This is a genomic window from Archangium violaceum, from assembly GCF_016859125.1.
Lineage (GTDB): Bacteria > Myxococcota > Myxococcia > Myxococcales > Myxococcaceae > Archangium > Archangium violaceum_A.
Genome location: NZ_CP069338.1, coordinates 2,491,532 through 2,605,262, shown reverse-complemented (window position 1 = coordinate 2,605,262; position 113,731 = coordinate 2,491,532). Strand labels below are relative to the sequence as shown.

Here is a 113,731-nt window from a genome sequence, read left to right as displayed (position 1 = left end):
TGTACGTGTCGAGCAGCCGGAGCGAACCCCCGCGGACCACCACGAGGTAGCGGTCGGTGGGGTCCGCCGTGAGGAAGTCGTCGAGCTGCTCGCCTTCGCCCGGGTCGAGGAACAGGTAGGGCACGAGTGCGTCACCGCGGGTGCCCCCGTGCTGGCCGTAGCGGACCTCGAGCTTTCCGTCACCATTCGTGTCCTCGCGTGCCTGGCAGGCGAGCACCCATCGCCCATCCCTGGCGGCGGTCTGGAGGACGATGGGGTGGGGCGTACCGATGGGCCCCGCCTCGCGTTGAAGACCGGTCGGGGGCGCCGTCGGCTCGGGAGCCGGGGCGGTCGAGGCTCTCTGCGCCGCGCAGGCGGGCAGGAGAAGGGCGGAAGTGAGCAGCGCGCGGAAGTTCATGGGAGTGGGACGTTGATGGAGGAGGTGTCTCGCACGCAAGCCTTCACGGGCCGCAGAGGGGGTCAAAGGCCTCGTTCCGATAGCGGCCATTGCGTCCAGGAGAGGGGGCGGCCCCCCGGGTTCGCGCGGGCGTAGTCGTGGAAGCGCGTGAGCAGGTCGAGCCGTTCGGGGGCGAAGGCCGCCTTGTAGCTGTCCGGGGGCGGCCTCTTGCGCAGGTCGTAATCGTTGAACTGTTGCTGGCGCTCGAGGATGGCCTCGAGCGGCAGGTGCTCCGCGTTCCAGAGCAGCTCCAGGAGCGTCAGGAAGAAGGACGTGCGGCCCTTGCCCCCCCGGCAGTGAAAATGCAGGTGCGTTTCGCCCCGCAGGTCCCGGATGAAGTGGATGAAGCGGTCGATGACCGCATCATCGGGGCGCAGGTGGTCGGTGACGGGAAGGCGCAGGTAGTGTCCCTCGGGCAGGCCCAGCGCTTCCTGTTCCGTCCGAACGTGCTCCGGTGTCCACTCGGTGAAGTGAGGTCCGCGGCCCTCCTTGAGCGCGCGGGCATCCCCCACCCAGACGGTCTCCGCGCGTGACAGGAGCCGCAACCGCAGCTCCTCGAGCTGAAGCACCTCGTCCTTAGCGAGCCCGACACATCCCCAGTTGTGCCGGGCGTACCAACTGACCGCCGCTCCGTCGAGGAAGCCATGGGACTCCTGGCGCAAATCGAGCACGTAGAGGCTCTCGGGGGCCGGGCGGCCGAGCCGTTCCTGGATGTCGTCCCAGCCCGCCAGGGAGAACTGGGCGCTGCCCGAGCAGGAGTGGGGACCGTACGTTCCGCCCCTCCGTGAGGACTCGAAGCCCGCGCTCATGCGGAAGCGGCGGGCCTGGGGCTCGTCGGAGTCGAGCACGAGCGGGGCGAAGGAGGCATCGGGAGCCAGGGGCGGCAGAAGCATCACGGCAACATAACTTCCCTTGGAAGGCCCCGCGTCCGAGCTTGACGTTGAGGTTTCCCCCTCGCGTGCGCACCGCCAGGGCGCGCCTCTATCCGATAGTGGACATTTACCGGGAGTGATTGACATACGCGGAGTGTGGGTTGTTCTTCTTTTCACTAGCTTGAAGTCGCTGTGTCGGAGCCCTGTCTGTCTTTGGCGCCGGCGCACATCACTCGCACCCCAGGAGGTCGTGTCATGACAGCGATGAAGAGGTGGTGGCTCGCGATGCTGGCTCCGGCGATGCTTTCGCTTGGCTGCCTCGAAGGAGCTGACGCTCGGTCCTCCGGGCCCGTGTCCGAGGAGCTCCGCGAGGGAGAGGCGGCCCTGGCCTCGGCGGTCTTCACCGGCACGGTGAAGGACGCCTACGGCAAGCCCATTCCCGGCGCCACCGTCACCCTCAACGGCGTCAACCGCACCACCGACTCCTCCGGCAAGTATTTCGTCTCCGTGACGGCCGCGTCCGAGGGCTACATCCTCAACGTGAACAAGGCGGGTTATGGGCCGGTGACGGAGTTCCTGAGCGCGGGCAAGCTCAACGCCGTCCATGTCCTGCCGCAGGCTACGGTGCGGCAGATCAACCCGACGGTGAACAGCGTCATCGAGACGGCGGACGTCCAGATCTCCATTCCGGCCAACTCGCTGGTCAACGCCGCCGGCCAGCCGGTGACGGACACGGTGCTCGTCTCCGTCGCGACCTATGCCCCGCTCAGCATGCCGGGTGACTTCACCGCGGTGAACGCGAGCGGCAAGACGGTCGCCCTGGAGTCCATCGGCGCCTTCTTCGTCGGAGCGACGGACAGCAAGGGAGGCGCGGTGAACCTCGGGCAGAACAAGACGGCCCAGGTCTTCCTCCGCGTCCCCGCGCAGGTGAAGACCATGCCGGCCTGTGTCCTCGAGAAGAAGTGCCGCGCCGCCATGTGGCGGTTCGACAACACGACGAATCGCTGGGTCGAGCAGAACGCCAACTTCAACCCCACCTCCACGGGCACCAACTTCACCCTCATCGGAGGCCCGGCCTCCCGGCCCGGCAACCTCGTCCCCACCAACGGCGGGCTCGGCACGTGGAACGCGGACATCGAGAAGACGGCCCCCGCCTGCACCATCGTCCAGTTCGTGGGCTTCGACGAGTCCTGCTACAACCCGAGCGGCTCACCGACGCCGCCGGGCATCACCGTCAACCTGCAGCTCATGAACGCCGCGGGTACGTACCTCACCAGGACGGACACCGTGCAGTCGGACGCGCTGTTCATCGCCCTCTACAACACGCGGGCGAACGTGGAGCAGGAGGTGGGCATCACCTTCCCGCCCGGCGCGCCCGAAAGCTGCGCCAACATGACCATCACCTCCACGCCCGATGCGGTCGGCGGCTATCCCGTCTACACGCCCTCGGGAGGCTTCACCCGGTTCGATTCGGGCGCGCCGTGGGGTGGCGTCGGCTTCCCGAAGGACTCCATGGGCAACAACATCGACCTGTCGGATGTCCTCGTGGGCGACTTCCCGTGCAATTCGCAGGTGACGTTCCAGCACCTCTAGCGACGTGAGGTACCGGCGCGACCGCGCGTGAGAGTCGCGGTCGCGCCGACGAGGTTCTTCAGGTCAGAGCGCCGTCGCGCAGGTGCAGGTGCTGGCGGCGCCGTAGCAGGCGCTCGAGGACGCGGGGACGATGGAGTAGCAGTACTGCCGGCCGCTCATCACCTCGCCGTCCGTGTAGCTCGTGCCCGTGACGGTGGCGGTGCGCACCTTGCCGTAGCTGCACGCGGCGAAGCCCTCGGACTTCATCACCCAGTACTCGCTGGCCCCGGCGACGGAGCCCCAGTTCACGGAGACCTGGCCGGTTCCCGCGGTCACGGTGATCGTCGGAGCGGCGGTGGGGCCGGCGGCACAGCCGCTGTTCACCGGCGCCGGCGTGGTGCAGGCGATGTTGTGCCGGTTGAAGGCGGCGTGGATGGCCGTCATGTGCGGCGTGCCATCGTTGAGGTTGCCGTTGTCGTCATCCGCGGCCAGCCACTGCTTGTAGCCATGGGTGGCGGCGCAGCCGTCCGAGGTGCCGGCGCTGCAGCTGCACGCGTGCCAGGCGCCGACGTTGCCGCTGCCCTGGTAGAAGATCTTGTTGCCGATGATCTGCGCCGTGTTGGCGTCGAGGTTGAAGGGCGCGGCCCTCAAGTCCCGGGCGATGAGGTCCCACGCCGCCTGGCGGACGGGAGAGGCCGCGCAGTGCACCTGCTTGCCGCAGGGGCCCGTGCCGGAGGTGCAGCGGCTGCAGACGAAGTTCTGGGGCGTGGCGGGCGTGGCGTTGGCATGGGCTCCCCAGTCCGCGTCGCGCACGCCCGAGCAGCGGGTGGTGCACCAGGCGGCGCCCGTCTGGGCCTCGTTCACGTTGTAGCCCGTGCCGTCCGGCGTCATGCCGCAGCCGTCGTCGACGGTCTGGAAGAAGCCATAGCCCACGCACGAGGACGGCAGGCGGTAGATGGCCGCGATGTCCGCGTAGGCCTCGCTGGAGTTGCTCATCACCCCCGCGGCGTCGTTGTCATCCAGGCCGTGGCCCCACTCGTGGTCGAACACGGCGGCGAGCTCTCCCGTGTTCCGGCAGCCGCCGCCGCTCCGGTAGAAGTTGACCGACGACCCATTCCAGAACGCGTTGCAGGTGCTGACGATGTTCACGTTGGCGGTGAGTTGGCTCTTGAGCCACACGTTGTTGGGGAGCCAGCCACGCGCCACCTCGGCGATGCGGTTCAGCTCATAGAAGGAGCTCCGTGCCGCGGCCGTGTTTCCAGCGGAGGTGCCCGCCGGCACCGTGCAGTCATGGTCGTTGTTGGCGCCCGCCAGGTTGATGGAGCCCGAGGCGGAGGCGTTGACGGCGCCGCACTTGTCGCTCACCCGGATGTACTTTCCATTGAGGGCCGTGGTGGCGGTGCCGGAGGTGTAGTCGAAGATGCCCGCGCCGTCGGTGTAGTTGTTCGGCGACGCGAGGCCCGTGTTGGCCCACGGCATGGGCGTGTTGGAGAACATCGACCCGCACGTGGCGGTGGCGGTGCAGCTTCCGGTGTTGGTCAGCGGGTAGACGCCGCCGCGGATGTTCTGGTCGAGGTAGTGGTTGTCGTCCTCCAGCGCGAGCACCTCGCCGTTGGTGGCGTCGACCGTCACCTTCCACTGCTCCCGCTCGTCGGGGTTCTGGAAGCCGTACGTCCACACGAGCTGGTGGCCCTGTCCCCTCCCGAAGCGCGCGTCCTTCCGGGCCACGGGAGCGATCTCCAGCGTCGGCGCCAGCCACTGCTCGGGAGGACTCTCGTAGAGGCCGAGTTGCTCGTTGCCCGTCACCACCGCGCCGTCCGCGGACACGAAGGGGAGGGGAGCGATGTCGACGTTGCTCCAGTTCTCTGTGCCCAGGAGGATGAGGTTGCCGTGGCTGATGGTGGCGGCCAGCCGCCCATGGCGGACGGGGATGCCCTTGAATTGTTGGGGAATGGAGACCTGCCACAGGTGCTCCGTCACCTGCGTCACGCGGGGCTCTCCGAGCTGCTCCAGGTCCACGCCAATGGCCTCGTGGTTGGCCCGGATGAACGCGAGGAGCAGGTCGGCCACCACGGCCTCGTCCACCTTGCTGACGGAGCGTCCGAGCTGCTGCCTCAGGCCGGAGAGCGTGAGCGTGTTGTCCACGCCGTCTCCGGGGATGAGGGGGATGGCGCCCTGGATGTTGGTGGCCGCGCCGGTGATGCTGTCCACGTAGACCTCGAACGCGCGGCCATTGCGCGCGAAGAAGTCGTCCCAGGCCCTCTCGCTCTCACGGCTCATGCGGGGCAGGGCGTCCCGGAGCGGAACATGGCCGCTGGGGAGGGACAGCTCCGGCTTGAAGAAGGCCCGGCTCGCCAGTGAGCTGGACGTGCGGGGCCTGGGTGGATCGATGGCCCAGGCCTGGGACGTCAGCAGCAATGAGAGACAAACGGCTGGTTTCAGCAGTCGTCGCATGGGTGCTCCTTCGCGGGAGGGATTGCGGGAGTGGGGACTTCGGATGTCTGGGGGCAACTCCGAAATACCCGACTTGAGTTATATTCCGCTTTCACTCCCAGTGTGTGTCCCAGCGGGCGAGGAAGTGTCCGCTGTCGGACGCTTCCTCGCGGCGGGCATGCACCCTCTGCGTCGGGACCGCTCAGGGCACGGTGTCCCTACGGGTGACGGAGGCGGAGCGGAAGCCGGCCACCTTCGCCGCCACTTCGTTGGGCGACAGGAGCACGTCCTTGGCGAAGTACACCCAGTCCGCGTCCTCGTAGTACGTGCGCGAGGTGTTGTTGCTCGTGTCCAGCTCGATGAACCACAGCTGGTAGGCGATGTACTGGCCGATCGTCGGGGCGTACTCGGGGCCGTGGGACGCCCGCTGCACGCCGTCGATGAAGTAGACGATGCCCGAGGGGGACACGTGCAGCACGAGCGTGTGCCACCCGTCATGGCTCGCCGAGACCTGGTTGCTTCGGGAGCCCTTGTTCCGGTCCCACGACGTCAGGAACATGGTGCTGGTATTGCCCTGTCCCCAGCCGCCGTTGGGCAGGTACTCGAAGTCCTGCTCCGAGTAGTTGGGAGAGCTGTAGGGGGTGATGGTGAAGAAGGTCTCCACGTACTTGTCGCCGAAGAGGCGCGGGCCGGACAGCGTCGTGTCGTTGAACCTGAACCGCGACGCGTAGGTTCCGTAGCGGAACTTCTGGGCCCTGGAGAGGACCTCGACCTGGGTCGAGCCGCTCGCGGTCCCGTTCGTGCTCCCCCGCAGCCGCAGCAGCCGGTTGCTGCTGGTGCCGTCATTCACCAGCGAGGCGTTGGACGGCAGCCACTGCGCGCCGCTGACACCGGGGCCGCCCGAGTAGCTGCGCAACTGCCACCAGTTCTGGAACCCGGAATCCGACGTGCTCGAGTAGCTGAAGTCATCGAAGAACTCGGCCGACACCGTGCCGCCTCCGCCGCCGTCACCGCCACCTCCGCTCGCGCTGGGAGGCGTGCCGCCGCGCAGGCCGCTCAGGGGCGCCGAGCCCGCGTCGTGCACGGTGATCTTGCTCCAGTTGGCGAACGTGGTCTGGTTTCCGTACGAGTAGTCATCCGTCTCGTTGACGGGGGTGCCGAAGGTGATGCCCAGATCGATGGGCACGCTCGTCGCGCCCGGCGCCAGGCTCCCGGCGGCGCTGGTGAAGCGGACCTCCACGTACTGATCGGCCCCCGTGGCGGACACGCTCCCGCTCGTCAGCGTGATGCCCGCGCAGTCCGCCGTCTTCCACCACCAGCACGCCGGCGATGCCGCCCCACCGTTGTTCGTGAACCAGTAGCGCACGACGATACTGCTCAAGGGGATGGAGGCCGCGGTGTTGTTGCGCAGCTGGATGCCCGCTTCGACGATGTCGTCGTTGGGTCCCGCGGCATTGTAGTTCTGGTACTGAACGGTGAAGTCCGCCGTCCCGGCGAGGCTCTCTCCCGCCGGCACCACCAGCGACAGCAGGGCCAGAAGGCCTGGTTTCCAGATCTTGTTCATCGGCTCTTGACCTTTCCTCCGGGCGCGCCCGGTCTTCCTCTTTCGAGGGGTTGTTCGGGATGAAGGAGGGGAGCTCGGATTTTTTCGGGTTACGGTCCTGGAGTTCTTCGAGTACCGGCAGTGATTGGCCGGATGAGCGAGGCTCGTGTGCAAGACAAACGAAAGGAGCTCGACCGTGTGTGCTTGCGAATATCAATATCTTGGAAAAAGGAAGTGGGGCGCACACGTTGCATGATGGGAGTGTCGGCGATGCCGTTTGCCCCTGGTGATGTCGCTTGGGGAAATGCCTGAAGCAAAGATTTTCGTTTACCCATTCGTGACGCGACAGAATGGATGCGCGTTCGCCGCGAAGGTCCTGGGATTACGAATCCGTTCTACCCCCGTTCAAGAAGTCGGAGGGCTGGGAGGACGGGGCCAGCCACCTGCGCGGCGCGGGAGGCCCGATTCGCGTCGAGCGCGCCAGGAATCTCCACCCGGTGGCCGCCACGCCCATCTCGCGCGCTATCCGCTTGTGGCCCCAACCGGCCTGCGCCAGCACCCGTATCCGCCGCACCACTTCCTGCTCGACCATCGGCACCTCCGCTGCGCGGGGTGCCACAACTGCTGCCGTCTCTCCCATCGAGGTTACCTCCCTGGTTCAGGGGGCTCCGGGAGGGGGTCAGTTTTAGTGACGTAAGGGGGTCAAAAATTCCTGTCGCCTGACAGAGGGGATGCTTCAGGTCGTGAGCACCTCCTCCGTGACATCAATTTCCGTGTGGTTGCGTACCCAGGCCGCCACGAGACGATGAATGCGCAGACGAATGCCTTCTGGAGACGTGTCACGTTCAGTCGCGCCCACCCGGTCCAGGAGTCGCCATACCCGCAGTCCTCCCTGAAGGACGAGCCTGCGTGGTAGCCAGGTCTCCGGTACCTCGGGCTCACCGAGTGCCGCGACAAAGGCGACGCGCTCCTGTGCGAGCGGATCGAGGGCGCACCAGCAGCGCTGGAGAGTGACCTCCAGTTTCTGGTCGACATCCGTGTACTTGCCGGACCCCATCTCGTTTCGTAGCTCTTGCAGATCCGTCGTCAGCGTCTGGATGCCGCAGGTGCTCGCAACGCACTTGGCGACGAGCGCGCAGTAGCTCGTCTCCTTTCCGATGTCTCGCAGGAGCTCCTCCTGCTTGTCCGTGAGCGAAGCATGGCCGTGGGTATCGAGATCCTTCCTGGCGATCTCCACGAACTCGGACTCCGAAGGGGGATTCAGCTTGACCTCGGCCTCCACGTCCTGAGCCCCCGCTCCCACGACAACACATGCGAAAGGCCCGGCGGGCAGACAGTCACGCAGAGGGATCGGCGGAGGGATGTCCGCGTTGTCGATGACGAGAAAGGCCTCAGCCCCCCCTCCATCAAGGCATGTGCCGCGAGCTGGAAGAGCAGGCGGAAGTCCGTCTTGGGAGGCGGCGCATGGCCGGTGACCTGGGTGACGAGGCTGGTCAAGGCATCGCTCCAGTGGTCACTCAGGTACGACAGCTCCTGGATGGGGAGCCTCACGAGGTGGGCATTCTCCAAGGTGGCGACGAGCTGGTTGGCGACCTCCGTTTTTCCATCACCCGGGCGACCTGTCAGTCCGACCGACCTCGAGCCGCTGGACAAATGCGCCCGCACCCGCTCCGCCGAATTGTCCAGCCGATGCGCATGGATGAAGCGGTTGGCCTGGGTGAGAATCGGCCTCTCCGAGCGTTGTTGAGGAGGAGGTCTGTAGCTGTCTCTACGTGGGGGCGGGGGAGGGTGACGCTGCTGGGGGATGCGGCGATGGCCTCGGCCAGCGGGAGCTTCAGGCGGATGAGGATCCGAAGCTTCCCGTCGGCGACGTCGCGGATGAGCGGCTCGAGGGTCCGGTGATGGACAGGAGCTTCTCGACCTCGCCGGGTGTGCTGCGGGCGAGCCGGCGGCTCTCCCGATTCAGATGCGACTGATCCGCATACCCCGCTTCGAGCGCGAGCGCGGCCGGGGACCTGCCTTTCGCCTGGCGTGCGAGGTGGAGGAATCGCTGGTACCGCAGGATGCGTTCGAGCGTCTTCGGTCCATACCCGAAGTGCTCGTCGAACCTCCGCCGCAGTGTCCGTTCCCCCATTCCGAGCTCACTCGCGAGCCAGCGAACGACCGGGGTGCCCTCCGGCGCTCCTCCCGACAGCAGCGCGAACGCCGTGCCCATAAACGCATCGGCCGAGCTGCGCGCCGGGCGGTGGTGCGCCACGAGGGACGCGACGGCTCGGGTGAGGGCTGCCGGGTCGCGGCTCTCCTCCGCGGCCTCGGCGAGGCGTCGCACCCTCGACCCCCACAGCTGCTCCAGGAGCGGGCGCTGGTTGAGGAGCTCATGCGCGCTGACCCCCAGCCACCTGGACGCGCACCCGGGCCGAAAGCGGAATCCCACCACGGTCGCACCCGCGGAAACGCATTCGACCTGGGGCTCGCAATCCGGTCCGGCGATGCGCCAGGAACCATCGACGAACTGGAGGTCGATGCTGCCGTCGGGGACGACGAGGACGGGAGCGCTCGCCTCCGGCAAGCGGTGGACCCACGTGTAGGCGAAGACCTCCTGGAGCGGTTCAATGGCCGGCCACTGCCGGTAGTCGCCGGTTGCCTGTGCGAGCGTGGCCCCGTTCGGCCGGGGATTGTCCGCTCCGTTCAAGACGCCACCATGCCCGCCCTGCATCATGTCCCACGCGATGACATTGGAGGTGCCCGCCGTGCGTCCGCACGGTGCTCACCTCGACACCCAACCTGGAGGTTGCACGTGAAGCCAAGGATATCGGTCGTCACCCTGTGCGTCGATGACCTGGAACGGTCTCTCTCTTTCTACCGCGATGGTCTGGGTCTTCCGACCGAGGGCGTCATGGGCACCGAGTTCGAGCATGGCGCGGTCGCGTTCTTCGACTTGCAGCCCGGCTTGAAGCTGGCGCTCTGGTCGCGCGATGGCCTCGCGTATGACACGGGGCTCGCGCGGTCGGCCCGCGGCTCCCCTGACGTCACCATCGGTCACAACGTCTCCAGCGAACGGGAGGTCGACGAGGTGATGGAGCAGGCCAGGAAAGCTGGCGCGACCATCGTGAAGCCGGCACGGCGGACCTTCTGGGGGGGCTACGCGGGGTACTTCCAGGACCCGGAGGGGCATCTCTGGGAGGTGGTCTTCAACCCCAGCTTCCTCCCCCGCGACGACGCCTGAGCCCGACGGGGGAGCACCTGAACACCGGTGGGACGCCACCCCCGGGACGGCGGGGAGGTCTCGTTCTCCCCTCGGGGCGTGCTCAGGATGAGAACCACACCCCTGCCGATAGCGACCGCGCGACACGAGCCGCTCGGCGAAGAGCGCCAGCGCCTGAAGCGTCGTCCCGGGACGCGCTGGCGTCCCCGCGGAACGCAGCCGCGGAGGGCTGGTGGGTACCCAGGGCCTGAGAATCCCAGCACTCCCATGGACCAATCAGCGCGCCCGGAATGGCGCGGCTTTTGATGTTGATGGCTTTCGTAATTCTACCTGCAGCGCGACAGCTGGATGCATTCCCATGCCTTCTTCGGGTGGTACAACAGCAACTCGACGCTCAACAACTCAAACCCCGACCCGTTCGCGCCTGCCGAAACCGCCTCGGCCATCCTGCTCGGCGGCACCCCCCCCGATTCATACCCGAACGACCGCAACGCCAACGGCGACGCCCACTACACACCCTGCTCCTCGTTCCCAAACGCTCCTGAAGTCCTGTTCAACCAGCTCGGCAAGAAGGTCAGCCGCCGCTCCGCGAGCCCTCCTTCCCGAGCGGCGTCATCGGCCGTGTCGACATCGTCTATCCCTCCTTGGAGTCCTCGCAGTGGCTCCAAGGGGGGAGCAGTGCCGGGCTGCCTCACGCGAAACGCAGGTCGACCACAATGGTGCAGCTCCCGCACCGTCCGCGCGCCCACGCCGCCCCCGTCACCACTCCAGGACAGCGCCCAGCCCGTCCGCCATGGAGGGCAGCGGTGCGTCCCGTCCAGGCCGCTGACCGAGTATCCCCACGCCATTGCGCAGAACCGAGTTCCCCCAAGCGGGAGCGGAGGAGGGGAGCGTGGAGCCCCAGGCAGCGGTGTGGAGCACCAGGGCCTGCCCCCGGCAGGTGCGAGGCTGGCCCCAGCGCGAGGGCCACACCAGGCCGCGTGGTGTTGAGGAGCAAGACAGCCAAGAGGTCCAGGCCCCTGCCGCGCACCTCATTGGGGCGTGGCCAGGCCGACGTGTACCCCAAGGGACTGCGCCCCCAGGGTGTAGCGCGTGGACTCCATGCGGATGCCATCGACCCGCAGGCGGAAGAGCGCCTGCCCCTGGACGGTCTCTCCCGTGGGCTCGAGTTCGACCGCGTGTTTCCCGTAGGGCGAAGAGCGGATCATGCCACCAGCCTATTGGGGCTCGACGGTGTTGAAGAACGACTTGATAACCTGCTTATCCTTCACCTCCCAGACGATGACCTGTCCCTGGCGGATGAAGTAGCTGTCGCCCGGCTTGAACGAGTGGCTCTGGCCCGTACCGTCCGTGATGGTGACCTCCCCCTCGAGGATGGTGGCGTGCTCCGTGAAGGGGAACGCCACCTCGAGCGTGCCCGTCGTCGCCTTGAAGAGCCCCGCCGTCACGCCATTCGCGCTGTAGTCGACGCGCGCGAAGATCCGCGGGTCACCCTCGAGCACCCGCCCGCCCAGTGCCTCCGGTGGCCCGAGCGAGATGAAGCCCGACTCGTCCACGGGCCCGCCCCGAGGCGAGTAGACGATCATCGCGGCCGCCTGCCCCATCGGATCGGGCTTGTTCCCAGAGCCATCCGCCACGGGCTCGCCCGTACAGGCGCTCAGCAGACCCGCGAGCGCAATGAACCCCAGACCCAGCCAGTGGTGGCGAACGTGACGAGCCATGTGCACTCTTCGGTTCCAGAGGTCTCATACGTTTCGCATGCGCCTGGATGCGCCGTCCATGCGAAAGCTTCTTGATATAAGAAAACGAACTTTCCCGCCACGCACCCGGGGAGCGAGCCCTCCGCACTTCAGTGCCTACTGACGCAGCGCCCAGCGGCCCCGGTCGCTCGAGCCGTCAAGGGGGGCCGAGCCTCCTGCCTGTCATTGTGAGAGGCCGGCCATCCAACACACCTCGGAGCTTCATTCCCGCGCACGAGCAGCAGCGCGAGCGCTCCTGGAACGAGCCCTGCGGGCTCGAAACGGCTCTTCCTCATACGGTGGGCGCTCCCCGACCAAGCCCCTTGACATGGTTTCTCCTGGGGCTCCAACAGCCATGGACAGCAATGTTTCCCAGACCCGTCTGGTGAGCGCTGTCACCCGCGCGACCGGAGGCCAGAAAAGGTGGCGCGGACTTCCTCCACGAAGGCCGCGGGGTGCTCCAGCGCCGCGAAATGCCCCCCCCGCTCCAACTCGTTGAAGTGGACGAGGTGGGCGAAGCGGGGCTCCGCCCAGCGCCGGGACAGCCGCACCTGCTCGCCGGGAAACATGCTGATGCCGGCCGGCGTTGGCATTGGCAGGGCCGGCATGCTACCCTGCTTCATCGCCTGTGCGCTTTCCCAGTACAAGCGCGCGGAGCTCGGCCCGGCGTTGGGCAACCAGTAGAGCATGATGTCGTCCAGCATCCCATCGAGCGTGAACACGCGCTCCGGCTCGCCGCCGCTGTCCGAGACGTCCTGGAAGAGCGCATAGATCCACGCGGCCAGTCCGACAGGTGAGTCCGCGAGGCTGAACGCGACAGACTGCGGCCGGGTGTTCTGGAGCTTGTAATAGCCGGAGAACTGCTCGTCATAGCGTTGCGCGTCAGCGAGCATCTTCTGCTCGTGAGCGTCAGCGTTCGCACGTTCCTCGCCGGTCGGTTGGAACATCACCATATTGAGGTGGACACCGATCAGGCCGGCGGGCGCCATGTAGCCGAGCATCGTCGTGACCCCCGCGCCCCAGTCGCCGCCCTGCGCGGCCCAACGCGCATAGCCCAGCCTCCGCATCAACGTGATCCACGCGCCGGCGATGCGCCCGATGTGCCACCCGGGCCCGGTGGGCTTGTCGGAAAAGCCAAACCCCGGCAGCGACGGGATGACAAGATGGAATGCCTCGGACGCCTTGCCGCCGTGCGCGGCCGGGTTCGTGAGGGGCCCGATCACGTCACGGAACTCCAGCACCGACCCTGGCCAGCCATGCGTCATGAGGAGTGGCAACGCGTCTGGTTCGGGCGAGCGGATGTGCAGGAAATGGATGCCCAGTCCGTCGATTTCGGTGCGGTACTGGCTGAAGCCGTTGAGCAGCGCCTCGCACCGGCGCCAGTCATAGCCGTCGCGCCACCGCTCCGCGAGCGCACGGATCCTGGCGAGCGGCGGACCCTGGCGGGTGTCCTCCACCGTCTCTGGATCGGGCCAGCGGGTGTTCATCAACCGCGCACGCAGGTCATCCAGTTGGGATTGCGGCACGGACAGGTGAAACGGCTCGATGTGGCCAGTCATCAGGAGCACTCCAGTTCAGGGGGGGTGTTACACGGGGCCGGCGAGGACGTCTTCGACGGACGTCCAATTCGTCTTGCCATACCGTTCATTATCGAGGGGGGAGAGCTTGCCCCGGCCGCTCGACATGTCGCGGAGATATTGCATCCCCTGCCAAGCGGGGAATGGCTCATCCGTCTTGGGTGTGAGCGTGCGGGCAATCTTGATGACAACACTGAACAGCCCCAGCCCGCCCGCCCGGAACAGCGCGTAGCGTTGACCACTCAGTCGCGTCATGATGCCCGCCAGGTCACGGGGGCTCGCGGAGTGTCCGGCGATCCGCAGGAAGCGAGGCGCGTCGGCATCCAGGGCGACGTCGGCGGTGTAATCGGCCACATCGTCCTTCGTGGTGAAATCCAACAGCTGATCGGCATCGCCCCAGTAGAGGATCCGGCGGCGGTTGCGCAGGATGATGGGGGCATCTCCCGTCAGCAGATCCATGAACATCCCATTCAACACGGAGTGCGCGCGAATGGGTGCCTGGTCGACCCGAGCCATGAAAGAGCGACGCAGGTCCAGGTTGCGGTTGTCGCCCGGCCGCGTCTTGGTGAAGTCGAGCGAGAAATCAGACGGCATGAATCGCGGCACGCCGGCCGCGACCGCGGCGTCGAGCAGCCGGCTTTGCAGGCCAATGATCGTCGGTTCCAGCCCGTTGAGAACGGAAACGACGCAGGCGGCGCCGGTGCAGGCGCGTTCGAGCGCCGCGGCGTCGTCGAAGTCGACTTCGATGGGGGTCGCCCCAGTAGCGAGCACCGCGGCTTTCCTCGTCTCCGAAGTGCCCACCCGGACCAGTGCGTGGACCCGCGCGTGCCTCCGGGTCAACGCGCTCGCGAGCCGTCCGCCCAGGTCTCCGGTTGCCCCCGCGAGAACGATGAGCTGGCCAGCCCCGTCCCTCATGGCGCCCCCTCAACTTCGTGCGCGCTGCTCCACTCCTCGAGCGTCATCCTGGCCACGTCACAACTCCCCTCGATGAAGAAACTGAACGATGACGTTCAGTTGCAATGAGCGGGGAATTAGCCTATGCGCTCCGGTCATGCAAGGGAAAAGCACCTCTCCCCCCAAGGCTCCGGCGGCGCGAAGGGGCCGGGGTGGTCGTCCGTCGGCGGAGCAGGCCGGCGAAGTCGATCGCCGTATCCTGGAGGCGGCGACACGTTTGTTCTTGCACCTCGGCTTCGATGCGACGAGTTGTGATCAGGTCGCGGTTCAGGCCGGCGCGGGCAAGGCCAGCATCTATGCGCGATACGCCAACAAGGAAGAGCTGTTCACCGCGGTCGTCCGCCACAACGTCGCGAGCATGCTCGCACCGTCCATGGACCTCCCAGCCGGCCTGACGCTGCGCGAGCGGTTGCATACCGTGGCGAGCGGCATCCTGGCCCATGCACTTCAGCCCCGGGTGGTTGCCCTGATGCGAGTGGTGATCACCACCGCGTATCGCCTGCCGGAGCTCGCTCGGCTCACGGACGGCATTGGACGGGACCGTGGTATACAACTCGTCGCGGAGGCAATCGGGGGCCAGTCAGCAGGAGCCACCGAGGCCATCGAGCGAGCATTGCCAGTCGCCGCCAAGTTCATCGACCTGGTGTTCGTACCGACTCAAATGCGCGCGCTTCTGGGTGACGATCTGGACGAGCTGGCGGCGAAGGCCCCCCACGGCATCGACGAAGCCATCGACCTTCTTTCTCGCGGAGGATGGCTCAACGGGTGGGAGTAGCACCGGCCGGGCGTCCCCGCGCGGCGAGGCACGGGACCGCGCCGTCGCGGTGTCTCCTCAACTGCGGCACTGCTCGGGCGGCCCCCGTCAGCGGTCCTCCTCGGCCCCTCCGCTCCAGTCCTCCACCTCTCAACAGGCCTTCACTCCGTCCTATGCTCGTGGAAGAGCGGCCGCGTTAGAAGGTCAACTCCCCCCCATTCAACGGCTCGTCCCTCGTTTCTGGCAGTGCGACCCTGAACGCCCTCTTCTGCACGCTGCCCGGAAGGAGTCTCTTCGATGCGACTGCTGCTGCTGGGAGTCATCATGCTCCTGGGGTGGCTCAGAGCCTCTCCCGTACGCACGTAGAGAGTACGGACGTGGCCCTGGCTCCAGCGAGGGCGAGCCTTCTGGTGCAAGGCTGGACACAAGCAGGTGGACGCGATGAATGGGCCACCTTCCTCCCAATGGGGCTCGCATGGAGCTACGACAAACGGCCACCAGAGCCTACGGAGCTTCGGGATATCCTACTCAATCTTTACTCTCAATATCCCATCCCCCAGCTCATCGGAGTCGAGCCCTGACATGAGAGAGAGCATCGAATTCAGGATTCCAGAACCAGAGGCAAACATGCTGCCGGGAAACCCTGGCAGGAGTCTGGGAAGCGGGACGGAATATGACGAATCGGAGGCCTGCTCGCTCTGCGGCGCGGGGGCTCGCCAATCCACGGCTCTACACCTGGATCCAGAAAGCATTCCAAAGCGGGACCTGAGCTTCACCATCGCCAGAGAGAGCGTCGTCTCGAGCCGGCTGGCCCACGCCCTTCAAGCCCCAGGCTTGATTCAAAGTCCCACGGGAGAGGTCATCCCACCCGGGCCTACGGCTGAAGTATAGTCCCGCCTACAGGCGCCCACCGGAGGCGAGCAGCCGCGGGCTGATCGCGAGGGGGAGCGCCAGCACAGAGCCGGAGACGGGCCGGACAGGTCCGGGGAGGAGAAGGATGAGTGGGAAGAAAAACCGGGGCGGGAGGGCTGGCGGGCCCTCCACACCCCAAGCGGGAAACGGGAAGGGGAAGAAGGACGAGCAGGAAACCCCCTCCCGCGTGCAGAGGATGATGGCGAGCCTGGGGCTGACATTCAAGGAGGTAAAGGACCCCCGGGCCCGCCGGGGACAGAGGCACCCGCTGGCGGCGATGTTGATGCTGCTGGTGCAGGCGATTGCGGTGGGGCGGCGGGTGTTGAGGCATGCCGAGGCGCTGGGGGAGGACATGCTGCGCGAAGGCACGGCGCCCGAGGGGCTGAAGCGGCCGGTGTCCGACACGACGTTGGATAGGCTGCTGGGGAAGTTGGAGCCAGAGGGGTTGGAGCAGGAGGTGCACCAGATGGTGCACCGAGGCCTGGAAGTGGGGCTGATACGCCATGAGCTCTTCGCCCGGGGCGTCGTCAGCATTGACGGGAAGGCGGGGAGAGCACGCCGGGGCAGCCGCCGTGCGAGCCGAGCCACACGACGAAGGATGAGCAGGGGCGGGAGTACTGGTACCCGTACGCGCTGCGCGCCAGTCTCACCAGCAGCGCGGCCCAGCCGGTGCTCGACCAGAAGTTGCTGGAAGGCAAGCAGGGAGAGGCGACGGCGTTCCCGGAGTTGTTCAAACGGGTGGTGGAGAAGTTCGGGCGGCATTTCGAGTACGTGACAGTGGACGCGGGAATGACGAGCGCGGCCAATGCGCGGGTGGTGAGGGAGGCGGGCAAGCACTACCTGATGGCGCTCAAGGAGAACTTCCACCGGCTACATGACAAGGCGTGGGTGGCGCTGGCGGTGGCGCCAGTGAAGGTGCGCACGCGCGAGCGGACGAGCGGGGAGTGGGTGGAGAGGGAGTTGAGGGTGGTGGACAAGCCGCCAGAGGAGGACTTTCCCGGCGCCCAGCAATGGGTATGGGTGAGGCAGACGCGAACCAGAGACGGCGAGCTGCCGAAGGTGGAGACGCGGCTGTTCCTCACCTCCATTCCCACAGGGCAACTGTCCCCGGAGCGGATGCTGACGTTGGTACGCCGGCACTGGGGGATTGAGAACGGGCCCAACTGGACAGCGGACGTGGTGCTGGAGGAGGACAGCGCCTCGCCCAGCCTGCGAGGCAATGCACCCCTGGTGCTCAGCTGGCTGCGTTTGCTGGCCTACAACCTGCTGGCCCTGGTGCGCACGCACCTGCCGACTCGCGACAAACGGCCCCAAAGCTTCGCACGCACCATGGAGGTGCTCTACCAGGGCCTGTTGGGTCTGGCCGTGCTGCCCGAGAGTCTGGCCACACTTGCCTGAGCGCCCGCCAGCTGCTCCCGCTCCGGCCTTCCCGCGCCTCTTCTCCCCTGGCTGTTCGGCCTGTGTACCTTCACTCCTGTCCTTCCACGGCGCCCCTCTTTCAGGCGCCGTCCGGAGGGATGCTCCCTCTTTGCCTGTGAATGTCTGGACTTGCTCTCCGCCTCTTCAAAACCTCTCCTACGGACTTTGGATCAATCCTGCCTTCAAGCCCATGGCACCACAGGAGCCGCGTTCCTGCCGGTACGAGATCCGACGGGGAAGCTGCTCGATGACTGGCGTCAGCTCACCATCACCTCCGCACCGGTGGACATCGTTCCACCCACCTTGATTGGCAACACCCTCTTCGATCTCGACGAGCAGGGGAAATTCCGTTGTCCCCAAGGCCACGTGCTCGGGCTAGGCCTTCTCTCCGAAACATGGATAAGGAGGGAGAGCTACGACGGCAGTGACCTGGTCCGAACGAGGCAGCTCACGGGTATCGGCTGCTGCGTGAGCTGAAAGTGGGCCGTCTCGTGGTGGAGGTGGCTCACCTGACTTGAGGCTCACGGGGCGACGAACGGCGCGCCCAGCGCCCCGTTGGCCACGTCCTGGAGCCGGGCGTCGACCAAGACCTGTCCGTCCAGCTCGAGGGTGATTCGTCCCGTGGCGGTGACGTCGCCCTCGTCCCGGGTGACCCAGATGGACTGCAGCTCGCCCGGGCCGCGGTCCTCGGCGGTACAGTGCGAAGGAGTCATGCGCGTCGCCCTTCTCGCCTATCCCGGAGTCGCGGCCCTGGATGTCACCGGCCCGGCGGAGGTCTTCGCCGCCGCGGCCCGGCTCACCGGGGGTGGCTATGAGCTCGTGCTCCTTGGCACGAAGCCCGGGCCCATCCCGACCGTTTCGAGCATGGCGCTGCATCCCGCGGGGGTCATCTCGGAGGAGCTCGGGAGGATGGACACCCTGCTCATCGCCGGCAGTCCCGGCATCCCCCCGGTCATCAAGGACGCCGAGGTGCTCGAGTGGACACGCCGGGAGGCCCCTCGCTGCAGGCGCCATGGCTCCATCTGTACGGGGGCCTTCGTGCTCGGTGCGGCCGGCCTGCTCGACGGCAAGCGGGCCACCACGCACTGGCGCTTCACGCGGGCGCTGGCCCACGCCCATCCGCGTGTCACCGTCGAGCACGACAGCCTCTTCGTCCGGGATGGCTCGACGTACACCTCGGCGGGCGTCAGCTCGGGCATCGACCTGGCCCTCGCGCTCGTCGAGGAGGACTTCGGCCGCAAGCTCGCGCTGTCCGTCGCACGGGAGCTCGTGGTCTTCCTCAAGCGCCCTGGCGGCCAGTCGCAGTTCAGCCACCAGCTGGCGGTCCAATTCTCCGACCTGCCGGCCATCCAGGGGCTGCAGCAGTGGGTCCTCGACCATCCGCGCGAGGACCACTCGGTGGAGCGGCTTGCACGGCGCGTCCACATGAGTCCGCGCAACTTCGCCCGGGTGTTCCGGCGGGAGACCGGGGAAACGCCCGCCGGGTTCGTCGAGGCCGTCCGTGTCGAGGCCGCGCGGCGGCTCCTCGAGAGCACGGAGCTGCCCATCCAGACCGTGGCGGACCGGGTGGGGTTCGGCAACACGAACGGCCTGCGCCGTGCCTTCCTCCGGCAGCACGGCACCGGCCCCGCGGAGTACCGTCACTCCGTGAAGGGGGCCCCTTCGAGCGCTTCGCAGAAGTCCAGGGGGCGGAAGCCGGGGAGGTGACGCTGGCCGACGTCGGAGAGGAAGTTGCCGAAGGTGGTGTGGGGCTTTCGCTGGATGAGGCCGCAGAGCACCTGGACGAAGTCCCGCTTGAAGGCCAGGCGCGGGAAGGCCGCGACGACGCCCGCGAGGCGCTCGTGTCCGACGAGCTCGGCGCCCTTGCCCACCACGTCGACGCTGATGCCCAGGTGGGTCAGCGCGACTTCTGGCTCCTTGTGCTCCGCGATGCCCACCGAGGTGTGGAGCGCGACGGCATCCCACACTCGGGAGACCGTCTGCAGTGGGGCGCCGCGCTGGACGAGGAAGTCCCGTGCGGCATTGGCGCCGTCCACCTCGAAGCGCAGGGAACCCTCGAAGCGCTCGGTGAGGCCGAGGTCGTGCAGCACCGTGCCCAGGTACAGCACTTCCGAGTCGTACGAGAGCCCTCGGGCGCGGCCGATGAGCTCCGCGAAGACATAGGAGCGCAGCGCATGGTGGTAGACGAGCGGGCTGGAGACGTCCCGTACCAGCTCCGTCGCCTCGCGCGCGAGCTTGCTGTCGGGGATGCGGACGCCGGCGACTTCCTTGTGCATGGGGTTTCCCTTCTGTGAGAGGAGCGCCCCCATGCTGCCGCCCGTCGGCGCACCGGGACGGACGAACCGGCATCAATTCCAGCCAGACATGAGGAAGGTGGGAGGCGGTCGGTCCAATTTTCCATCAACAAGCGTGCGCGGTAACACGCCCCCCCCGGCACTGTACTCAATACACCAAGGGCCGAATGGCGGTGGTTGAGTACATGGGGACTCCTCCATTGAAGGTGCCGCCCTCGGCGGATTCTGGCGCCACCCGCTCGCGAAGCTCATGGGAAGTGGCGATGCCCCACTCGGGCTCGAAGGCCACGGCCATGGCGTGCATGAGCCGCGCGAGGACGGGGGATTGCAGCATGCGTTCCGCAGCGAGACCTTCTCTGGGTGGTCTCATCACGCAGTTGTTGGAAACCCAGACCGAGGCATCGCCGCAAAGCAGGGAGAGGCCGCTTGCCGCTTCGTGGGCCTGCCCACTCCAGAGAGCGAGAGAGAGAGAAGCCTTCGTCGGCGAAGCGTCCTTCTCTCGTCTCTTGCCGGCTGAACACCTTCGCAATGCTCGCCGCATCGGATTCGAAGCGGTGTTGCAGTGCCTCCTCCTGGGTCCCGCCCTTTTCGAACCATTGGCAGAGGCATGGGTCACATCGGGCGAGCAGCTTGAAGAAGGCCTCGGTGCGCTGGGCACAGGCTACGGCTGTCTCTCTCCGTACCAGCCAGTAGGTTCCTACGTAGTCTCATGCTTCCTCCTTGGCGCTTCGAATCATCTTCAAGGAAGCAGTGTCGGCCAGCGAGTCCACCGCGCCTACCAGGGCCAGCGCCCCCGCGCGGCCGGAGTGCAAGTCCTTCTGGGCCGAGGCCAGGGCCTCGAAGAAGGCGGCCCGCCCGGACTCGTGCACCTTCACCACTTCCAGCCGTCCCTCCGTCTCGGCCAGCACCGCCGCCACCAGCGCCTCCTGCTCCACCGGGGCGCCCAGCCCCGCCTCGGGCAGCCCGAGGTACAGCGGCAGCACTCGTCCAGGAGGAAGAGACTCCAGCAATGGCCGCACTCCGGCGAGGGCCTGCCGGGCCAGGGCCGCCATGCGCTGGGTGCGAGTGAGAGAGTCGTCGAGGAGACTCAGCCGCGAGGCCCGCACGGGCTCCGCCACTTCGTCCAGCACCTCCGTCCGTGTGAAGCGCACGAGGCCTGCGCGCAGCGAGGCCAGCGTCATGTGCGTCGAGGTGCCCACGGGCGTGCACAGGCCCAGCCCCACCACCTGCGCTCCACTCATGGCGCTTCCTCCCCGGGCAGCAACACCCGCACGGTGCTCACCTCATGAAGGGCCAACTGCCGGTGCGCTGGAAACGTCGCCCGCCAGGTGAGGACGAGTCGGCGCTCCTCCGGCTCCAGCAGCACCGTGTCCAGCACCATGCGCCGCCTCTCCCTCCGTCCGGCGAAGGTGCAGCGGGCCAGCAGCCGGTAGGTGGGAAGGGTGAAGGCCAGGGGCCCGTCGGGGGAGAGGCCCTCCAGCACCACCGGCTCTCCTCCTTGCAGGTGCGCCGCCTGGCTAGAATGGAGGACCCTCCCATGCGTTTCCGAGCCTGCCTTGTACTTCTGCTCTTGGTCTCAGCCTGCGCGAGCGCGCCCGCCCCGCGGTCGATGCCACGGCCCCATGCCTTCGCGTCGACTCCCACCTCGGGCCCGCGCATCCGGCTCGTTTCCGCGCCGATGGAGCCGACACCGGAACGGTCGTGGATTGGAAAGCCGGACCTGGATAACGCCAGGGCACTGCTATCTCGGGCACGCCAAGACGTCGAGCCGCATCAATGGGAACAGTTGAACCGCAAGCTCACCGCAGCGGAACGGGCCTTCGAGCGCTTCTCGCGCGCCGCGAAAGCGAGCGGGCAGGCCGCCGAGGTGGTGAGGGGGGCGGAGGGCGTCGCGCAGGCGGGACGCGCCAGGACGTTGGCTGAATTCCTCCCCCGGGTGGGCCCGTTGCTCGCGGGCCTCGTCCTGCTCTACCCCTCCAGCACCGCCGGGCCGGACATCGACCGTCGCCCGGAGTGGGTCGACGCTCAGCGGGAGTACGAGGCGCGACTGCTGGACGTAGCGGAGGGGTCACGGCGGCTCATGGAGGAATTTGAGCGTCAGGAAGCAGAGGAGGTCGTGCCGGACTTTGATTCGGATCCGGTTGCGGCGGTCAAGGTTCCCACCTCTTGGCGGACTGAGACCAATCCGGCGACGGGCAATCCCTACACCAGTGTGGAGGAGTATGACCGGATTCCTCGCCATGCGAATCAGACCTGCAAGAACAGTCTGCTCGACACACTTCAGGCGGAGAAGGATAAGCTCAGCGCGTCAGTTCCCCCCTTCAATCCGAAGGCGCCCAACTCAAAACAGATGGATAAGGCGCCGTGCTCTGCCATCCGGCTGCGTATCGAAGCTCTGAAGAAAATTGTAGATAAGCGATGGGAAATTCAGAAAAAATGCTTTGGAGGAAAGCCCGATGAGGGCCACAAGAAAATAATGCTCCAACTCGAACGGGCGATCACAAAGGCCGAGAAGCTCGAAAAGGAGAATTGCGCTCCGGGTCATCCGATGGCGGATAAATAAGTTATGTCGCAAGAACTCATCGCAGCGATCAAGAGGCACGATACGGTCCAGGTCAGGGCGCTGCTGGCCGGAGGGGCCGATCCGAACGAGCCGCAGTCGAAGTGGCCGGGGTTGCGTCCGTTGCAGGTGGCTATCAACGAACTCTCCGATGGAGGCGAATTCGACGTGGTCCTGGCGCTCATCGAGCACGGCGCGGACGTCAACGCCTGGGACGTCGAGCGGGATATGACTCCCTTGTTGGTAGCCGTCTGCGAAAACGAGCTGGCGGCAGTTGAAGCGCTCCTGAAGGCGGGGGCTGAGCCCAACGTGTGCAGCAGCGAGGGGGACACGCCGCTGCGGGCGTGCGTAGAGAGGGGCAATGTGGGCATGGCCACTCTTCTCTTGGGCGCGGGGGCGACTCGGACGATCAACGACTGGGGCGGGCTGACCGGATACACCGCGCTCGGGCACGCGGCACGTCGGCTGGACCTCCCGATGATCAAGCTGCTTCTCGACGCGGGCGCCGATCCGAGGGCCCCGGACGAGGACGGTCGACCCGCCCACTACCGTCTGCCGCCGCGCGCTGAATCCGATTCACAGACGTGGGACGCCGCGTTCGAGCTGCTCGGAGGAGCGAAGGACCGCATGCCGTTGTAGAACGGAGGTCGCGCGCCTCGGGCTCACGGGCGCGCAGCTCGACCTGGACAACCCCGCGCACTTGAACCCGCTCCAACGGGCCTACGAGCGCTTGCCGGAGATCGGCGGGCGCGCAGCCCCTTGAGGTTCGGCACGGCTGGGGGTGGCGGTGCTCAGGGCCCCGTCTGCTGGCTCACCGGGAACTCGACGTTCCCGAGGGTGACGGTGCGCGGCCCGGCTTCCTTCCACAGCTTGAGGGTGCAGGGGCAGCCGAGCTGCTGTTACCGCGCGCGCTCCCCCTCAATGCCCACCACGACAGCACCGGCCCCCTTCGCGGGAATGGGTGCCTGTACGCGTTCACGCGTCTGGATTGTTGAGGGACGAGGCAGCAGACGAGCAGGCGAGCAATCAGGGGTAGACAGGACGGGAGAAGTTGAGCAGTAGAGACCTATGGGAGAAGTAGACCCCAGGGATGCGCGAATCGCGTAATTGGAAGCGCGGCATGCCGAGGACCAGGCGACCATCGCCGAGTTGCGACGGGAGTTGGCCCAGGCACGAGCCACCATTGCCGAGTTGCGAGCCACCATTGCCGAGTTGCGAGAGAGACTGGGGCGCGATTCGAGCAATTCCGACAAGCCGCCGTCCACGGACAGGCCCGAGGGAAGACGAGGGCGAAACAAGAAGCCCCGGGGCACGGGGCGCAGGCCGGGAGGGCAGGTAGGGCACGAGGCGCACGGGCGACAGTTGCTGGCCGAGGACGAGGTGGATGAGGTGAGGCCTGTGGTGCCAGGGGCGTGTAGCAAGTGCGGAGGGCCGGTGGAGGTGAGACAGGAGGGGCCGCCAGCCAGCAGGCACCAGGTGTGGGAGGTGCCGGAGGTGAAGCCGCACGTCACCGAATGGCGGCTGGAGTATGGGTATTGCGCGGGGTGCCAGCATTGGACGCAGGGCGAGTTGCCCGAGGGAGTGCCCGCGGGCGCGTTCGGCCCCAGACTCATGGCCCTGGTGGCATATATGACTGGCCTGCTACGCCTGCCCAAGCGGCCGGTACAATGGCTGTTGCGAGATGTGCTGGGGGTGGAGGTGGCCTTGGGCAGCATCTCCAAGGTGGAGGCGCAGGTGAGCCAGGCGCTGGCCGAGCCGGTGGAACAGGCGCGCCAGTACATCCGGGAGCAGACAGTCCCGGTGCACCTGGATGACACAGGCTGGCATGAAGGCCCCCTGCGCAAGGCGCTGTGGGTGGCGGCAACGGCCCTGGTGGCTGTCTTTCTCATCGCCGAGGGCCGGAGCAAGAAGGTGGCCCAGTGGATATTGGGCGAGGGCTTCAAGGGCATAGCGGTAGCCGACAGAGCCAGGGCGCACGGGTGGTTGGGAGTGGAGCGCTGGCAGGTGTGCTGGAGTCACCTGCAACGCAATTTCCAGAGTTGGGTGGACAGAGGCGGGGAGGCGTGCGAGGTGGGCAAGCAATTGCTGGAATATACCGCCACGCTCTTCCACCTGTTGCGCCGGGTGCGCGATGGCCCCCTTGAGCGCGGCACCATGGTGCGGCGGATGGACGAAGTGCGCCAGCGGGTACGTGAGCTGTTGGAGCAGGCGCGAGCGTGCGCGGATGAGAAAGCCGCCCATGCGGCCAGCGAGCTGCTGAGGCAGTGGAAGGCGCTGTGGACATTCATGCACCGCGAGAGCGTGCCCGCCACCAACAATCATGCTGAGCGGCTGCTGCGCCATGCCGTCTGTATGCGCAAGGTGTCCTTCGGTACCAAGAGCGCCGAAGGCAGCCGCTTCATCGAGCGCATTCTCTCCACCGTGACCACACTGCGGTTGCAGAACCGTCCCGTTCTCCCCTTCCTCACTCAGGCTGTTGAGTCTTGGCTTCATGGCCACAGCGCGCCCTCTCTGCTGCCTTCTGCTCCCCCTCCCCTTCATGCTGCTGCTTGACGGGTGGGCTTGCCCCGGTTACGTGGACAGTAGGGTTAAGATGCCAACTTCTGCGGTAAGGCCGCAAGCTCAAAATCCACTGGACTGACGTAGCCCAGCGAGGAGTGCCGCCGCTGGCGGTTGTAGAAGACCTCGATGTATTCGAAGAGGGCCAGCCGGGCCTGCTCGTGCGTGGCGAAGGCGGTGGTGTAGACGAGCTCCTGCTTCAAGCTGCTGAAGAAGCTCTCCACCACGGCGTTGTCCCAGCAGTTGCCCTTGCGCGACATGCTGCATTGGATGCCCCGAGCAGCCAGTGCCTGCTGGTAGTCGGTGCTGGCGTACTGGCTGCCCCGGTCCGAGTGGTGCAACAACCCCTGCGGTGGCTGGCGTCCCTCGAGGGCCATGTCCAGGGCGTTGAGCACCAGGTGCCGGTCGATGTTCTCGCTCATGGACCAGCCCACCACCTTGCGAGAGAAGAGGTCCATGACGACGGCCAGGTAGAGCCAGCCCTGCCCCGTCCCCACGTAGGTAATGTCCGTGGCCCAGGTGCTATTGGGCTGGCCGGGGAGAAGTTGCGCTCGAGGATGTTGGGGGCAACGGGCTGGTTGTGGCGGGAGTCCGTCGTGCGCACGAAGCGCCGTCTCTTGCGAGCAGCGATGTCGTGCTCGTTCATGAGCCGGGCCACACGCTTTCGACTCACGCGCTGCCCCCGGGCACGCAGCTCCGCGTGGACGCGAGGACTGCCGTACGTGCCGCGGCTGTCGCGATGTATCCGCGTCACCTCCTCGGCCAGGGCCCGGTCCGCCTTGTCCCGCGCGGACTCCGGGCGCTCCTTCCAGGCGTAGTAGCCCGAGCGCGACACACCCAGCTGCTCGCACATGAAGTCCACAGGGAAGTGGGCCTTCTCCGCGTCGATGAACTCGAACTTCACCTCGAGGTCTCCTTCGCGAAGAAGGCCGCCGCTTTTTTTAGGAAGTCGCGCTCCATCTCCAGATGACGCACCTCCTTGCGCAGCCGCACCAACTCCTCCCGCTCGGCCGTGGAGAGTGCACCTGCCGACTCCTTGCCATCGCCTCCGTCGGCCTCGCGCACCCAGTTGCGCAGGGCTGACTCGGTCAGGTCCAAGTCCTTGGCCACCTGGGGCAGGCTCTTGCTGCCCTCGCGCACCAGTCGGACCGCCTCGGCCCTGAACTCCGGGGTGAAACTCCGCCTCTTCCTTCGCTCCATGAACACTACCTCCTGTGTAGCCGACTTATGAGGTGTGTCCACAAAACCGGGGCAGGCTCAGCAAGCGCAGCGGCGAGGAACCGAAGCCGCTGAGCCTCAAAACCATCAACAACGTGTTGACGGTGCTGAGCAAGCTGCTGGCGGTCGCGGAGGAACAGCGGGTAATGGAACAGGCCCCGCGCGTGCGGCTCTTCGCGAAGCTGCCGAAGCCGCCCTTTGATTTCCTCACCTTCGAGGAGGCCGAGCGCCTGAGGAACGCCGCCGATCCGGAATGGCGAGCGCTGCTGCTGGTGGCGCTCAAGGCGGGGCTGCGGCAAGGGGATCTGATCGGGCTCCAGTGGGGCGACGTGGACTTCCAGCGAGGCAAGCCGCACGTCCGCCGTACCATCTGGCGCGGCGTCTCGGGCTTGCCCAAGGGCGGACGCGAGCGGACGGTGGAACTGCCGGGCTCGGCGGTGGACGCGCTCAAGGGACACCGGCACCTGCGCGGCCCTTACGTATTCTGCCAGGAGGACGGTCGGCCGCTTACTGACGGGCTGCTCAAGCTGCCGCTGCGCCGGGCCCTCCAGCATGCGGGCATCACCCGCGAGCAGGGCCGCATCGGCTGGCACGACCTGCGGCACACCTACGGCAGCCACCTCGCCATGAGGGGGATACCGCTGACGGTCATCAAGGAGCTGATGGGGCACGCGACCATCGACATGACGGAGCGCTACGCCCACCTGAGCCCGGACACGCGCAGAGAGGCGGTCGGGGTTCTCGACCGGCCCTCCGCGCCCGCATGCGACATACGTGCAACACGGATGGAGGAAGCTGCTAACCACCCATAAGCACGGCGTAAAAAAGTGGAGGCGGCGGGAATCGAAGCCGCTAAGGCCGGATCCGCCCCCACTCGGGACTAGAGGCACACCCCCGTTTTCCCTCTGAAAATGGGGCGCCCATCTGTCCGGGCGAGTCCAGGCGCGTCCGTTCGTTTTGGTCCTTTTTTGGGTGCGCCGTGAAAGGTGCACGTCACCAGTGGGTGGAAGTCCCACCCGAGGAATTGTCGATGCACCTCGGAAGCCATCGGGCGGTGAAGAGGGGTGACCCTCTGAGCCGAAGCCCCGAAGAAGAAGGCCCCGAAAGGAGGTCGAGCGAGTGCGCAGGCCGCAACGCGAGTGAAGCCTGAGCAGGCCCCGAGAGGACTGCGTGGGTGCCGACCCGTCCCAAAAGCGGGGAAGGCCGAGGTACCAGGTGGCAGCAATCGACCAAGCCTGGTGACCCACCGGGGTAATGGGCGCGGCATGTGTGCAAAAGGTGGAGTGCGCAACACGGGAGACCTGTGCGTGTGGGGTGAAGACCGAACACGCCGAAAGGGCGTGGCACGCCCAGGAGTCGGAGGGGCTCGTAGTACCTGGGAAGCGGGTAACGACCGTGGAGGGAAGGGGCCCTGGTTCAGAGTGCTGCTCGAGGAATGGACGAGCGGGAGATTGGCGTGAGCCTGAAAACCCCTACGAAGCTTGAAGAGTTCCAAGAGAAGCTCTACGTGAAGGCCAAAGCGGAGCCGACGTTCCGGTTCTACCAACTGTACGACAAGCTCTATCGCTGGGATGTCCTGGTGGAGGCGCTGAAGCGAGCCAAGGCGAACCGAGGCGCAGCCGGAGTCGATGGGCAGACCTTCGAGCAGGTGGCGGAGTACGGAGAGGAACGGTGGCTCAAAGAGCTGCAACGCGAGTTGCAGGAGAAGCGGTACGGCCTCAGCCAGTGCGCAGGGTGCTGATTCCAAAGCCAGGAGGAGGAGAGAGGCCGCTGGGGATTCCGACCATCAAGGATAGAGTCACTCAGACGGCAGCCAAACTCATCCTGGAGCCTATCTTCGAAGCTGACCTGGATGATGCGGCGTACGGGTATCGCCCCGAGCGCATCGGCGTGCAGGCGGTGCGGAAGGTCCATCAGGAGCTGGGCAGAGGGAGGACCGAGGTCGTCGATGCGGAGCTCTCGAAGTACTTCGACACGATTCCCCACGCCGAGTTGATGAAGTGCGTGGCGAGGAGGGTGTCGGATAAGGCGGTGCTGCATCTGGTGAAGATGTGGCTGAAGGTGCCAATCGAAGAGAGAGACGAACTGGGGCGGCCGAGGTACAGCGGAGGCAAGAGGTCCAAGCAGGAGACGCCGCAGGGAGGTGTGATTTCGCCGCTGCTGGCGAACATCTACATCAACCGGCTGCTGAAGGCCTTTGCGAGGAGCGACCTGATGAAGCGGAGCGGAGCGGTGCTTGTCAACTACGCGGATGACTTCGTCGTGCTGAGTAGCAGAGGCGCGGCGCAGGCCCTGGCGCAGGTAAGGGGATGGTTGGAGGGGATGAAGCTGAAGTTGAATGAGGAGAAGACGAGCATTCGCGACGCGCGGAAGGAACACTTCCGGTTCCTGGGGTACGAGTTTGGTCCGATGGTGCATAAGAAGACCGGCAACCGGTACCTGGGGGCCCGGCCCTCGAAGAAGGCAATGAGCGCAGCCCGGAAGCGGCTCAGCCAGCTTCTCTGGCGCGGCAGAACCGAGCGCTGGGAGGAGATACGGGATGAGCTCAACCGGTTCCTCCACGGGTGGGCGGGCTACTTCGCCTATGGTACGCCCCGCCCCAGCTTTCGCGTGATGGACATCCACGTCGCGCAGAGGGTGAGGAATCTCCTGAGGAGGCGCCACAAGTTGCCGTCGTCAACGGCTCGTTTCACGTACGCCGAGGTGCACCGCGATCTCGGAGTGCTGGAATTGCAAAGCCTCTTACGCTGAATGCCCCACGTGAAATCTGTCCGAGAGCCGGATGCGGGAAATCCGCACGTCCGGTTCGATGAGAGGCGAGGAGGAAACGGGCTGCGGGTGAGACTCGGCGAGAGGGCGAGCGGAAGCGGACCCTCGCAGTTGGCGCCGACGAACCCGAGCAGCACCGCGCCTCCCGCCCCCCTCTACTCCCCTTGGACCCCTCGCCGCGCGATAGGTGGCGAGCCCTTTGCCCCTCGCTCGGGCTTCTGGCGCCGATGCCATGGCCTACTAATCCCCTGCCCCGGTGGGCCCCCCCGGCCCGAGCTTCGGCTGCCGTGCCTTGGTGGCCTCCACCGGCCCGAGGTGCCCGCCGTGGCTGGGGGCCTCCACTAAGCCCGAGGGGGGCCGCTGTGGAAGCCTCCCCACATCGACAACTCGGCCCCATCGCCGCGCTCGGTTACGGCTACTCCTCCACCTTTGCCTCGTCCCCATCATCATCAACGGTCGAATCGAGCGCGATTCCTGGCCGTTGCTGATTCAAAGCGAGAAGACGTTTCAGAGTTTCTTTATCACTAAGGCCACCGGGCCAGCCGTAAGCGGCAATAACAGCCGCATCAATCTCACGGTGGGCAGCATCCAGCCATACCGGGCGCGTGTTGTAGAGTTGCGGTTAGGATCTGACCTGTCAACGATGGCGTCGCGTTCCTCTATGGGCGTGGGGCTGCCTGAAGCGCGCCGGGAGTTACGAAGCCCCGCCGTCAGGGTCAAGAACGAACGCGCTCCTCCCGACGCGCAGCGCCTGCGCCGACTGACGGGAACGCACGCCTACCGGGCCGCCATCCCGTCGTACACGACCGCTCCCGCCACCACGTTCAGAAGGACCTTCGCCTTCAGCAGGTCCTGCGGCGGCGCGTTCACCGGATCCACCGGCAGCGCCACGAAGTCCGCGTCGTAGAGCAGCGCTCGCTGACATGCTCTCACAATTCATCGGTCCTTACCCATCGCAGGAACTCGAAATTGTGCTGAAGAATTGGCTTGAGCTTTGCCTCTAGCGCCGGAACATCCGCGTTCGCCTCGATGATCAGGGCTCTATCCCCTTCGATGCTTACATCTGCTATGCCCTCAAGGCCCGCAATGTCCTGCGCCACGGCATTTAAGTACATCTCAAATTTATCGGGTTCTGGAATGAAGCGGCATTGCGCGCTCAAGTCAGCCGCACTTATATTTCGGAAAGTGACGCGAAACTTCATTTAGTCCTCGTGTGCGAGTGACGGCGAACTATACCTTACATACTGGATAAACGGTCAACCGGATCTAGCACGGACCTAGAACACCGACCGGTTTGATGGAAACCTCAAGGATTCCAGCCAGTTACAATGAAATATGAAATATTGTCATTATTCTAAGTGGCTGTTTTCCTTGAGGAAAAGCCCGTCAAACCGTCCGGTGTTCCAGGGGGCTGGGTGGCCACACTTCGGCTGCACCACTCCCGCAGACCTCGTCCCGTCGCATGTGCTGCCGTGCCCTGGTGGCCTCCAGCGGCCCGAGGTGCCCGCCGTGGCTGCCGGGCTGCCCTGGTGGCCTCCACCGGGCCCGGGCTTCGCCTGCCGCGCCCTGGTGGCCTTCCAGCCCGAGGTGCCCGCCGTGGCTGCTGGGCTGCCCTGGGGGCATCCACCCGCCCGAGCTTTCGCCTGCCGTGCCCCGGTGGCCTCCACCGGCCCGAGGTGCCCGCTGTGGCTGCCGGGCCGCCCTGGTGGCCTCTACCCCGGGCCCGAGCACCGCCCGCCCGGCCCTGGTGCCTCCACCGGGCCCGAGGTGCCCGCCGTGGCTGCCCTGGCCTCCACCGGCCCGAGGTGCCCGCCGTGGTGGCTGCCGGGCCGCCTTGGGGGCCTCCACCCGCCCGAGCTTCGCCTACCGTGCCCCCCGGTAACCTTCACCGGCCCGAGGTGCCCGCCGTGGCTGCCCTGGTGGCCTCCACCGGCCCGAGCTTCGCCTGCCCGGCATTGGCGCGATCTTCTCAAGCTCAACCGCCGCGTTTGCCCCGCTTGCTCCCCCTCCGTTTGTCAGGCTCGGCGCGCTCCGTGCGTGGTCGGCTGCGCTTAGTCGGCGGTGCCGGGCGGGGTTCTTCTGAGGACCCTGCATCATCCTCGGCAGGGTCCAGAGCCCAAGTGCCCTCTTTCCATCGCTTCAAGGCTTCGGAAGCTCCGAACGGAACCAACCCTTGCCCTTTTGCTGCCTCTTCCAAAACTGCTTTAGCCTCTGCCGTCCGATGGCGGAGCAGGAACACGGCAGCCATTACCCGCACGTCCATGCGAGGATGTGAGAACAACACCGCGAGCGCATCGCGCCCGACATCTCCGTGAGAGCGGAGTTGCATGAAAGCGGCAAGCGCCTTTTTCGCATGTTTATTTCCGGTCCTTGCGTCCCCCTTGAAAATCTCCTCATTCTGGGCCTGTACGTGATGAGCAAACTCTTCGACGAGCTTTTCGAGACTCTTCACCATATCCCACTCTGAACGTTCTTGATTGCAAGAAAACCAAACGCCCGCTGCGCCTCGTAAGACTGACTGCTTAGCCACTTCCGAACGGTCAATGTGGACGAACCGGTAATATCATAGCGAATCGAAGAATAGAGGCGGCTCACCTCGGTGTGAAGAGTCTTGTCTAGTGCAATGATGTTCTCGGTGTTTTGCAGGGCGTTGCCCCCGAACCGCTTCACGTTGCCTTTAGTCTGCTCCACGATGTGATGCCATTCCTTTCCGGAGCCCGCCTTTCCCATAGCCGACTTGAAGCCACCAAACGACCCCCACGCCCTGTGTCCGTTCAGCAGGAGCTTACCCCGACTCGGGGCAGGACTCCCAGCGGCAACGCCCCGGGCAGCCATGGCCACGGCATGAGGCGCCAACACCACGCGGATCGTCCCCTCTGGCACAGAGACAATAAGGCGCTCGGCTCCGGTTGCCGTCTCCAGCAGGCCCAACCCGGTACGAGTCGCGACTCTCTCCGACGCTTGCGTAAATCCGGGGAGCTTTGGGGCCTTGGAAGCGAGAGCCGCCGTTTCCCCTATCGCCGCTGTTGCCACCACCACGAGAATACGCACACTGTTAGGACCAATGACACGCCCGAAACGCTCGCCAATCTCGCGCAACTCCGCGAAGGTAGAGGCCCGGGGCGCATCCTCGTAAAGCTGCGCATAGGCCCGCAGCAGGTCGAAGAATTCATAACCGAGATAGCCCCACAAGGCAGGCTTGATTCAAAGTCCCACGGGAGAGGTCATCCCACCCGGGCCTACGGCTGAAGTATAGTCCCGCCTACAGGCGCCCACCGGAGGCGAGCAGCCGCGGGCAGCTCGCGAGGGGGAGCGCCAGCACAGAGCCGGAGACGGGCCGGACAGGTCCGGGGAGAAGAAGGATGAGTGGGAAGAAAAACCGGGGCGGGAGGACTGGCGGGCCATCCACACCCCAAGCGGGAAACGGGAAGGGGAAGAAGGACGAGCAGGAAACCCCCTCCCGCGTGCAGAGGATGATGGCGAGCCTGGGGCTGACATTCAAGGAGGTAAAGGACCCCCGGGCCCGCCGGGGACAGAGGCATCCGCTGGCGGCGATGTTGATGCTGCTGGTGCAGGCGCTGGCGGTGGGGCGGCGGGTGTTGAGGCATGCCGAGGCGCTGGGGGAGGACATGCTGCGCGAAGGCACGGCGCCCGAGGGGCTGAAGCGGCCGGTGTCCGACACGACGTTGGATAGGCTGCTGGGGAAGTTGGAGCCAGAGGGGTTGGAGCAGGAGGTGCACCAGATGGTGCACCGAGGCCTGGAAGTGGGGCTGATACGCCATGAGCTCTTCGCCCGGGGCGTCGTCAGCATTGACGGGAAGGCAGGGGAGAGCACGCCGGGGCAGCCGCCGTGCGAGCCGAGCCACACGACGAAGGATGAGCAGGGGCGGGAGTACTGGTACCCGTACGCGCTGCGCGCCAGTCTCACCAGCAGCGCGGCCCAGCCGGTGCTCGACCAGAAGTTGCTGGAAGGCAAGCAGGGAGAGGCGACGGCGTTCCCGGAGTTGTTCAAACGGGTGGTGGAGAAGTTCGGGCGGCATTTCGAGTACGTGACAGTGGACGCGGGAATGACGAGCGCGGCCAATGCGCGGGTGGTGAGGGAGGCGGGCAAGCACTACCTGATGGCGCTCAAGGAGAACTTCCACCGGCTACATGACAAGGCGTGGGTGGCGCTGGCGGTGGCGCCAGTGAAGGTGCGCACGCGCGAGCGGACGAGCGGGGAGTGGGTGGAGAGGGAGTTGAGGGTGGTGGACAAGCCGCCAGAGGAGGACTTTCCCGGCGCCCAGCAATGGGTATGGGTGAGGCAGACGCGAACCAGAGACGGCGAGCTGCCGAAGGTGGAGACGCGGCTGTTCCTCACCTCCATTCCCACAGGGCAACTGTCCCCGGAGCGGATGCTGACGTTGGTACGCCGGCACTGGGGGATTGAGAACGGGCCCAACTGGACAGCGGACGTGGTGCTGGAGGAGGACAGCGCCTCGCCCAGCCTGCGAGGCAATGCACCCCTGGTACTCAGCTGGCTGCGTTTGCTGGCCTACAACCTGCTGGCCCTGGTGCGCACGCACCTGCCGACTCGCGACAAACGGCCCCAAAGCTTCGCACGCACCATGGAGGTGCTCTACCAGGGCCTGTTGGGTCTGGCCGTGCTGCCCGAGAGTCTGGCCACACTTGCCTGAGCGCCCGCCAGCTGCTCCCGCTCCGGCCTTCCCGCGCCTCTTCTCCCCTGGCTGTTCGGCCTGTGTACCTTCACTCCTGTCCTTCCACGGCGCCCCTCTTTCAGGCGCCGTCCGGAGGGATGCTCCCTCTTTGCCTGTGAATGTCTGGACTTGCTCTCCGCCTCTTCAAAACCTCTCCTACGGACTTTGGATCAATCCTGGCCCCACAAGGCGGCGCTAAACACCAGGGCCGCGCCCTTTGTTATTGGCTCGGGCACAGGCGCCAACAGCAGCGCCATATAAACCGTGATGCTAATGCTAATCATCGCGAGCATCCGCGTTGGGTCGAGCATGGCCCGCACTTCCGCGTTTAGGCCCTCCAACGCAGGGCCCACCGCCAGGGCAAGCGCAAGGCTGCGCTTGTCGTCATCCTGGAAACCGGGCCCATCTTCAAACAGCGTCAGACAGTCTCCCGGGGTGCCGCACCGCTCGCAATGGCGCCCATACGAGCGGGCCAGGTCTGATTGCCACGCTTCGCCACTCAAGGGCGCGGAAGCCAACGCCAGCCTACGGCCCACATACAACGGGGGCCGAGACACGGCCACCCGAAGCGGCATGTTGAGCCAAAGCGTTGTCATGGCCGCCGAAAACTCTGCATCGCTCACCTGCACAGGCGCGAAGTCCGTGGGCAGCTTGGCAAAGAAAGCCTCCCCGTCGCTCCCGTCCTCGGCTTCCGCTTCCAGCGCCCACGATTCGGGCGAGTCGTGCGGCACGGGTGGACGGTAACGGGAAGCCGTCAACCCTCCACCCATAGGGGCCCCCGTGGCGCACGCTGTAACCAGCATCAGCGCCGCCAGCGCCAGCGCACCCGCGCGCAGGGGCCGCCGTGTGTCCACGGGGCGAGTATCGACAGAATGTCTAGACATTGCCGCACCTCTTCGGGCGAGTTGCCCGAGCTGGAAGCCCAAACCCGTCGATTACAGATAGCGGCTGACAGCTAGGTCAAGCCGCCGGGTCTGGTGAGGTGCTGAAAACCCATCGGGTAGGTTGGCTTTCCCTCGGGGCCTGATGGGGCGGCGCTACTACTCGCGCGCCGCGCCTTGCTTCCCAGTTTGCTCCCCAGCCGGGAACGTGACGTCCCCGAGGGTAACGGTGCGAGGCCCTTGCGCTTCCCACAGCTTGAGGGTGCAGGGGCAGGCGAGTTGCCCCGGCTCCCTCTCCGCGCCCACCACGACAAAGCCCAGGGCGCCGGGGGCAATGGCCGACTCTTGCCACGCAGAAAGCTCCACCTCCGCGCCCGTCGCCTCCTTCAACACGGCCCCCGCCACTGTCCAGGGCTCGGCGCCAGGGTTTTCGAGCTGAAGCCTTACCGCCATGCTTCCCGGGTGGGTTTCGCCTTTGGACTGGCTGTAGCTTTTGGCTTCCCGTGCCGCTAGTGCATTTTCGGGGTACTGCTTCAAGCCCCGGGAAATGTCCTTGGACGCAACCTTCCCCTTACGCTCCAGCCATGCGGCGCCCATGAGTCCGCCGGGCTCCTTGCGCTCGGCCAGAAGCCGCGCTTTGTCCTCCTGACACTGGCGCGCTTCGGCCTGTGCTTCGTCCTTCTCTTTCTTGAGCACGTCCGCCGGGCGCGGTTGGCGGAACACCTCCACGCGCCGTGCCCCCCTCGCCGCATGGCCCAGGCTTGATTCAAAGTCCCACGGGAGAGGTCATCCCACCCGGGCCTACGGCTGAAGTATAGTCCCGCCTACAGGCGCCCACCGGAGGCGAGCAGCCGCGGGCAGATCGCGAGGGGGAGCGCCAGCACAGAGCCGGAGACGGGCCGGACAGGTCCGGGGAGAAGAAGGATGAGTGGGAAGAAAAACCGGGGCGGGAGGACTGGCGGGCCCTCCACCCCCCAAGCGGGAAACGGGAAGGGGAAGAAGGACGAGCAGGAAACCCCCTCCCGCGTGCAGAGGATGATGGCGAGCCTGGGGCTGACATTCAAGGAGGTAAAGGACCCCCGGGCCCGCCGGGGACAGAGGCATCCGCTGGCGGCGATGTTGATGCTGCTGGTGCAGGCGATGGCGGTGGGGCGGCGGGTGTTGAGGCATGCCGAGGCGCTGGGGGAGGACATGCTGCGCGAAGGCACGGCGCCCGAGGGGCTGAAGCGGCCGGTGTCCGACACGACGTTGGATAGGCTGCTGGGGAAGTTGGAGCCAGAGGGGTTGGAGCAGGAGGTGCACCAGATGGTGCACCGAGGCCTGGAAGTGGGGCTGATACGCCATGAGCTCTTCGCCCGGGGCGTCGTCAGCATTGACGGGAAGGCGGGGGAGAGCACGCCGGGGCAGCCGCCGTGCGAGCCGAGCCACACGACGAAGGATGAGCAGGGGCGGGAGTACTGGTACCCGTACGCGCTGCGCGCCAGTCTCACCAGCAGCGCGGCCCAGCCGGTGCTCGACCAGAAGTTGCTGGAAGGCAAGCAGGGAGAGGCGACGGCGTTCCCGGAGTTGTTCAAACGGGTGGTGGAGAAGTTCGGGCGGCATTTCGAGTACGTGACAGTGGACGCGGGAATGACGAGCGCGGCCAATGCGCGGGTGGTGAGGGAGGCGGGCAAGCACTACCTGATGGCGCTCAAGGAGAACTTCCACCGGCTACATGACAAGGCGTGGGTGGCGCTGGCGGTGGCGCCAGTGAAGGTGCGCACGCGCGAGCGGACGAGCGGGGAGTGGGTGGAGAGGGAGTTGAGGGTGGTGGACAAGCCGCCAGAGGAGGACTTTCCCGGCGCCCAGCAATGGGTATGGGTGAGGCAGACGCGAACCAGAGACGGCGAGCTGCCGAAGGTGGAGACGCGGCTGTTCCTCACCTCCATTCCCACAGGGCAACTGTCCCCGGAGCGGATGCTGACGTTGGTACGCCGGCACTGGGGGATTGAGAACGGGCCCAACTGGACAGCGGACGTGGTGCTGGAGGAGGACAGCGCCTCGCCCAGCCTGCGAGGCAATGCACCCCTGGTGCTCAGCTGGCTGCGTTTGCTGGCCTACAACCTGCTGGCCCTGGTGCGCACGCACCTGCCGACTCGCGACAAACGGCCCCAAAGCTTCGCACGCACCATGGAGGTGCTCTACCAGGGCCTGTTGGGTCTGGCCGTGCTGCCCGAGAGTCTGGCCACACTTGCCTGAGCGCCCGCCAGCTGCTCCCGCTCCGGCCTTCCCGCGCCTCTTCTCCCCTGGCTGTTCGGCCTGTGTACCTTCACTCCTGTCCTTCCACGGCGCCCCTCTTTCAGGCGCCGTCCGGAGGGATGCTCCCTCTTTGCCTGTGAATGTCTGGACTTGCTCTCCGCCTCTTCAAAACCTCTCCTACGGACTTTGGATCAACCCACCATATTCGCGACGACTGGCTCAAGACATGCATGAAGGCTGAGGTCGAGCGCGTTGGGTTGAGTTATCGGGCACAAGGCAGAGGAAGCCCGCCCCGGGGCAGCGGGTAGCAAGCAGGAGGAGATGGAGAGGGGAGTGGGGAGAGTGCGACACGTGAGCTGCAATTGACTCCAGGCAGCTACGTGATGTGCGCTGTGCTCAGCGAGCCCAGCTTCGTCCACAGCTTCTGCCAGAGGCTGGCCGACTCCCGGCCAATGACCAGCACCACTCTTCTGGCGTGTAACAGCACCCGCGCGGCTACTTTGAGCACCCGCTCGCGCACACGGAGCAGCCCCAGCCCTCGCCCGTGGCCTGCTCCATCAGCACGCGCGCGGCGTGCACCAGGTTGTAGGCCAGGGCATTGAGCAACAGGCGTACCTCGTTGTTGGCGAAGGCGTCGATGGACACCGCGCGCTGGACGGGCGGCTGCCCCGGTACTTGGACTTGGGCCGTCTGGCCGAGGAGAGCGCCGGGGCCAGCACGTCCATGAGCTCTCCGAAGTGGCCCTCCGCCGTGCCGCGTTGGCGGTAGTGCTCCAGCAGCGCCTGTGCCGGCATCTGCTCCTTGCTCCAGCTCGTCACCAGCCAGAAGGCGTGCGGGAAGAGCTCGTCCTTCCTCTCCAGCACTACCAACACCACGCGCCGCGCACGGCTCCAGCCCTGCGCCTGGTACTCCCATTCGTACAGGTGGGTGCCCGGCTCCCCTGCGGCACTCCCGAATTCATGAAGCGCGGCAGCGCCGCCTCCCGCTGCAACACGCTGGTGTTGCGCACGCGCGCCACGTAGGGCGTGCCTCGCTCCTCCAGCTTCGCCAGCAGCTTCTCCTCGGGAAAGCCCGCGTCGAAGCGCACCGCCGCCACCTCACACACCTCCTTCTCCACTCGCCCCAGCAACTCGTCGATGAATTCCAGCGCTCCATTGGCGCTGTGCACGTTTCCCTCGCGCAACCTCACGTCCAGCAGGTCTCCCGTCTCGGCCAGACTGGCGACAATCGGGTGGTACATGCGTACTCCGTAGTGCCCGTTGTACGCGCTGCCCTCCTGGTGCCCATGCACCTCCACCGGCAACCCGTCCACGTCCACCGTCACCTGCTTGAGCTTCTGGCCCTTGGGCTGCTGCGCCCTCAGCCTCCGCCCCGTCTGCCACACCAGCGCCTCGTGCAGCACCTTCCGGTTTTCCTCTCGCGCCAACATGGCCGTCAGCCGCGACAAGGTGGGCTGTGAGGCCAACCCCTCCGCTCCCCCCTCTTTCCCCCTCAGCGGCACGCTGCTCTTGCTGTCCGACACCGCCAACCTCAACGCCGCGTCCCTCCTGAGCGCGTCCGCGTCGTCGTGGTCTCTCCACCCTTGCCCCAACAGCAGAAGGTCCGTGCGCACCAACTCCCTCAGCGAGTGGGTTATCCGCTTCTCGTCTCGCGTGTCCGTCAACATCTCCCCCAGCCAGCGCGTCAGCCCCAACCGCTCGTCCACCTCCCTCAGCAGCACCGCACCTGCCTCCGACGTCAACCGCTCCGCCCTCGCCTCCAGCTTCACGGAGCCGTTGAACTCCAGCCCGAAGTCGTTGAGGATTTCACCCATGACGCGCCTCCTGCCTTGTGGTGGTGGATGTCTGAACAACACCCCTCTACCACTCGGGAGGTCAGGCGCGTCACCCTCCTTTTCCGGTCATCCTCCTGCACCTCTCGTGAATAAGGCGGGATCAATCCTGCGCCGCATGGCCCACCAGCCAGAAGGTTGCGTTTTCCGGAGCCGCGCCATCCGCGAAGCGCACCGTTACCTTTACCCTCTCCCCTGGCAGATAATCACCCCTGGGAATGACGTGAAGAGTCAGACTCTCTTTGCCTTGGGCCCAATCCGCAAGGCGGCCCTCTGGCTGAAATTCCACCGCCCCGGCTGCAAGGCGGGAGTCAAAGACAAATGCGGTCGGCTCGTCCGGTCTGACACACACCTCGGACGCCTGCCCCGTGGAGTCTGCCGACACGTCAATGCGGGGCGTAGCCGCGCAGCGGGGGACGGGGGGCGGCTCGGCGGCCTGTGCGGCGCCAGAAAGGAGGGCGAGCGCCAGGAGGGCGCCAGGGGACGGGGGCAGCACGGAAATTCAACCTCCAGAATGCAGGCGGGCCCGCGTGAGAAACCGGCGGGCCCGTGTTGACTGCAACGGTGCGGCGGCACTGTCTAGAACCGATAGCCTTTTGGGTAGACGTCAAGAACAGTGAAAGTCTTCACGTTGCCCGGTCTGCTTTCGGGCGCGGGGCAATCCCCCAGCCCTTCGGGACAGTCCGGGCCACTCGGCATGGCTGCCGGGGTATCTCGGCCAATGACCAGACAAACGGGGTAGGTGTCTCCGCCTGGAATCTGCGCCTGGGTGAAGGTGCTATAAATGCGGCCTTCTCCAAGCTGCCACGTCCCCGAAAGCAAGGTGCCCTCGGGCAGACCGGTAACGTCGTCAGTCACAACCCTAACGGGCCCCTCGGGCAGAGGGACCGTATCTCCTGCATAACCCCTTTCCCCTTGCAGCACGACGGTTCCGCTACCAATGCCTAATCTTTTGTGTGTCGCCTGCCAATCGGCGGGGCATTCGACGGGCGCGGGCGTGGGGCGCACCTGGGCCGTGCCTCCGGTGCATCCCTCAATCAGCGCACATGTAGCACTCACAGCGGCGGCCTTCTTCAAGGCGGGGAGCCTGCCCGCGCGTTGCGTCTGGTGCTTGGGTGCGTCATCCGGCTTTTTCGTCGTGTCAGGTTTGCGAGGCATGGCGTTAGGAAGAGGCGCGGGGGGTTGGGCCCTCACGGGCGCCGCGCCCGCGTTAGCTTCGGCTGGGTTGTGCGGCTGCGCCACTTCGCGGACGGGTGCGGCCCCTTCCGTCTGCCCACCCACGGCGGACGCACTAGGTGGGGGCGCCGTCTTCCCTGCCAGCGCAACGGGCGGAGCCTCCGAGCGCCACGCGCCCACGGAGCCCACCACGAGCGCCACCAGGGCGAGCACCGCCACCAGGACCAGAGGGGGCCGCTTGAGCAAGTCCAGCAGTAGGCGCCCCGTGGGGAAGGGCCCCGCGCCTAACACCCAACGGCGCACGCCCGAGGCCCCCCGGCGGGCGGGCGGTGCCCGAGCTTCGGCCCGCCCCTGCACCGGGGGCGCGGCTGCGCCAGCCACCAGCCCTGCGGGCTCCCCCCGGGGCGGTGCGGCGCCTGCGTCCTCCTGTACCTCCCCCGGGGCTACGTCCACGGCGGGCACGTCGGGCGAGGCCCGCGCTTGCCCTTCCAGGAAACCCACGGGCGGCGGCAGCTTGCCCGGCGCGGGCGGCTGGAGTGCATCACCCTCCCTCCAAAGCCCCCGCCGGGGCTTCTCTCCTATCCACTGGGCTACCTCCTTCTCTTGCTCATTCTTCGGCTTGTCCGCGTTCGGCCCCCCCACTGTTGTCACACGGTGGGGGGACTCCGGATCAATCAACGGCACATCCCAGCCAGCATCCCCCTCATGTGCAGACAACAGCGCCTCAACGGCGCCACATATCTCGTCGTGGTTTTGAAAGCGTGACTGTGGATCCTTCTCCAGCATGCGCAGACACAAACGGCTGACCGATTCGGGCAGTCGCGGATTGACGACGCAAGGATGCGGCGGGGAGTCCAGGCGGATGCGAGCATTAAGCCCCGGCTCCCTTCGGTTGCCAAACGGCAGCACGTCCGTAAGCAGCCAGTACAGAGTCACCCCAAGCGCCCACAGCTCGTCCGAGAGGCTATATGTATAAGAATCCTCTTCCGTCATGCTCGCGAGAAAGCGCATGGCCTCGGGGCTCCGGTACTCTGGCGTTCCCGGCGGCAACCTTCCCGCTTCTGTCACGGTGGGCATGCCAGCCACGGAGCTGAAGCCAAAATCTATCAATATCGGCTCGCCATCATGTGAGCGAATGATGATGTTGGATTCCTTGATGTCCCGATGCAGCACCCCGAGCCGGAAGACTTCCCGAAGCGCCCGGGCGATCTTCAAGAAGATTGTGAGCGCCCGCCGGGTGGATGGGTTGTGGCGCAGCACGTAGAAATCGAGCGTCAACCCTGAGACAAACTCCATGATGATGCAGGGATAACCCGTCTCGGCATCCGGCCACTTGTCATAGCCAACAAAGCGCACCACGTTATCGAGTGGAAGATTGACAAGGGCTGTGACCTCGCGCCGCGTCCAGCCGTCCACGTCCAGGGTAGCCAGGACCTTGACGGCGTAATTACGCCCGCCGCGCTCGGCCTTGTAGACGTGGCCGCCGCCGCCCTGGCCAAGTTGCTCGATGACTTCATAAGCGCCAATCTTGGCGCCTTTCTGGGGAAGGTGGATGACCAAGCCGGGAGCCTCCGAAGGTTCACCACTCTAGCAGAACCCGGCGGGTGTGGTTGGTGCAGTCGCGCGGATGCCCGCCCGGTTGGAAGCTGGAGCCGGGGCGGTGGGCACCCCCTTCCCGAATGCGGCCACGCAGGGCACGGTCGCCCCCTACCCACGCTCCAACCCCATCGCTAAAGCGGCGCCTAGTCCTCGGGCTCGGACTCCTTCTCGGAGTCCTTCAAGAACTCCACCCGCACGGAAGGCGAGTCCAGCAGCTTCGCCATACGGGCCAGGAAGCGGACCTTTTCGTCAGGCCATGCCCGCAGGATGCGCGTCAGCTTGCGAAGCTCGGGGCTCAGTGGCACCTCGGGCGCGGGCTCATTCATCGTCCGCGCTACTTCTTTCGGACTGATGCCCAGCAGCACGTCCGACGAAATGCCGAGCGCCAGGGTTATCTTTCGCAGTGTGGGGACGGCGGGCAACATCAACCCGCGTTCAATCTTTCCATAGACGACAGACGAAATCCCAGCCGCACGCGCAACCTCGGCTTGATTCATCTTCAGCCGTTCTCGGGCCTCTCGGGCGAGTGGTCCGATGGTGGTCATCAACTCCTCGGGGGTCATGTGCTCTGTTCCTGTAGGCATTCGTCCCTTGCGTCTGGCGGGGCCGCGTTTGACTTGGCGAAGGTGCTAGCAACGTGTCCAATGGCATTGAGCTGGGTAGGCGTCAGCCGCCGCAAGTGGCGGAGCACTTGCCGAACCCGGGGGGCCTCTTCCTCTTTCTCCTGCTTCGGCTCGTCCACCAGTACCGGCAGCGAGCCGGAGCCAATCCCTAGCAGCGCGTTGGCGTCCGCCCGGAGGACAAAGCACAGCTTTAGCAGGGTGGGCACGCTCGGAAGCATTCCGCCGCGCTCCAGGCGGCCATAAACCTCCGTAGCAAGCCCAACCCGCTCGGCCACGTCCGCCTGCGTCAGCCTTGCCTGCTTGCGGGCATTCCGCGCGACTTCTCCCATGTGCTTCGCAAGCCTTGGCGGAGCTTTGGGGCCTTCGGTCGGCTGTCGAGTGTCTGCGACAGCGGCGGGGGGCTTGGTATGTCTACCCATTGTCCAGGAACTCTTCCGGGTTGGGGAGCACGCCTCTTTCGACTGTCTGCGCCGCCAGCAGCTTGCGCTCGGCCGCCTCGTTTAAAATCGCTTTCCGCTCCGCCGCCACTTCGGGCCGTCCGAAGCTGGAGGCCCCGGACGCGCGAAGATAGAAACGCAAGTCATCGCGCATCTCGGCGGCAGTGCTGTAGCGGTTCTCCGGGTTGGGCTGTAGTGCCTTGCCCAAGATTTTCCGCAAAGGCTCGGGGACCAAATCCGCTTCGCGCTCTATCTCCTCGGGCCCGAAGCTGAGGACGCGATTAAACAAAACCTCAAGCTCCACCCATGTCGGCCGCTCGGCGCGCAGGCCCTGGGGAAAGCGCGTCGCCGGACGGCTCGGCACCAGTCCGAGCGGGTCAAGCGGATATTTCGCCGTCAGCATCTCCAGCAGTACCAACCCGAGGGAGAAAATGTCCGCCCTGCCGTCAAGCTCCCTCGGGGTGAGTGGGTCCGTCTTGCTTTCGAGGGCTGCCCACATGGAGCGCAGCAGTTCCGGGGCGATGTAGGCCGGATCTCCTCTCAGCAGATCGCGCGGGGTGACCATGCGTCCGGCCAGCTCGGAATAAGCCGCTCCGAGGTTGCACAGCTTGACGCGGCCATCCGCCCCAAGCCGGATGCGCAGGGGCCCCACGGCCCGGTGTACGAGCCGGAGCGGCGCCCCGGTTTCATTCTCGGCGTTGTGCGCGTATTCGAGCGCGTCCGCCACCTCGGCGGCAACGTAGACGGCGAAGGCAGGGGAAAGCCTCTTCTCCACGAGCGCCGCCGCATGTGTGACGGTGAGAAGGAAACAGCCCTTCATGTGCTCCATGACGACATAGGGAATCCCCTTGTTGACGATGAAGTCATGGACGCGGGCAATCTTGGGGTGACGCAGCAGCGACGCAAGGCGAACCTCTTCCCGTGCGCTGGCGCGTGCGTCGCGCCCGGGAACCATGTTCACCTTCTTGAGTTCGACCATGTGACGCGGCCCGCCCGAGAGGAGCCGACGCCATGCGATGAAAAGCGAGTCATAGTAGGGATGGAGTACAAGCGGCTCCGTCACCTCGTAACGGTATTCGCCCGCCTCGAAGGTGAAACGGTAGTCTTCCGATTTGACGGCGTAGCGGCGGGGACTGTCGCGCCGGGGCGTTTCTCTTGGTGTTGAGGGCATGGGAAACTCCTGTCTTTGGAAAGTCTGCGGGTGCGGACTACGGGCTGCGCTCGCCAGCGGGACGAAAGACGACGTGTACCCAGCCGCCGTTTCCATCGGGCGAGTAGAAGCCCCCCACCTCGAATTCGCCCGCGCGCAGGACGCCGTTTCTCACCTCCACCGGGCCCACGCACTGCGCGGGGGTGCCGGTGAGGGCGGCGGAGAGGAAACCATCAGGGCCCATGACCCGCAGGTGTTGGTAGCGCAGCAGGCGAGCGTCCAGGGCGGAGCGCATGACGGGAGCGCCGCCCGCGATGACTTCCCGCAGCAGCACATCCGCAACGAGCCTCGGGCCGGAGGTGCGGGAGGTGGACGGGTACAGGCCGAAGGAGACCCGCAGCCGGGTGGCCTCCTCGGGCGTCAACTCCGGGCCGGTGGGAAGCGTGTCCGCCGGGAGTCCGGCCTCCAGCAGCAGCGCGCCGAAGTCGTCCAACTCCGCGAGCGCGTCCCGCATGGCGCGGAACACCTCGGGGCGTTGGCCACTGGCGCACGCGACGGGACACAGCAGCAGCACGGCCAGCAAGGCGGACAGGAGCGGATGGGGCCGGGCGCGGGCAACACGAGCCCCTATCCGGCACGCATGTGGGGCGTTCGGCATGGACACCTTGGGGTGAGGACAGCGGGAGAGCGTCTAAACCTTCTGTTTACCAGGACGGATGAACCCCAGGTAACATGCGGGGCCAGTGGAGGGGAAGCCCCACCCGACTGCGGGGGTTAGCACGGCAACCCGACTTGAGCGGGAGGGGCGAGGTGCGCCCACGCTGGAGCCCTCCGCCGCGCCCCAGCCTCGGCTGCCGCCCTCTGGCCCCCTGCCCCCAGAGGGGTCCGCCGTGCTTCTGGTGCCCTCCACCGTGCCCAAGGCTCGGCTGCCTGCCCTGGTGGCGCTGCCGCGCCGCTGGTGGGCTCCACGCGCCCGAGGCTCAGCTTGCCGCGCCCCGGTGCCTCCACCGCGCCCGAGGTTCGGCTGCCGATAGCCCGGGGCCGCTCCGTCCGACGCTGCGCCCTGGGGGCAGGGGCGCAGACCTGGCGCCCCGGTTGCGCGGCAATCCGGGCCTCTGGAGTGTGCCGCTATTCGGCGCGGCTCCTGAGTGCTCGAGTACGGCGCCAGGGCGCGACGGTGGCCACGCGCAGCGGCAGATACAGCGCGGCGCGAACCTCGGCGCAGCGGCAGACACAGCGCGGCGCGAACCTCGGGCGCGGTGGCGGGCACCAGCAGCGCGGCAGCCGAAGCTCGGGCGCGGTGGCGGGCACCAGCAGCGCGGCAGCCGAAGCTCGGGCGCGGTGGCGGGCACCAGCGGCGCAGCAGCGGACACGGCGCGAACCTCGGGCGCGGCGCGACCCCAGGCGAAGCAGCGCCCCAGCGGCGCGGCAGACACGGCGCGGCGCGCACCTCGGGCGTGGTGGGACGCCAGCAGCGCCCCCAGCGCAGCGCAACGGCAGCCGGGCGCGGCGCGAGCCTTGGGCGCAGCGGAGGGCGCAAGCGGCGCGGCAGCCGAAGCTCAGGCCCGGTGGCCGACACCAGGGCCCGGTGGAGCGCACCAGCGGCGCGGCAGCCGAAGCTCGGGCGCGGCGGAACCCACCAGGGCAGCAGCCGAGACTCGGGCGCGGTGGAGGCCACCAGGGCGCGGCAGCCGAGCCTCGGGCCGGTGAAAGCCCTAACCAGGGCGCGGCAGCCGAAGCTCGGGCGCAGTGGAGGGGGCCACCAGGGCGGCGGCACCGGGGCGCGGCGCGAACCTCGGGACCGGTGGAGGGCGCCAGCAGCGCGGCAGCCGAGCCTCGGGCCAGCGGCGGGCATCAGCGGCGCGGTGGAAGGCGCCAGGGCGCGGCACTCGGGCCGATGGTGCGCACCAGTACGCGGCGCGAACCTCGGGCCAGTACGCGGCGCAAGCCTCGGGCCGGTGGAGCGCACCAGGGGCGCGACGGACGCGGCAGCCGGAGTTCGGGCCGGTGGACGCCACCAAGGCGCGACAGTGGCACCAGGGTGCGGCGCGAACCTCGGGCGCGGTGGACGCAACCAGGGCGCGGCAGCGGCGCCACAGCGCGGCAGCCGAAGCTCGGGCGCGGCGAAGGGCGCCAGCGGCGCAAATCTCGGGCGCGGTGGAGCGCCAGCAGCGCGGCAGCCGAACCTCGGGCCGGTGGAGCGCGGCAGCGGCGCAGCGGCAGACGCGGCGCGCTCGGGCACGGCGAAGGGCGCCAGCGACGCGGCGAGGGCACCGGGGGCGGCGCGAAGCTCGGGCGCGGCAGCCGACACGGCGCGATCCTCGGCCGGTGGAGCGCACCAGCGCAGCGGCAGCCGCGCCTCGGGCCAACGGTGGGCATCACGGCGCAGCGGCAGCCAGGGCGCGGCGCTCGGGCGGTGGAGGGCGCCAGCGGCGCGAACCTCGGGCGCGGTGGAGGCAACCAGGGGACCGCCGAAGCTCGGGCCGATGGAGCAACGCCAGGGCGCGGCAGCGGCGCGGCAGCCTAAGCTCGGGCGCGGTGGAGGGCGCCAGCACACCGGCAGCCGAAGCTCGGGCGCCGTGGGAACCAGCCACCAGGGCGCGGCGCGCTTCGGTCGCGATGGAGGCCACCGAGGCGCGGCGCGAACCTCGGGCTCGTGGAAAGCGCCAGCGGCGCGGCAGCGGCACCAGGGCGCGGCGCGATCCTCGGGCGCCGTGGGTGGAGGGTACCAGCGTAACGGCAGCCGAAGCTCGGGTCAGTGGAGGGAACCAGGGCGCCAGGGCACGGCGCGATCCTCAGGCGCGGTAGATCCACCCGCAGCGGCGGCAGCCGAACCTCGGGCCCATGGAGAGCGCCAGCGGCGCGGCAGCAGACACGGCGCGAACCTCGGGCGCGGTGCTGCCCACCGGGGCGCGGCGCGAACCTCGGGCACGGTGGAAGACGCCAGCGGCGCGGCAGCCGGGCCTCGGGCCAGCGGCGGGCATCACGGCGCAGCGGCAGCCAGGGCGCGGCGCTCGGGCTGGTGGAGCGCACCAGAGCGCGGCAGCGGCACCAGGGCTGCAAGGGCGCGAACCTCGGGCGCGGTGGAGGCCACCAGGGCGCGGCAGCCGAACCTCGGGCCGGTGGAGCGCACCAGGGCGCGGCGTTCCACCAGCGACGCGGCAGCCGAACCTCGGGCGCAGTGGAGGCCACCAGGGCACGGCAGCCGAAGCTTAGGCGCGGTGCGCGGTGGAGGGGGCGCCAGCGGCGCGGCAGCGGCACCAGGGCAGCAGCCGAGCCTCGGGCCGGTGGAGCCCACCAGCGCACCAGCAGCCGTAGCTCGGGCACGGTGGAGGGCGCCAGCAGCGCGGCAGCCGAAGCTCGGGCGCGGCAACAGACACGGCGCGAACTTCGGACGTGATGGAAGCCACCCGGGAGGCGGCAAGCGCAGCGGCAAGCCCGGCGCGAGCCTCGGACCCGTGGAAGGCGCAAGCAGCGCGGCAGACGGGCCTCGGGCCAACGGTGGGCATCAGCGGCGCGGTGTTGGGCGCCAGGGCGCGGCGCTGGCCACTAGGGCGCGGCAGCCGAAGCTCGGGCTCGTGGATGGACTCAGGACGCCAGAGCACGGCAGCCCAAGCTCGGGCACAGCGCGAACCTCGGGCCAGTGGATGGCGCCAGAGGGCACCGCGGCCGATTCTTAGGGCCCGTGGATTGCGCCCCGGGATGGCTCCAGCTCAGGCGTAGCGGAGGCTCCACAACGCGGCGCAAACCTCGGGCACAGCAGTAGCCACGGCGCGAACCTCGGGCGCGGTAGAGCCACCAAGGCGCGGCGCGAACCTGGAGCCCATGGATGGTGCCAGAGCACCGGCGGCTGAAGCGCGGACGCGGCGGACAGGGCGCGGCGCGAACCTTGGGCCGGTGGAGGCCACCAGCGGCGCGGCAGCCGAAGCTCGGGCGCCGTGGAGGGTGCGACCAGGGCAACAGGCGAAGCTCGGGCCCGTGGAGGCCACCAGGGAGCGAACCTCAGGCCGGTGGAACGCATCAGCGGCGCAGCGTGGCGTGAACCTCGGGCGCGGTGGCAGACAGGCAGCGGCACCAGGGCGCGAACCTCGGGCGCGGGTGGAGGGCACCAGGTACGCCGACCAAACCTCGGGGACAGCGCCAGGACGCGGCGCCATTCCCGCGCCAGTAGAGCGCCAGACACGGCGCGAACCTCGGGCCGGTGGAGCGCATCAGCGGCGCGGTGGACCACGCCAGGGCAGCACAGCAGCCGAAGCTCGGGCGCGGCGGGAACGCCACCAGCGGCGGCAGTGGCACCTCGGCGCGGCGGCCGTAGCTCGGGCCCGTGGAGCGCACCATAGCGCGGTGGAGCGCACCATAGCGCGGTGGAGCGCACCAGGGCGCGGTGGAGACCACCAGGACAGGCAGCCGAGCCTCGGGCCCGTGGAGGCCACCAGGGCGGGGTGGAGGCCACCAGGGCACGGCAGCCGAAGCTCGGGCGCGGTGGCGGCCACCAGCGGCGCGAAGCTCGGGCGCGGTGGCGGCACCAGGGCAGCCGAGCCTCGGGCCGGTGGAACGCATTAGCGGCGCGGCGCGGCGCGATCCTTGGGCGCGGTGGCAGACAGGCAGCGGCACCAGGGCGCGAAGCTCGGATCAGGGGAGCCCACAAGGGCGCGAAAGCAGACACGGCGCCAACCTCGGGCCCGGGGAGGGCATCAGCAGCGCGGCAGCCGAAGCTCGGGCGCCGGACCAGGGGCGCGAGCGGCATCAGGGCACGGCAGCCGAGCCCCGGGCCCGTGGAGCGCGTCAGCGGCGCGGTAGATGGTTACCAGGGCAGCAGCCGAGCCTCGGGCCGGTTATGCCCTACGAATCGCCTGACCCCATCTCTGCCCCCTCAGGCACTTAGCAACCAAACAAGGGTAGTGACCCTATATGAATTCCCTTTCACAAGGGCCCATCTTGGAGAAGCAGCATGGGGTGCCCCACTTCACGAGAGGAAGGATCGAGCTATGAACATCCAGACGGCATGTGAGGCGCTACGCACCAAGCGCCGCTTAGAGATCCGGTATGACGGCTTCTCTCGGGTCGTTGAGGTTCACGCCTGCGGCTACACTAGCGAGGGGCACGCTGTGATGCGCGTCTGGCAAGTACGAGGAGGGAGCGCCAGCGGCGAGAACTCAGGCTGGAAACTGTTGCGCCTCGACGAGACACGCGGACTTCAGCTTCTCGACGAAACATCCGAAGCGCCCCGCACCAGCTACAGGCGGGGCGACAAGTCCATGATGCGGATCATCTGTCAGCTAGAGCGAGGCGCCGGTTTGTGGCCGCTCTAGCGCTGTCTCCTCGTCTCCCGATCCAATCCTGCATGGAATTAATTAGTAGCCCATCAGGGCAGCAGCCGAAGCTCGGCGCGGTTGAGCCGCCAGCGCAGCGGGAGCGGCACCTAAGGCGCATTGGAAGGCACCAAGGCGCGAGCCTTGCGCCGGTGGAGCCCACCAGGGCAGCAGCCGAGCCTTAGGCTGGTGGAGCACGCCAGGGCGCGGTGGAGCGCACCAGCAGCGCGGCAGCCGAAGCTCGGGCCGGTGGCGGGCGCCAGCGCTCCGGCAGCCGAAGCCCGGGTGCGATAACAAGCAGGGCGCCGCCAGGGCAGCAGCCGAGCCTCGGGCGCGGTGGGGGGTTCTAGGGTATGGCAGCCGAAGCTCGGGCCGCACCAAACCATGACCAACGGTGCCCAACCATGGTCAACCTGCCCGCACCTATCCGCAACTGGCCTCAACTGGCACTAACTAGCCCTAACTGGACTGCACGCCCGAAACGCTTTGACCGTGCTTGTGATGACGCGGGAAAATATGGGGCATGAAGTCGCAAGGCATCACGTCGCCGTCTGATTCGGCGGCCATTCAGGACGAAAGCCAGCCAACCCCAAACCCTGCACCGGACAGCGGAGCCGAGCCCCACCTGCTGCGGGAGATTTACGCGGAGTTGTGCAAGCTGCGCGCGATGGTCGGAGACATGCAGAACCGGATCGCCAACGCGGCCCCTGTTCAAGCCGCCCGTGCCATCTCGATTGACGCCGCGCAGGCCCTTCTCGGCTGCGGGCGCTCCCGGATTTTCGAGCTGTTGCGCTCGGGGGCGCTGCGCCGTGCTCCCAAGGTGGGCAAGGTCGCCATGATCACCTTGGACAGTATCGAAGCGGTTCAGGAGTGTTTCAGCCGCGAGCCCGCCCCCAAGCGCAAGCGGCAACCCGCCCAGCAGAACACCGGGCGGGCTGAGAAGGACGCGATCCTCAAGCTGATTCGGCAAGCCTGACCGGCAGGTCTGCCGGATCCTCGGGATGCTCCAGCTTGATCGGAATCTTGATCATCGGGGGCACCTTCACGTTGTCATAAAAACGCTTGGTTGTGTTTGCCGAGTGGTGGCCGACAACAGCGGCAATCGCAGACAGCGGCAGCCCTCCCGCCTTGGGCCGTACCTCCTGCCCGCACTCCGAAGCCCAGGTAACGAAGCTGTGCCGGTACTCCCCGAAATTCACCGGCTCGATCCCGAGGGATTCACAGGCGCGAGCCACAACCCGGCGGATATGGCTATCAACCGGCGCCGCACCGCGCGCCTGTAGCCGCCGCACAGCCGCCAACGTCTGACGGTCGATGCTCTGACGGTGAACGTTCCCGCTCTTGTGAATGAACGTCACCGTAGCGGCGATCTCGCCTTGGTCCTCGAAGACGGCAACCTTGCCCTCTCCCTTGGCTAGCCGCTCGATCTCGGTGCCGTGCATCCCGGTTTTCGCGTGAATGCACAGCACGTCGCGCACACACTGAACGTCCGTCGTGCGCCGCGTTGCCTCCTGCTGGAAGTTCGTAAACTCCCACCCGCTGATCGCCCGATAAAGCCGCTCGGTGGTCTCGATGCTGTAACCCTTCTCCCGCACTGCCTTCTCGGGGCGGGTAGCGGGCACCTTGAGGGAGACGGTTGGATCTTCGGCCAGGGCGAGCGTGCCCTGCTCCCGCAGCCACGATGCAAAAGACTTGATCGCCGTGATGCGGTTCTTCCTGCCTGCCTTGTGCCGGGCCAACTCCCGCAGAAGCTCTTGGAGGGTGACGGTGCGCAGGTCCCGGCCCGCGAGAGCTTCGGCCCACGTCGCCAAGTAGAAGCCGACATTCCCAACGTAGCGCGCAGTAGTGCCCGCGCGCCTCATGGAGTCGAGGAAGCGGCCCACGGTCTCAGCGTTGACGTAAACGGCGGACTCCTGCTGTTGCTGCCGCGCTTCCCGCTTGGTGCTGTAGCCCTCGGGGTCCCGCATGAAAAGCGCAAGCTCGGCCTCGGCTTCCGTCTCGCTGCTGGCGTCGAGGTGGATGGTGTAGGCCCGTCCCTCAACCATCTTGCGCAGCACGAACACCGGGCGGCCGTCCTTGCCGTTGAAGGTCCGCCCCCCCTTCCACTTCCCTGTCCACTCTCTGTTGTTTCCCACGTCGCGGGCTCCGTTTTGGTCCGAATTTGGACCCCAGGTGCCCCGATTTGGTCCCCAAAAGCAAGCCACGCTCCCCTGCTAGGAGGGGGGCGCGGCTCAGAGCGGCGGGTAACTTCTAGTGGAAGCGGCGGGAATCGAAGCCGCCTCCTCAGCCCCCTTGATCCGCGGCGCGCTCCTGTGGGCGCTGCAGCGTCGGACGGGACGTGGGTGTCAGGCCGGCATCGTCGGGCACGGGGCTGCTTCCATCGGTGGCTCGGCGGGGCGCGGTGGCGGCGGGAACCTCCGGCGCCTGCGTCACGATGCCCTGCGCCTTGGCGAGCGCCTCGCGCGCTTGGGCCGACTGGGGGTGGAGGTCCACGGCGCGCTCCAGCCAGAGCAACTGCTCCTCATGCTTGCCCTGTCGTCTGTAGCGCGCGGCGACGCGGAGCATCTCCTCCACGTAGTCCGGGTGCAGCGCCCTGCCGGTGGTGCCCGCCTCCAGCGCGGGCCACAGCGCCTCGGGGTCGCGCACCTCGTCCAGCCGGAGGCGTGACAACTCGGAGACCTGCGCCTGCTGCCACACCTCGTCGAAGTGCCGCGCGTCGTTCTGGAGCGACTCGCTGAAGCGCCTTGGGGCGGGGCAGGTCACCTGCTCGCAGGCGGCGAGGTAGTCCGTGAAGAAGGCGAGCGGGCCTCGCGCGGGGTACTCGCGGAGCTTCTCGGGGCCCTTTGCCGTCTCCAACGTCCGCGCCATCTGCGCCCCCACGCGGATGAGGAGCGAGCCTTCGCGGGGTTGATGCGCCGCACGCACCTTCCCGAGCGCCACCTGCGGGTCCTGCGCGACGGTGGCCCGGTCGAGCAATGCGGACACCTGCGTGAATGCCTCGTCCAGGTCTCCCGGTTCGGGGAGCGCGCCGGGCCCCCGGGTGGCCCACAGGTGGTACGAGAGCCCGTAGGTGAAGAGGCGCGCGAGGCCCTCGTGCACCACCGCATCCACCGGGTCCGCCAGGTGCGCGTCGCGGCGCACGCGCCCGTCCTCCAGCAGCGTCTCGATGATGCGCGTGGACACGCGCCGCAGCCGCTTCGCGTCGCCCTCCAGGTTGGTGGCGAGCGCGATGACGACGTCCTCGGCGGGCAGCATCACGAGCAGCGACGTCGTCTCCGGTTGGCCTCCGGCGTGGGCCACCGTGTAGTGGCCCCGCAGCGGGTAGGTGGCGAAGCCCATGCCGTAGTCGGTGAGCTGGCCCTCGCGGGTGCTCATCGAGGCCTGCATCATCCGCGCGGTCCCGGCCGGGACGAGCCGGTGCTGGAGCATGGCCTGGCCGAAGGCGAGCAGATCCTCCACCGAGGCGCGTGTGCCTCCTCCGGCGAAGCGGCTGGAGACGTCGAGGTAGTGCGAGGGGACGAGCTGCCCCTTGGACTGGCGATAGCCGAGGGCGTGCTGCTTGTCGCGCGTGCGGTAGTCATCCAGCGCCGCGTGGCGCATGCCGGCGGGGCCGAAGACGTGGGTCTTCAAGTAGGCGCCATAGCCCTGGCCCGAGGCCTTCTCCACGGCGGCGCCGAGCAGGTTGTAGCCCCAGGTGGTGTAGACGAACTTCGTGCCGGGCTCGGCGGCCAGCTCCTTGTCGGCGAAGAGGGCGAGGGCGCCCGCGGTGTTCACGTGGCGCGTGTTCTCCGCGGACTCGGGGCCGTCGTAGTGGGGCACGCCGCCGAGGTGTCCCAGCAACTGGCGCACGGTGATGGGCCAGGGCTTCTCGGGGTACGTGGGGACCAGGGTGCGGATGTCCGCGTCGAGGTCCAGCTTCCCCTCCTGGACGAGCTGGAGCACGGCCACGGCGGTGAAGGACTTGGTGATGGACGCCATCCGGTACGTCGTCCGGGGCGTGGCGGGCAGCTTGTGGGCGAGGTCCCTGTACCCATACCCCGCGACCCAGCGCATGCCGCCGTGGAGCACGCCCACCGAGAGCCCCGCATGGGGTCCCTTGGCGAGCTCGGCGCGTACGAGCGACTCCAGCGCGCGCCGCACCTCGGGGGGAAAGGGCGCGTCCTTCTGTCGGGGCGCGGCGGGAGTGGCGGCGGCCGCGCGCGCCTGGGCCGGGCGGCGGGGGGCGGCTGGCGCGGTGACACCCGGGAGGAGGAGGAGCGCGAAGAGGAACGCTCTCACCGTGCCTTCTCCGAGGCATGGAGGCGCGGCGCGATGGCGGCCTGCCGGAGGGGATCTCCACCCGCCACCCAGGTGCGCAGCAGCGCGTCGGTGATGAGCTGGCCGAGCATGTCGAGCCCCTGGCCACGCGGGTGGACGAGGTCGTCATGGACGAGCCCGGCCTGGGCGAAGCGGGCGAGCGAGCCCGAGCCTCCCATGGCCGCGAAGATGTCGAAGAAGGCGCAGCCCTCGGTGAGGGCGATCTGCCGCTCGATGGAGATGACCTCGTCGAGGTAGGGCCGCTGGGTGAGCCGCTGGGAGCCCTTGCCCCCGCGGACCGCGTCGATGGGTCCCACCACGAGGCAGGCGCTGTCGGGAGCGGCGGCGCGCGAGCGGCGTACGAAGGAGCGCAGGCCTTCCTCGACCTCGTCGAGCTTGGAGCGGCCCCACTCGAGCCGCTTGGCCTCGTTGCCGCCGAGGATGAACAGGAGCAGGCGGGGCGAGCGCTCGGCGAGCTGGGCGCGGAAGATGTCCTCGCGGGCGCGCAGGAAGAGGTTGGCGTCGGCGGAGGGGACTCCCAGGGTGTCGAGCACGATGCCGGGACGCTGGTGCTGCAGCACCACGCCGAGCACCACGGCGCCACGGCCCTCGGCGACCACGTCCAGGGTGCGAGCGCCCTCGGGGATGTCGAAGGTGAGCGTCTGGGCCTGACCACTGCCCACGGGCTCGGCGCGGGCGAGCTCCTTGCCATCGGCGTGGACGGATAGCGGGCCGGCGCGGGGCACGTCGAGCCACCACAGGGTGCCGCGGGGCTCGCCCGCCAGGGTGAAGCGGCTGCTGGCCTTCGCGGCGGTGGCCCGGTGGTAGATGCCGCTGACGCCAAAGGGCAGCTCGGCGAGCGTCATCTCGCCCAGGGTGCGCGCCTCCCAGCCGCCGCGCGAGAAGCCGACGCGGTCGCGGGGCCCGTACGGGGCGAGGCGGTCCACCAGGAGCACGCCACGGCCCGCGTCACCGAAGGTGGCACCGAGCTCCTCGCGGATGATGTCGACGATGCGATCCCCGGCGATCAACGAGTTGCCGAACGCGGCGATGACGGCGGGCGAGGTGGCCTTGCCGGTGGAGAGGGCGTCGAGGGACTCGAAGAAGGGGGAGAGCGCGGTGCGCGAGCAGGAGGCGCCAGAAGGGGCGACGCAGGGATCCTCCAGAAGGGGCTCCTGGATGCCGAGCTTCTTCCCGAGCAGGTACAGCTTGATGGCGCGGGGAGAGGGCACGGGCAGCGAGCGTCTGACGGAGGGCGCGGCGGCGGGCTCCGGAGCGGCGGGCTCCGGAGCGGGCTGCGCGGGCGGGGTGGCCTGGGCGAGCCGGAGGGGCTTTCCGGGTTGCGCGGGCCGGGGGCCACGAGGCGCACGGGAGTGCCGGGACGCCTGGGGTTGCGGCTTGGGATTCCAGAGCGCCCACGCGAGCGCACCGAGGAGGAACGGAACGAGCAGGAGGACCGCCCACCATCGGCCACGAGAAGCTTCGAGCATGCGGCCGGGAACTCTAGACGAAAGGTTCCAAGCGAGACAGGAACCGGCCGCGAAGGACCCCCACGTAGCAACCTGTCGCCCGCTCGCTCGCTCCCTCTCCCTCTGGGAGAGGGTCGGGGTGAGGGTCAAGAGAGCGGCTTGTAGATGTCGTAGTCGAAGGTCTCGTACGGAGGCGTCGGGCGCTGCCGGCGCGCGTCATACAACTCGAACCCATAGGCGTCCGCTCGCGCCTGACGGCCCGCCGCCGCCACCCACCGGGCGAGGCCGATGTACGCCGGTTCAATCTGTTCCGGGCCACCCTTGCACGTGGCGACCGCGTAGCGCTGGGCGGGTATGGACAGGGTGGTCATTCCCTCCGGAACCTCCTCGAAGGCGGACACCTCCGTGGCCACCCAGTAGGAGTAGACGCCGCCCTGCCCGTCGTTGAGGTGGTCCGACTCGGGGGTGACGCCGTAGAACAGCCCCGGATCGACCTTGTGACGGATGGCCTCCAACTTCCGCGTCAGCTCCAGCCAGGCCATCGGCGCCCGGTGACTCAGCTCCTGCCTACGGCCCACGACCTTGATACCCACCAGCTTGATGTCCCCGCGCGACATTTCCCGGACTTCCATGACGCTCCCTTCGTGGATGCTCCCGCGATCCCGACCAACGACACCCTAAGGGTTGAACCTGGTTCAACCTCAAGCCGAATCGTCGCTCCACCTCCGGCCTCCGGCTGCGATTGAATGGCGGCATGCTGACCATCGCCCGCTTCGCCGAGCGCACCGGCCTCTCGCCCAGTGCCCTCCGATTCTACGAGCGCAAGGGGCTGCTCGTGCCAGCCCGGCGCCTGGAGAATGGCTACCGCGTCTACTCCCCGCGGCAGGTGGGGGATGCGCAGCTCATCCACAGCCTGCGGCAGGCGGACGTCCGGCTGGCGGACATCCGCCACTTCCTGGGCCTGGGCCTGGAGGAACGCGCCGCCCTGCTGGCCCGGTGGAGGGACGAGGCTCGCGCGCGCCTGCTGACCGTGCAGCTCGCGGAACAGTACCTCCAGGGCCTCCATCCCGAGGGCCCGTCCATCCACCTCCACCGCTGGGAGAAGCCGTCGCAGCTGCTCTGGTTCCCCGCCACCGCGCCGGTCCGTCCGCAGCCCTTCCTCCGGGCCATCTCCGAGCGCAGGCGCCAACTCGAGAAGCTCGGCGTTCCCATCGCGAGCGGCGGATACGTGCGAACGCTCGACGTGGAGGCATCCACCCTGGTGGGCGAGGTCGGGTTTCGCATCGAGGTGGGACGCAAGCGGAGCCTCCCGGCCCAGGTGCGCGTCCAGGAGGTGCCGCCCACCCTCTTCGCCTCCCTGGAGTGCACGGCGGACGATGACAAGGCGGCCCATCGCGTCTTCCGCTTCCTGGACCACTTTGGCTTCACGCCCTCGGGGCTCCACCTGGAGCGGTACCTGCTCGGAGCCGGGGGCCGGTATCAGTTGCTGCTCTCCGTGAGGCCCCGCCTCACGTGAGGGCCTTGTCCTCCCGGCGCAACACCTCGCCCTCCACCACGGTGACGCCATCGGGGGAGGCGGGAGGTCCCAGCGTGGCCACCAGCTTGCGGTGGGCCTCCTCCAGCCGCCGGTGCAGGGTGTTGAAGGTCTGCTGCGCGGTGCTGGGCATGTCCTCGGTGTAGGTGAAGTACCAGCGGAGCGCGTCCAGACACTCGTAGAAGTGGTCCACCACGGACTGCTCGCGCACGGGCAGGTGCATCAGGTCGTGGAAGGTGGCCGATGCGTAGCGGGTGGAGAGGGTGCTGAGCATGGGCTCGCGGCTGCGCAGGCGGGAGAAGAGGACGAACATCTCGCTCCGGCGCGCCTCCAGCCGCCGCATGATGTTGGCGGCATCGAGGGCGATCAGATTCCGGACGCGAGCGGTGGTCTCATCGACGACCTGTTTGCGGCGAGCCATGGCCGGGCGAGCCTACCGGGACGCTGGGGGCTCGGGCCACTTCAGTCGACACCCGCCCAATACGTAACTGTGCCAGTTACATCAAGAGGAGCTCGAGAAGCCGAAGTTCTCGCGCCGCCGCCTCACCGCGGCGTACGGAGGTTCCCCGCGCGACTCACGAGCAGCCGATTGCTTTCCGCGAAAATGAGCTGCCCTGTTTGAGCAATCAATTCTCCCGGTCTATCTGACTTTCCGCCATGAGGCTCCGCGAGCTCGCGCCCACTGCCGCCCAGGCAACGCACCGCGTGAGTGTCATCCAGTTATTGGTTGATTCAGGACGGGCGCCGGGACCAGAAACGGGCCCATGGCCCAGCCGACCCGTGCGCCGCCCAATGATCCTTCGTACGACCTGCTGCACCAGCGAGGCCGTCATCCGCTCGACGCCATCTTCTCTCCGCGCAGCGTGGCGGTGGTGGGCGCGAGCGAGCGGCAGGGGAGCGTGGGGCGCACCATCCTCTGGAACCTCATCAGCAACCCCTTCGGGGGCACCGTCTATCCCATCAATCCCAAACGGCCCAACGTGCTGGGCATCCGCTCCTGGCCGTCACTGAAGGAGCTGCCCGAGCCGGTGGACCTGGCCGTCATCGTGACGCCCGCGGCCTCGGTGCCCGGCGTGATGCGCGAGTGCGCGGAGGCGGGCGTCCGGGGAGCCATCATCGTCTCCGCGGGTTTCAAGGAGGTGGGCCCCGAGGGCGTGAAGCTGGAGCAGGAGGTGCTTCAGATCGCCCGGCAGGCGGGCATCCGCATCATCGGTCCCAACTGTCTGGGCGTGATGCGGCCGACCACGGGGCTCAACGCCACCTTCGCGGGGGGCATGGCGCGCTCGGGCAACGTGGCCTTCATCAGCCAGAGCGGCGCGCTGCTCACGGCCATCCTCGACTGGAGCAAGCGCGAATCGGTGGGCTTCAGCGCCTGCGTGTCCCTGGGCTCGATGTTGAACGTGGGGTGGGGCGACCTCATCGACTACCTGGGAGACGACCCGCGCACGCGCAGCATCCTCCTCTACATGGAGTCCATCGGTGACGCGCGGGCCTTCCTGTCGGCGGCGCGCGAGGTGGCGCTGCACAAGCCCATCATCGTCATCAAGGCGGGACGGACGGCGCAGGCGGCGGCGGCGGCGGCCTCGCACACGGGCACGCTGACGGGCAGCGACGAGGTGCTGAGCGCGGCCTTCCGGCGCACGGGCGTGCTGCGCGTGGACTCCATCGCGGACCTCTTCTACATGGCCGAGGTGCTCGCCAAGCAGCCGCGTCCCGACGGCCGGCGGCTCACCATCCTCACCAACGCGGGCAGCCCGGGCGTGCTGGCCACGGACGCGCTGGTGACGGGCGGCGGAGAGCTGGCGAAGCTGTCGGACAAGACGATGTCGGAGCTCAATGCCTTCCTGCCTTCCGAGTGGAGCCACGGCAACCCGGTGGACATCCTCGGAGACGCGGACCCGGAGCGTTACGCGAAGGCGATGGAGGTGGCCGGCGCGGACAAGAGCAGCGATGGCCTGCTCGTCATCCTCACGCCGCAGGACGCAACCGAGCCCACGCAGACGGCGGATCGGCTGAAACCCTACGTGAAGATGGGCAAGCCGGTGCTCGCCAGTTGGATGGGCGGCTCGGAGGTGGCGGCGGGCGAGCGCATCCTCAACGACGTGGGGATTCCCACGTTCGGCTATCCGGACACGGCGGCGCGCATCTTCAATTACATGTGGCGCTACAGCTACAACCTGGCGGGCCTGTACGAGACGCCGGTGCTGACGGAGGAGCCGGAGCGGCGCGAGGAGGCCGAGACGCTCATCCGCGAGGCGCGCACGGCGGGCCGTCTGGTGCTCACGGAGCTGGAGTCCAAGAAGCTGCTGGCGGCGTATGGGATTCCGACGGTGGAGACGCGGCTGGCGAGCACCGTGGGCGAGGCGGTGCGCGAGGCGGAGTCGCTGGGCTACCCCGTGGTGCTGAAGCTGCACTCCCGCCGCATCACCCACAAGTCGGACGTGGGCGGAGTTCGGCTGAACCTGGAGACGGAGGCGAAGGTCCGCGAGGCCTTCGAGGGCATCCGGAAGAAGCTGGAGGAGCTGGGCCTGGCGGATGCGTTCGACGGGGTGACGGTGCAGCCCATGGTGAGGCTGGACGGCTACGAGCTCATCGTGGGCAGCGGCCTGGACGCGCAGTTCGGGCCGGTGTTGCTGTTCGGCGCGGGTGGCACGCTGGTGGAGGTGTTCAAGGACAGGGCGCTGGGGCTGCCGCCGCTGAACACGACGCTGGCGCGGCGGATGATGGAGCAGACGCGCATCCACGAGGCGCTGCGCGGGGTGCGCGGGCGCAAGCCGGTGGACCTGGGCGCCCTGGAGAAGCTGCTGGTGCGCTTCAGCCAGATGGTGGTGGAGCAGCGCTTCATCAAGGAGATGGACATCAACCCCCTGCTGGCGTCCGCGGAGGGGCTGGTGGCGCTGGACGCTCGCGTGGTGCTGCACGGCCCGGAGGTGACGGAGGAGCAACTGCCGCGGCTGGCCATCCTCCCGTACCCGACGAAGTACGTGGAGCGCTGGAGGATGAAGGGGGGGGAGACGGTGATCATCCGGCCCATCCGTCCCGAGGACGAGCCGAGGATGGTGGAGTTCCACAAGTCGCTGACGGAGCAGACGGTGTTCCTGCGGTACGCGGGGATGATGAAGCTGGACCAGCGCGTGGCACACGAGCGGCTGGCGCGCATCTGCTTCAACGACTACGGGCGTGAGATGGCGCTGGTGGTGGAGCGGGTGGACGGCGCGAGCCGGGGAGAGATTCTCGCGGTGGGCCGTCTGACGAAGCTGCCGGGCACGGAGGATGCCGAGTTCGCGATGCTCATCAGCGACGCGGTGCAGCGGCAGGGCCTGGGCACGGAGCTGCTGAGCCGGCTGGTGAGGGTGGGCCGGGACTGGGGCCTGAAGCGGATCGTCGCGGACATCCTCGCGGGCAACGGGGCGATGCAGCACGTCTGCAACAAGCTGGGCTTCAAAATCCTCCTGCCCCAGGAGATAGGCGAGACGATGGTGAAGGCGGTAAAGGTGTTGGACTGAGGAGGGCTCTCCCTGTCCACACGACTTGATCCGCGCCGTCTCGAAGTCTTCCGCGTGGTCGCCACCACGGGGCAGGTGTCGGCGGCCTCGCGGCTGCTGCACCTGTCGCAGCCCGCCGTCTCCGCGCAGGTGCGCCAGCTCGAGCACGAGTGCGGCCGGCCCCTGCTGGTACGCACCGCTCGGGGCGTGCGCCTCAACGACGCGGGCCGGGCCCTGCTGGAGTACGCCCAACGCGTCCACCAACTGCTGGACGAGGCGGCACTCGCCATCTCCGCCGAGGAGGAGACGGGTGGGGAGCTGGTGCTGGCGGCGAGCACGACGATCGCCAGCTCCGTGGTGCCCCAGGTGCTGGCCTCCTTCCTCCGCTCCCATCGGGGATTGCAGGTGCGGGTGGAGGTGGGCAACACCACGCAGGTGCTCGCCTGGGTGGGCGAGGGCCGCGCCCCGCTGGGCCTGGTGGAAGGGCATGCCCGCGCCGCTCGCATCCGGTTGGAGCGCTACCTCGATGACGAGCTGGTTCCCGTCGTCTCGGCGCAGGCTCCGGCGGAGTTGCTGCGGGTGCGCTCGGTGGACGCCCTTCGTTCCGTGCCCCTGCTCTGGCGCGAGCCGGGCTCGGGAACGCGGGCCGTGCTGGAGCGCGCCCTGCGGCGGGCCGGAGTGCGTCACGGGGCTCAGGCGGGGGACCTGCAACTCGGCAGCAACGAGGCCATCCACGGCGCGGTGATGCTGGGTCTGGGCGTGGGCTTCCTGTCGAGATGGAGCATCCAGGGCGAGCTGGCCCAGGGGCGGCTGCGGGTGCTTCCCGTGCCGGGCCTGCGCGTGGAGCGTGCCTTCTCGTGGGTGCTTCCGGTGGATGTGCCGTCGGGCATCGCGGGCCGCTTCCTGCGCCACGCGCGTGCCTCGCCACCGCCCCTGCTGCACCCCTGAGCGCGCCTCATTCCACGAGGTGGAAGCCGATGGCGCCCAGGCTCAGGCCCGCCATGCACACCCATAGCGCCAGGCCGTGCGCGAGCGGCCGTATGCCCACGGAGCGCACGGCATCGAGGGTGAGGTTGGCGCCAATGAGGAAGAGCGTCAGCACCAGCGCCTGCCGGGACGCGCCCGCCACCAGGTTCCCCACGGGTCGCAGGGCTGGCACCCAGGTGACGAGCGCCGCCATGGCGATGAAGCCGAGGATGAACCAGGGGCGCCGCGCCTTGCCCCGAGGTTTCGTTGCCCCACCCTGACGGCTCCGCCATGCGCCGACGGCGAGCGTGAGTGGGACGATCCACAGGGCGCGCGCCAGCTTGACCGTCGTGGCCACCTCCAGCGCCTGGGGGCCGTACTGGAGGGCGGCCCCCACCACGGAGCTGGTGTCGTGGATGGCCAGGGCGCTCCACAGTCCGAATCGGCTCGCGTCGAGCCCCACGGCATGCCCGATGGCGGGAAAGACGAAGAGGGCCACGGCGTTGAGCAGGAACACGGTGCCCAGGGCGACGGAGACCTCGTGCTCCCTGGGTCGGAGCACGGGCACCATCGCTGCGATGGCGCTGCCTCCACAGATGGCCGTGCCCACGCTGATGAGCAGGCCGGCCTCACGGGAGACTCCGAGCGCCCGGGCGAAGAGGGTGCCGAGGAGCAGGCACACGGCGATGCTCGCCACCGTATAGAGGATACCGTGGGCGCCCACGGCCGCGACGACGCGCAGATCCATTCCGGCGCCGAGTCCCACCACCGCGAGCGACAGCAGGGTGTGCGTGGCGCGGCGGGTCCATTCCACGTAGGGGTTGCCCACGAGCAGGGCCACGACGATGCCCGCCACCAGGGCGGCACCGGTGGATACGAAGGGGAGCAGGCTGGCGACCGCCCCAAGGGGGACCAGCACGTGCCCGGCGCTCCAGTGTCGTTTCTCGTCCATGCTCCCAAGGTGCGCCCGAAGCCTTCGGGAAACCAGACGGGAGAGGGGATGAGCCATCAGCTTTTTGGATGGCTCCAGCTCCAGTGCATTCGTGGGTTCTCATGGGGCAGGATGGGAGCCGGTATGAGCCTCCAATCCTCGAGAAAGTCCCTCGCGGGAGCCCCCGCCCTGGCCGTCCACCGGGGTTCTCGCGAAGACGCCCTGCGCCGTGGCGCGGTACTCTTCTTCCATGGGCTCGGTGGGTCCAAGGAAGTGAATGAGCGGGAGCTGGGAGTCTTCGCGGACCGGGGACTCTTCGCGGTGGGCATCGACGTGGTGGGGCATGGCGAGCGGTGTTACCTCGACTTTGGCGCTCGCTTCACCCACGACAACCCGCGAGTGAAAGAGGAGTTCCTCCAGGTGGTCCAGGCAACCGCGAACGAGGTGCCCGCGGTGCTCGATGCGCTCGTGGCGCTCGGGGCCCACCCGGAGCGGCTGGGCATCAGTGGTGCCTCCCTGGGCGGGTTCATCAGCTACCGGGCCCTGTTGGTGGACCGGCGGTTGCGTGTGGCGGCTCCGCTGATCGCTTCACCCGAGTGGGCGCTTCCGCTGCCCGAGAGCCCTCACCGCCATCTGGAGCGCTTCTTCCCCGTGGCGCTCTTCAGCCAGACGGCGGGTCTGGACGAGGTGGTGCATCCCAGCCTGGCGCGGACCTTCCACGCGCGGCTGGAGCCCCTGTACGCCCAGGCTCCCGAGCGTCTGCGCTACCGGGAGTTTCCTCTGTCTGGGCACATGATGCGGCCCGCGGACTGGGACGAGGCCATCCGCGACGCGGCGGACTGGGTGGTCCGCTTCCTGGATGTTGAGCAAGCTCCTCCATGAAAGTCGCTGGGCGTGGCTACCCTGGGTCCAGGGCCCAGGTTCCTTCTTCCCACCGCTTCAGTGCCTGCTGTGCTTCAAAGGGCACGAGCCCCTGACCTTTGGCGGCTTCCTCCAGAACCGCTTTGGCCTCAGCCGTCTTGTAGCGGAGCAGATGCGCGGCGGCCATGACGCGCACATCCATTCGCTCGTGTTTGAGCAGCACGAGTAGCGCATCACGCCCGGAATCGCCGTGGGTCAGGAGTTTATCGACTGCGGCACCGTACTTCCTGGCATGCTTGTTTCCAGTCTTGGCGTCTCCCCGCCAGATGGCGTCGGTCTGCGCGGCCACGTTCTGCGCGAACTGTTCGACAAGCTCCTCCAGCGTCATCACCAGAACCTCTTCGTTACGTTCTCGATGGCCAGCAGCCCGAACTCGCGTTGGGACTCGTACGACTGTGTGCTCAACCACTGCCGCACGGTCAGCCTATCCGAGCCCGTGATACTACGCCGGATGGACGAGTAGAGCGAGCTGATGCGGGTGTGGATGCCCTTGTCCAACGGGATGATGTTCTCGGTGTTGTGAACGGCCTGAGCTCCGAATCGCTTCACGTTGCCTGGCGTCTGCTCGACAATGTGGTGCCACTCTTTTCCTGGGCCCGCCGAGCCCATGGCCCTCTTGAATCCGCTGTACGACCCCCAAGCCCTGAATCCGTTCGGATGAACCTTGGCGGCGGTGCCGCTCATGGCCTGGGCCGTTTCGGCGACAGCACCAGGCGCAAGCGCGATGGTGACGGTCTCGGCGCTTACTGCCACCGTCTCCACGTCCCCTACCGCCGCGAGACGGATACCCATCTGCGTCTCCGCCTGCACCGCCGCTTGTCTCGAGCCGGGCAGGTTCGGCATCGTCGCGGCCAGCCCCGGCGCCGTGTTGCCGATGGCCGCCATCGCCAGCATGGCGAACGCTCGTGCCGCGTTGCGCCCCATGACCCTGCCGTAGCGCTCGCCCGCATCGCGTAGCTCGGTGAACGTGGATGCCCGATCCGCCTCGTCCATCAACCGCTTGAAGCCGACGACGAGGCCCCAGAAGGTATCGATGCCTACGTAGGAAATGAGCGTGGCGGTCATCACCGCGGCGAGGCCCTTGGAGATCGTCACGTCGGGAATGGCGATGAGGACCATGTACGTGGTCCAGGTCCAGAGGACCGCCGCCACCATGGCGTGGGGATCGGCCATGTCCTTGAACGCCTCCATCATCTCGTCCAGCACGACCCCCCTGGCGAGGGCCATGGCCAGCGCGAAACGGCCATCCCCGGAGACGGTATGGCTTTCCGTCAGCAGGCGGAGACAGTCTCCGGGCCTGCCGGTGCGCTCGCACCAGCGAAAGTAGGCGCGGGTCAACTCCACTTCCGCCGCCGTTGATTCCTCCTTCAGGTGTTCGCTCGAATCGAGCGGCGTGATACGGCGGCCAGGTATCTCGTACGTGTACGAACCGCTCCGCGCATCCATCTCGAACAGCCGCCGAGCGGCTTCCTGGGGCCGAGTGGAGGGCCGCGTGTTTCGGGCAAGCTTCGCTACGGCCTCCTCGAATTCGTTGTCGTTCAACCCCACTGGCTCGGTGCCAGCGCGCGGGGTGAAGACGAGGGGGGCGGCCTGGCCCGTGTCCAGGCGCACGACCCGAGAGGCCGTACCACACCCGACGAGGAGCGCCATCAACACGATCGTGCAGTACGGCTTCATGGGGACTCCTCCTGGTCCTGACCACCGTAGCTGACCCTGGCTCCTGGTGCCTCGGTTGCGCTTCCCGTGGGGTACCCAGGTGCGCGCGGACCGCCTATGAAGGGGCTCCATGGCGAGCAGGACGGTCGAGGAAGGGCGCATCAAGAGGCTCAACACCCGCGAAGCGAAGGGCGGCGACTACGTCCTCTACTGGATGCAGCAGAGCCAGCGCGCGGAGTTCAACCCCGCGCTGGAGTACGCCATCCAGCGGGCCAACGAGGCGAAGCTGCCGCTGCTCGTGGGCTTCGGGCTCATGGATGGCTATCCCGAGGCCAACGTCCGCCACTATCGCTTCATGCTGGAGGGGCTCCAGGACACGCGGCGCTCCCTCGCGCGCCGGAAGATTCCCCTCGTGGTCCAACGCGGTCGCCCGGACGAGGTGGCGCTGAAGCTCGCGCGGCACGCGGCGCTCGTGGTGGGTGACCGGGGCTACCTGCGGCACCAGAAGCAGTGGCGTCAGACGGTGGCCGACAAGGCCTCCTGCCCCGTCATCCAGGTTGAGGGCGATGTGGTGGTGCCCGTGGAGGCCGCCTCGGGCAAGGCCGAGTACGCCGCGCGCACCCTCCGCCCGAAGATCCACCGCCTCTGGAGCGCGTACCTGGTCGAGCTCGCGCCCACGCCGCTGAAGACGGACTCGCTGGGGCTCGGCGTGAAGGGGCTCGAGCTGGACGATCTCGACGCGGTGCTGGCGAAGCTGGACCTGGATCGCTCGGTGCCCTCCGTGAGCCACCGCTTCCGGGACGGCACGAGCGAGGCGAAGCGTCTCCTTCGCAAGTTCATCACCGAGCACCTCCCCGTGTACCAGGAGAGCCGGCCCCATCCGGAGACGACGCACGTCTCGCACATGAGCAAGTACCTCCATTTCGGGCAGGTGAGCCCGGTGGAGGTGGCGCTCGCCGCGCGCGAGGCCAAGGCGGCGGACCCCCAGCGCGAGCGCTTCCTCGAGGAGCTCATCGTCCGGCGCGAGCTCGCGCAGAACTTCGCCGAGTACTCGCCCCACTACGACTCCTTCGCGTGCGTGCCCGAGTGGGCCTGGAAGACCTTGGACAAACACCGGAGCGACGAGCGGCACCACCAGTACACGCAGGAGCAACTCGAGCGGGCTCGCACGCATGACCCGTACTGGAACGCCGCCATGCGGGAGATGCGCTACACGGGCTACATGCACAACGCCCTGCGCATGTACTGGGGGAAGAAGATATTGGAATGGAGCAGCACCCCCGAGCACGCGCACCGCACGGCGATGGCGCTCAACAACCGGTACTTCCTGGACGGACGCGACGCGAGCTCCTACGCCAACCTCGGCTGGCTGTTCGGTCTGCACGACCGGCCCTGGGGTGAGCGCGAAATCCCCGGCACCGTGCGTTACATGTCCTCGGGGGGCCTGGAACGGAAGGCGGACATGGAGGCCTATCTCGAGAAGGTGGACGGGCTCGTCGCCGAGGCGAAGGCGGCGGGCGTCCGCTTCGAGGGCGATTGACACCCCCCATCAGCCTCGCGCGATGCTCGCGGCGGTGCGCACGCCTCCGAGCGCGGTGGCCAGTGTGCTCTGCCCCGGGAACACCGAGTCCCCCACGAGCCACAACCCCTTCATCACCTGCTTCGGCCCCAGCGTGCGGTAGTGGTACAGCCCTGCCCGGCGCGGCACTCCGCCCACCGCTCCCGCATCGCGCTGGGTGAAGCGCTCGAAGGTGCGTGGCGACGCCGTCATCTCGTGCTGCACGTTCTCCATCCACTCCGGGGCCAGGCGCCTCAAACCCTGCCGCATCCGCTCCTGGATGGTGGAGACGATGCGCGCCTGCTCCTCCTCGGGCCGCCCCGTCAGCGAGCGCAGCGGGACGTGCGTGGACACCGTGAGGGTGCGGTGGCCCGCGGGCGCGCGGCCCATGTCCGCCTCGCCGCTCAACGAGGCGAAGAGGTGGTTGCCCTCGATGAAGGGCGCCTGTTCGTTCTGCACCAGCTCCAGGTGGTGCGCGCTCGGGGAGTGTCCCTCGGGTGCCCGCGCCACGAGGTACAGCATCACCGCGCCCCAGCCCTCCTCCACGCGCGCGGAGAGCTCCTTCAGGCGAGAGGGCAGGCGCTCGGGTGGGAGGCCCAGCAGGTGCGTGATTCCCCGCGGCAGGACGTTGGCCACCACGTGGCGCGCGAGCAGCTCGCCCCGGCGCGCCGACACCCGCCAGCCTCCCGGCACGGGCTCGAGCGACTTCACCCGGTTGGCGTACAGCACCTCGCCGCCTCCAGAGGTGATGGCGCCCGCGAGCGCGCTGGCCAGCTGGCCGATGCCTCCTCGCACGTGCCCGGTGCCGCGCCAGTAGTAGTCCATGGCGCCGAGCGCGAAGGGGGCCTCGGCCTCGGTGGCGCCGCACTGCACGGTGATTTGACAGAGCGCGTCCAGGTACGTGCGCAGCGGCGTGAAGCGCAGCAGCCCGTAGCGCTCCAGCACGGCACCGAGGGGCCGTCCCATCCAGCGCACCAGGGGCGTGTAGCTCATGACGCGCGAGGCATGCCGCCGCAGCGCGCTCAGGTCGAACGGTGGTAGCAGCGTCGGGTCATCGAGGATGGACCACAACGCGCCGGCCACCTGCCGCTGCATCGCGAAGAAGTTCCGCAGCGCGTCGGCGGGGGCGTCCGGGAAGGCGCGGAGCTGGTCGAGCAGGCGCTCGCGGTCCCGGTACACGTTCAGCCGCATGCCCGGCGTGCGCAGCTCCACCAGTGGATCCAACCAGTCCACCGTCACGTCGAGGCCGAGCTGGCGCACCCAGCGGCCGAAGAGTTGCTGCTCGTCGAGCCCGGAGAAGAGGGTGGCACCGGCCTCGAAGGAATAGCCGTGCCGGCGGAAGGTGCTGGCACAGCCTCCCGGATAGTCGAGGGTCTCGCAGAGCGCCACGCGGGCGCCCCTCTGGGTGAGCTCGAGCGCCGTGGCCAGTCCTCCAAAGCCAGCGCCCACCACCACTGCGTCGTACCAGGTGCTCGTCAATCATCCCCCGGGGGTCTGGCTCCCAGCCCTGAGGAGATAACGAAACCCGGCCGGGCAGGCACGTCCGATTTCACGGACGTGACCTGGCCGTCACCGGTGTCCGGGCTATTCCCCGGTGGGGAGCTCCACGCCGCTCTCCGGTTGCACGCCCGCCTCGCGCAGCACGCGTACCACCTCGTTGGCCATGACGCGCTGCCCCTCGGCGCTCGGGTGGATGCCATCCACCTCCAGCCCGTCGAGGAAGAGGTGCACGTTGTCCGGCTGCCGCGTCACCGCCTCGAAGTCGACGATGTCGGGGAAGGTGGCGCGGATCCACGCGTTCATCGCCAGTCGGTCCCTCTTCACCACCTCGTAGTCGCCTTGATTTGTCTTCTCCTTGGGCAGCAGCGTCCCCACCCACGTGCGGCAGAAGGGCTGCAGCCGCGAGACGAGGGTGCTCATTCGAGACTGCAACCCCGCCAGCTCCAGCGAGCTCAGGTCATTGGTGCCCAGCAGCACGATGCAGTCGGTGATGCCCTCGAGCGCGAGCACCTCCTGGTCCAGGTTCATCAACTCCTCGTAGAAGCCCTGGCCCGAGACGCCCGCATTGACGATGGGCACGCCCAGCTGCGCCTCGGCCACCGAGGGCCAGGCGAGCCGCGTGTCGTCATGGTCGGTGATGTAGCCCTCGGTGATGCTGTCCCCCAGGGCCACGAAGGCGCGCGCGGGCGGGCCCTCGACGTCCACCGTGGCCAGTCCCACCGCGCGGGCCCACGGCGTGCCGCCGATGGCGCCCGTGGTGCTCGCGTAGGCACCCGAGCGCACGTAGCTGCCGGGCAGGGTCTCGATGGCGCTCGCCGCCAGCGCGCCCTGCACCTCGAAGGACACGGCCAGCTCGTCACGGAAGCCCACGGGGAAGGTGACGGGGTCCGACACCACGCGGGTCCTCGCCCCCACGGAGAAGCCCGCGCCGCCGGAGAACGTCACCGTCACCGGCGCGGAGGCCAGGGAGCCATTCGGGCCCGCCCGGGCGACGGTCACCTTGCGCAGCACGAGCGAGCCATCTCCCGAACGGAACGCGAGCCGCACCCTCTGCCCCGCCCGGCCCACCGGCACGCGCAGCCGGAAGGTCACGTTGCTCGCGCTATGGGACCAGCGCAGCGCGTGGTGGAAGCCCGGCTGGAACATGGGCGGCACCGATCGGGGCTCGCTCGTGTCCTCCTCCACTCGCACGGGTGCCACCTCGAGCCCTCCCTCGGGCAGTGCTTCCTCCACCTGTCCCTCGGGCGCGGGCGTGTCGGTTGGCACTGGGAAGCCCTCGGCCCCTGTGTCCACCGCGCTCCCGCATGCGGTCATGAGGATTGCCCACGCACACACCAGGACCGCTCTCCGTCCCCTCGAACCCATCCATCCCCTCCCTTGGTGCGGAGGGTGTGCATCTCCCGGGCCACCGGGGAGCGGGGAGTGGGCGAGGGGACATGCGAGCAGCTCGTACCCGGGGGCGGGTTGCGCGGCGGCGTTGGATACACGACGGCCCCCGCTCGCGGAGTGCGCGCGGAGGCCGTGTGATGAAACCGTCCTTCGTGATGATTACGGCAGGACGTTGGCGATCAGCTTCCACTTGCTGCTGCTCTGCGCGGTGTTGTCCAGGCAGGTGGACACGCCGATGATGCCGGCCATGCAGGCGAGGTTGAAGACACCCAGCCAGTTGACGAGCCTGGTGGTGTTCTTCACGTCGTCGGGAGCCTCATCCGAGGCCTTGCTGCCGGACTCCATGGGGATGCCATCGCCGAGCGCGCGCTTGGCCAGGAATCCACCTCCGATGAGGTTGACCAGGCCGCTGACGAGCGTGGCGCCCATCAGGAAGTCCTTCACGATGACCAGCTTGCGCGCGGCCGGGGAGATGGCGCGGCCGCTGATCTTGGAGCGGCCGAAGAACCAGGTGAGCGCGGTGGAGCCGAGCCCGATGGCGTTGATGACGTTGTAGCCGTTCCACGCCGCGTTGACGATCTTCGCGCGGTCCTGCTTGTCGGAGATGAGCTTCGCCGACGGATTGAGGGCCACCCGGCCGAAGAGAGAGCCACCGAAGCCGGCGGCGAGACCGAGGTTGTGGAGAACGTAAGCGCTGGTCGTGAGAGTCGGTGTAGGCATGGAGCCCCTCCTGTGCTGCGTTGTGGTGCGGGGGTGAAACTACGCACGCTCCGTGTTGCTGCCTTGTGACCTTGGTCCCCTGCTCGGTGGGAGGGGGGGAGGGCCTGTAGCTCCTTCCCGGAGCTCCGCGATTGAACGGAGGAGCCGCCTGGAAGCGGACATGCCAACGTGAGGCCGTCCGTCCTCAGTGTGATTGGAAACGGGGCAGCTTCACCGTGAAGGTGGAGCCCACGCCCAGCTCGCTCTCCACGCCGATGGTGCCACCGTGCGCCTCGACGATCTGCCGCACGATGTAGAGCCCCAGCCCCAGTCCGCCGTAGTTGCGCGAGGCCGCGCGCTCGAAGCGCTCGAAGATGCGCTTGCTCGCCTCGGGCTCGATGCCGATGCCCCGGTCCCTCACCGCCAGCCACGCCTCGCCATCGTGGGCGCGCACCGTCACGTCCACCGGCTTGCCCTGCCCGTACCGGCCCGCGTTGGCCAACAGGTTGCCCACCACCTGCTCCAGCCGTGAGCGGTCCCACAGCCCCACCACCGGCCCCTCCACGTGCAGTCGGGGCATGCCGCTCCCGGTCCACGCCGGCTCGTCTCCGAGCCGCTCCACCACGTCGCGTACCAGGCTGCCCAGGTCCACCTGCTCCTGGTGCAGCTCCAGACGCCCCAGGCGGATGCGCGAGATGTCCAGCAACTCACCCACCAGCCGCGCCAGCCGCTTCGTCTGGCGTTGCGCCACGTCCACCACCCGCAGCAGTTGCTCGTCCGACAGCACCTGCGCCCCCGCGCCACTGGCCACCGTGCGGTGCAGCCGCTGCAGGTTCATCATCAGGGGCGTGAGCGGCGTGTTCAGCTCGTGCGAGGCGATGGAGAGGAACTCGTCGCGGACGCGGATGGCCTCCTGCGCCTCGTGGTAGAGGCGGGCGTTCTCCACCGCGCTGCCCGCGCGCCGTCCCAGCTCCTGCACCAGCGCGCGGTGGGTCTCGTCCAGCGGCCGCTCCCGGGAGAAGACGGTGATGATGCCCAGCACCCGCTCGCGGTGGAGCAGCGGGACGATGAGCATCCCGCGCGCCCTCGCGTCCCTGGGCAGCGTGAGGGATTCGGGCGATCGGGCCAGCCGCTCCAGATCCTCTCGCGACAGGCGCGTGAGCAGCTCGGGCTGGCCGGTGCGCACCACCCGCTGCGGCGGAGTCTGCGCGCCCGGGTCCTTCGCGTAGAGCAGGCCCTGGTAGCGCTCCTCCTGATCGCGATGACTCGGGTAGCACACCGCCACGCGGCGCAGGCTGGCCCCGCCCTCCTCGCACAGGTCCACGAGGCACCCCTCTCCCACCGACGTGGCCACCAGCTCCGCCAGCGTCTCCGTGATGGTGGGGATGTCGAGGCTGCGGCTCAGCACGGCACTGGCGTCCGCGAGCAGCGCCAGCGTGCGTTGGGTCCTCCGCTGCTCCATGTCCACCAGCGAGCCGAGCAGGGCCAGTCCCAGTCCGCCCAGCGTGGCCACGCCGATGGCCACCGCGCCCAGCCCGTCGATCCGCATGCCCGAGGTGCTGTACCCGGGTGGCACCTGCGCGGGGATGAAGCTCGCGGCCGCCATGCCCGTGTAGTGCATGCCGGCGATGGCCGCCCCCATGAGCAGCGCACTGCCCAGCTTCTTCCAGGACCAGGCGTTGCGCTCCCGCTCGAGCAGGAAGGCCATCCACAGGGCCGCCACGGACGCGCCAATGGCGATGAGCACCGAGAGCGCGAACAGCCACGGGTCGTACCGGATCGTGGCCTCCATGCGCATGCCGGCCATGCCGATGTAGTGCATGGCATTGATGGCCAGCCCCATGAAGGTGCCACTCGCCAGCAGTTGGAGGCGGGTGACCTGGTGGCGGCTGATCACGAACAGGGCCGCCCAGGAGCCCAGCACGGCCGCCCCCATGGACAACGCGGTGAGGCCGGGTCCGTAGCTCATCGGCATGGGCATCTGGAAGGCCAGCATGCCCACGAAGTGCATGGACCAGATGCCCACCCCCATCATCATGGCGCCGCTGGCCAGGATGGCGCGCCGCGCGGGGCCGCTGGTCTCCACGACCCGTCCCGAGACGTCCAGGGCCATGTAGGACGCCACCACGGCGATGGTGACGGAGAGCAGGACGAGCCCGGGATGAAAAGTGCCATTGATGTGCTGCGCGGCGCATTGAAGGCAGCCGAGCAGGCTTCCCACGGAGAACACGGAGCTCAGGTACACGATGAATCTCTAGCTGTGCACACACGGCTGCTCGTGCCTCCCCTGGAAGCGAGAAGAGGTCCTCCACTGCTCGGGTCCCCCGCTCGCCAGCCTTCCTCATTCAGGGCGCCAGGGGGCTGGCCGCTCGTCCGCTCTCCGGTCCCTACGCGGCGCGGCAGGGATGGGGTTGGAGGTCAGGGGTTCCTCGTTCCTCGGCGACGGGCCGCAGCCAGGCCCTCAGCTCGCGGCGGGCCTGGTGCAGCCAGAAGCCCACCGTTCCCCGCGTGGTGCCGAGCCGCTCCGCGATGGCCTTGTAGTGCAGCCCCTCCGTGTGCAGCTCGTAGGCGGAGCGCAAGGGGGGCGACAGGTGGGCGATGGCCTCGCGCAGCTCCTCCTCGGAGATGCGCTCCCAGTCGTGCCAGGCGCGCGGCTCCCGCACGAGCACGGGCGCGCGCACCAGCTCCAGGTGGGGTCCCTCCCGGGTCTCGGTGCCCTGGCGGCGACAGTGGTCGAGGAAGCGCCGCTGGAGCGTGGTGCTCAGCCACGCGCGTCGTCTGGCGTCGCTCAAGCCGCTCAAGCACTCGAAGTGGAGCAGCGCGCGTTCCAGGGTGTCCTGCAGCAGATCCTCGGGCTCCACTCCGCCGTCGCGGCAGAGCTTGCGTGCGAGCCCTCGCAGCAGCGGCATGTGCGGGTCGATGATGGATGCGAATGTCTGGCCGTCTCCGGTGAATATGCGTGACATGGGGCCTCCTGCGTGGATGGAGGAGGCCGGGCCAGAAACGAACACGGGCCGGGAGTGCTCGTCTCCCGGCCCGCTCTGTATCCGGTGCGTCGTGGCTTCAGGGGCCCAGGGTGCACGAACGGTCGCTGTCCCAGGTGCTCTCGTGCGCGCTCCGCGAGAAGTCACGCAGCGACGGGGGCCCCTGCGGGCTCGCCCCCGAGTCGACGAGCGTCCGGTTGACGACCTCTTCAAACTCGGTGAGCTCCGCGCACTTGGAGAGGAAGGCCTTGACGCCCGGGGCGTGTGGATCCGTCGCCGCGCTGTGCATGATGACGGGGACGTCGTGCAGCTCCTCGTCCTGCTCCAGGTGCTGACACAGCTCCACGCCGGTCATCCGCGGCATCTGCCAGTCCGTCACCACGAGGTCCGGCCGCCGCTCATGGGCGATCTCCAGGGCCTCTCGTCCATCATGTGCACGCAGCACCCGGTGGTCCATCAACTCCAGAACTTCCGCATACAGCTCGAGGAGCTCGGGCTCGTCATCGACAAGAAGAATAGTGCTCATGACTTCACCTGTTCCTTTCCGCGGGAGGTGGTCGAGAGCGGTCGCGCATCTCCAAATAGAGGAGCACCGGTCCCCCCCTCTAGACCGGTGGGCTCCACGACTCACTGGTGTGATGTGTGTGATTTGGTACGCGTTTCTCGAGATGGCCATACCCGCTCGAAGGGCCCGCTCGCTCCGTTGGCGGACGCGGAAGAGTCCTGTGTTGGAGGCGGCCGGCCTCTGGCGGGAATGCAGGAGGAACGCATATGTCCGTCCCTCTCCGGAGGGAGGTGGCGTTGCCCGCCTCCTCGGGGACCCCTGGCTTTTCCCGAGGGGGGCGTGGGGCGACATCATGGGACGGGCCGGCGAGCATGACGGCGAGGGGCCGGTGGAGCCCCCTCCGGAAGACGCGGGGTCCGGGTTCGACGCGGAGTTCGGTGACGAATCCGACTTCGGCGATTCATTCCTGATGGAGGTGGCGAGCTCTACCCTCCATACGCCCTTCCGCGGGCTGCTGCCGGGCGAGCGGCTGGGGGGCTGGGCGAGGGCGCCATGGGCCAGGTCTTCCGGGCCCGGGATGACGAGCTGCAGCGGGTGGTGGCCCTCAAGTTCCTCCTCCCGCGCGAGGAGCTCGCCGGCATGGGCCTGCGCGAGGCCCGGGCCATCGCGCGGCTGGACCATGAGAACATCATCCGCATCTTCGACATGTCCGAGTGGAGCGAAGCAGCACCGGACCCTCGCCGTCCGGCAGTGGGTCAATCCGCGCGTGGCCGTGCTGGCCTATGGCACCCTGCCGCTGTCGGTGACGGGACAGGACGCGCGGGCCGAGCACTTCACCCTCGAGGCGTTGGAGCTGGCCGGGCGCATCGGCCATGCGCACACGACGGCGCTCTCGCTCACCTACCGCGCCATTGGCAGCCAGTTGCGGTGGGACGCGCGGGCGACGCTGGAATGGGTGGACCAGTGCATCCCGCTCTCTGTGGTACCTGTGGCCCTCCGCGCTGCGGGCCTGGGCCCTGGCCGAGCTGGGCCGCCCTCGAGAGGGCCTGGTGCTGATGCGCCAGGTGATGGAGCAGTGGACGCGCTCGGGCCTGCTGGCGGGCATGCACCACAGCCTGGGCATCAGCGCGCCCGGGCGAGCCTGCACCGCCAACTCCAGGCGCTGGGGCTTCACGAGGAGTCCACCTCGCACCCGTGAGCGGAACACCCGTGAGTGGAGCCCGAGGCCTGGACGGTTTCGGGGCCGCTGTGTTCCGCTCGGCGTCATGAGCTCTTCCCATCGCCGTGCCCTGGATGCCCCCGCGGGTGAACTGGTGGTCCTCTCGCGCTCCCTGGTCGAGGAGGTCACCGAGTCCTCCCGGACGAGCCCCCGGCGCCGCATCATCCTGCCCTTCCACAAGAAGGACGACGAGCTGTTGCACCGGATGCTCAACGTCATCCAGCCGGACAGTTACGTACGGCCGCACCGGCACCTGGAGCCACCGAAGGCCGAGGCCTGGGTGGTGTTGCGCGGCGCGCTGGCCTTCTTCACCTTCGAGGAGGATGGTCGCATCCGGGAGTGTCTGTCATTGGAAGCCGGGGGCGAGCGGTTCGGGGTGGACCTGGCTCCGGGAATCTTCCACGGGCTCTTCGCGCTCGCGCCGGACACGGTGCTCTTCGAGGTGAAGAACGGGCCCTACGCGCCGGCCAGTGACAAGTCCTTCGCCCCCTGGGCGCCCGAGGAGGGGACGCCCGAGGCCGCGAGCTACCTCGCCCGGCTGCGCGAGGAGTTCCGGCGGCGCCACCACCCGTAGTCTCACGCCCGCGTGTCTGGTGGGCGACGAGGGGAGCGGCCTCGTCGCCCCCATGCGTCACGAACGCGCCCTGCTTCGCTCCTTCCATTCAGAAGCGCTGTCGCCAGGAGTCCAATCTCCGTGCTTCCTGGCCTCGTGTGCGTTGCCCGGTGACCATGGGATCCATAACTTCATTCATCCAGGCCTTCCGTCGCGAGGGCACGTCGACCGGGGAGCAGGGAATGCACGACGAGACCGGTCACAACGGAGGGGACGAGCGTCCACCCGCGGCGCGGTCATCTCGGGCCGCTGATTCGGACTTCGGCGATTCCTTCCTGAAAGAGGTGGCCCAGGCCCCGCCCCCGTTCCACAAGCCGGCCACCGGGGAGCGGTTGGGCGGCTCGGATGGTCGCCGGTTCGAGATCCTCGCCGAGCTGGGGGGTGGTGCCATGGGGCGGGTGTTCCGCGCCCATGACGAGGAATTGCAGCGCGTGGTGGCCCTCAAGTTCCTCCTCCCCCGCGAGGGGTTGGGCGAGCGATGGCCGATGGGGTTGTTGCGGCAGGAGGCGCGCGCCATCGCGCAGCTCGACCACGAGAACATCATCCGCGTCTTCGACGTGGCCGAATGGGTGGGGGCGGCCTGGGAGCCGCGCACTCCCTTCATCGTCATGGAGTGCCTGGAGGGCGAGTCGCTCTCCTCGCTCCTCCAGCGGGAGAAGAAGCTGGGCGTGCGGCGCGCGCTGGAGATCATGAGCGCGGTGGCCGCGGGACTGGCCCACGCGCATGGCCGCCACATCGTCCACCGCGACCTCAAGCCCAGCAATGTCTTCATCACCGGCCGGGGTGGGGTGAAGCTGCTCGACTTCGGGCTCGCGTGGCTCACGTCCTCCAGTGGCTCGCCCGTGCCGTACCTGCCCACCGCCGGCACGCCGCCCTACATGTCTCCGGAGCAGTGGCGCGGCGGCAAGCAGGACGAGCGGACCGACCTCTGGTCCGCGGGCGTCATGTTGTTCGAGATGCTCACCGGGGAGCTGCCCTACCCGAGCGCCACCCTGGAGGAGCTGCGTGCCAAGGTGGTGTCTCCCGAGCCCGTGCCCTCGGTGCGCGCCCGCCATCCGGAGCTACCCCCGGAGCTGGAGGCGCTCGTGGCCTCGGCCCTGGCGAAGGAGCCGCGTGAGCGTCTGCCCTCGGCCACCGAGCTGCGGGACAGGCTGCGCCGGTTGGAGGAGCGGCTGGGGCCCTGGCGCGAGGAGCCTCGCTCCGTGGCGCCCCAGCGCCGGCCGGTGACGCTGGTGTCCTACCGGTTGGTGGGACTGGTGGGGCTCGCCGGGGAGCTGGACCCGGAGGACTTCAGCGAGCTGGAGGCCGCCTTCCAGAAGCTCTGCTCGGAAATCATCCAGCAGCACGGCGGCTCCATCACCACCTGCGTGGGCGACGAGGTGCTGACCTGCTTCGGCTACCCGGTGGCGCACGAGGAGGATTCGGAGCAGGCCATCAGCGCGGGGCTGAAGCTGGCAGCCGTCCTGCCAGGGGAGCTGCGTCGGCGCTTCGTCTCGCTGGACCTGGGCTCGCTGGCGATCCAGGTGGGCGTCCACACCGAGATGGTGGTGTTCGACGACATCCTCCCGGAGCTCCGGGGCCGCACGCCCACCATCCAGGGCGAGGCCCCGCGCATCGCCTCGTGGCTGGCCCGTCAGGCCGAGCCCGGCACGGTGGTGCTCAGCGATGCCACGCACTCCCTGGTCCAGCGCGTCTTCGAGTCCGAGACGCTCGGCTCGCGTACCTTCGAGGGGTTGTCCGGAGCGCGGCGCGTGGACGTCTGGCGCGTGAGGCGCGCGCGCAAGGCGGCCACGCGCTTCGATCGCGCGCTGGCGGCCGGCTCGCTCTCCCCGCTGGTGGGCCGCGAGCACGAGCTGAGCCAGTTGCTCGAGTACTGGGATGCGGCTCGGGAGGGGCACGGCTCCTTCGTGCTGCTCACCGCCGAGGCGGGCCTCGGCAAGTCCCGCCTCATCCAGGAGGCGCGTCAGCGGGTGGATCCCTCCACGGGCATCATCCTGCGCTGCCAGTGTTGGGGCCAGTTCGCCAACAGCGCCTTCCATCCCCTCATCGAGATGCTGCAGCACCTCTTCCGGTTGGATCCGGAGGGCGCGCCGCGGGACAACCTGCGCAAGCTGGAGGAGCAGCTGGGGGCGTTCGGCCTGGCGCCGGAGCAGATGGCCCTCATCACCGCCTTCCTCTCGTTGCCGGTGATGGAGAACCTGCCCATCCTCCAGCTCTCGCCCGAGCGCCAGAAGGAGCGCACCTTCGAGGCATTGACGGCGTTGCTGCTGCGCATCGCGCGGGATCGCCCGGTGTTCGGCGTGGTGGAGGATCTGCATTGGGCGGATCCGTCCACCCTGGCGCTGCTCGACTACGTACTGGGCCGCGTGCGTGACGCGCGTGTCCTGCTCGTGCTGAGCGCGCGGCCCTCGGGCTTCCACCACGCCTGGCCCGATGGGGGCTCCCTGCACCGGATGGAATTGGAGCGGCTGACAGCGCGGCTCACCGCCACGCTGGTGCAGGAGGCGGCCGGTGACGGGACATTGAGCGAGGAGACGGTGCGCCTGCTCGTGGAGAAGACGGATGGCATCCCCCTCTTCGTGGAGGAGCTGACGCGCATGGTGGTGGGGGGCGGCGCCCTGCTGTCCATTCCCATCACCCTGCACGAGCTGTTGCTGGCGCGCCTGGACAGGTTGCCTCCGCGGCACAAGGCGCTGACCCAGCTGTGCGCGGTGGTGGGGCGTGGCTTCTCCCATGCGCTGATGGCCACGCTGATGAGGCGCACCCCCGACGCGCTCCAGGCGGACCTGGAGGAGCTGGTGGCCATGGGGCTGCTCCAGCGCGAGGAGGAGCAGGAGGGACCGCGTTACCAGTTCCGTCACGCGCTCCTCCAGGACGCGGCCTACCAGTCCCTGCTGCGTGGCACCCGGCGTCAGCACCACCGGCGCATCGCCCAGGCGCTGGAGGAACAATTCCCCGAGGTGGTGGAGACACAGCCGGAGCTGCTGGCCCACCACTACACCGAGGCGGGAGCGTACGAGCCCGCCATCCGTCACTGGCTGAGGGCCGGACTCCGCGCCAGCCACCACATGGCCAACCAGGAGGCGGTGAGTCACTTCCAGCAGGCGCTGAAGCTGTTGCGCTCGCTGCCGGACGCCGCGCAGCGGATTCAGCAGGAGCTCCAGCTGCTCATCGCGCTGGGCAGTCCGCTGTCGGCGCTGCAGGGCTACCGCTCGCCCGAGGTGAGGCGGACCTACACCCGGGCGCGCGAGCTGTTCCGTCTGGTGGGGGATGAGCTGCCGGGCCTGGAGCTGTCCTATTGGGGACCCTTCGCCTACTACTTCGCCTGCGCCGAGTTCCGCCTGGCCCACGAGCTGGCCGAGCAACTGGTGGACCTGGGCTCACGCCAGCGCAACCGGGAGCTGCTCGCCCTGGGCTACCGGATGATGGCCGCCGATTTCTTCTCCTGGGGACGGCTCCGCGAGGCGCTCGAGTACGCGGAGCGCGCAGTGGCGTGTTCGGAGTTCTCCCTGGAGGAGCACCGGAGGCTGGCCGTGCGGCACTGGGTGGATCCACGAGCGATGGCGCTCGTCCACGCCTCCATCTCCCACTCCGTGCTCGGCCACACGGAGGTCGCGCTCCGGTACGGCCGCGAGGCGCTGGCGCTGGCCGATCGCATCGGCCACGCCCACACGCGAGCCTATGTGCTGCTCTACTCCGCCGTGTCCTGCCAGCTGCGGCGCGACGCGCGGGGCACGCTCGAGCTGGCCGAGGCGTGTCTGGCCCTCTCACGCGAGCACTGGTTCCGGCTGTGGCTGACGTGGTCCGGCCTGCTGCGTGGCTGGGCGCTCGCCGAGCTGGGGCGGCCCGAGGAGGGGCTGGCGCAGATGCGTGAGTGGCTGGGCCGGTGGCGGATGGCGGGCCTGCGCGCCGGCATGCCGCACCACCTCGGACTGTTGGCGGATGTGCACCTGCGATTGCGGCAGCCGCGCGAGGCGCTGCTCGGGGTGAGGGAAGCCAGGCGTTGGGCGGAGGCGTCGGGCGAGCACTTCTACGATTCCGCGCTGTACCGCATCGAGGCCGAGGCCTGGTGGGCCCTGGGGCAGGAGGAGGAGGCCCGCGCGAGTCTGCGTCAGGCGGTGCGCATCGCGCGCGAGCTGGGGGCGGGAGAGTACGAGCGGCAGGCCCTGGTCGCCCTGGGGCCGTCGACGGAGGCGGAGTTGCACGCGGGCCAGGTATGAGCGTCGGTGTGAGGGGCCGAGAGACGGAAGTACGAGAGGAGAAGAGCCACCATGCAGTTGGAAGATCGCGAGAAGCTGGAGCTGGAAATCCAGGGGTTGTGCAAGCGGGGCGACATGGCGGGGGCCGTGGAGCGGGCGTTGGAGGGCTATGGGCAGGAAATCATGCGGCTGATGGGCTCGGTGCTGCATGACTATGAGCGGAGCCGGGATGCCTTCAGCCTCTTCAGCGAGAACCTCCTGCGGGGCTTGTCTGGCTTCCGCTGGGAGAGCTCCTTTCGCACGTGGGCCTACCGGCTGGCGCGCAACGCGTGTTACCAGGTGATGCACGCGCCAGCGGGCCGGGAGCAGCCGGTGAGCATGTCCGCGCTGCCGGACGAGGCGCACAAGCCGCGCTCGGAGACGCGTCCGTGGCAGAGGACGTCGGTGAAGGAGCGCTTTCGAGCGCTGCGCGAGAGCCTGGATCCGCAGGAGCGCATGTTGTTGCTGCTCCGGGTGGACCAGCGGTTGTCCTGGGATGATGTGGCGCGGGTGATGTCGGAAGGGGAGGAGGCGTTGTCGGACGCGGCGCTCAAGCGCAAGGCGGCGGCATTGCGTCAGCAGTTCCAGCGCATCAAGGCCCACCTGCGCTCGCTCGCCGAGGAGGAGGGGCTCATCGCCTCCGAGGACTCCTCGACGCACGTGTAGCGAGCGGCCGGAAGGTGGTGCCGTCCAATCCCAGATGCTGGCAGACGTCGACGAAGCGCTCGGTACAGACAATCACGGTAGGGAGGGCGAACATGCGTCGGCCGCAGCGAGGGCAGGGGGGTTGGTGACCGGTGGGGAGGCAGTCCGGATGCAGTCGGCCCCCGCGGAGGATTTCCAGTTCGAGCAACTCGGGCGATTGGCGCTGGCGGAAACGCAGAAGGGTGCGGCAGCCCTCGAGACCGCGTAGACCTTCGGTCTGGAGCTTTTCGAGCGCCTCACGCTGTACCAGGAGCGACCAGGGGACTGGAGTGACGAACGAGCCGAAGTGTCCCTATCCCCTGCCCGTGAGCGGGCCGAATTCCGTCCCCGGCTCCAGTACGGCCCCAGGGGGCATCAGTCCACTGACCGCCATCGGGCCCGCCGCTGTGCAGCCAGGCGTGGAAGCTCTTGGGTACGCGAACAGTGTAGGCATGAATGTCGATGTGGGAGCGGTACTCCTTGAATGCGAGCCGCTCGCGTGCCTTCCAGTTGTGCCAGGGGATTTCGAAGACGGGGTCCACTCCCGTGGGCACGGCCACCGGGACTCCCCACCAGCGGTTGGGATTGCCCACCAGCGGAGTGCGGAGCATTGGCGCTGGGCACCTGGGCGGGCGGTCGTACAAGCACCTGCTCGGCCGATGCAGCGGGTCCCTGCAAGGCAAACCCTTGCGGAAAGCCAGAGACGGCTCCCAGCAAGGAGACCCGCATGACGAGGGATGGATTCAAGCGCGCGAGGGTGATGGGCGTGGCCGCTTCGGCCCTGTTCCTGGCGGGAGGCTGCCGCGAAGAGCGCGCCAGCCAGGGTCCGCAGTACGTTCCGTCCCAGCAGCAGGGGCAGGGCACGGGGGGCGCGGGCCAGCCGGGGCCGCAACCGGTGGATGTGAACCCTCAGCAGGACCAGGAGGGCTTCCAGACCGTGCCGGAGCGGCAGGAGCTCCCCAGTGGCATCCAGGACGAGAGCCGGGGGCAGGGGGGCTCGGGACAGGAGCGGCCGGTGGATGTGAATCCGTTGCCGGACCAGGAGGGCTTCCAATCCGTGCCGGAGCGGCAGGAGCTGCCCCATGGCGTTGGCGAAGACCCCGAGCGGCGGAAGGATTCGCGCTAAGGACTCGCGCCAGGGACGCACACTGCGGGGCGCCTCACTCCTCTTGAAGGGGCAGTGCGTGCAGCTCCGCGGGCCAGTCTTCCTCCTTGGAGGGCTGTGCACGGGGCTCGGCGGTTCGGGGCTCGGCGGCGCCGGACAGGAAATCCTCCTCGAGGATTTCGTGGATCAGCGCGTCGGTGGCTTCGCGCGCGTCCTGGACCGTGGTGGGGCGGGCCTCGCCCGCGCGCGCCTGCTCCTCGTTGGGCAGCGGGATGACCGACGCGGCTGGGGTCGGGATGGCGCGGGGCACGCTCGGTGCCGCGGGCTCTCGCAGGGTGGCGGGCTGCTCGAAGACCTGTTTGCCGGTGAGATCGTCGCCCTTCGCCATGGTGCTCCTCCGCTCGGTGCGGTCCGGAAGTAATGCATGGCGCCGGACAGCCGCGGGGGCAAGGGCAGGGTGGACCCCCGGAAGCACGAAGGGCCCGGAACATCATGCGATTTCCGAGCCCTGACCTCCACGGAGGCGCCTGTCTGCCTGGTTCTCACATCTCGAGCGGCGGCTGGGGTCCAGGAATGATGCCGGCGATGTCCGGATCCTCGTCTCCTGGCTGCCGGGGGGGCTTCGTGTCCTTCTCGCGCTGGCGCTCGGCCTTCTTGGCCTCTTTGTCACGCTGGCGCTGCTGGCGCGCCATTTCCTTCTGTCTCTTCGTGGACCTTCCCTGCATGGTTACTCCGGGGAAAGAGGGAAAAAAGAAGCCCAGCCTCTCATGGGAGGCCGGGCCTCGTGAATTTGAGGATAGGGCGCTGGGCTCGCGCGATCAGCCGATCGGGCGAACGTTCTCGGCCTGGAGGCCCTTGGGCCCCTTCTTCACGTCGAACTCCACCTTCTGGCCCTCGGCCAGGGTGCGGAATCCGTCGGTCTGGATCGCGGTGTGGTGGCAGAACACGTCCGGGCCCCCGCTGTCCTGGGTGATGAAACCGAAGCCCTTCGCGTCGTTGAACCACTTCACAGTGCCACTTGCCATTGCTCTGATTCTTTCTCCTACACAGCAGGGCGTCCATCGCCCGACTGTTCGCTCACTGGAGCGCAGGGCCGGGCGTAGCACCCTGTTCCGCGTGAAGTCGAGCCGGTAAATCCACCGGACTACGTTTTCACGACAGTTGGATGCATGAGCACGACCCATTGGAAAACACTCCGGGTGGGGGCGCTGTTCCAGGGTGTCGGGCCTTCCCGGTGAGCATCCGAGGAGGCTCGGGGCGTGGCCATCCCCTGGATGCCAAAGGCCTTTTTCCTCAGGCTCGGACGCCCTCTCCCCGGAACCAGGCGGCGAGCTCGGGCCACTCGCGAGCGAGGTATTCGTGCCCGGAGGCGCGGGCGGGTTTCTCGGGCATGACGCACCCGGACTTGAGCGGAACGAGCTGTCCCGCCAGGCGACCGCGCGCGAAGGCGTGGAGGACCGCCACCGCTCCCACGTCCATCTCGGGGACGTTCTCTCGCGGAGACTGCTGGATGCGCTTCACCGCCTCCACGTACTTCCCCTCGCGGCAGAACATCACGGCCTGCGCCAGCAGGGCGTAGTCCGTCCTGTCGAACATGGGGCGCCGGAGCTCCGCCACCTGGCGTCTGGCCGCGTCCGGCTCACCGGACAGGGCCAGGATGAGCGCCTTCAGTGCGGGCCCGCGTGCACCGCGGACGGAGGCCGTCATCTTCCCCCAGGGATGGGGTGCCGCCTCACAGAGGGCGAGGGCTCGCGCGTAGTCCCCCTTGCGGAGCCAGGCGAGCGTGAGCCCGTAATGGCTCCAGCCCCGCTGTTCGGCCCGCCCTCCGGACACCGCCACGTCGAAGGAGCGGATGGCCGCGTCGAGCCTTCCGGTCAGCAGCTGCTCCCAGCCCCGTCGTGCCAGCGTCCCCACCCACCAGTGCCGCCATTGCTCCAGCGCCATGCCCACGCAGAAGAGGCTCGCGAGCGTGACGGAGAGGGAGAGTCCTCCGACGGCGACTTCCTGCTCGCACAGCAGGAGGATGATGCCTCCGAAGCCGGTGGACATGAGCAGCGCCGAGAGGAGTTGAAGCCCTCCGAACCAGGTCTTGAGGGACGGGCAGTTCGCGAGCGGAGGGCGGAAGGGATGGTCGGTGAGAGTCGTCATGCCCGGGCCCGGTGCAAGGGCCCGGCCCGATGCTGGCCCGCGTGTCTTCCATCACTTGGACGTGTCGCGTGTCCAGGCGCGGGATGCTCCGTCCGCGGGGGACGACGGCGGCGCGCGGTGGCGCGACCGTTTGAATGCGGACGCCCGCCGCCCGTCTGTGTGCGCAGATGCAGCAAGGCCGTACCCCGGAAGGAATGACTCCCATGAAGGCCCTCTTCGCCGCCGTTTCCCTGCTCACCGCCGTTGCCGCCTCCGCCCAGACCGCTCCCGCCGTCGCGCCTCCTCCGGGCCAGGCCACGGGCATCGCTCCCCCGGCTTCGTCCTCCGCGCTCCGGGCCGATGACAGCAACGAGCTGCGTCGCGGCCGGCGCACCACGCTGGTGGTGGTCGAGCGCGAGGACCTGGAGCAGCGCCTGGCCGACCTGGAGAAGCTGCTCGGTGAGGCCTTCGAGCGCAGTGGCCGTGGCCAGGGCCGGGCCAGGCTCCGCGAGGCCTACGAGGAGCTGAACGACATCCGCGAGGTGCTCGCCAGCGCTCCCGAGGCGCGTGGTGGCTACCACCCTCCGGCGCCTCCGCCGCCTCCTCCCTCGTCGTATCAGCCCATCGGGGAGGGCAAGCTGCAGCGGCTCATGAACGCCATGTCGCGTGAGCCCTTCGCCGAGGACAAGATGAACGTCCTCGAGGACGTCACCCGCGACAACTACTTCCTCGTCAGCCAGGTGCGGCAGGTGCTGGGCCAGTTCCAGTTCTCCAAGGATCGGCTGCGGGCGGTGCGGTTGCTGTGGTCGCACGTCCTCGACCGGCAGAACGGCTTCCAGCTCTACAACTCCTTCCAGTTCTCCAACGACAAGGCCGAGCTGAAGCGGATCATCTCCGGCTGAGCCCGGGTTCGCTGGGGCTCCCAGGGGCCAGGCTCGCGGGGCGCGGTTGCCCCACGGGTCTGGCCCTTCGCCTTTTCTGAATCGGTGCGTGCGAGCGCGTTCGCTGTTTGAATGGCTCCCCGATGCGTCTTCCATCCCGCGGCATGATGCTCCTGGCCCTCCTCGGGGGGCTGCTGCTCGTGGCCCTGCTGGCCGTTCCGCACTACCTGCGGGGACTCGCCTTCGTGGCCCGTGCCGCCGACATGAAGGAGGGTCTGGCCGGGCGCATCGCCCACTGGGGCACCGGTCCCTTCACGGAGGAGGAGCTACAGGTCCCCTCTCGCCATGGGCCCCTGCGCGCCCGCGTCTTCCGGCCCGAGCGCCCCCGCGGCCGTACCGTCCTCCTCTTCCCCGGCGTGCACGCGGATGGCATCGACGAGCCCCGCCTGCGGGAGTTCGCCAGGGATCTCGCCGCCGGGGGGCTCATCGTCCTCACCCCCGAGCTGCCCGATCTCCTCCTCTACCGCATCACTCCTCGCGAGCCGGACATGATCGAGGACGTCGCGCTCTGGGCCTCCTCGCGGCCGGAGCTCGCGCCGGATGGTCGGGTGGGCCTCATGGGCATCAGCTTCGCCGGTGGGCTCTCCGTCGTCGCCGCTGGGCGGCCCTCGCTCGCGGACAAGGTCGCCTTCACCTTCTCGCTCGGGGGACACGGAGACCTCTCACGCGTGCTCTCCTTCCTGTGCAATGGCATCGAGCCCGATGGCCAGCGGCGCAGACCCCATGACTATGGCGTGGTCATCATCCTGCTCAACGTGGCCGATCAGCTCGTCCCTCCCGAGCAGGTGGAGACGTTGCGCGCGGGCATTCGCACCTTCCTCCGGGCCTCGCACCTGGCCATTCACGACACACGTCGGGCCAACGAGACCTTCGCGGAGGCGCGGCGGATGCAGTCGGAGATGCCCGAGCCCGCCGCCACCTTCATGAAGTACGTGAACGAGCGGGACGTCTCCGCGCTCGGGGCCCGGCTGCTTCCGCGCACGAAGGACTTCGCCGACGACCCATCGCTCTCACCCGAGCGCTCGCCGGCCCCGCCCACGCCCGTCTACCTGCTGCATGGCACGGATGACACCGTCATCCCCGCCATCGAGTCCGTGCTCCTCGCGCGCTGGTTGGAGCCCCGGACGCGGGTGCGCCTCCTGCTCACGCCCCTCATCACCCACGCCGAGTTCGACCGGAAGCAGCGGCCCGGCGACGTCTGGCGGCTCGTCGCCTTCTGGTCGTCACTGCTCGACGCGTAGGTGGGCCCGCTCCCGGTGTGCTTCAGGCCGGGGACAGGCCCAGCAGCTCGCGAATCTGGGCGAGCATCTCCTGCTCGGAGAGGTGCACCGAGGCGTCGCTCTCGATGAGCGTGCGCACCGTCGCGAGCACCTCGTCCGGGTGCTGGCGCAGCAGGCCGAGGTTCGGCGCCGGGAGGGGCTCGCCCGTGTCCAGGCACCGCTCGAGCCGTTGCAGCTCCGGCAGCGGTACCTTCCAACGCCGCGCGGCGCCAAGGAGCGCCCGGGCCTCGTGCGGGTCGATCTCATCGTCGCTCCAGGCCACGTGCAGCAGCAGCTTGAGCAGCTCGATATGGAAGCGGTCGTCGGTAGGGGTCTTCATCGGGGGGGGTTCTCCGCGTCCTCGGAGCGTCGCGCGTTCCGCCGGGCGCGTCCACGGGCTCGTGCTCCTCCGCTCCCTGTCCTGGGAAGCGGCGGGAGCCGTCCCTGGCGCACTCGGTGTATGGGAGGCGTGCTACCCTTTGTTCATGCCCCCCATTGATCGTGTTCACGGCGCTCCTTCCCCCAAGAAGGGAGGGGAGGCGCCGGGTGTTCCGCCCGAGAACCCTGGAGCCGAGGACGTCAGTGTGACGCGACCCTACGCGCACGCGCCGCGCTCCTCCGAGTTCCCCGCCGTCCGGCGCTTCCTCCTCACCGTGGTGGAGGGCCCCGGGGCCGGTACGGCCTGGGACTCGGTGTCGGATGCGTGCTCCATCGGCTCGCACCCGAGCAACGACTTCACCCTGGACGATCCCACGGTGTCGCGCTTCCACTGTGAAATCCGCGTGGGCCCCAGGGGCGCGCGGGTGAAGGACCTCGACAGCACCAACGGCGTCATGCTCGATGGGGTGCAGGTGGCCGACGGGTACCTGCGGGGCGGCAGCCTCCTGCGGCTGGGCCGCGCGGTGGTGCGCTTCGACTACGGCTCCGACAGCAACCGGCTCCCCGTGTCCGAGCGCACGCGCTTCGGCTCGCTGGTGGGCACCTCGGTGCCCATGCGCATGTGCTTCGCCCTGCTGGAGCGCGCCGCCGCTCGCGACGTGACGGTGCTGCTGGAGGGCGAGACGGGGACTGGCAAGAGCCAGGCGGCCCAGGCCATCCACCAGGAGAGCTCCCGCCGCGACAAGCCCTTCCTCACCGTGGACTGCGGCGCCATTCCCGCGGATCTGCTGGAGAGCGAGCTGTTCGGCCACGAGAAGGGCGCCTTCACCGGCGCGGCCCAGCGGCGCATCGGCGCCTTCGAGGAGGCCCACGGCGGCACCGTCTTCCTCGATGAGATTGGCGAGCTGCCCGCCGAGCTCCAGCCCAAGCTCCTGCGCGTGCTGGAGGCGCGCGAAATCCGCCGCGTGGGCACCAACACGTACCTTCCGGTGGACGTGCGCATCATCGCCGCCACCAACCGCGACCTGCGCGCCGAGGTGAACGCGGGCCGGTTCCGCTCGGATCTCTTCTTCCGGTTGGCGGTGCTGCGCATTCCGCTGCCGCCGGTGCGCCAGCGGCCCGAGGACTTGCAGCTCCTGGTGGAGCAGATCCTCGACGGGCTGGGCGCGGATCCGGAGCGGACGAAGGCGCTGCGCTCGCCCGGCTTCATCTCGCGGTTGGAGCAGGCCGCGTGGCCGGGCAACGTGCGCGAGCTGCGCAACTACCTGGAGCGGTGTCTGGTGTTCGAGGACACGCTGGCGCTGACGGACGTGGCCCCGGCGAGCAGCCGCTCCGAGGTGGATGCGAAGGTGCCCTACGCCGAGGCGAGGCGGCTCGCACTGGATGACTTCGAGCGGCGCTACCTGCGCGCGCTGCTGGAGCTCCACCAGGGCAAGGTGTCCCAGGCGGCCGCTGGCGCGGACATGGACCGCGTGTACCTCTACCGCCTGTTGCGGCGGCACGGCATCAAGTGAGGCTCAGGCCTCGAGCCGGGTGACGTGGTGCAGGCCCGCGTGGCTGGAGAGCACCTCCGAGTGGAAGGTGCCCTCCAGCCCCGTGAGCGCCGACGCTGTCGCCAGGACGCCGTGGCCTGGATGTCCCCCTGTCCAGGCCGACAATCGCAGCAGCCGGCCTCCCCCGAGGCCCTGTCTGCCCCCCACGTCCAGACGCAGCGTCGCCAGGTCCACGTGCAGCGTGGGCACGAGCGAGATGCGCGCCGCCCTCGCCTCCGCGTGCGGTTCCTCCGACAGCCTGAGCGCCAGCTCCAGTGTCCTGCGTCGCGTCTCCCTCTCCGCGTCCGCCCCCAGTGGCAACGCCGCCACCCCCAGCAGGAAGTTGCCCCCCTCCACCATCACCGTGAGCCCCTGTGCATCCATGCGCGCGCGCACCCGCTCCAGCAGCGCGTCCACCACCTCCAGCGTGGCGTCGTCCACCTGCCCGGCGATGCGCGCCTCCATGTACAGCCCCAGCGCCCGCACCTGCCTCACCCGGCCCGGCCCGTCCCCCCGTACCGCGTTGCGCAGCGCCTCCAGCACCGCGTCCACGTCCGGGTACCGGTCCTCCCGCCGCTTCTCCAGACAGCGCCCCACCACCTCGTCCAGCGCCGCCGGTACCGGCGCCCGCTCACTCGCCCTCGGCACGGGGGCATGCATGTGCTGCTCCTCCAGCTCCACCTGTGTCGTTCCCTGGAAGGGCGGCCGTCCCGTGACGAGCTGGTACAGCAACACCCCCAGCCCGTAGAGGTCCGTCCGCGCGTCCGGTGTCTCCCCCCGAATCTGCTCCGGTGCCATCGACAGGGGCGTGCCCAGCACCAACCCCGTGCTCGTCGCCGCCGTGCCCGGCTCCTCGGGTGCCAGCAGCTTCGCCACTCCGAAGTCCACCAGCTTCACCACCGGCCCCGCTCCCCCGCTCAGCACCACCACGTTCTGCGCCTTCAAGTCCCGGTGGATGACGCCCGCCCCGTGCGCCGCCCTCAGCGCCGAGCCCACCTGCTCCAGCAACTCCAGCGCCTCTCGCGCGGAGAAGGGGCCTCGCGCCGCGAGCTCCGCCGCCAGGTCCCTCCCCTCCAGCCACTCCATGGCGATGAAGGGCCGCCCATCCGGCAGCGTCCCCTGCTCGAGCACGTCCACGATGTGCGGGTGTCTCAACCGCCGCAGCGTCTCCGCCTCCTGTTGGAAGCGGCGCAGGGCTCCTCTCGAGGCGGTGTACTGGGGCCGCATCACCTTGAGCGCCACGGCCGTTCCGGTGCGGGACTCGCGCGCGCGGTAGAGCGTCGAGACGCCGCCCCGGTAGCGGGTGCTCTCGACGACATAGCCGCCCACCTGCGCCCCCGGTGACAGCTCCTCACCATACAGCGACCAGGCCCGGGTGCCGGGCTCGGGTGGGGCGTCTCCAGGTGTGTCCTTCCGGTTCGTCATGTCCGCGGTGCCTGGTGGTTACTTCTGCACGCGCCGCCAGACACAGAGCTCGGAATTCCCGTCCGGTATCAGGTCGCACGGCGCGTGGAGGTAGACGGTGATGGGCTCCTTCCATTCATTCTGGCTCGGGTCCATGCACTGCTCGAAGTCCCCATCCCCGCCGACGAGCGGCCCATCCTCCACCTTGCACATCGAGGCCGGGAAGTTCCGGTCCCCTGGGTTGATGCACGCCCCCGTCACCGTGGCCGCGCAGTCCATCCCCGAGCCCGGCTGCGCGCACACGCGATGCGTGGCGTACGCCAGCCCCTGGTTCCACTCCGGCGCGTGACAGGAGAACATCTTCGGGTACATCGTCCCCTGGATGCGCTGCTCCTTGCCCATCACCTTGCCGTCCCTGGTCACGTTCACGTACTGCTTCGTGCCCAGCTCCCCGTCGAAGATCGTCCCGTAGAAGGCCCCTTCCCGGTAGCTGAAGACGTCCTTCTCGGAGCGCCTATAGGTCGTGCCCGCCGGCGTGCCCGGCTCCACCCCCACGTTGGCCGTGCCGCTCTGCCAACTGTCATACGGGGCCGTCATCACGTTGAATTCCCCCGAAGCGGGGCAGGTGAAGGTCACCGCCGGCTGTGGCGTGCTGCACGCGCCCTGACTCTGCGCGAGCTTGCGTGCGCTGCCATCGTCGCAGCCGACGATGCCGTCACACACGCGCAGCATCATGTCCCCGCTGAGGGAGCCCAGGACCGGGCCCCCCATGCACTGGTCCGGCGCCCGGCCTCCCGCTCCCAGTCGCACCGTGTGGCCGGGCACGCATCGGCCGATGTAGTCCGGCTTCCACCCACAATCCCGGTTCACCCCGAGTTGGTGCGTGGTGCAGGCCTGGAAGCTCGGCACGTCCTGCCCCAGGACCGGGTCGTGCTCCACCGCGGCCGTCTTCGGCTCCAGTGCGAAGCGCGTGATGTCGCTCGGGTCCTCGCCTCGCAGCGACAGCTCCACCCGCCGGCCGAAGGCGTTGTTGCGCGCCAGGATGCAGGCCGATACCCGGCGCTTGCACTCATCCGTCGGCGCACCGCCGGCCCATTGGGGACACAGGCCCGCCTTGCCCTTCCACGTCTTCAGCGTGGAGGTGAGCGGGTCCACCCAGGTGATGCTCTGCGTCTCCTTCAACGCGCAGCCCACCAGGTACGACATGAAGTGCTGCGCATCCACGTCCAGGAGCTGCCGCTTCAGGTCCACGTAGCCCGACGAGGGATCGAACAACCCCGCCAGCCCGTTGCTCGCCACCAGGGCTCTCGCCGGGGGGTTGGTGGAGATGGCGTTGTAGACGAGCGCCCTCGTGGTGAGCGAGTTGGCGATGCGCAACTCCCGCTCCGCCCCGGACAGGATGGATGGCTCCGCCTCCGCCGGGCTCTCGCTCTCGGGCTGGCACCCCATCGACGCGAGCCACAGCGAAACCCCCAGACCGAGGGCACATAGCGGACGCTTCAGGGAATCATAAGAAATTCGCATGGACCGGGAAGTCATATCTCGCGAGCGTGCATTGCGCGAGCCAGGGGGGGCGGGAGGCCGCGTTCCCTCGGACGGGGTGGGCATCTCGCTCGTGTTGTTGCCTGGGACGCTACAGTCCGGGTCCGACGCCCGTTGCTCCACAGGCAACACGGAGGGCTTCCAGGCGCGTCCGCCACAGAGGGGAGGCCGCCGAGGTGCGCTCGGCCCGGGCGAGCCACTCCCGCGCTTCCTCGGGCCGGCCGGCCCTGAGCGCGGCGCGGGTCGCCTCGTGTAGCAGCTCCGTCAACTCGTCGCTGGAGGCGTTGGGTTCGGCCTCGGCGATCAGCTCCTTCCAGGCCTCCAGGTGGGAGCCAGGGCCGGCCTCCGCCTCGCGCACCTGCAACTCCACCATGCGCCGCAGGGCGTCGGTGTTGGGCGGAATGCGCTCGGGTGGGCAGTGCGCTGCGAGCCACGCGAGCTGCCCGCGCGCTTCCTCCATGTCCCCGCGCGCCGCGCCGAGCCGGGCCAGGAGTACGGCATCCACCGCCACCGGGTGCTCGGCGAAGAAGCGCCTGCCCAGCTCGTGCGCGCGCCGGGCCAGGGGCAGTGACTCCTCGGAGCGCCCCATCCAGTGCAGGCACTCGGCGAGCTGGCCCACCGCCCAGCGCTCCACCTGCGCGTGGCCCAGCTCCCGCCCCACGGCGATGGCCTGGCGCAAGTCACGCTCGATGGCCTCCACGTCCGCGCGCAGGCGCCACAGGAAGGGGCGGTTGATGAGCGTGGCGGCCAGGTGCAGCCCGTCCCCCGCCTGACGGCACAGGCCCAGCGCCTCCTCGAAGCGCTCGGCGGCCGCGTCCGCCTTCTCCTGCACGGCGAGCACCGAGCCCAGCAGCGTGAGCGCGATGACGTGGGTCTCGTGCTCCCTGGCCAGCGCGGCGCCCTCGGCCGTGGAGGTGAGGACGCGCGTGGCCCGCTCCCACTCGCCCTGCCGCACGTGCAGCCGGCCCCGCGCCAGCGCGCACCTCAGTGAGAGGCGTGGGTCGTCCAGGGACTCGGCCTTCTCCAGCGCCTCCTGGGTGCGCGCCGCCGAGCCCTCCGCGTCCTCCATCCAGTCCAGGACGGTGGCCTCCTCCAGCAGCAGATCCACCTCCAGCGCGGTGTCTCCCCGAGCCCCGGCCAGCGCCCGCGCCGAGCCCAGGTCCGCCAGTGCCTCGCGGAAACGCTGGATGCGGTAGCGCACCCGGCCTCGTCCGGCCAGCACCTGGGCGCGCCGTGCCGTGTCTCCCTCGGGGAGCTGTGCCAGGGCGTGGGTGTAGTCCTGCTCGGCCTCCACGTAGCGGTGGGCCCGACGCGCGGCCTCGCCCAGGGAGAACCAGGCCGTGAAGGACTCCTCGTGCGCGCCGCAGGCCGCGGCATGGCGGGCGCGCTGGCGTTGCTCCGCGTCTCCCTGTCCGGAGAGTCCTCGCAGGGCCGCCGCGTGCAGGGCCCGGCGCCAGGAGGAGGGCAGGGCGCGCTCGAGGGCCTCGCGCAGTTGTGGTTGGCGGAAGGCGTACCGCGCCGGGCCCACCCTCCGCAGCAGCCCCGCGCGCTCCAGCCGCGCGAGCCCCGTGCCCGCGTCCAGTCCCGCCACGCGCGCCGCGTCCTCCTTCGCTTCCAGGTGCCGCTGCGCCGCGTCCACCTGCGTCACCGTCAGCTCCTGGCCGAGCACCGCGCACAGCTGCGCCAGGCCCTGGTGCGCCGCGGGCAGCACGGACAGGGCGCGCGCGGCGAGCCGCTCGAAGAGGGGCGTCACCGAGACGTGCAGCAGCTCGTCCGCGGCCACGTACCACTCACCCTGCGGCGTGGCGCGCAGGGCCCCCGAGGTACGCAGCGCCCGGGCCACCTCCACCAGCGACAGCGGCACGCCCTGGGTCAGCTGTTCCAGGCGGGCGAGCACCGGCTCGGGGATGAACTCGGCGGGGCGGAGCAGGTGCAGCAGCAACGCGCGGCTGGCCTCGGGCGCGAGGGGCGGCAGCACGTGGTGCGCGGAGTGTCCGGAGCGCTCGCCGAGCAGGGGGCGCAGACCCAGCAGCTCGGGGCGTCCGGCGGTGCACACCCAGAGCGGCACCTCGGGCGCGGCGAGCGTGGCCATCTCCAGTGCGTCCAGGCTGGTGGGGTCCGCCTGGTGCGCGTCGTCCAGGAGGAGGGCCAGCGGTTGCCGGGCGGCGAGCTGGCGCAGGGCCTCGGCCACGGTGCGGGCGAGGGCGTGGCGCCGGGCTCCGGAGGGCGTGGAGGGAAGGGGCGTGTCCTTGTCGCAGCGGGCCCACAGGGACTGGAGGAGCGCGTCCGGTGCGGACGCATCGGGGTGGGGCGCGGCGAGGCGGAGGACGCGGGCGTGGCCCTCGGACTCCAGTCTCGCGGCGAGCGCGTCGAGCAGGCGTGTCTTGCCGAGGCCCGGCTCACCCGTGAGGACGGAGAGGCCGGGGCCCTGGCCCGAGAAGGAGCGGGCCACGTCGGAGCGCAGCGTGTCGAGCGGCGCATCGCGGCCCAGGAGGGGAGGGGGCTCGGCCGACGCGGGCCCCCGGGTGAGGGAGGAGTCTCCCGTGAGTCGCGGGGCATCCGCCGGGCCGGGCGTCGTCGCGCCCTCACCGAGCCGGGCCGCGGCCTCGGGGGTGGCCCGCAGGGGCGCGTCTCCCTCGGAGGTGGGCCACCAGGAGTCGGGCTGCTCCAGGGCCTCGCCCGCCATGCGCGTGAGGGAGGCACCGGGGCGCACGCGCAGCTCGGCGAGGTGGAGGACGGCGGTGGTGCCGGACTCGCTGGTGAGCTGCCGGGCGGCGCGGGCGGCGGCGCGCAGTCCCGCCTCGGCGGAGGGGTGCTCGGGGAAGGCGAGGAGGTAGCGGCCCGGGTGGACGCGCGCGAGCAATCCGCCCTCGGGGGCCACGGCCGCGGCGAGCTGGTCCACGCCGAGCTCGCTCCGCACGCCGAGGAGCGCCACGGTCCGCACGCCCTGGGTCCGCGCGGGGGCGAGCACGTCCTCGGGGGTGGGCCGAGCGCAGGGGCCGGTGCGGCGGGCGGAGTCGAAGGCGGCGAGGAGCTCGGCGGCGGAGCCGAAGCGCGCGGCCCGGTCCTTGGCGAGGCAGCGCAGCAGCACCTCATCGAGGGCGGGCGGCACGGGGGCTCGCTCGGAGGCGCGAGGAGGCCGGAGGTTCACGTGGCCGTGCAGCACCTCGTCCGGTCCGCCGGTGAAGGGCGGGGCCCCGGTGAGCAGCTCGAAGAGGAGGACGCCGAGCGCGTAGAGGTCCGAGCGCGCGTCCTCGTCACGGGACTCGAGGCATTGCTCGGGGGCCATGTAGAAGGCGGTGCCGAGCCGCTGGCCGGTGCGGGTGAGGCTGACGGACGCCTCGGGCTCGTCGGGGTCGGAGGCATCGAGGAAGCGCGCGAGGCCGAAGTCGAGGAGGCTGAGCGCGCCACCCTCGCGCAGGAAGACGTTCTCCGGCTTGAGGTCCCGGTGGACGAGCCGCGCGCCGTGGACGCGCTCGAGGGCGGCGCACAGGCCGGCGAGCAGCTCCCCCACGTGCGAGAGGGGGGCGGCGCCGGAGCCGGGGAGCGCGGCCATCCAGGCGGCGAGCGTCTGACCGCGCAGGCGCTCGAGGACGAGGAAGGAGCGGCCGTCGGTGGTGCCCTCGAGGAGCAGCGCGGGGACGGTGGGAGGGCCCACGCGGCGCAGGGCGGCGGCCTCCCGGGCGAAGCGCGCGGAGAAGGGGCCGAGCGCCACCTTCAGGGCGACCTCGCGTCCATCCTCCTCGCTCAGGGCGGAGAAGACGCGGGAGAAGCCGCCCGAGCCCAGCGGCGCGCGGAACTGGAAGCCGGGCACCTGGGGCAAGGCGAAGGGCTCGGGCGCCGGAGCGGGCCGGGGCCTCTGGGCGTGCTGGGGACAGGCGTCGCCGGGGGCGAGGCGACGGTGACAGACCGGGCAGCGCATGGGGGAGCGGCGGGGGCGCCGTGCCGCGAGGCTATCAGAGTGTGGCGCGGACGCGGCCCCGCTTCTTCATGTCCGGCGACGGCGCCGTGTCATGAAACGACAGGCCGCAGGAGTCCGGCCTTGTTCAGCAGTTCGTGGACGCGCTGGCCGAGCTCGACGTGCTCGGGGTTCTCCGCAGTGAGTCGCTCGGGCGTGAGGATGATGAGCATTCCCTTGTCCTCCACCGGTTCGATACGCACGGGGGCGGGGAGCGGCGGAACCCTGCCCCGGCTGTGCGGGAAATACATGAGCCAGCCCACGAATGTTTCCGCGATGCCGTCAGGTGACACCGCATCACGGTGCATCGTTGAGGTCGCGATGGCGGAGTCCGGCTCCCAGGCCAGCGCCATGCTCCGAACCAGCCCGGTGAGAACGGGCACGCTCAGCACTCGCTCCGCGTTCGGCCCCCGGGTTGGCAGATCGACCACACAGCAGTTGGACTGCCCCTCACTATAGCCGCCACAGTAGAAATTGAAGCCGCACGCGTCGTAGTCGTCGGGCGCACCGTTCCACGCCCAGACAGAGTAGCCGAGAGACTCGAACTGACGATCCCTGCCTCGCCGCACCCGCTTCTCAAGGGCCTCGCCGGAGGGCTCGATGGGTCGCTTCAGTGCATCCTTGCGCGACCTGCCTCCCTCGAACCATTGAGAGAAAGCCGGGTCGATATTCGCAATGGCGGCCAAGAATGCTTCCGCGCGCCGGGCGCACTCTTCCGGCGTCTCCTTCCTGGGTCCCCAATACGCACCGGCATAGTACGAGTCGATTCGCTTGTAGGTCTTCGCCATGGAGCACGCTTCTATCTAGAGAGCGGGTGTATGGACCACTTGGACTCCGTACACCCTCTCTCTCTTGAACAAGAGTCGAATGGCATCGGCGACCTTCTTCTCCGCGACGTGCCATCGGATGGGCGTACCGGTCTTCATGGCGGCCGCAATCTGGCGCCTTGCCTGATCGACAAGGGCTTTCGCCCCTGAAGGTTTGAACCACGGCCTGGGCTCGAGGTTGTCGAGGAACTTGTTGGCGTAACCGGGCCCCTTGGCCTCGAGCAGGACGCCGTCCTTGAAGCCGTCGAACCTCACGCCTCCGCTCTTCCTGCCCACTCCACCCACCCAGTAGGCCTTGTTGGCCGAGTGCCCGCTAATCTGCTCCTGGTAGGCGCGAGCCCGAGCGGACATGGACTCCTCGGCAGGCCCCCACTGGCCCGGTCCCGGCACGGGTGAGGGCATCCGCCCACTCGCGTTCGCCCGCTGGAGGATGATGGCCGCACCGGGCGCGCCGCTCAGCACCGTGCCCACCTTCCCCACCGGCACCGCGATGCGCTCCACCACCAGCAGACCCTCGGCCGAGAGGGAGAGCACCGGCACGGTGGCCTCCAGCCCGCCCAACGCCCGCGTCAGCGTGCTGGTGGTGCCTCCCGCGGTGCCAAAGGTGACGATGAGGTGGGTCAGTAGCTTGGAGGTCGCCTTCACCTGCTCGCCCCGAGTCATGTACCGGAAGCGCTCGAGGTACTCGGGCGAGGAGGCGATGAGGGCCGCGACTCCCGAGGGGAGGTGTTGCAGCGCCGCGAGGCCGTCCAGCGGGCGCGTGAGCAACTGGCCCATGGCATGGTACAGCTCGACGAAAGCCTCCTCCGCGCCATCCAGCGAGCGGCCGATGTAGTCGGCGTCGTCGTACACCTCGACCAGCCCGGGCCCTTGCATGACGGGGCGCAGGTGCGTGTCGGCCCGCCGGAAGACCCACCCATTGGCGGTGTAGAAGCGCCCGAGCTCGAAGGAGCCCGCGCGGAAGGCTTCCTCCTTCCATTCCACCGAGCCCACCCTCTGCTGCGTGCGTCCGTTGAGTGTCCAGGCCAGGTAGCCGTCCGGCCGCAGGACGGCCACGCTCCTGAAGCGCTCCATGCGGCGCAACAGTTCCTCGCGGGAGACTTGTCCACCCGCGAGCACCTCGCGCAGCAGGTGGCAGACGGCCATGCGCGGCGGGAACGAACCCAGCGTCACGGGCTTGTTCAGCAGCACCGCCAACACCCGGGCCGCCTCCTGGGGCGTGAGGGGCGCGCCTCGCGGTGGCGCGTCGTTGACATTGTCCAGGCCCGCGAGCAGCAGCAGGTATTCGAAGGCGTCCGCCTGCCTGGCCCCGCTGGCCACCGCGCGCGCGGTCATTTCAGCCGGGCTCACCATGGCCATGGCCAGCCCGGGCACTGCACGTGGGTTGTGGTCCAGGAGCGTGCCGCGTCCTATGGGGGTCGTCACCGTGACGCAGCCGGTGGACAACACGACGGCCCCGAGCACCAGGGGCACCCACTTTCGCGCCATCTCAGCGGGCATGGTTCACCCCCAGGCGCATGGGGGCGCTACGACACGCAGCGGACGCGGCGATGACTCCGCCCACCCCGTCCAATCCTCGTACCCACGCGAAGCACACCTCGCGAGGAGGAGGACCCTCGCACCGAGAAGATGAGCAGATAGAACCCCACCAGCCCCGCCACGAAGCTCGCGTCCCACATGGGGCTGAAGGGGTTGCTTTCCGAGTTCCACCACGGATTGGAGCGGGTTCTTTCCGCGTCGGTGAACAGGACAGCGCAACCCCAGGCCGCCGCGCCCGCCAGGGAGATGAACAGTCCGAGGGTCGGAAGCAACCAGCCCATGAGCTCGCGCAGGCGTTGGATGCGGCCGACCGGAAGAGTGGTCGTGGACGTGAGGCGAAGCACGTCGCGGGCATCTCCCCGGCTCCGTCGCAGCCACAGGAGCAGGGGAGGTCCGACGAGCAGGGTGCACACCGCCAGGTGGAGGAGCATGCCGAGCAGGTATCCCCACTGTGTCGGCGGCGGCGGGTCGGTAACGGTGAATTGCATGGCCTGGGTCCTCCGCCGAGAGAAGCGTTGGGGCTGCCCGCTCGAAAGCGGACAGCCTACCAACGTTCAACGGCCCGGAGGAGAGGCCATCTGGAGAGCGAAGGAGTGCCCCTGGGAAACCGACAACATCCCCGCGACAATAATCCCTCTCCCAGGGGGAGAGGGAGTTAGAAGCTATACCGGGCGGTCAGGCTCGCCGAGCGCGCTTCGGCCGGCACGGCGTGCCCACCGTAGTACTGGTCGTAGTAGAGCTCGTTCGTGATGTTGTTCACGTTGAGCTGGAGACCGAGCTTGCCGAACGAGTAGCTGGCGAAGGCATCGAAGCGCCAGAAGTTGGGCACCTTGTTGATCGCCACGTTGGCCGCGGTGGGATTGTTCACCGTCGTCACGTCCTGGTAGACGGCGCCGCCACCGAGCGTGAGGTCATCCAGCGGATTGACGGTCGTCCAGAGCGACAGGCTGCGCTTGGGCGTGTTCGGCAGCGGCTGGCCCACGAGGTACGCGTTGGTATGCTCGCGGATCTCCGAGTCCATATGGGTGTAGTTGGCGAGCACCCTCCAGCGCTGGGTAATGGTGCCCGCGATGCCGACGTTGAAGCCCTGCACGCGCTGCGCGCCCGCGAGGATTTGAGGAGGCCCCTCGGGGTCGGTGTTCGCCACGCGCGCGTTCGTCTTGTCGATGCGGAAGACCGCCGCGGTCAGGCCCAGCCGCTCCTCGAGCAGGTCCGCCTTGGCGCCGATCTCGTAGATGATGTTGCGCTCCGGCTCGAGGCTCTCCGTCCCACTGGGGAGCGTGCCGGCCTCCGCCGAGGGATTGGAGGAGGTGCCATACATCGCGTAGAGGCTCGTCTTCTCCAGCGGGTGGAGCACGACGCCGGCGCGCCAGTTGAAGAACGCGTCCCGGTTCTCCAGCCGGGTCACCGTGTGCGTGCTGTTCTCCGATGTGTAGTCCGTATCGAAGAGGTCGAAGCGCGCGGAGCCGAGCAGCTCGACGTAGCGGGAGATCTCGAGCTGCTCCGAGGCATAGGCGCCGATCGTCCACTGCCGGGTCTCATTGGCGGTGCTGAAGACGCGGGTGAGCGGGGAGAGGTCGGGCGAGGGATCTGGCTCGAACAGGTCGGCGGGGAGGTTCGGCCCGGTGGGCAGACCCACCGCGCGCAGGTTGTCGCGGTACTGGTTGCGCGTCTCCCAGGCCAGCTCGAGCCCGGCATTGGCGGTGTGCCTCAGGATGCCGGTCTGGAACACCCCGCGGAAGTCCGTCTGGTTGATGAGGTTGGCGTTGTCCGTCTCGGTCTCGTAGCGCTCACGGCCAACCGTCACGGGGGCGGCGGCCGGAGCGAGCCCGCGCGGCGACGTGGGCCGGGTGAAGCGATCCACCGAGCCGAAGCGCAACGTGTTGGTCAGCACCGTGCCTCCGCCGAACCGGTGCTGGATGCGCCCGGTGGCGACGTGGGCATTCACCCTCAACGTGTCCGAGTCCTCCACGCCATAGAAGGTGTCGCGCGGAACGCCGAGGCTGTTGGTGAGCGGGTATCCGTTGAAGTAGGGCTGGCCGTGATCCGGGATGCCCTCTTCCCGCTGGTAGAGGTAGTCGAGGTCGAGCGTGGTGTTCTGTCCCAGCGCGATGCGCGCGGCGGGAGCGACCGCGGCGCGGTTCTGCTCGACGATGTCACGGCCCGCGGTCCGGGCGAGCTGCCCCGCCGCGTTGACGCGCAATTGCACGTCGTCACTGAGCACCTGGTTGACGTCCAGCTCGAGGCGGCCCCAGGGCGCCGTGCCGCCCGTCAGGCTCACGTCCCGGATGGAGCGCTTCGTCGGCCGCTTGGTGACGAGGTTGACCGCGCCGCCCGTCGAGCCTCTCCCGAAGAGTACGGCGGAGGGCCCGAAGAAGACCTCGACCCCGCCGAGGTTGAAGGTGTCGCGAGTGAACCAGCCCAGGTCGCGCACCCCATCACGGAAGGTGTCGGTCTGCGCCGAGAAGCCACGGAGGATGAAGATGTCTCCCTGGCGGCCACCCTCACCCGCGCTGACGGTGATGCCGGAGACGTTGCGCAGGGCCTCGCGCACCGTCGTCGCCCGCTGCTCCTCAATGATCGTCTCGGGCACCACGGTGACGGTCTGCGGCGTATCGACGAGCGGCTTCGGCAGACGCGTGAGCGTGCTCTCCGGGGCGTTGTAGCTCTCCGCCTCCTCCTCCACCTGGACAGTGGGCAGCACGAACTTGTCCTGGGCGCCCTCCTGCGACGGCTGGGCGGCCGGCGCCGACTGCTCGGTACGTGGTGCGTCTGCGGGCGGCGTCGTCTCCTGGGCGAGCGCGCCACTCGCGGCCAGCGCCGAGGCGAGTCCAACCGCCGTCTGCCCCAAGGGCCACAGCGCTCCGCGCACCCCTCCTGAAACACCCTTCGTCGAGCGGATGCCCGTCCTGCTGGCCTTGGTGGAAGACATTCTTGTACTCCTCGAAACTGCTAGAATTCGAGAACGATTCTCGTAATTAATTGCCGGGATTGAATCAACCGGATTCGTCTGTCGTTGAGGAATTTCAATCCCTTTCACTCGGGGTGGCACCGGAAGCGTGAGAGCTTCACGGCCAGACTCATGTCTGGCCTTGCGCGAGGTGTGTGTCCGGGTGGAGGGAACGCATGGCGCGGCCAGGGCTCCTCGCCCCGGCGTGCGTGTCAGCGATGCGGGAGGAGCTCAGGCCGTCGGCTCGGACTGCTCCGACGTCGCGCTGGCTTCTTCCGAGGGAGAGGCGCGGGCCTGCCGGCGCGGGAAGAACCGCCTCCAGGAGAGGGCGAAGCCAGTCCACACGAGGAGGACACTCCCCAGCGAGGCGAGGGCGGCGACGAGCTGACCCATCCACCCGAGCGCCTCGCCCGTGTGCAGGAAGCGCATCCACGTGCGCAGCCGCCGACCCAGGTTGTTGTCCGCGAAGGTCTCCCGGCGCAGCACCTGGCCGGTGAAGGGATCCAACGACACCTGCGTCGAGGCGAAGAGCGGCCATGCGCCCGTCTCCCGGATGGAGAAGGCGAGCGCCCGCGGGCCACCGTCTCCGCGCGCCTCGCCGCCACCGGGACCCTTGCCGGGCCGCGGACCCTGGCCCTGCGGACCCTGGCCCTGGGGGGCATTGCCGCGCGGTCCGCCGCCCATGCGCAGCGAGATGTTGTCCCAGGCGGGCGCCTGCTTGCGGGCCTCGGTGAAGAGCGCGTCGAGGCCGAGCGGTCTGGCACCTTCCGGCGGCGTGGGGACCTTGACCGGGGTGGCGGTGGGCGGGCCCTGGGTGGCGGGGGGCGTGTTGCCCGTGAGCGTGAAGACGAGATCCGAGGCCCACTTGTAGGAGATGACCATGCCCGTCGCCGTCAGGACGATGAGCACGGGCAGGGACCAGAAGCCGATCACGTTGTGCCAGTTGAAGTCACGTGCCTTGCCGCGCAGTCCGCCCCTGAACCAGAGCGTGGGCCGCACCGTCTTCATCGTCCACTTGCGAGGCCACCACAGGTACAGGCCGGTGATGGCGAGGAAGAGGAACGCGGCATTGCAGACGCCGGTGACGGCTCGGCCCATCGCGCGGTTGTCGCCCTGGGCGCCGAGCCACCGGTGCCACTCCTCCATGACATGGAAGAACCTACGCCAGCCCTGGGCTCCCTGGTCCCGGACCTCGCCCGTGTAGGGATTCACATACACGCCACTGGAGCGGCCGGTGCTCACCAGCACGGCGGCGTCCGGCTCGGAGTACACCGTCACGCCCGAGGGTTGCGCCTCGGGCCTGGCGGCGCGCACGCGGGTCAGCAGCTCGTCGATGGACAGGCGGGCCGCGTCCGGCGCGGGGACCCGCACCTGCCGCGACTCGCGGTCGGCCCAGTCGAGGATCTGATGCTCGAAGGCGATCGCCACCCCTGTGATGGACATGATCGCGATGACGATCCCCGCGATGATGCCGGAGATCAGGTGCGGCCAGAAGATGAGCTTGCGAAGGGTGATGCGCATGGGGGACCGCTTCACTTCAAGGAGAACTGGACGGGAATCTCGACGATGACGCGCACGGGCCGCCCCTGCTTGCCGATCGCCGGGGAGAAGCGCCACTGGCTGACGGCGGAGATGGCCGCGGCGTCGAGCTCGGGCACGGAGCGGATCACCCGCGTGTGCTCGGACTCGATGCGCCCATCGGTTCCGATGATGACGCGCACCATGACGAGCCCCTCGATGCCATCGGACTTCGCCCGCCGGGGGTAGTGCGGTTTGAGCTGCTGGAGCACCCGCGGGGGACGTGCCACCTGCGTCAGGTCGAGCGCCGAGCCTCCCGTGGCCCCCACCAGCCCGCCCTCCCTGCCGCCGATCACGCCGCCCACGATTCCCGCGACGACACCTCCCACTCCCTCGGTGCCACCGACCACGCCCGGGGCCTCATCGGCGGCCGGTGCTTCGTCGGCCGTCTCCGGCACCGTCTCGGGATTCGCGGCCTCGACCGGCGGGGCCTCCACGGGGGTGGGAACGGGCATCGGAAGCGTCGAAGCGACGACCGGGCGCACGGGGCGGGCCCGTGCATGGCGCCGCACCCGCTCGGGCTGTGCCGCACGGGACGTCGCGGAACCCGCCGCGGGGGGCGGCGGGGGCAGGAAGCTGAAGAACACCAGCTCCGGCTCCTCGGGCGTCGCGGGGGGCTGCGAGGCGGTGCCGGGCACCGCGAGCCACACGAGCGCCACTCCGACGTGGACGAGCGCGGCGATCAGCAGGGCCGCTCCCCAGCGCTCGCTCTCTCCACTCGGGGACTCGCCCATGCGGAAGAGGTTCGCGGACGGCCTGCGCTCCTCCCCGGCTACCGTCTCCCCTCCGTCCATCCCGACATGGAAATTGAGAATCATTCTCATTTGTAGAGACTTCTGCTCCTAGCCCACAATGAACAGATCGTCAATCCGAGGGGAGGGTCAGAGTCGACCCACTCCGGAAGGAGTGGTCTGTGGAGGACGCGAGTCGGGTCCGCGCTCTCGGGGAAGTGGCGGGTGGAGAACGAGGGGCGGGTGGGAGAGGTGGCTCAGGGCTCGGCCCATTGCCTGAGGAGGTTGTGGTAGACGCCCGTCAGCATGACGAGGGAGGGGCTCTTGGGCACCTCCTTGTTGAGCTGCATGATGGCCATGTCGAGGTCGAAGAGCAGGGCGCGCTGGGACACGTCGCGGATCATGCTCTGCACCCAGAAGAAGGAAGCGAGCCGGACGCCGCGGGTGATGGGCGTGACATGGTGGAGGCTGGAGGCCGGGTAGACGATGAGGTCGCCGGCGGGCAGCTTCACGGAGTGGCTGCCATAGGTGTCCTCCACGACGAGCTCGCCGCCGTCATAGCTCTCGGGGTCGGAGAGGAAGAGCGTGGCGGAGACATCGGTGCGCAGGCGGATGGACGTGCCAGTGATGGGGCGGATGGCGTTGTCCACGTGCGAGCCGAAGTTCATGCTCTCGTCGTAGCGGTTGAAGAGCGGGGGGAAGACCCGCTGCGGCAGCACGGCGGAGATGAACAGGGGGCTGCGCTCGAGTCCCTCCAGCACGAGGTCGCCGAGCTCACGTGCCTGCGGGCTGTTCTCCGGGAGTTGGAGGTTCTTCTTCACCTGGGCGGACTGGTGCCCGGCGGTGCCGCGGCCGTCCTCCCAGGAGGCCCGGGCGAAGACGTCGCGGCAGCGGGCCACCTGCTCGGGGGAGAGGACGTTGGGGATGTGAACCATCATGGTGATGGGGACTCCATCCTGCCTCCGGACGGGCGTCAAAGGCATACTTCGCCCATCCAGGCGCACGACCCTGCTCGTCCTCTCGGTTCCGAGGCTCGCTCCCTTGGATGCTCCCCGGCTGGAGCGGCTCCCTCGAGCCATGGGCGTGCCAGGGGCCCGGGCTCCCCGGGTGGGTCTCAGGGGTGCTGCGCCGCGGGGAGGATGACCGTCAGCAGCGTGCCCACGCCCTCGCGGCTCTCCGCGCGCAGCGTGCCCCCCAGGCTCGTCACGATGGCGTGGCTCACCGACAGCCCCAGGCCCATGCTCGCCGGTCGCGTGGTGAAGAAGGGCTCGAAGAGGCGCGCCAGCACCTCCGGCGGCATGCCCACGCCCGTGTCCTGCACCTCCACCACCACCTCGCCCGCCGGTCCCGTGTACGTCGCCACCCGCAGCACGTTGCGCGCCGCGTCCAGTTCGTTCATCGACTGCACCGCGTTGAGCAGCAGGTTCACGAATACCTGACCCAGCCGGGCCTCGTCGCCCTCCACCAGTGGCACCGGCCGGAAGTCCTTCTCCAGCCGCGCCCGGTGGCGCAGCTCGCCACGCACCAGGCTCAGCGCGTGCTCCAGCAGTGGCACCACCTCCACCGGCTCGCGGTGCTCCGGCGGCGCGCGCGACAGCATCCGCAAATCCTGGACGATCGTCTTCAGCCGGTCCGCTCCGTCCGTCGCCTCGGTCAGCGCCTCCAGCACGTCATCCAGGTCCCCGGCCAGCTCGTGGCCCTGCGCGCGCAGTGTCTGCTTCAGCCGCCCCAACTCCTCGCGCGCGAAGCGGAGGTTCGCCAGCATGTAGGCCAGCGGGTTGCCCATCTCGTGGCCCACCGCCGCCGCCAGCGAGCCCAGCGCCGCCATCCGGTCCGCCTTGAAGAGCTGCGCCTCCATCTGCTTGCGCGCCGTCACGTTCTTGGCGAACACGCGCAGGCCCTCGGGATCCAGCAGCGGCGTCACCATCAGCTCCCAGTACCTGCCGCCCAGCTGCACCATGGGCGGGGTCTCTCCCGGGGCCACGCCACGGCGGGCCCACGCGAGCGCCGCCTCCACCAGCGGATGTCCCGCGCCCCGCACCACCAGGTCCGGGATGGCGGTGTGCGCCGCCGGGTTGGCGTAGCGCAGCTCTCCATTCGGGCCCAGCTCCAGCATCGGCTCCGGGTGCAACAGTGGGAAGGAGGCCAGCCGGTACAGCTCGTCCTCCAGCGCGCGCAGCTCGGTGACGTCGCGCACCAGCAGCGCCGTGGTGGGACTCGAGCCGCCGGCTGGCCTGCGCACCGTGGCCTCGGCCGCGTACCAGCGCGTCTCGCCCTCCACCTCCAGGCGGTACTCCACCCGTCCGCCCACCCCGCTGAGCCGCGCGGCGCGCGCGAGCGCCACCAGCGCGTCCCCCGCCTCGGGTCCCAGCACCGCCTCCAGCGACCGTCCCTCGGCGTGGCGCAGATCCTTCCCGAAGGCCGAGCCCGTGGGCGTCCACAGCCGCATGCACCGCTCCTGCGCGTCCAGCTCCACGGCCAGGTACTCCGCCCGCTGCACCTTCCACCGAGGCGGAGTCCGGGGCGATGTGGGGGAGGCGAGGACGAAGCCCTCGCTGTCGAAGAGGCCCAGCAGCGGCTCCAGTCCCGCGCCGCCGCCCGCGAGCGTGGTGAAGATGGACACCAGCGTGGCCGCGTCCGCCTCGGGCAGGCGCGAGGTGAGGATGAGCCCGTCCGAGAGCGTGGGCTCGGTGAACTCGAAGGGGATGAGCCGGCGCTCGTCCGCGCCCAGGTGCTCGGCGAGGTAGGCGCGGACGGTATTCTCCTCCGGGTGGCTCGAGTAGATGGAGGCCACGTCCGCCTCGCCGGAGAGCAGCGCGAGCAGCGCCTTGCGGTAGGTGCCGTGGAAGCGCTCCTCGGCGAAGATCGCCGCCGGGGGCAGTCCCCGCTCGGTGAGGTGGCGTGCGGGCAGCAGGTAGCCCCCGGTGGAGCGAGGGGCCACCCAGGCGGCGCGCGTGCCCTTCAGCATCTTCAAGGTGAGCGGCCGGTCCGCCCGGCATACCAGGGCCGCGTGGTAGTACCAGCGCCCGGCCCGCACCGCGCGCAGCACCGCCCGGGCCTGGGGCTCGAAGGTGGTGCACTGCTCGGCCGTGGCCCAGGCCAGGTCCACCCGGTCCTCCACCAGCTCCCGCTCCAGTGCTTCGTACGAGGGCGCCAGCTCCACCACCACCGGGCGGCCCAGCCTCTGGGTGAGTGCCCGGCTGAAGAGTTCGGCGCGCACGTGCTCTTTCACCTCCCCGAGCGAGGGGGAGAGGAGGAAGCGGATGGGTGCGGCCGGTGTCGTCACAGCGTGCCTCCGCGGGAGGGACCGGGGTTGCCGGTGCTCCGTCGTTCCGGAAGCATGCCGGACCCGCAGGGGGCGCGCACCTTTCCCGCCTGGCGGGATCACCGCTCATGCAAGCCCTGGGCGCCCCGGGGCGGACTCAGGCGTAGACCTGGTCGCTCTCGACGGAGGCTTCCAGTCGGTGGTTGAGCTGTTCGAGCCGGCTGTAACGGGCCTGCAGCATCTCGCGGTAGGCGCGGTGGTCGGTGTGGGCGATCTCATCGAGCAATTCGCGCAAGGACGTGTCGAGGACCTCCTTGAGCTCGCGGGCCTCCACGGCGGTCATCTCCAGGAGCATGGCGATCCTTCCTTTCCCTGGAGACATTAGGCACCGCGCGCCACGCGGACTCCGCACGCGCACACGCCGCATGTGAGCCGGGGTGGGGAGCATTCCCCCGAGCCCAGGGTCGCCCCTCCTGCCAGTCTTCGGCGCTTGCCGTGGTGCCGGGTGTTCCCCACTCAGAGAGGCGTGACCCGGTGCGGGAGGGCCCGGGGGCTCGCGAGGAGGACGTGTCATGTTGGAGCAGGAGTTGGTCCGCGAGGGCATGGTGGTGCGGGACCTGGACGGGCGGAAGTTGGGCCGCGTGCGCGCGGTGGGTGACACCCACTTCGAACTGGAGCCGCGCCTGCTGTCACGCGACGAGTTCCTGGTGGAGTTCGCGGACGTGCGCTACGTGCGCGATGGCGAGCTGTACCTCGAGCGCACCCCGCACCTGTTGAAGCTGGAGGATGACGACGGGGGCGCGCTGCCTCCGCGGCACCACAACGGCATGGACGCGGAGCCGGTGAACGTGGAGGCGCTGGACGCGGATCAACCCGGTGCATGACGGTGCCATGCCGGGCCCATGACGAGCCGCGGCACGAGCCGCGGCACGACCTGACAGGTCTGTCATACAGAGGCAGATAACCCCCGGGAATCACGGGGGAATTCGAGCCCGGGGATGTCAGACCCGGCGTGTAGACCCGTCCCTCTCGCAACGGAGTGGGAAGGGTCATGAAAAGGGTTTCGACGTCCTGCGCCATGCTGGCGCTCTTCACGCTGGTGTTCTCGTGCAGCTCGGCGCCACCGCCGGAGGAGCTGTCGGAGGAGCGCGTGGCGCGAGGACTGACCACGCCGCGCAAGCTGCTGCCGCTGGTGGTGCTGGCGGACGGGCGGGTGCTGGCGGCGGGAGGACATGATGGAAGCCGCACGCTGTCGAGCAGCGAGGTGTACGACGTGGCGACGGGCACGTGGCGCGGCACGGGGGCGATGCGCACGGCGCGGCGCAACCACGCGGCGGTGCGGATGAAGGATGGGCGCGTGCTGGTGGTGGGCGGCACGTACTCGGCGTCCTTTGGCGCGCTGGCGAGTGCGGAGGTGTACGACCCGGGCACGGGCCGGTGGACGCCGGTGGCGGAGATGGCCGAGGCGCGCAACGAGCCGGCGGCGGTGGCGCTGCCGGATGGGCGGGTGCTGGTGGCGGGAGGCTTCGACGTGGACCGGCACCCGGTGCGCTCGGCGGAGCTGTACGACCCCGCGACGGGCCAGTGGACGCGCACGGGAGCGCCGACGTCGGCGCGGAGCGGGGCGCGCACGGGCGTGGTGCTGGGCAACGGCAAGGTGCTCTTCGTGAGCGGGCTGCAGGCGGAGTTGTACGACGTGGCGAGCGGCCAGTGGGCGAAGGCGGGCCCGGTGGGAGGCGCGGCGGGGACGCACCGCTCGGGGCACACGGTGACGATGCTGACGGACGGGCGGGTGTTGGTGGTGGGGGGCACGACGTCGCGCGCGGCGGCCACGGCGGAGCTGTACGACCCGGAGGGTGGCGAGTGGAAGCTGGTGGCGGCGCCGGGCACGCCGCGCGAGGCGCACGGGGCGCTGGTGACGGGGGATGGGCGGGTGCTGGTGGCGGGAGGCTTCCACGTGTCGACGGGGGCGCTCGCGTCGGTGGAGAGCTACGACCCGGCGGCGGACACGTGGAGCGCGGAGCCGTCGCTGCGGGCGGCGCGGCGCGGCGCGGGGATGGTGCTGTTGGAGGAGGGCGCGGTGCTGGTGGTGGGCGGCTCCAATGACTTGCAGGGGACGCTGGCCACGAGCGAGCGGTACGACCCGGGGGTGTGCACGCCGCTGACGTGCGAGGCGGCGGGCCAGACGTGCGGCGCGGTGCCGGACGGCTGCGGCGGGATGCTGGAGTGCGGCCCGTGCACGGTGGCGCCCGCCTGTGGCGCGGAGGGCTGTGGCGTGGAGCGCGCGGAGTACGACGCGGAGCTGCGGGCGCCGCGGTGTGACGGGGCGACGACGGGGTGCGACTCGGGCGCGCTGCTGGTGGGACGGGGGCGGATGGGCCCGGAGCCGCACGCGCCCAACGCGCTGGGGGGCTCGTGTGAGGATGGCGAGGGCGGCTCGCGCGAGCGGGACGAGGCGCTCGACGGGTTGCGGGTGAGCACGGTGGACGGGGGCAGCCTGGCGCCGGGGAAGACGGTGCGGGTGGAGGCCTCGGTATGGGCGTACGCGGAGCCGGAGGCGAACCGGCTGGACCTGTACTACACGGCGGACGCGCGCAACCCGGCGTGGACGTACCTGACGACGCTCACCCCGAGCGGACCGAGGGCGCAGGTGTTGTCGGCCACGTACGTGCTGCCGGTGGGCGCGCAGCAGGCGGTGCGAGGCGTGTTCCGCTACGCGGGAAGCGCCGAGCCGTGCCCCGGTGGCGTGTTCGATGACGTGGACGACCTCGCCTTCACCACGCGGTGAAGCTGTGGGACCCTCTGGGGCTCGCTCGATGGCGCGGGCCTGGCCGCTGCCGAGCATCTCTCCCGGACAAAGCGCATGTAATCCCATGCGGCTCCAGTAGGCACCGCGCGGTGTAGTGGATAAAACCCCTCGGAGATGAGTGACCTCGCGCGCGTCCACATTGAGGAGCTTCGGCTCTCGGGCTATAGGGCCTTCGAGAACGCCCGCCTGCAACTCGACGATCTGACTGTCCTGGTCGGGCGGAACGGGGCCGGCAAGAGCACGCTCATCGACGCGCTGGAGTTCGTTCGGGATGCGCTGAGCGACTCATTGGCGAATGCGTTGGAGCGCCGGGGTGGAGTCCAGGCTCTGCTGCACCACGGCGCACGCGAGGCGAAAGAACTCGCAGTCGTCATCCGCCTGCGGCTGTCCCGTCAATATCTCGCTGCGGTATTGCACCGCACTGAGCTCCCAGCGCCTCAGAGCATCCTTGCTGATGATGCCACCGTGACCTACGGCTTTCGTATCGGTCCAACACGAGGCGGATTGGGGTTCGAGGTCAAGAAGGAGGTTGCACACGCTGCTTATCAGCACTTCACGCGCGCTGGCCGGGGCGACTGGCGTTTCGGTGGCGTTGTCATGCCCCATGGTGTTCGTGCCACATCACGGGACGCCTTGGCGCTTCCGTTCGCCGCTGAGCACGCCGCTTTGTGGCGGGCCCTGTTGGACGCACTGAAAACGAGTGTTCGTGCCTACAGCCTCTCTCCGTCAGCAATCCGGGCGGAGCCGCCCGTCAGTGGTGCGAGCATCCTGAACCGGAGCGGCGGCAACGCGGGCGATGTGCTGCACCACCTCGAACGGAACAAGGCGGATGCCGCATGGATCAACAAGCACCTCGCGGCCATCACTCCCGGCATCGTCAGGGTCAGGTCGGAGACCGCAGCGGGTCGACGGCTCATCCGGTTCCATCAGCGATACAACAAGAGCAAGACCGCCGGAGTCGTCTTCGACGTTGGGGATATGTCGGATGGAACCCTGCGCTGTCTGGCCATCCTCCTGGCGCTTCGGCAGAAGCCCACCCCAGCGCTCGTGTGCATTGAGGAGGTCGAGGACTCCGTCCATCCCGCCGCGCTGGGGGTCCTGCTGGATGCCATCGCGGCCAGTACCAGCCGCTGCCAGGTTCTCCTGACGTCACACAGTCCCGAGGCCTTGAGTCACCCCTCCGTGACTCCCGAGCAGGTTCGCGTCGTCGAATGGCGTGAGGGGAGCAGTCAGCTCTTCAAGCTCAGTCCGGGAGCGGAGGAGATGAGTCGACCGCCGCGCTCCGTCGGCAGGTTGCTCCGTACGAATGCGCTCTTCACCGCGAAGGACTCCGAGCGCGTTGAGGGCGACTTCTTCGCGGCCCCGTGACGATGCGTCCCAAGCTCCGAATCCTTGCCATTGTCGAGGGGCACGGCGAGCAGACTGCTGTCCCCGTCCTCCTGCGCCGCTGGTTCCAACACCGCGGGTTCCGCGACTTCGAGACACCCGATCTCGCCATCCGTGCTTCGGGCTCCGGAGCTCTCAAGTGTCCCCACGATGACGATGACGCGTTGGGGATCGAGTATTACGTCGAGATGGCGGCGAGCGAGCGGCCTGATGGCATTCTCGTCATGCTCGATTCCGATGACGAATGCCTGGTGCGCGCCAGGACACCCTCTCGTCCTGGACTGGGTCCCGAGCTCCTTCGGCGTGCTCGAGCCATCGCGCCCCACATCCCCATTGAGGTGGTCGTCGCCAATCGGGAGTACGAAGCCTGGTTTCTCGCCTCCCTGGCCAGCTTGCGGCGAACCACACGCATACCGCGGGGTAGTCGGCTGCCGACGCCACTTTCGGACATCGAAACCATTCGTGATTGCAAGAAGCGTCTCACCCAACTGCTCGGACGTCCCTATGAGGAGACGACGGATCAGCCGGATTTCACCGGGGTACTGCCCTTCACGCCCGCGATGGCGCGGCGCTCGCGCTCATACCGCAAGCTGCTCAAGGCGCTGGATGCGCTCACACGAGCTGCCCGCCGCAACAGGCGTCGGTCTCGCTGAGTGAGCTCAAGGGGCTCGATGTCCTATCGAGGAAGTAGAAGGGAATGCGCCCGAGTGGTGAAGCCGTATTGGGTTGATTCGCCAGAGTTGAAGTCTGGTGCCTTCGACCACTCGGCCATCTCCCCAGCATGCGGGGAGAGCTGGATTCGAACCAGCGAAACCATGAGTGCGTGTAGGGCCTCAACGGACGGGCGCAGGGGGAGGGGACGTCGATGCTCGGGGCTCCCTGACAGCGGCATCCGTGCGAAGCTGCGCGGCCATGAAGAACACCTGGAGCCGTCTACTCGTCCCCCTGTTCCTCTTCACGTCCGCCTGTGCCACCACGGCCCCGGCCACCTCCGTGCCAGGGGCTTCCGCGCCCGAGCGTCCCTTCGGCACACTGCGTGAGCAGGCCACGCGACAGCAGGCCTGGCTGAGCGAGCGCATGGAGAAGGCGCTGCCCGCGCTGATGCGCCAGTACGGCATCGAGATGTGGGTGATTTCGATGCGCGAGTACAACGAGGACCCCGTCTTCCCCGCGCTGGTGGCGCCCACGACGTTCGCGGCGCGGCGGCGGACCATCTACGTCTTCCACGACCGGGGCCCGGAGCTGGGCGTGGAGCGGCTCGCGTTGGGCGGAGGGACGCAGGGCGGGGTCTACGAGGCGCGGCGCGCGCAGCTGCAGGTGGACGGGGGCGGGGTGACGCGGCAGGCCGAGCTGTGGGGCCCGGACCAGTGGAAGGTGCTGAAGGCGGTGCTCGAGGAGCGCAAGCCGAAGGTCATCGGCATCAACGTGTCGCGCACGTTCGCCTTCGCGGACGGGCTGACGCATGGCGAGTACGAGGGCATGGCCGAGGCGCTGGGGACCGAGTGGACCTCCCGGATGAAGCCGGCCGAGGGGCTCGCGGTGGACCTCATCGCGTGGCGGGGCGAGGACGAGGCGCGCTTCTACGAGGACCTGACGAAGCTGGCGTGGAACATCATCGAGACGGGGTTCTCCAACCAGGTGATAACCCCCGGCAAGACGCGTACGAGCGACGTGGTGTGGTGGATGCGGCAGCGGGTGAACGACCTGGGGCTGGGGACGTGGTTTCAGCCGTCGGTGTCGGTGCAGCGGCAGGGGAAGACGGAGGAGGAGCTGGGGCAGGATCCCCTCATCGAGCGGGGAGACGTGCTGCACTGCGACTTCGGGGTGACGGCGCTGCGGCTGAACACGGACACGCAGCACATGGGCTACGTGCTGCGCGAGGGCGAGACGGACGTGCCGGCGGGGCTGAAGGCTGCGCTGGCTCGCTCGAACCGGCTGCAGGACATCGTGTTCGAGGAGCTGCGCCCGGGGCGTACGGGCAATGAGATTCTCAAGGCCTCGCGGGAGCGGATGAAGTCCGAGGGCATCGACGGGACGGTGTACTCGCACCCCATCGGCCTGAACGGGCACGGCGCGGGGCCGATGATCGGCCTGTGGGACCGCCAGGAGGGGGTGCCGGGCAACGGCGATCACAAGGTGATCCCCAACCAGTGGTTCTCCATCGAGTTGCAGGCGACGAGCCCGGTGCCGGAATGGGGCGGGCAGCGGGTGCGCTCGGCGCAGGAGGAGGACGTCATGATCGATGCCACCGGAAAGGTGCGCTGGGCCCTCCAGCGGCAGACGGCCTTCCACCTGGTGCGGTAGGCGCTCGCGGCATGCGTCTGCCCTCTGGCCTCGTTGGCGAGCGGGCAGGCGGCTTCATCCTTCCGACCTTCAGACACGATCCTCCGTACGGTGGTCGATTCCCCGGAGTCTCCCCACCTTTGCCGCCATGGAAGGCAATCGGCGAAGACATCATGTGGTCATCGTGGGTGGGGGCTTTGGCGGACTCGAGGCCGCGCGCGGGCTGAAGCGTGCCCCCGTGGATGTGACGGTGCTCGATCGCTACAACCACCACCTGTTCCAGCCACTGCTCTACCAGGTAGCCACGGCGGTCCTCAGCCCGGGCGACATCTCCGCGCCCATCCGTCAGGTGCTGCGCGGCAGGAACACCACCGTGCTGCTCGCGGAGGCCCAGTCCGTCGACATGGAGCGCAAGGTGCTCGTCACCGACGGTGGCGACATTCCCTATGACACCCTGGTGCTCGCCACCGGGGCCACGCACTCGTACTTCGGTCATCCCGAGTGGGCCCGGTTCGCCCCCGGCCTCAAGACGGTCGACGACGCGAGGGACATCCGTGAGCGCGTGCTGCTGGCCTTCGAGGCCGCCGAGCGCGAGCCGGACCCGGTGCGCCAGCGCGAGTGGCTCACCTTCGTCATCATCGGCGCGGGCCCCACTGGCGTGGAGCTGGCGGGGGCGCTCGCGTATATGACGCGGCACTCGCTGCCCAAGGACTTCCGCCGCATCGACACGTCCCAGGCCCGCATCCTCCTCCTGGAGGGGCTCCCCCGGGTCCTCAACACCTATCCCGAGGAGCTCTCCGAGAAGGCCCGCAGGGACCTCGAGAAGCTCGGAGTGGAGGTGCGCACGGGCGCCATGGTCACGGGGATGGACGAGGAGGGCGTCAACGTGGGCGACACCCGCATCCAGGCACGGACGCTGCTCTGGGGCGCGGGCGTGGCCGCCTCACCGCTGGCCCGTACGCTCGGCGTGCCGCTCGACAAGGCGGGCCGGGTGAAGGTGGAGCCCACCCTGAACGTTCCCGGGCACGAGGACGTCTTCGTGATTGGCGACCTCGCCTCGATGCTGCAGGACGGCAAGCCGGTGCCGGGCATCGCGCCAGCGGCCATGCAGATGGGCAAGCACGTGGCGAAGAACATCCGGCGCAAGCTCGAGGGCCAGCCGCTGGAGCCGTTCCGCTACCATGACAAGGGCTCCTTCGCCGTCATCGGCCGCGGCTCGGCGATTGGCGTGCTCTACAACAAGGTCCGCCTGAGCGGCAGGACCGCCTGGGTGATGTGGCTGGGCATCCACATCACCTTCCTCATCGGCTTCCGCAACAAGCTGGCCGTGATGTTCGACTGGGCCTATACGTTCCTCACCAAGCGGCGGGACGTGCGCCTCATCACCGGGCTGCACGCGAACCGGCTCCCGCGCCTCCGTGCCACCAGCCTGCCCGGTATCTCCGAGGAGCGTGCCGAGGAGGCCGAGCTCGAGCCGGTGCGCCACGCGCCCGAGCCCGAGCCCACCCACATCCACTGAGTGCCGCGTCCCTCTCCCTCCGAGAGGGACGTGCACGGATTCAAAAAGGCGTTATAAGTCGCCCGCCCTCCAGCGGTAGCGATGATCAGCCTCCACGCCGTCCACCACCACTTCGGTGAGCGCCACGTCCTCAAGGGACTCGAGCTCACCCTCTCCGAGCGCCGCATCGCCGTGGTGGGCGGCAATGGTTCCGGCAAGAGCACCTTCGCGCGGCTCCTCAATGGCCTGCTCATACCCGAGCAGGGCCAGGTGCTCGTGGAGGGGCTCGACACCCGGAAGGAGGCCCGCGCCATCCGCCGCAAGGTGGGCTTCGTCTTCCAGAACCCGGACAACCAGATCGTCCTCCCCACCGTCGAGGAGGACATCGCCTTCGGGCTCAAGAACCTCCGGCTCCCACCGGCCGACATCTCCGCGCGCGTCGCCACCATCCTGCGCCGCTACGGCCTGGAGGAGTTCCGCCACCACCCCGCGCACCAGCTCAGCGGAGGGCAGAAGCAGCTGCTCGCGCTCTCCTCGGTGCTCGTCATGGAGCCCCGCTACGTCGTCTTCGACGAGCCCACCACGCTCCTGGATTTGCGCAACAAGCGCCGCCTCGCCCAGGCCATCCACGACATGCCCCAGACGGCCATCGTCGTCTCGCACGACCTGGAGCTGCTGCGCGACTTCGACCGCGTGCTCGTCTTCGACGAGGGCCGTGTCGTCGTCGATGACATCCCCTCCGTCGCGCTCGACGCCTACGTCCGGATGATGGCGTGAGCCTCGGCCTCTACCTCCACCGCGACTCGCCCGTCCACGCCGTGCCCGCGGCCGCGAAGATGCTGGGCCTGCTCCTCATGGGCACCGGGCTGCTGCTCTTCCCCTCGCTGCCCGTCGTCTCCGTGGCGCTGGGGGCCACGCTCGGCCTCTATGCGCTCGCGCGCCTGCGTCCGCGCGAGGTGGCTCCCGTCCTGCGCCTCTCCGCCTTCGTGCTCGTCCCGCTCTTCCTCGTGCACGGGCTGCTGTCCGGCTGGGTGCCCGCGCTGGAGGTCGTGCTGCGGCTGGCCGTCCTGCTGCTGCTCGCCACGCTCGTCTCTCTCTCCACGCGGGCCTCGGACATGCTCGAGGCCCTGGAGCGCGCACTGCGTCCCCTGGCCCGCTTCGGGGTGCGTCCCGCGCGGCTCGGCCTGCTGCTCTCCCTCACCCTGCGCTTCA

Annotated in this window: 94 protein-coding genes and 9 pseudogenes (2 of these 103 cut by a window edge); 37 read left to right on the top strand and 66 right to left on the bottom strand. The window is 68.7% G+C overall.

Annotated features, from left to right (window positions below; all coding sequences use genetic code 11):
* Together JQX13_RS11185 and JQX13_RS11180 are read right to left on the bottom strand one after the other, a co-directional pair.
* On the bottom strand, nucleotides 1-397 hold the 5' portion of the coding sequence (locus JQX13_RS11185; protein WP_203409011.1) for a hypothetical protein. It extends 1,124 nt beyond the left edge of the window; the window shows 397 of its 1,521 coding nt (coding positions 1-397); its start codon is at nucleotides 395-397; its stop codon lies beyond the left edge, outside the window.
* A 62-nt stretch (nucleotides 398-459) separates the two neighbouring features.
* The gene (locus JQX13_RS11180; protein WP_203411981.1) at nucleotides 460-1,329 is read right to left on the bottom strand and encodes a protein tyrosine phosphatase; all 870 of its coding nucleotides are present in this window, start codon (nucleotides 1,327-1,329) and stop codon (nucleotides 460-462) included.
* Nucleotides 1,330-1,563: 234 nt separating this feature from the next.
* On the opposite strand from JQX13_RS11180, the gene JQX13_RS11175 reads away from it, so the two are divergent.
* The gene (locus JQX13_RS11175; protein WP_203409010.1) at nucleotides 1,564-2,901 is read left to right on the top strand and encodes a carboxypeptidase regulatory-like domain-containing protein; all 1,338 of its coding nucleotides are present in this window, start codon (nucleotides 1,564-1,566) and stop codon (nucleotides 2,899-2,901) included.
* 63 nt (nucleotides 2,902-2,964) lie between these two features.
* Here JQX13_RS11175 and JQX13_RS11170 read toward each other — a convergent pair whose 3' ends face one another.
* The 5 genes and pseudogenes from JQX13_RS11170 to JQX13_RS11150 form a co-directional block, all read right to left on the bottom strand.
* Nucleotides 2,965-5,334, bottom strand: a complete 2,370-nt coding sequence (locus JQX13_RS11170) for a PepSY domain-containing protein (protein ID WP_203409009.1) — start codon at nucleotides 5,332-5,334, stop codon at nucleotides 2,965-2,967.
* 181 nt (nucleotides 5,335-5,515) lie between these two features.
* Nucleotides 5,516-6,877 (bottom strand): cellulose binding domain-containing protein, encoded by a 1,362-nt coding sequence (locus JQX13_RS11165; protein ID WP_203409008.1) that lies wholly within the window; start codon nucleotides 6,875-6,877, stop codon nucleotides 5,516-5,518.
* A gap of 481 nt (nucleotides 6,878-7,358) precedes the next feature.
* A pseudogene (locus JQX13_RS56225) lies at nucleotides 7,359-7,496 on the bottom strand (IS21 family transposase); the annotation flags it as partial.
* Nucleotides 7,497-7,592: 96 nt separating this feature from the next.
* Nucleotides 7,593-8,159, bottom strand: coding sequence for a hypothetical protein (locus JQX13_RS11155; RefSeq protein ID WP_203409006.1), 567 nt, complete (start codon nucleotides 8,157-8,159; stop codon nucleotides 7,593-7,595).
* 531 nt (nucleotides 8,160-8,690) lie between these two features.
* Entirely contained in the window at nucleotides 8,691-9,548 is an 858-nt protein-coding gene (locus JQX13_RS11150; protein ID WP_203409005.1) for an AraC family transcriptional regulator, read from the bottom strand.
* Nucleotides 9,549-9,653: 105 nt separating this feature from the next.
* On the opposite strand from JQX13_RS11150, the gene JQX13_RS11145 reads away from it, so the two are divergent.
* Nucleotides 9,654-10,082, top strand: coding sequence for a VOC family protein (locus JQX13_RS11145; protein WP_203409004.1), 429 nt, complete (start codon nucleotides 9,654-9,656; stop codon nucleotides 10,080-10,082).
* 1,010 nt (nucleotides 10,083-11,092) lie between these two features.
* Here the strand turns inward: JQX13_RS11145 and JQX13_RS11140 are convergent.
* From JQX13_RS11140 to JQX13_RS11125, 4 genes are all read right to left on the bottom strand, one after another.
* Entirely contained in the window at nucleotides 11,093-11,269 is a 177-nt protein-coding gene (locus tag JQX13_RS11140; RefSeq protein WP_203409003.1) for a hypothetical protein, read from the bottom strand.
* Nucleotides 11,270-11,278: 9 nt separating this feature from the next.
* Nucleotides 11,279-11,782, bottom strand: coding sequence for a cupin domain-containing protein (locus JQX13_RS11135; RefSeq protein WP_239014686.1), 504 nt, complete (start codon nucleotides 11,780-11,782; stop codon nucleotides 11,279-11,281).
* A 413-nt stretch (nucleotides 11,783-12,195) separates the two neighbouring features.
* Nucleotides 12,196-13,359 carry an epoxide hydrolase family protein gene (locus JQX13_RS11130; RefSeq protein WP_203409002.1) on the bottom strand — a complete coding sequence of 388 codons (1,164 nt, stop codon included), beginning with the start codon at nucleotides 13,357-13,359 and terminating at the stop codon, nucleotides 12,196-12,198.
* Between the two features lie 27 nt (nucleotides 13,360-13,386).
* A complete protein-coding gene (locus JQX13_RS11125; protein WP_203409001.1) occupies nucleotides 13,387-14,292 on the bottom strand; it encodes an NmrA family NAD(P)-binding protein in 906 nt (301 codons plus the stop codon).
* A gap of 136 nt (nucleotides 14,293-14,428) precedes the next feature.
* Here JQX13_RS11125 and JQX13_RS11120 point away from each other — a divergent pair, with 136 nt between their 5' ends.
* From JQX13_RS11120 to JQX13_RS11110, 3 genes and pseudogenes are all read left to right on the top strand, one after another.
* Nucleotides 14,429-15,106: a TetR/AcrR family transcriptional regulator gene (locus JQX13_RS11120; RefSeq protein ID WP_203409000.1), complete on the top strand. Its 678-nt coding sequence runs from the start codon at nucleotides 14,429-14,431 to the stop codon at nucleotides 15,104-15,106.
* Nucleotides 15,107-16,082: 976 nt separating this feature from the next.
* Nucleotides 16,083-16,397: pseudogene (locus tag JQX13_RS56220) on the top strand (hypothetical protein); the annotation flags it as partial.
* A gap of 233 nt (nucleotides 16,398-16,630) precedes the next feature.
* On the top strand, nucleotides 16,631-17,395 hold the full coding sequence (locus tag JQX13_RS11110; protein ID WP_239015279.1) for an ISAs1 family transposase: 765 nt from the start codon (nucleotides 16,631-16,633) through the stop codon (nucleotides 17,393-17,395).
* A gap of 542 nt (nucleotides 17,396-17,937) precedes the next feature.
* Here the strand turns inward: JQX13_RS11110 and JQX13_RS11105 are convergent.
* Nucleotides 17,938-18,129, bottom strand: coding sequence for a hypothetical protein (locus tag JQX13_RS11105; protein WP_203412654.1), 192 nt, complete (start codon nucleotides 18,127-18,129; stop codon nucleotides 17,938-17,940).
* Between JQX13_RS11105 and JQX13_RS11100 the strand changes: the two genes are divergently transcribed.
* On the top strand, nucleotides 18,128-19,123 hold the full coding sequence (locus JQX13_RS11100) for a GlxA family transcriptional regulator (protein ID WP_239014685.1): 996 nt from the start codon (nucleotides 18,128-18,130) through the stop codon (nucleotides 19,121-19,123). The genes JQX13_RS11105 and JQX13_RS11100 overlap by 2 nt on opposite strands.
* On the opposite strand, the gene JQX13_RS11095 is transcribed toward JQX13_RS11100, so the two are convergent.
* The 4 genes and pseudogenes from JQX13_RS11095 to JQX13_RS11080 all read right to left on the bottom strand — a co-directional run bounded on the left by JQX13_RS11095 (nucleotide 19,057) and on the right by JQX13_RS11080 (nucleotide 21,196).
* Entirely contained in the window at nucleotides 19,057-19,692 is a 636-nt protein-coding gene (locus JQX13_RS11095) for an HD domain-containing protein (RefSeq protein WP_203408998.1), read from the bottom strand. The genes JQX13_RS11100 and JQX13_RS11095 overlap by 67 nt on opposite strands.
* A gap of 166 nt (nucleotides 19,693-19,858) precedes the next feature.
* Nucleotides 19,859-20,396: pseudogene (locus JQX13_RS55855) on the bottom strand (Imm52 family immunity protein).
* Between the two features lie 21 nt (nucleotides 20,397-20,417).
* On the bottom strand, nucleotides 20,418-20,951 hold the full coding sequence (locus tag JQX13_RS11085) for a hypothetical protein (protein ID WP_239014684.1): 534 nt from the start codon (nucleotides 20,949-20,951) through the stop codon (nucleotides 20,418-20,420).
* Nucleotides 20,948-21,196, bottom strand: coding sequence for a DUF2169 domain-containing protein (locus tag JQX13_RS11080; protein ID WP_239014683.1), 249 nt, complete (start codon nucleotides 21,194-21,196; stop codon nucleotides 20,948-20,950). Before JQX13_RS11080 ends, JQX13_RS11085 begins: the two co-directional genes overlap by 4 nt.
* 300 nt (nucleotides 21,197-21,496) lie before the next feature.
* Between JQX13_RS11080 and JQX13_RS11075 the strand changes: the two genes are divergently transcribed.
* From JQX13_RS11075 to tnpC, 4 genes are all read left to right on the top strand, one after another.
* Nucleotides 21,497-22,273 (top strand): hypothetical protein, encoded by a 777-nt coding sequence (locus JQX13_RS11075; RefSeq protein ID WP_203408996.1) that lies wholly within the window; start codon nucleotides 21,497-21,499, stop codon nucleotides 22,271-22,273.
* Nucleotides 22,274-22,276: 3 nt separating this feature from the next.
* Complete coding sequence (locus tag JQX13_RS11070; protein ID WP_203408995.1) at nucleotides 22,277-22,909, top strand: ankyrin repeat domain-containing protein; 633 nt, start codon at nucleotides 22,277-22,279, stop codon at nucleotides 22,907-22,909.
* A 61-nt stretch (nucleotides 22,910-22,970) separates the two neighbouring features.
* Complete coding sequence (locus tag JQX13_RS53920) at nucleotides 22,971-23,033, top strand: hypothetical protein (RefSeq protein WP_239015278.1); 63 nt, start codon at nucleotides 22,971-22,973, stop codon at nucleotides 23,031-23,033.
* Between the two features lie 344 nt (nucleotides 23,034-23,377).
* On the top strand, nucleotides 23,378-24,823 hold the full coding sequence (gene tnpC, locus JQX13_RS11065) for an IS66 family transposase (RefSeq protein ID WP_203408994.1): 1,446 nt from the start codon (nucleotides 23,378-23,380) through the stop codon (nucleotides 24,821-24,823).
* A gap of 35 nt (nucleotides 24,824-24,858) precedes the next feature.
* Here tnpC and JQX13_RS11060 read toward each other — a convergent pair.
* Nucleotides 24,859-26,029: pseudogene (locus JQX13_RS11060) on the bottom strand (IS3 family transposase).
* A 47-nt stretch (nucleotides 26,030-26,076) separates the two neighbouring features.
* Between JQX13_RS11060 and JQX13_RS11055 the strand changes: the two are divergent.
* The 3 genes and pseudogenes from JQX13_RS11055 to JQX13_RS11045 all read left to right on the top strand — a co-directional run.
* Nucleotides 26,077-26,859, top strand: a pseudogene (locus tag JQX13_RS11055) (tyrosine-type recombinase/integrase); the annotation flags it as partial.
* A gap of 644 nt (nucleotides 26,860-27,503) precedes the next feature.
* On the top strand, nucleotides 27,504-27,788 hold the full coding sequence (locus tag JQX13_RS11050; RefSeq protein WP_203408993.1) for a hypothetical protein: 285 nt from the start codon (nucleotides 27,504-27,506) through the stop codon (nucleotides 27,786-27,788).
* On the top strand, nucleotides 27,782-28,798 hold the full coding sequence (locus JQX13_RS11045; RefSeq protein WP_239014682.1) for a reverse transcriptase domain-containing protein: 1,017 nt from the start codon (nucleotides 27,782-27,784) through the stop codon (nucleotides 28,796-28,798). Before JQX13_RS11050 ends, JQX13_RS11045 begins: the two co-directional genes overlap by 7 nt.
* A 795-nt stretch (nucleotides 28,799-29,593) precedes the next feature.
* On the opposite strand, the gene JQX13_RS11040 is transcribed toward JQX13_RS11045, so the two are convergent.
* From JQX13_RS11040 to JQX13_RS56215, 4 genes and pseudogenes are all read right to left on the bottom strand, one after another.
* A complete protein-coding gene (locus tag JQX13_RS11040; protein ID WP_203408991.1) occupies nucleotides 29,594-29,749 on the bottom strand; it encodes a hypothetical protein in 156 nt (51 codons plus the stop codon).
* Nucleotides 29,746-30,018: a hypothetical protein gene (locus JQX13_RS11035; protein WP_203408990.1), complete on the bottom strand. Its 273-nt coding sequence runs from the start codon at nucleotides 30,016-30,018 to the stop codon at nucleotides 29,746-29,748. Before JQX13_RS11035 ends, JQX13_RS11040 begins: the two co-directional genes overlap by 4 nt.
* A 773-nt stretch (nucleotides 30,019-30,791) precedes the next feature.
* Nucleotides 30,792-31,271 carry a DUF2019 domain-containing protein gene (locus tag JQX13_RS11030; protein WP_203408989.1) on the bottom strand — a complete coding sequence of 160 codons (480 nt, stop codon included), beginning with the start codon at nucleotides 31,269-31,271 and terminating at the stop codon, nucleotides 30,792-30,794.
* Nucleotides 31,265-31,588 (bottom strand): annotated as a pseudogene (locus JQX13_RS56215) (AHH domain-containing protein); the annotation flags it as partial. The gene JQX13_RS11030 and the pseudogene JQX13_RS56215, both read right to left, overlap by 7 nt.
* 590 nt (nucleotides 31,589-32,178) lie before the next feature.
* Here JQX13_RS56215 and JQX13_RS11020 point away from each other — a divergent pair.
* Entirely contained in the window at nucleotides 32,179-33,492 is a 1,314-nt protein-coding gene (locus tag JQX13_RS11020; protein WP_203405779.1) for an ISAs1 family transposase, read from the top strand.
* 200 nt (nucleotides 33,493-33,692) lie between these two features.
* Here JQX13_RS11020 and JQX13_RS11015 read toward each other — a convergent pair.
* Nucleotides 33,693-34,397: pseudogene (locus JQX13_RS11015) on the bottom strand (AHH domain-containing protein); the annotation flags it as partial.
* A gap of 156 nt (nucleotides 34,398-34,553) precedes the next feature.
* A complete protein-coding gene (locus JQX13_RS11010) occupies nucleotides 34,554-35,123 on the bottom strand; it encodes a DUF2381 family protein (RefSeq protein WP_203408986.1) in 570 nt (189 codons plus the stop codon).
* Nucleotides 35,124-35,318: 195 nt separating this feature from the next.
* Here JQX13_RS11010 and JQX13_RS11005 point away from each other — a divergent pair, with 195 nt between their 5' ends.
* Complete coding sequence (locus JQX13_RS11005; RefSeq protein ID WP_203408985.1) at nucleotides 35,319-36,632, top strand: ISAs1 family transposase; 1,314 nt, start codon at nucleotides 35,319-35,321, stop codon at nucleotides 36,630-36,632.
* Between the two features lie 376 nt (nucleotides 36,633-37,008).
* Here the strand turns inward: JQX13_RS11005 and JQX13_RS55315 are convergent, their stop codons facing one another.
* The 10 genes and pseudogenes from JQX13_RS55315 to JQX13_RS10965 form a co-directional block, all read right to left on the bottom strand.
* Entirely contained in the window at nucleotides 37,009-37,140 is a 132-nt protein-coding gene (locus JQX13_RS55315) for a hypothetical protein (protein WP_275424885.1), read from the bottom strand.
* A complete protein-coding gene (locus JQX13_RS53915) occupies nucleotides 37,128-37,277 on the bottom strand; it encodes a hypothetical protein (protein WP_239014681.1) in 150 nt (49 codons plus the stop codon). Before JQX13_RS53915 ends, JQX13_RS55315 begins: the two co-directional genes overlap by 13 nt.
* Nucleotides 37,278-37,420: 143 nt before the next feature.
* A pseudogene (locus JQX13_RS56210) lies at nucleotides 37,421-37,507 on the bottom strand (hypothetical protein); the annotation flags it as partial.
* A complete protein-coding gene (locus tag JQX13_RS10995; RefSeq protein ID WP_203408984.1) occupies nucleotides 37,495-38,445 on the bottom strand; it encodes an IS1380 family transposase in 951 nt (316 codons plus the stop codon). The pseudogene JQX13_RS56210 and the gene JQX13_RS10995, both read right to left, overlap by 13 nt.
* Nucleotides 38,446-38,566: 121 nt before the next feature.
* Nucleotides 38,567-38,959: a DUF2381 family protein gene (locus JQX13_RS56205; protein WP_203408983.1), complete on the bottom strand. Its 393-nt coding sequence runs from the start codon at nucleotides 38,957-38,959 to the stop codon at nucleotides 38,567-38,569.
* Between the two features lie 83 nt (nucleotides 38,960-39,042).
* Nucleotides 39,043-41,199, bottom strand: a complete 2,157-nt coding sequence (locus JQX13_RS10985; protein ID WP_203408982.1) for a serine/threonine protein kinase — start codon at nucleotides 41,197-41,199, stop codon at nucleotides 39,043-39,045.
* Nucleotides 41,200-41,381: 182 nt separating this feature from the next.
* Nucleotides 41,382-41,801 carry a helix-turn-helix domain-containing protein gene (locus JQX13_RS10980; protein ID WP_203408981.1) on the bottom strand — a complete coding sequence of 140 codons (420 nt, stop codon included), beginning with the start codon at nucleotides 41,799-41,801 and terminating at the stop codon, nucleotides 41,382-41,384.
* The gene (locus JQX13_RS10975; protein ID WP_239014680.1) at nucleotides 41,798-42,190 is read right to left on the bottom strand and encodes a helix-turn-helix transcriptional regulator; all 393 of its coding nucleotides are present in this window, start codon (nucleotides 42,188-42,190) and stop codon (nucleotides 41,798-41,800) included. Before JQX13_RS10975 ends, JQX13_RS10980 begins: the two co-directional genes overlap by 4 nt.
* A gap of 82 nt (nucleotides 42,191-42,272) precedes the next feature.
* Nucleotides 42,273-43,469: a serine/threonine protein kinase gene (locus tag JQX13_RS10970; protein ID WP_203408979.1), complete on the bottom strand. Its 1,197-nt coding sequence runs from the start codon at nucleotides 43,467-43,469 to the stop codon at nucleotides 42,273-42,275.
* Between the two features lie 37 nt (nucleotides 43,470-43,506).
* On the bottom strand, nucleotides 43,507-44,106 hold the full coding sequence (locus JQX13_RS10965; protein ID WP_203408978.1) for a hypothetical protein: 600 nt from the start codon (nucleotides 44,104-44,106) through the stop codon (nucleotides 43,507-43,509).
* A 5,177-nt stretch (nucleotides 44,107-49,283) separates the two neighbouring features.
* Between JQX13_RS10965 and JQX13_RS10960 the strand changes: the two genes are divergently transcribed.
* Complete coding sequence (locus JQX13_RS10960; protein ID WP_203408977.1) at nucleotides 49,284-49,736, top strand: hypothetical protein; 453 nt, start codon at nucleotides 49,284-49,286, stop codon at nucleotides 49,734-49,736.
* On the opposite strand, the gene JQX13_RS10955 is transcribed toward JQX13_RS10960, so the two are convergent.
* From JQX13_RS10955 to JQX13_RS10940, 4 genes are all read right to left on the bottom strand, one after another.
* Complete coding sequence (locus JQX13_RS10955; RefSeq protein WP_203408976.1) at nucleotides 49,714-50,895, bottom strand: site-specific integrase; 1,182 nt, start codon at nucleotides 50,893-50,895, stop codon at nucleotides 49,714-49,716. The genes JQX13_RS10960 and JQX13_RS10955 overlap by 23 nt on opposite strands.
* Nucleotides 50,896-51,043: 148 nt before the next feature.
* Nucleotides 51,044-53,038: a serine hydrolase domain-containing protein gene (locus JQX13_RS10950; protein ID WP_203408975.1), complete on the bottom strand. Its 1,995-nt coding sequence runs from the start codon at nucleotides 53,036-53,038 to the stop codon at nucleotides 51,044-51,046.
* Entirely contained in the window at nucleotides 53,035-54,546 is a 1,512-nt protein-coding gene (locus tag JQX13_RS10945) for a GDSL-type esterase/lipase family protein (protein WP_203408974.1), read from the bottom strand. The genes JQX13_RS10950 and JQX13_RS10945 overlap by 4 nt, the downstream gene beginning before the upstream one ends.
* A gap of 125 nt (nucleotides 54,547-54,671) precedes the next feature.
* Nucleotides 54,672-55,157 (bottom strand): GyrI-like domain-containing protein, encoded by a 486-nt coding sequence (locus tag JQX13_RS10940; RefSeq protein WP_203408973.1) that lies wholly within the window; start codon nucleotides 55,155-55,157, stop codon nucleotides 54,672-54,674.
* Nucleotides 55,158-55,279: 122 nt separating this feature from the next.
* On the opposite strand from JQX13_RS10940, the gene JQX13_RS10935 reads away from it, so the two are divergent.
* Nucleotides 55,280-56,041: a MerR family transcriptional regulator gene (locus JQX13_RS10935; protein ID WP_203408972.1), complete on the top strand. Its 762-nt coding sequence runs from the start codon at nucleotides 55,280-55,282 to the stop codon at nucleotides 56,039-56,041.
* Here JQX13_RS10935 and JQX13_RS10930 read toward each other — a convergent pair.
* Nucleotides 56,034-56,480: a hypothetical protein gene (locus tag JQX13_RS10930; RefSeq protein WP_203408971.1), complete on the bottom strand. Its 447-nt coding sequence runs from the start codon at nucleotides 56,478-56,480 to the stop codon at nucleotides 56,034-56,036. The two genes, JQX13_RS10935 and JQX13_RS10930, sit on opposite strands and share 8 nt — an antisense overlap.
* A gap of 343 nt (nucleotides 56,481-56,823) precedes the next feature.
* On the opposite strand from JQX13_RS10930, the gene JQX13_RS10925 reads away from it, so the two are divergent.
* A complete protein-coding gene (locus JQX13_RS10925; protein ID WP_203408970.1) occupies nucleotides 56,824-59,565 on the top strand; it encodes a bifunctional acetate--CoA ligase family protein/GNAT family N-acetyltransferase in 2,742 nt (913 codons plus the stop codon).
* A 54-nt stretch (nucleotides 59,566-59,619) separates the two neighbouring features.
* The gene (locus JQX13_RS10920; RefSeq protein WP_239014679.1) at nucleotides 59,620-60,492 is read left to right on the top strand and encodes a LysR family transcriptional regulator; all 873 of its coding nucleotides are present in this window, start codon (nucleotides 59,620-59,622) and stop codon (nucleotides 60,490-60,492) included.
* Nucleotides 60,493-60,499: 7 nt separating this feature from the next.
* On the opposite strand, the gene JQX13_RS10915 is transcribed toward JQX13_RS10920, so the two are convergent.
* Nucleotides 60,500-61,429 (bottom strand): YeiH family protein, encoded by a 930-nt coding sequence (locus JQX13_RS10915; RefSeq protein ID WP_239014678.1) that lies wholly within the window; start codon nucleotides 61,427-61,429, stop codon nucleotides 60,500-60,502.
* A 156-nt stretch (nucleotides 61,430-61,585) separates the two neighbouring features.
* On the opposite strand from JQX13_RS10915, the gene JQX13_RS10910 reads away from it, so the two are divergent.
* A complete protein-coding gene (locus JQX13_RS10910) occupies nucleotides 61,586-62,323 on the top strand; it encodes an alpha/beta hydrolase family protein (protein WP_203408968.1) in 738 nt (245 codons plus the stop codon).
* A gap of 16 nt (nucleotides 62,324-62,339) precedes the next feature.
* Here JQX13_RS10910 and JQX13_RS10905 read toward each other — a convergent pair whose 3' ends face one another.
* Together JQX13_RS10905 and sitA5 are read right to left on the bottom strand one after the other, a co-directional pair.
* Complete coding sequence (locus JQX13_RS10905; protein ID WP_203411975.1) at nucleotides 62,340-62,690, bottom strand: DUF2019 domain-containing protein; 351 nt, start codon at nucleotides 62,688-62,690, stop codon at nucleotides 62,340-62,342.
* Complete coding sequence (gene sitA5, locus JQX13_RS10900; RefSeq protein ID WP_203408967.1) at nucleotides 62,690-64,039, bottom strand: SitA5 family polymorphic toxin; 1,350 nt, start codon at nucleotides 64,037-64,039, stop codon at nucleotides 62,690-62,692. The genes JQX13_RS10905 and sitA5 overlap by 1 nt, the downstream gene beginning before the upstream one ends.
* Nucleotides 64,040-64,148: 109 nt before the next feature.
* On the opposite strand from sitA5, the gene JQX13_RS10895 reads away from it, so the two are divergent.
* The gene (locus JQX13_RS10895) at nucleotides 64,149-65,558 is read left to right on the top strand and encodes a deoxyribodipyrimidine photo-lyase (protein ID WP_203408966.1); all 1,410 of its coding nucleotides are present in this window, start codon (nucleotides 64,149-64,151) and stop codon (nucleotides 65,556-65,558) included.
* Nucleotides 65,559-65,567: 9 nt separating this feature from the next.
* Here JQX13_RS10895 and JQX13_RS10890 read toward each other — a convergent pair whose 3' ends face one another.
* The 6 genes from JQX13_RS10890 to JQX13_RS10865 form a co-directional block, all read right to left on the bottom strand.
* Nucleotides 65,568-67,055 carry a phytoene desaturase family protein gene (locus JQX13_RS10890; RefSeq protein WP_203408965.1) on the bottom strand — a complete coding sequence of 496 codons (1,488 nt, stop codon included), beginning with the start codon at nucleotides 67,053-67,055 and terminating at the stop codon, nucleotides 65,568-65,570.
* Between the two features lie 105 nt (nucleotides 67,056-67,160).
* Entirely contained in the window at nucleotides 67,161-68,342 is a 1,182-nt protein-coding gene (locus tag JQX13_RS10885; RefSeq protein ID WP_430384168.1) for an SGNH/GDSL hydrolase family protein, read from the bottom strand.
* A 282-nt stretch (nucleotides 68,343-68,624) separates the two neighbouring features.
* A complete protein-coding gene (locus tag JQX13_RS10880; RefSeq protein WP_203408963.1) occupies nucleotides 68,625-69,185 on the bottom strand; it encodes a hypothetical protein in 561 nt (186 codons plus the stop codon).
* Between the two features lie 184 nt (nucleotides 69,186-69,369).
* On the bottom strand, nucleotides 69,370-71,409 hold the full coding sequence (locus JQX13_RS10875; protein WP_203408962.1) for an MHYT domain-containing protein: 2,040 nt from the start codon (nucleotides 71,407-71,409) through the stop codon (nucleotides 69,370-69,372).
* A gap of 142 nt (nucleotides 71,410-71,551) precedes the next feature.
* On the bottom strand, nucleotides 71,552-72,130 hold the full coding sequence (locus JQX13_RS10870; protein WP_203408961.1) for an RNA polymerase sigma factor: 579 nt from the start codon (nucleotides 72,128-72,130) through the stop codon (nucleotides 71,552-71,554).
* Between the two features lie 97 nt (nucleotides 72,131-72,227).
* Nucleotides 72,228-72,674 carry a response regulator gene (locus JQX13_RS10865; protein ID WP_203408960.1) on the bottom strand — a complete coding sequence of 149 codons (447 nt, stop codon included), beginning with the start codon at nucleotides 72,672-72,674 and terminating at the stop codon, nucleotides 72,228-72,230.
* 658 nt (nucleotides 72,675-73,332) lie between these two features.
* Here JQX13_RS10865 and JQX13_RS10860 point away from each other — a divergent pair.
* The 4 genes from JQX13_RS10860 (at nucleotide 73,333) to JQX13_RS10845 (ending at nucleotide 79,389) form a co-directional block, all read left to right on the top strand.
* On the top strand, nucleotides 73,333-73,851 hold the full coding sequence (locus JQX13_RS10860; RefSeq protein WP_239014677.1) for a hypothetical protein: 519 nt from the start codon (nucleotides 73,333-73,335) through the stop codon (nucleotides 73,849-73,851).
* Nucleotides 73,852-73,918: 67 nt separating this feature from the next.
* Complete coding sequence (locus JQX13_RS10855) at nucleotides 73,919-74,446, top strand: WbuC family cupin fold metalloprotein (protein WP_203411974.1); 528 nt, start codon at nucleotides 73,919-73,921, stop codon at nucleotides 74,444-74,446.
* A gap of 221 nt (nucleotides 74,447-74,667) precedes the next feature.
* Nucleotides 74,668-78,705, top strand: coding sequence for a protein kinase domain-containing protein (locus JQX13_RS10850; protein WP_203408958.1), 4,038 nt, complete (start codon nucleotides 74,668-74,670; stop codon nucleotides 78,703-78,705).
* A 51-nt stretch (nucleotides 78,706-78,756) separates the two neighbouring features.
* The gene (locus JQX13_RS10845) at nucleotides 78,757-79,389 is read left to right on the top strand and encodes an RNA polymerase sigma factor (protein WP_203408957.1); all 633 of its coding nucleotides are present in this window, start codon (nucleotides 78,757-78,759) and stop codon (nucleotides 79,387-79,389) included.
* Here JQX13_RS10845 and JQX13_RS53910 read toward each other — a convergent pair.
* Together JQX13_RS53910 and JQX13_RS56200 are read right to left on the bottom strand one after the other, a co-directional pair.
* Nucleotides 79,355-79,678: a double-CXXCG motif protein gene (locus JQX13_RS53910; RefSeq protein WP_239015276.1), complete on the bottom strand. Its 324-nt coding sequence runs from the start codon at nucleotides 79,676-79,678 to the stop codon at nucleotides 79,355-79,357. The two genes, JQX13_RS10845 and JQX13_RS53910, sit on opposite strands and share 35 nt — an antisense overlap.
* Before the next feature lie 100 nt (nucleotides 79,679-79,778).
* Nucleotides 79,779-79,994: pseudogene (locus tag JQX13_RS56200) on the bottom strand (DUF2380 domain-containing protein); the annotation flags it as partial.
* Between the two features lie 140 nt (nucleotides 79,995-80,134).
* Between JQX13_RS56200 and JQX13_RS10835 the strand changes: the two are divergent.
* The gene (locus JQX13_RS10835; RefSeq protein WP_203408956.1) at nucleotides 80,135-80,533 is read left to right on the top strand and encodes a hypothetical protein; all 399 of its coding nucleotides are present in this window, start codon (nucleotides 80,135-80,137) and stop codon (nucleotides 80,531-80,533) included.
* Nucleotides 80,534-80,567: 34 nt separating this feature from the next.
* Here the strand turns inward: JQX13_RS10835 and JQX13_RS10830 are convergent, their stop codons facing one another.
* The 4 genes from JQX13_RS10830 to JQX13_RS10815 form a co-directional block, all read right to left on the bottom strand.
* Nucleotides 80,568-80,900: a hypothetical protein gene (locus JQX13_RS10830; protein WP_203408955.1), complete on the bottom strand. Its 333-nt coding sequence runs from the start codon at nucleotides 80,898-80,900 to the stop codon at nucleotides 80,568-80,570.
* Between the two features lie 154 nt (nucleotides 80,901-81,054).
* Complete coding sequence (locus JQX13_RS10825) at nucleotides 81,055-81,237, bottom strand: hypothetical protein (RefSeq protein WP_203408954.1); 183 nt, start codon at nucleotides 81,235-81,237, stop codon at nucleotides 81,055-81,057.
* A gap of 93 nt (nucleotides 81,238-81,330) precedes the next feature.
* Entirely contained in the window at nucleotides 81,331-81,537 is a 207-nt protein-coding gene (locus tag JQX13_RS10820) for a cold-shock protein (protein ID WP_043411966.1), read from the bottom strand.
* A 268-nt stretch (nucleotides 81,538-81,805) separates the two neighbouring features.
* The gene (locus JQX13_RS10815; protein WP_203408953.1) at nucleotides 81,806-82,660 is read right to left on the bottom strand and encodes a tetratricopeptide repeat protein; all 855 of its coding nucleotides are present in this window, start codon (nucleotides 82,658-82,660) and stop codon (nucleotides 81,806-81,808) included.
* A gap of 203 nt (nucleotides 82,661-82,863) precedes the next feature.
* On the opposite strand from JQX13_RS10815, the gene JQX13_RS10810 reads away from it, so the two are divergent.
* Nucleotides 82,864-83,541 (top strand): DUF4476 domain-containing protein, encoded by a 678-nt coding sequence (locus tag JQX13_RS10810; protein ID WP_203408952.1) that lies wholly within the window; start codon nucleotides 82,864-82,866, stop codon nucleotides 83,539-83,541.
* A 122-nt stretch (nucleotides 83,542-83,663) separates the two neighbouring features.
* Nucleotides 83,664-84,821: a hypothetical protein gene (locus JQX13_RS10805; RefSeq protein ID WP_430384167.1), complete on the top strand. Its 1,158-nt coding sequence runs from the start codon at nucleotides 83,664-83,666 to the stop codon at nucleotides 84,819-84,821.
* A gap of 22 nt (nucleotides 84,822-84,843) precedes the next feature.
* Here the strand turns inward: JQX13_RS10805 and JQX13_RS10800 are convergent, their stop codons facing one another.
* The gene (locus JQX13_RS10800) at nucleotides 84,844-85,179 is read right to left on the bottom strand and encodes a TerB family tellurite resistance protein (RefSeq protein WP_203408951.1); all 336 of its coding nucleotides are present in this window, start codon (nucleotides 85,177-85,179) and stop codon (nucleotides 84,844-84,846) included.
* Between the two features lie 145 nt (nucleotides 85,180-85,324).
* Here JQX13_RS10800 and JQX13_RS10795 point away from each other — a divergent pair, with 145 nt between their 5' ends.
* Entirely contained in the window at nucleotides 85,325-86,731 is a 1,407-nt protein-coding gene (locus JQX13_RS10795; RefSeq protein ID WP_430384166.1) for a sigma 54-interacting transcriptional regulator, read from the top strand.
* A gap of 3 nt (nucleotides 86,732-86,734) precedes the next feature.
* On the opposite strand, the gene JQX13_RS10790 is transcribed toward JQX13_RS10795, so the two are convergent.
* The 12 genes from JQX13_RS10790 to JQX13_RS10735 form a co-directional block, all read right to left on the bottom strand.
* A complete protein-coding gene (locus JQX13_RS10790) occupies nucleotides 86,735-88,174 on the bottom strand; it encodes a serine/threonine-protein kinase (RefSeq protein WP_203408949.1) in 1,440 nt (479 codons plus the stop codon).
* A gap of 18 nt (nucleotides 88,175-88,192) precedes the next feature.
* A complete protein-coding gene (locus JQX13_RS10785) occupies nucleotides 88,193-89,677 on the bottom strand; it encodes a hypothetical protein (protein WP_203408948.1) in 1,485 nt (494 codons plus the stop codon).
* Between the two features lie 109 nt (nucleotides 89,678-89,786).
* Nucleotides 89,787-93,509: a serine/threonine-protein kinase PknK gene (locus tag JQX13_RS10780; protein WP_343211147.1), complete on the bottom strand. Its 3,723-nt coding sequence runs from the start codon at nucleotides 93,507-93,509 to the stop codon at nucleotides 89,787-89,789.
* A gap of 197 nt (nucleotides 93,510-93,706) precedes the next feature.
* Nucleotides 93,707-94,441 (bottom strand): immunity 52 family protein, encoded by a 735-nt coding sequence (locus tag JQX13_RS10775; protein ID WP_203408946.1) that lies wholly within the window; start codon nucleotides 94,439-94,441, stop codon nucleotides 93,707-93,709.
* Nucleotides 94,442-94,456: 15 nt separating this feature from the next.
* Nucleotides 94,457-95,980, bottom strand: a complete 1,524-nt coding sequence (locus JQX13_RS53895; RefSeq protein WP_275424990.1) for a Tox-REase-5 domain-containing protein — start codon at nucleotides 95,978-95,980, stop codon at nucleotides 94,457-94,459.
* A gap of 26 nt (nucleotides 95,981-96,006) precedes the next feature.
* Complete coding sequence (locus tag JQX13_RS10765; RefSeq protein WP_203408945.1) at nucleotides 96,007-96,507, bottom strand: hypothetical protein; 501 nt, start codon at nucleotides 96,505-96,507, stop codon at nucleotides 96,007-96,009.
* A gap of 167 nt (nucleotides 96,508-96,674) precedes the next feature.
* On the bottom strand, nucleotides 96,675-98,951 hold the full coding sequence (locus JQX13_RS10760) for a TonB-dependent receptor (protein ID WP_203408944.1): 2,277 nt from the start codon (nucleotides 98,949-98,951) through the stop codon (nucleotides 96,675-96,677).
* Between the two features lie 249 nt (nucleotides 98,952-99,200).
* Nucleotides 99,201-100,490 (bottom strand): PepSY-associated TM helix domain-containing protein, encoded by a 1,290-nt coding sequence (locus tag JQX13_RS10755; RefSeq protein WP_203408943.1) that lies wholly within the window; start codon nucleotides 100,488-100,490, stop codon nucleotides 99,201-99,203.
* Between the two features lie 11 nt (nucleotides 100,491-100,501).
* On the bottom strand, nucleotides 100,502-101,371 hold the full coding sequence (locus tag JQX13_RS10750; protein WP_239014675.1) for an energy transducer TonB: 870 nt from the start codon (nucleotides 101,369-101,371) through the stop codon (nucleotides 100,502-100,504).
* A 164-nt stretch (nucleotides 101,372-101,535) separates the two neighbouring features.
* Nucleotides 101,536-102,216, bottom strand: coding sequence for a Fe2+-dependent dioxygenase (locus JQX13_RS10745; RefSeq protein WP_203408942.1), 681 nt, complete (start codon nucleotides 102,214-102,216; stop codon nucleotides 101,536-101,538).
* A 176-nt stretch (nucleotides 102,217-102,392) separates the two neighbouring features.
* Complete coding sequence (locus JQX13_RS10740; protein ID WP_203408941.1) at nucleotides 102,393-104,564, bottom strand: sensor histidine kinase; 2,172 nt, start codon at nucleotides 104,562-104,564, stop codon at nucleotides 102,393-102,395.
* A 136-nt stretch (nucleotides 104,565-104,700) separates the two neighbouring features.
* Nucleotides 104,701-104,898 carry a hypothetical protein gene (locus tag JQX13_RS10735; protein ID WP_203408940.1) on the bottom strand — a complete coding sequence of 66 codons (198 nt, stop codon included), beginning with the start codon at nucleotides 104,896-104,898 and terminating at the stop codon, nucleotides 104,701-104,703.
* A 217-nt stretch (nucleotides 104,899-105,115) separates the two neighbouring features.
* Between JQX13_RS10735 and JQX13_RS10730 the strand changes: the two genes are divergently transcribed.
* The 8 genes from JQX13_RS10730 to JQX13_RS10695 form a co-directional block, all read left to right on the top strand.
* Nucleotides 105,116-105,427 carry a DUF2171 domain-containing protein gene (locus tag JQX13_RS10730; RefSeq protein WP_203408939.1) on the top strand — a complete coding sequence of 104 codons (312 nt, stop codon included), beginning with the start codon at nucleotides 105,116-105,118 and terminating at the stop codon, nucleotides 105,425-105,427.
* 167 nt (nucleotides 105,428-105,594) lie between these two features.
* Nucleotides 105,595-107,331: a Kelch repeat-containing protein gene (locus JQX13_RS53890; RefSeq protein WP_239014674.1), complete on the top strand. Its 1,737-nt coding sequence runs from the start codon at nucleotides 105,595-105,597 to the stop codon at nucleotides 107,329-107,331.
* A gap of 135 nt (nucleotides 107,332-107,466) precedes the next feature.
* Nucleotides 107,467-108,720 (top strand): AAA family ATPase, encoded by a 1,254-nt coding sequence (locus tag JQX13_RS10720; RefSeq protein ID WP_203408938.1) that lies wholly within the window; start codon nucleotides 107,467-107,469, stop codon nucleotides 108,718-108,720.
* A gap of 2 nt (nucleotides 108,721-108,722) precedes the next feature.
* The gene (locus JQX13_RS10715; RefSeq protein WP_203408937.1) at nucleotides 108,723-109,391 is read left to right on the top strand and encodes a DUF4276 family protein; all 669 of its coding nucleotides are present in this window, start codon (nucleotides 108,723-108,725) and stop codon (nucleotides 109,389-109,391) included.
* Nucleotides 109,392-109,650: 259 nt separating this feature from the next.
* A complete protein-coding gene (locus tag JQX13_RS10710; RefSeq protein ID WP_203408936.1) occupies nucleotides 109,651-111,042 on the top strand; it encodes a M24 family metallopeptidase in 1,392 nt (463 codons plus the stop codon).
* A gap of 127 nt (nucleotides 111,043-111,169) precedes the next feature.
* The gene (locus tag JQX13_RS10705) at nucleotides 111,170-112,540 is read left to right on the top strand and encodes an NAD(P)/FAD-dependent oxidoreductase (RefSeq protein ID WP_203408935.1); all 1,371 of its coding nucleotides are present in this window, start codon (nucleotides 111,170-111,172) and stop codon (nucleotides 112,538-112,540) included.
* A gap of 81 nt (nucleotides 112,541-112,621) precedes the next feature.
* Nucleotides 112,622-113,296 (top strand): energy-coupling factor ABC transporter ATP-binding protein, encoded by a 675-nt coding sequence (locus JQX13_RS10700; protein ID WP_203408934.1) that lies wholly within the window; start codon nucleotides 112,622-112,624, stop codon nucleotides 113,294-113,296.
* A protein-coding gene (locus JQX13_RS10695) for an energy-coupling factor transporter transmembrane component T family protein (RefSeq protein ID WP_203408933.1) crosses the window boundary here: on the top strand, nucleotides 113,293-113,731 show its 5' portion. Its footprint extends 173 nt past the window's final position; only the first 439 of its 612 coding nucleotides appear in the window; it begins with the start codon at nucleotides 113,293-113,295; the stop codon falls past the right edge of the window. Before JQX13_RS10700 ends, JQX13_RS10695 begins: the two co-directional genes overlap by 4 nt.

Excerpts from the sequence above, each read along its gene's own strand:
- JQX13_RS10715 (WP_203408937.1), top strand. The coding sequence starts at position 108,723 with ATGCGTCCCAAGCTCCGAATCCTTGCCATTGTCGAGGGGCACGGCGAG.
- JQX13_RS10980 (WP_203408981.1), bottom strand. The coding sequence starts at position 41,801 with ATGACCCCCGAGGAGTTGATGACCACCATCGGACCACTCGCCCGAGAG.
- JQX13_RS10935 (WP_203408972.1), top strand. The coding sequence starts at position 55,280 with ATGCTGACCATCGCCCGCTTCGCCGAGCGCACCGGCCTCTCGCCCAGT.
- JQX13_RS11130 (WP_203409002.1), bottom strand. The coding sequence starts at position 13,359 with ATGACTGGCCACATCGAGCCGTTTCACCTGTCCGTGCCGCAATCCCAA.
- JQX13_RS11140 (WP_203409003.1), bottom strand. The coding sequence starts at position 11,269 with ATGATCCGCTCTTCGCCCTACGGGAAACACGCGGTCGAACTCGAGCCC.
- JQX13_RS10760 (WP_203408944.1), bottom strand. The coding sequence starts at position 98,951 with ATGTCTTCCACCAAGGCCAGCAGGACGGGCATCCGCTCGACGAAGGGT.
- JQX13_RS53890 (WP_239014674.1), top strand. The coding sequence starts at position 105,595 with ATGAAAAGGGTTTCGACGTCCTGCGCCATGCTGGCGCTCTTCACGCTG.
- JQX13_RS53895 (WP_275424990.1), bottom strand. The coding sequence starts at position 95,980 with ATGCCCGCTGAGATGGCGCGAAAGTGGGTGCCCCTGGTGCTCGGGGCC.
- JQX13_RS10815 (WP_203408953.1), bottom strand. The coding sequence starts at position 82,660 with ATGACGACTCTCACCGACCATCCCTTCCGCCCTCCGCTCGCGAACTGC.
- JQX13_RS10835 (WP_203408956.1), top strand. The coding sequence starts at position 80,135 with ATGACGAGGGATGGATTCAAGCGCGCGAGGGTGATGGGCGTGGCCGCT.
- JQX13_RS10755 (WP_203408943.1), bottom strand. The coding sequence starts at position 100,490 with ATGCGCATCACCCTTCGCAAGCTCATCTTCTGGCCGCACCTGATCTCC.
- JQX13_RS10800 (WP_203408951.1), bottom strand. The coding sequence starts at position 85,179 with ATGAAGACCCCTACCGACGACCGCTTCCATATCGAGCTGCTCAAGCTG.
- JQX13_RS10720 (WP_203408938.1), top strand. The coding sequence starts at position 107,467 with ATGAGTGACCTCGCGCGCGTCCACATTGAGGAGCTTCGGCTCTCGGGC.
- JQX13_RS10975 (WP_239014680.1), bottom strand. The coding sequence starts at position 42,190 with ATGGGAGAAGTCGCGCGGAATGCCCGCAAGCAGGCAAGGCTGACGCAG.
- JQX13_RS10880 (WP_203408963.1), bottom strand. The coding sequence starts at position 69,185 with ATGCCTACACCGACTCTCACGACCAGCGCTTACGTTCTCCACAACCTC.
- JQX13_RS10965 (WP_203408978.1), bottom strand. The coding sequence starts at position 44,106 with ATGCCGAACGCCCCACATGCGTGCCGGATAGGGGCTCGTGTTGCCCGC.
- JQX13_RS10775 (WP_203408946.1), bottom strand. The coding sequence starts at position 94,441 with ATGGCGAAGACCTACAAGCGAATCGACTCGTACTATGCCGGTGCGTAT.
- JQX13_RS10820 (WP_043411966.1), bottom strand. The coding sequence starts at position 81,537 with ATGGCAAGTGGCACTGTGAAGTGGTTCAACGACGCGAAGGGCTTCGGT.
- JQX13_RS10860 (WP_239014677.1), top strand. The coding sequence starts at position 73,333 with ATGAGAACATCATCCGCATCTTCGACATGTCCGAGTGGAGCGAAGCAG.
- JQX13_RS11020 (WP_203405779.1), top strand. The coding sequence starts at position 32,179 with ATGAGTGGGAAGAAAAACCGGGGCGGGAGGACTGGCGGGCCATCCACA.
- JQX13_RS11100 (WP_239014685.1), top strand. The coding sequence starts at position 18,128 with ATGCGCGTCGCCCTTCTCGCCTATCCCGGAGTCGCGGCCCTGGATGTC.
- JQX13_RS11030 (WP_203408989.1), bottom strand. The coding sequence starts at position 31,271 with ATGGTGAAGAGTCTCGAAAAGCTCGTCGAAGAGTTTGCTCATCACGTA.
- JQX13_RS10785 (WP_203408948.1), bottom strand. The coding sequence starts at position 89,677 with ATGCGAATTTCTTATGATTCCCTGAAGCGTCCGCTATGTGCCCTCGGT.
- JQX13_RS10745 (WP_203408942.1), bottom strand. The coding sequence starts at position 102,216 with ATGATGGTTCACATCCCCAACGTCCTCTCCCCCGAGCAGGTGGCCCGC.
- JQX13_RS10850 (WP_203408958.1), top strand. The coding sequence starts at position 74,668 with ATGCACGACGAGACCGGTCACAACGGAGGGGACGAGCGTCCACCCGCG.
- JQX13_RS11175 (WP_203409010.1), top strand. The coding sequence starts at position 1,564 with ATGACAGCGATGAAGAGGTGGTGGCTCGCGATGCTGGCTCCGGCGATG.
- JQX13_RS11125 (WP_203409001.1), bottom strand. The coding sequence starts at position 14,292 with ATGAGGGACGGGGCTGGCCAGCTCATCGTTCTCGCGGGGGCAACCGGA.
- JQX13_RS10795 (WP_430384166.1), top strand. The coding sequence starts at position 85,325 with ATGCCCCCCATTGATCGTGTTCACGGCGCTCCTTCCCCCAAGAAGGGA.
- JQX13_RS10995 (WP_203408984.1), bottom strand. The coding sequence starts at position 38,445 with ATGGGTGAAATCCTCAACGACTTCGGGCTGGAGTTCAACGGCTCCGTG.
- JQX13_RS10960 (WP_203408977.1), top strand. The coding sequence starts at position 49,284 with ATGAAGTCGCAAGGCATCACGTCGCCGTCTGATTCGGCGGCCATTCAG.
- JQX13_RS10765 (WP_203408945.1), bottom strand. The coding sequence starts at position 96,507 with ATGCAATTCACCGTTACCGACCCGCCGCCGCCGACACAGTGGGGATAC.
- JQX13_RS11165 (WP_203409008.1), bottom strand. The coding sequence starts at position 6,877 with ATGAACAAGATCTGGAAACCAGGCCTTCTGGCCCTGCTGTCGCTGGTG.
- JQX13_RS10805 (WP_430384167.1), top strand. The coding sequence starts at position 83,664 with ATGCGTCTTCCATCCCGCGGCATGATGCTCCTGGCCCTCCTCGGGGGG.
- JQX13_RS10845 (WP_203408957.1), top strand. The coding sequence starts at position 78,757 with ATGCAGTTGGAAGATCGCGAGAAGCTGGAGCTGGAAATCCAGGGGTTG.
- JQX13_RS10870 (WP_203408961.1), bottom strand. The coding sequence starts at position 72,130 with ATGTCACGCATATTCACCGGAGACGGCCAGACATTCGCATCCATCATC.
- JQX13_RS10855 (WP_203411974.1), top strand. The coding sequence starts at position 73,919 with ATGAGCTCTTCCCATCGCCGTGCCCTGGATGCCCCCGCGGGTGAACTG.
- JQX13_RS10945 (WP_203408974.1), bottom strand. The coding sequence starts at position 54,546 with ATGCTCGAAGCTTCTCGTGGCCGATGGTGGGCGGTCCTCCTGCTCGTT.
- JQX13_RS10970 (WP_203408979.1), bottom strand. The coding sequence starts at position 43,469 with ATGCCCTCAACACCAAGAGAAACGCCCCGGCGCGACAGTCCCCGCCGC.
- JQX13_RS10735 (WP_203408940.1), bottom strand. The coding sequence starts at position 104,898 with ATGCTCCTGGAGATGACCGCCGTGGAGGCCCGCGAGCTCAAGGAGGTC.
- JQX13_RS11085 (WP_239014684.1), bottom strand. The coding sequence starts at position 20,951 with ATGAGTGGAGCGCAGGTGGTGGGGCTGGGCCTGTGCACGCCCGTGGGC.
- JQX13_RS10905 (WP_203411975.1), bottom strand. The coding sequence starts at position 62,690 with ATGACGCTGGAGGAGCTTGTCGAACAGTTCGCGCAGAACGTGGCCGCG.
- JQX13_RS11070 (WP_203408995.1), top strand. The coding sequence starts at position 22,277 with ATGTCGCAAGAACTCATCGCAGCGATCAAGAGGCACGATACGGTCCAG.
- JQX13_RS10925 (WP_203408970.1), top strand. The coding sequence starts at position 56,824 with ATGGCCCAGCCGACCCGTGCGCCGCCCAATGATCCTTCGTACGACCTG.
- JQX13_RS10810 (WP_203408952.1), top strand. The coding sequence starts at position 82,864 with ATGAAGGCCCTCTTCGCCGCCGTTTCCCTGCTCACCGCCGTTGCCGCC.
- sitA5 (WP_203408967.1), bottom strand. The coding sequence starts at position 64,039 with ATGAAGCCGTACTGCACGATCGTGTTGATGGCGCTCCTCGTCGGGTGT.
- JQX13_RS10730 (WP_203408939.1), top strand. The coding sequence starts at position 105,116 with ATGTTGGAGCAGGAGTTGGTCCGCGAGGGCATGGTGGTGCGGGACCTG.
- JQX13_RS11005 (WP_203408985.1), top strand. The coding sequence starts at position 35,319 with ATGAGTGGGAAGAAAAACCGGGGCGGGAGGACTGGCGGGCCCTCCACC.
- JQX13_RS10825 (WP_203408954.1), bottom strand. The coding sequence starts at position 81,237 with ATGCAGGGAAGGTCCACGAAGAGACAGAAGGAAATGGCGCGCCAGCAG.
- JQX13_RS10865 (WP_203408960.1), bottom strand. The coding sequence starts at position 72,674 with ATGAGCACTATTCTTCTTGTCGATGACGAGCCCGAGCTCCTCGAGCTG.
- JQX13_RS10710 (WP_203408936.1), top strand. The coding sequence starts at position 109,651 with ATGAAGAACACCTGGAGCCGTCTACTCGTCCCCCTGTTCCTCTTCACG.
- JQX13_RS10930 (WP_203408971.1), bottom strand. The coding sequence starts at position 56,480 with ATGGCTCGCCGCAAACAGGTCGTCGATGAGACCACCGCTCGCGTCCGG.
- JQX13_RS10895 (WP_203408966.1), top strand. The coding sequence starts at position 64,149 with ATGGCGAGCAGGACGGTCGAGGAAGGGCGCATCAAGAGGCTCAACACC.
- JQX13_RS11120 (WP_203409000.1), top strand. The coding sequence starts at position 14,429 with ATGCAAGGGAAAAGCACCTCTCCCCCCAAGGCTCCGGCGGCGCGAAGG.
- JQX13_RS10705 (WP_203408935.1), top strand. The coding sequence starts at position 111,170 with ATGGAAGGCAATCGGCGAAGACATCATGTGGTCATCGTGGGTGGGGGC.
- JQX13_RS10750 (WP_239014675.1), bottom strand. The coding sequence starts at position 101,371 with ATGAGAATGATTCTCAATTTCCATGTCGGGATGGACGGAGGGGAGACG.
- JQX13_RS10830 (WP_203408955.1), bottom strand. The coding sequence starts at position 80,900 with ATGGCGAAGGGCGACGATCTCACCGGCAAACAGGTCTTCGAGCAGCCC.
- JQX13_RS10910 (WP_203408968.1), top strand. The coding sequence starts at position 61,586 with ATGAGCCTCCAATCCTCGAGAAAGTCCCTCGCGGGAGCCCCCGCCCTG.
- JQX13_RS11105 (WP_203412654.1), bottom strand. The coding sequence starts at position 18,129 with ATGACTCCTTCGCACTGTACCGCCGAGGACCGCGGCCCGGGCGAGCTG.
- JQX13_RS11170 (WP_203409009.1), bottom strand. The coding sequence starts at position 5,334 with ATGCGACGACTGCTGAAACCAGCCGTTTGTCTCTCATTGCTGCTGACG.
- JQX13_RS10790 (WP_203408949.1), bottom strand. The coding sequence starts at position 88,174 with ATGACGAACCGGAAGGACACACCTGGAGACGCCCCACCCGAGCCCGGC.
- JQX13_RS10700 (WP_203408934.1), top strand. The coding sequence starts at position 112,622 with ATGATCAGCCTCCACGCCGTCCACCACCACTTCGGTGAGCGCCACGTC.
- JQX13_RS11180 (WP_203411981.1), bottom strand. The coding sequence starts at position 1,329 with ATGCTTCTGCCGCCCCTGGCTCCCGATGCCTCCTTCGCCCCGCTCGTG.
- JQX13_RS10940 (WP_203408973.1), bottom strand. The coding sequence starts at position 55,157 with ATGGAAGTCCGGGAAATGTCGCGCGGGGACATCAAGCTGGTGGGTATC.
- JQX13_RS11035 (WP_203408990.1), bottom strand. The coding sequence starts at position 30,018 with ATGAAGTTTCGCGTCACTTTCCGAAATATAAGTGCGGCTGACTTGAGC.
- JQX13_RS11135 (WP_239014686.1), bottom strand. The coding sequence starts at position 11,782 with ATGGCTCGTCACGTTCGCCACCACTGGCTGGGTCTGGGGTTCATTGCG.
- JQX13_RS11095 (WP_203408998.1), bottom strand. The coding sequence starts at position 19,692 with ATGCACAAGGAAGTCGCCGGCGTCCGCATCCCCGACAGCAAGCTCGCG.